The following is a 115,343-nucleotide window of genomic DNA, read 5'->3' on the forward strand; positions in this document are numbered from 1 at the left end:
GCATTGTGTTTCATTCAAAGGTGGATAGGAGATATCCGCATTAAGCAACAAAATGCAATCGCGGTTTTATCAACGCATGGGGCCCTTTAGCGTTCGTTTCACACATGTAGGAAGATGAATCTTGATAGCTATTTCCGCCGTTAGCAAAGTCATCCTTGCCTGAAAAGACAGCGATGCTTGTATGGTGATAACCTGTGCCTCTTCAAGGCAGTCACCCTTGAGTGGAGTAACCAGCTCTAGGCTATGCACAGACAGCGCAACAGTTTTCCTTGCGTATGATTGGTTTTGGTTGACTGCCCGGCCTCACTAAGATTCATGCCGTGCACGGCCGTCCGTAAGAGCTGTTGCTGAGGGTATAATGTTCACGGATACACAAGTCGGCCGTAACGCGCGATGTGTGACAGTCCACAGCTTAACGCAATCTATGTCGCCGCTGTCTTACTCTTCTATTTTAAAGCATCAGCCCTTGGTCTGGAAACTTGAGCACCAAAGAAACCAGGCTACATAAGATTGGAATTTTAATTATGTTGCGTCAGCCAGTGGATGAGACCGTCCAGCGTGTGGAAGTCGTCAGCGCTGCGTGCCGGGATAGTGGCTAGGTTCGCCTGCGCCATGCGCGATAATGCACGGCCCGGGCCTGTTTCGAGAATGGCGGAGACAGTGCTTTCAGTACAGGCGTCAAGACAGGCGTCCCAGAGTACTGTTGTCGCGACCTGTTTTGCTAGCCGATCACATCCATCGGCCATCTGAAAAATCGGTTCGCCATCATGGCCACTGAGAAGGCGTCGCCCCCGAGCGGGGCGGGACGGTTTAAGGGCAGTTAGTGTCTCGCGCAGTGGCGCCACCGCGCTTTGAAGCAACGGCGTATGAGAGGGCACGGCGACAGGGAGACGCCGTGCCGTGGTGGCCCCCGCGTTCAGTGACAGGAGAATGGCAGCGTCCAGTGCGGCATGGTGGCCCCCGATGACGGCGGCTTCAGGCCCGTTGGCAATAGCGATTGTCGTGCCCGTCTTGTCGAGAATGGGGGCTAGGCGCGCTATCGGTAGCCCCGCAATCCCAGCGAGGCCGGCATCTGGGGGGCTGGCTGCGTCCATGAGGTCTGCCCGCCGGGCTGCAAGGGTCAGGACCTGTTCGGGTGTCAGGCATCCGGCAATGCCCCAGGCGGCCAACTCGCCCACGCTATACCCCGCACAGAGCAGTGTCTGGCTATCGAGTGTGGTCGCAAGAGCCGCATTTAAGGCAAGCGCCTGCGTACAGCACAAGATTTGTCCGGCCCGGTTGCTGAACAGTTCTCCTTCGGAGGCCGTTTTCACGAAGGCACGGGGGTCCGCACCTAGCAGAGGTGTCGCCGCGGCGAAAATCGCCTCGGCCTCCGAACGATCTGCCTGAAGATCGAACATGGTGGCATGCTGGCCACCCTGTCCGGAGCAGAGAATGGCGAGTGCGCCAGTCATGCGATGCGTTTCTGTGTCACAACCATTGCGTCAGGATACGGCTGGAACGGCTGTGAGTGAAAGAGCAATCGTCAGGGTTATGAGGCTGAGCACGGTGCTGACAACCATGATCGATCCGGCATCCCGACTGTCTGTTTGGTAGCGGAGCGCGAAAAGCAGGCCGAAGAAGCCGGCTGGAAGGGCCATGAGCAGGATGACGGCATGGGCCATTTGTGTAGGCATCGGGATCAGCCAGATCAGCGGCAGGGCGATCAGGGGCTGAATGATGTTGCACAATATGCTGAGGAAGATAATGCGCGAGGAGAGGGATACTTTCTGCGCACTCAGGATCAGGCCGGTGACAAACAGCGCCACACCAGCAGTTGTCTGTCCCAGCAGTTCGAAGGAGCGCAGAACAAAAACTGGCAGTGCGACACCGATCAGCGCGATGGCGACGCCCAAGAAAGGGGCAATAACTAGCGGCTTGAGCATCGAACGCCCAATGGAGATGAATAGCAACGCTAGGCCGCTCGTCTTGCCACCATCTTTCTCTGCTTCAAGAAACGCGAGGGTGAGGGGAGACATCACGATGGCGCCGGAGACGATTGCCGTGGTGATGTAGAGTTTGCCCGTTGCTCCGAAGACGGCGGCCGCCAGCGGGATACCGGCTGCGGCATAATTCGGCAGCGATGTGCTGAGCGCGATGACCGCAGAGACCGCCGAGGAAAATCCGGAAACGAAGCGCGCCATTGCCCAGACGAAGGCAAAGACGATCAGCATGCCCAGCAGCAGAACAAGCAGAAGCGGCCACTGCTCCGCCAGTACAGCGCGCGAGGCCTGAGCTGTCGTCGCGAAAAGGGCGGCAGGAAGGGCGAACTCCATGGTCAGAACGTTCAGGCTTGCAACGTTCCGGTTGTCGATCTTGCCGCGTTTACCGGCGTAATATCCCGCAATCATCACCGCGAAAATCGGGACGAGAGAAATCAGAAGAATTTGCGCCATTGTCTAATTCCTGAATATTTATCTTGTCGGCGATCCGGGAGGCTGTTTGTGGGGCAGTGCCGGATCGAGCCGATCGAGAAACAGTGACAGCGCCAGACCATCGGCTGCGCCGCCGGGGGATAAGCGGTGTTTGACGAAATCACGGTGGATGATGGCCGCCTGTTGGCGCCAATCTGCCTGCCCAACGCCGCCATTTTTCAAAAAATGACGGGCATGACCCTGAGCGAAGCGCAGGCCTTCCGGTCCACCGCGATAGAGAAGGTTGGTGTCTGCCAATGTGGCGATGAGTGCCATGCAGCACTGCACGCGAGCGGCCTCCGGATCATCCGGCTGCAGAGCGCGACCTTGCCGGAGTGCGGAGACGCCCACAGTACGAATGGTAGGGAAACCCCAGCCGGCCTCTATTCTGGCTCCGCCAGCACCATGCAGGCGACGCATACGACCGCCATGTGTTGCCTCTTCGGGAGGTGTGCCCAGAATTTCCGCCCCCCAGTTTTGCCGGAGAATATCGGAGCAGGCAGAGCGCTCGCCTGATGTCGCACGGTGGCCTGCGGCAGCGCTGGCGAGGCCGAGCGCCCAGATCGCTCCCCGGTGGGTATTGATCGCGCCCGTGGCGTCCATCATGGCGCGCTCGGCATCGAGGCCGATTTCGCGCAGGCGAGAGAGAGGCGCGTTGATTGATCCGGCCTCATAAAGCTGCGCGAAAAAAGGTGTGATGGCATGAGCGCTGGAGACGAACTGCGCGACCGTCATATCGGTATGGCTACCTTGGTCGATATGACTGACCAGCCCGGGTTTCGGCCATGTTCGTACCTCGGCGAGAAGGCAAGCTCTTGCGAGCCAGGCAATCTGTCGGGCGCTTTCTGCCGAGGGGGCAGCTTGAAAGGCGAAGCGCATCGTCATGCTGCTCTAACCTGCGGTAAGGCGAGCAGGGTGCGCGCGGGGGTGGAGAGAGAGGCCCGTCAAGCTTTTGACTAGCACCTCGTCGCCCGGGGAGGCAGAAACGAGTTCGCGCCATTGAACGGCTCGATCGTCTGAGAAAATCAGTTCACCATCTAGCGGCGTGTGCAACGTTGCGGCGGTCTGCTCCAGATCCGCAAGGAAGGCATGAATATCCAGACAGGCGGGATCGACACGCCAGAGTAGATCGAGATCGGACGAGGGCGACAGATAAGGCAAGCCCGTCACCGCTCCCCAAAGAAGGCTTCCTGTTGGTTCGGGCGTCACATTATGGCGTTGGGCTAGGGCGTCCAACCGTTTTATGTCGGCAAGCCGGGCGGCCGTCATGCTGGGTTGCGCGGTTACCGCCTGCGGCCAGACTGATGCCGAGAAGGGGCTTAGGGCTTCCATTGGCACTCGAAAGCTCAACCGCCGCTTTCCTTCATTGGGGGGCAGTGGCAGGCCAAGCGGCACCACTCTGTCCGTCAGTTCAGGCTCGGAAGCGTAGGGGCGGCGGACGATGAGCGGCCAGCCCCGCTTGGCCCAGTGCCGCACGAGCATCTCGGGCTGTGCGGTCGCGACGGCCAGCCAGACCTGCGGTTCGACGACAAGCAGAGCGTGGCGCCGAAGCGTGATCATCAGATCGTGCCTTCTCCGGCTGTTGCTTCCAGAAAAGCCGCCTCAACCCGCGAGGCGATGTCATGCGCCTGCTTGCGGCCACCCCGCTCGGCACCGAGCGCATCGCGTGTGTCCTTAGTGGCAGGTGTAGCCAGCACAGTGGCAAGGCGGGGGGCAAGCGGACCATCTGCGGCGGTCCAGACCTCCGCGACAGCGCCTGTTGCTGCGAGCGGAGCCACACCGGGTGCGAAAATGGGTGTGGAGGCCGCTTTTTCTGTCAGTACGTCCAAAGGCAGTTTGGTTACACGCGCGATAGACGGTAAATCCATGACACTGGGATGTGCACCATCCAGCGCGATCAGCGTTTGCGTGGCAAGGGCCGTTGCGATGAATGCTCCGGCTGCCGCCGTACCATAAAGCAGAGCGACGGTTCGATGCCCCCGCGCGCCGGCAAGGGTGATGACCTTGGCGAGATGCCCGAGATATTCATTCAGGCCAAGCATTTCATCGCGCCGTGTCATGCGCTGGCTTGCCGTGTCGATCAGCAGGATAATCGGCGTTTTCTGGCCCGCGCGGATGATATCGAGAACGGACCCGGCTAGGGTGATGGCGATCTCCGGGCTCAGAGGCGTGGCATCCGTGATCCCCAGCACAGCGACAGTCTCGTTCTTTACAGTCGCTGTGCCTAGCAGGGTATTTTCTGCTCCGGGGGTGACGTTGTGGCCCTCGGGGAAGAGGGCGGCAAGCAGCTCAGCGGGCGCCATGGGCGTGTCCCTTCTCGGCAAGCAGAGTGATGAAAGCGTCGTCACTGAGTTCAGATACGCTCTCGGGAGCATCAATACCGGCGCGCGCCCATATCTCGGGCGTATCACGCAATCTCCGTAAGCGTTCAGCCGGTCTTCGAGGCGCTTTTGCTCGGCATCGAGCGTTGCAAGAGAGAAATCGGGCAGCGTATTGCGGGTAATCGCTGCTGCTTGGCGAAAGCTCGCTACATCGCCTTTGACGTAGCTGTCCGCCCCACCGAGCAGAGCGCGGCTTCGCCCGCCGGTTACTCGCCAGACGAGGGCGCGATCACGGGAGTCGAATTCCTCTGCTCCCTTGTTCGTTTCAATGACTTCCGGCCCACTGATGGAAATGCGGCCCTGTTCCGAGATGATGACATGCGAGCAGCAGGCCGTGACGATGCCGCCACCGCCAAAAGCGCCAGCGCGGCCGCCGATCAGCGCGATGACCGGAACTCCTGCGCTACGGGCCTCCAGAACGGCTCTTACCGTTTCGGAAACGGCCATTTCTCCGGCATTGGCTTCCTGAAGGCGGACGCCCCCCGTATCAAGCAGCAGGAAAACGGTCGATACCGCCTGCGCCGTGCCAGCGGCTGTGGCCGCAGCCCGTAGTAGCCCCACGAGTTTAGCGCCACTCACCTCGGCAAAAGTGCCACCCATGAACTGGCCTTCCTGCGCCGCAATAGCGACGGGTTGGCCATTCAAGGTGCCGCGGCCGATAATCATGCCATCGTCGAAGGCGGGCGGCAGATCGAACAGGGCGAGATGCGGGCTGATCACACGGGCTTCGGGGCCGAGGATTTCCCTGAAGCTCCCGTGATCGAGCAGCCCGTTGATCCGGGCACGCGCCGAGGATTCATACCATGACGCGGCTTGGTGATGTTTTCGGGAATCATGAGGGCATCTCCAGCATTTTCGTTCCCTGCATCAGGCGCAGCATCACCGTATCGGGGCGTGCGCCGTTGTCATGGATGGTAATGCGCACGCCCCCTGGCGAGGTCCGCTCCACAAAATCGTGGATGACGGCTTCCCAGACTGCGCGATACCCCGTCGAAGCTGTCAGGACATCGATTTCGACCGCGTCACCGCCGATCCGTTCAAACAGGAGTTCGAGATTTCCCGACGCGACAACGCCAAGGATAGCCTGCTTGGTTGTGCCGGGCAGGGGGCGCTGTGCGCGGGTGCTGATGGTGAATTTTTCCATGACGCTCTCACCAGTTCCGGAATTTTGACGGCGGCGCATAAAGCCCGTCCGACCAGGTTACAAGATCGCGGATGGAGCGCGCTGCCAGAAGGTTGCGGTTGGCCTGAAGCGGGTCGATACCCAGATCTTCAGGACGCCGAATGATGCCGCGCGCGCGCAGTGCTGCCACCTTCGCGTGATCGCGCGCCATACCAACGGGGGTGTAGCCCGCCACACCTCGAATGGCCTGTTCGATGTCGTCACTACTACGGCAAAGAAGAAGATTGGCGATGCCCTCTTCGGTGACGATATGCGTCACGTCATCGCCGAAGATCATGACGGGGGCGAGGGGCATGTTGAGCTTGCGCGCTAGAGCGATGCTGTCGAGTTCTTCGACGAAGGCTGGCTTCATCCCGTCCCCAAAGGTTTCAACCATCTGGACAACAAGCTTGCGGCCGCGCACCAGTGGCCCTTCCGCTCCTGCGGCTTCGCGCCCGGCCTTGAGCCAGGCATCCGACGTATGGCGGCGGCCATGGGCATCCGACCCCATGTTAGGCGCACCGCCAAAGCCTGCGATTCGGTCTGGGGTGACAGTGGAGGAGTTACCGGCGAGATCGATCTGGAGTGTTGAGCCTATGAACATGTCACAGGCATAGAGCCCAGCATTTTGGCATAGCAGACGATTGGAACGCAGTGTGCCGTCCTTGCCGGTGAAATAGACGTCGGGCCGGGCTGACATATAGGCATCCATGCCGACCTCGCTGCCGAAGCAGTGTATCTGCTGGACCCAGCCACTTTCGATGGCGGGGATCAGCGTTGGATGCGGGTTCAGCGCCCAATGTGTAGCCACATCACCGCGCAGACCGAGTTCTTCACCATAGGTGGGCAGCAGCAGCTCAATAGCCGCAGTAGAAAAGCCGATGCCATGGTTGAGGCGTTTGGGCCGGTACTCGGCGTAAATGCCTTTCAGCGCCATCATGGCCATGAACACCTGTGTGTCCGTTACGGCGCCGGGATCACGGGTGAAAAGCGGTTCTACGTAGAATGGCCTTGGGGCTTCGACGATGAAGTCGATCTGATCGGCGGGAATATCCACGCGGGGCACCCGATCAACGATCTTGTTCACCTGTGCGACGACGATACCGCTTTTATAGGCAGTTGCCTCGACGATCGTCGGTGTGTCTTCCGTATTCGGGCCGGTATAGAGATTGCCCTCCCGATCTGCACAGACCGCAGCGATCAGCGCTACATTCGGCGTGAGATCGATGTAGTAGCGTGCGAAAAGCTCAATATAGGTGTGGATCGCACCCAGTTCGATCTTGCCTTGGTCCAGCGCGCGGGCAATCGCTGCCGATTGCGGACCAGAATAGGAAAAATCGAGCTTGCGGGCGATGCCGAGGCGGAAGAGATCGAGATGTTCAGATAAAACCAGCCCCGATTGCACGATATGGAGGTCATGGATGAGACCCGGATCAACCTCTGTTAGGCAACTCGCGAGAAAATCGGCCTGCTTCTGATTGTCCCCCTCGAGGCACACGCGATCTTCGCTGCAGATGATGCGCTCGAGAAGCGCGGTCACGTTGTCTTTGGCTACGATCTTGCCGTCTGTCAGCGGCGCTGCTGCATTCAGCCGCCGCGTTCGTTCCGTCGCCTGCTTCGTCCACATACCCATGCGCTTCATCCCATCCGACTGCTGACTTGGGAAACTTTACGCGTTATTCGGCGGTAGTGGCAGAACAAATTATTGACACCTTTGTGAGTGGTTTTATAAATAAATCTATCATGCTTGATACTGGACTTCTCGAAAGTTTCCTTGCTGTTGTTGAAGAGGGAAGCTTCACCCTAGCCGCCGAGAGGATCGGGCGGACGCAATCCACAGTGAGCCAGCAGATCCGTCGGCTGGAGGAGCAGTTGGGCCAGCGTCTGCTCCATCGGTCGACGCATCATGTGACGGTGCTGCCGGATGGCGAGCGGCTTCTCCCTCATGCACGGCGCATCCTTGGCGCAATTATGGAAGCCGAGCGCGATCTCAGCGGGTCGAGCCTGAGTGGCCATGTCAGCCTTGGTGTGGCGGAGGATTTCGCGACATCGCGCCTGCCGGATATTCTAAGGCGGTTTCGCCGGTTTTATCCGCAGGTGACGTTACAGGTGGAGATCGGACTGAGCGGCAATCTAAAGGATAAACTCCATGCGGGTTTTTTCGATGCCATTCTGATAAAAACTAAAACTGTCTCCGAAGGGGCCGAGCCGCTGATGGCGGATCCGCTGGTCTGGGTGGCGTCGCTCGATGATCCCATGATCTATCGGCAGCGGCCCTTGCCCCTTGCGCTCCATCCCGAGCCGAGTGTTACGCGCGGAATGGTAATCGAAGCCCTGAAGGCTGCCGGAATTCCCTTCACGATTGCCCATACGAGCTTGAGCATTACTGGCCTACGTGCCGGGGTTATCGCTGGTATGGGCATATCGGCCTTCGGGCGTAGCTTCATACCGGATGGGATGCAGATTATTGACACGCAAGCCATGGATCTGCCGCGTCTGGCAGATCTATCTTTCGTTGTCGAATTGCAGGACAGTAAGCATGACAGCCTCGCGGTGACGGCACTGATCCAGGCAATTCGGGAGAATATTGCCTTGTTGGATCAGCACACCCTTCCTCAGGGGGCCAGGACTAGATTGGCGTGAAACAGTGACATTGATAAATCCCTTCCATAGACATGACAAATCACAAGCGGGCACGAGTCAGCCGCCTAGTCGTCTCACTGCGCTTTCTCTCCTGTCCATTTTGACGGGCGTTGTAGTCGGAGCGATATGTGGAATATTCCGGCTGTTTCTGGAATATCTGGAAGGACTGAGGACAGCTCTGGCAGTTGGTGCTTTGCATAGCTTTCCTGCATGTTTGTTCTTGATTGTGCTCGGCAGCCTCTCAGCCTTTATTGCATCATGGATGGTTAGACGATTGGCGCCGCTGGCTTCGGGGAGTGGAATTCCTCATGTCGAGGCTGTTCTGGCCGGACTTACAACCCCAGCTTCTATCGGATTGATCCCGGTCAAGTTTATCGGAGGATTACTGGCCATCGGAGGGGGGCTGGCGCTGGGGCGGGAGGGGCCCAGTGTGCAGATGGGCGCTACGGCCGCCAGCACAATCGGCCGTCTGCTACGGCTGGGGCCGGCGGATTGTCGGTCATTGTTAGCAGCAGGGGCGGGGGCCGGGCTGGCAACGGCGTTTAATGCGCCTGCGGCAGGTGCGATCTTCGTACTGGAAGAACTGGTCGGCCGGTTCGAGGCGCGAACCGCCTGTTCCGCGCTTGGCGCGTCGGTGTCTGCCATCCTTGTCTCCCGCGCTTTGCAGGGCGGCCATCCTGATTTTGTTGTGGCTGATAGTCCCATGGTTATCAGCGTTTCAGCACAATTGCTGTTTTTACTGACGGGTCTTGCGGTCGGTTTGCTTTCGGTGCTGTACAATCGAACAATTCTTGTCACGTTGCGATTGGCAGAACGTATCAATGTTGGTGTCGAAATCCGGGCTGCGATTATTGGCGCGTTCGGTGGCTGATCGTGTGGCTCACGCCGCACCTTGCCGGAGGCGGTGACTGGATCACACAAAGCGCCATTGACGGAAAGCTGGTCTGGACTGCGCTACCGATGCTGTATGTTCTACGTTTGGTCTTCGGCTCTGTGTCCTATGCCGCAGCAACACCGGGCGGGTTGTTTGCTCCCATGGTGGCTCTTGGCGCTCTAGCGGGACTGGGTTGTGGAGACCTTGCCCACGTTCTTTCCCCCACACTGGCAGCAAGGACGACGCCATTTGTGGTCGTTGGCATGGCCGCGATGTTTGCGGGGGCGGTAAGGGCTCCTCTCACCGGGATCATTCTGGTGACGGAAATGACCAATACGCCCAGCCTTCTGCTTCCGCTGCTATCGGGCAGCTTTGCTGCCATGTTCGTGGCGGACGCAATGGGCGAGGCACCGATTTACCAAGCTTTGCGCGTCCGTGCTGCAGGTGAAAAACGTTAAACCCAATACTGCCTCCTGCTAAAACTGACCGTGACGGTGAAAAGCGTCACGGCTAACAGAGCCATGGCGGCACCACCGGTAAGCGGGAGGGAAGAAGCTCACAGCCTAGGCGCGGTGCCGTGGGCTGCGAGATAAAGGACCCGAGCAGTGTATCGGGTGTTGCGCTGACATTTTGCACGGTGGTCGGTGTCGAAAAATAAAAGATAATAATAGTTAAAATTCTGCTTTATTAGTGAGTTGGGCATCCATTTCATATGGATACGATCGAATACCGCAGTCACAGCGTCGGCATCCCCAACGTTACAGTCGTAACCAACCGCCTGTGAAATGTCTCTGGCTAGTTCCCGAACCCGCTCCGGCAATGACAGCGGGGTGGCGTTCGACATCTGCCTTCCCTGCAATTGAGGCGGCCTCGCCGTAGTCGGTTAGTCGCTAAAGATGACGCCAGCCTTGGCAGCCAGTAATTCAGAGGTAGCAATATAACGCTTGGCATAAGCCTCATTCATGCCTTCGGATGGCTGAATGGCCTGTGCCTTGCGATTGAAGAATGCTCCGCTTCGCTGATCCAGATCGGGAGAGACCAGCAGGGGCAGAATGCGCGCCGCGTAGTCGTCAGCGCTCGGAGCCAGCTTGCCGATCAGCCATTCCATGATCCGGTGCTTGAGGCTGTCTGCGCCCATCAGGTTGCTACGAATGCCCGATTTGATCAGGCCAGGATTAAGACCGAACACGTCGAGATCGGGATAGCGATGGGCGGATTCCACGACCAACGCCTCGTTGCCTGCAACCGTATTCATATGGGCCGTCATCACCTTATAGACCCGCTCCGAATTCAGGTCGTCCGGTGTGCCGAGCTGGCCAGTTCCCGGATATCCCATGAGGAACACGCGTGCCCGTGCCGCACCTTCACCTCGTTGCGTTCCCAGCCGGGGAGCAAGGTTACGCAGCATCACCAGACGGTTCAGATAGCTGACCGCCATGTCGCGCTCGATCCCCTCGGCCGTCACCTGACGTTTCGGCGCTGCGAAGATACCGGTCGTAAAAAGCAGCAGGTCAGCCTGTTCTGCGGGCAATTCCCGTGCCACCCGTTCCGCGTCTTTCAGCAGACTCAGATCAGCCTGCACGAACGAGATATTGGCAATATCCGCGTCACGGAACGTCTGTCCAACGACGGTTACCTGCGCTCCTCGGCCCGCAAGTGCCCGGCTGATGGCTCGGCCAAGCCCACCTGTTCCACCAACAACAATGACTTTTCTCCCTTTCAGGGAGCCTGCATCCACATTGTGCCATTTCAGGCTATGATCACGTTTCATAATTTGGATACCCCTTGCTTTCTTTCTGGACAGAAAGATATAGTGCCGGGGTGAATCGTCAAGTCGGAATCAGGAATGAAAATCGGACGCCCAAAAGAAGTCTCGGACGAACACATCGTAGCCATTGCCCGTCGCTGCTTTTTAGAACGTGGGGGGAGTATCTCGGCTGCGGACATCGCACGAGAAATCGGTGTCAGTCATACGACCCTTTTCAACCGCTTTGGTTCGAAGCAGGGCCTTATGCTGGCAGCGTTGGGCGCGCCAAAGGAAATCCACTGGATTGGAACACTTGAGGCCGGTCCCGATAACCGGCCAATTCGGGAGCAGCTTGTCGAGATAGCCTGCACGATTGCAGCTTTTTTCGAAGCCCTGCATGCCGGATTTACGGTGCTTCAGGCCAGTGGCATCGCGACCGATGCTTTGTGTTCAGGGGAAGACCCGGAGCAATCGGCGCCTGCGCGCGCCTTCCGGGCCCTGACAGAATGGATCGACCGGGCGCAGGAACAAGGAAAGCTGGCGCGGTGCGATGCACAGGTGCTTGCCTCAACCTGCTGGGTGTTCTGCATAACCGGGCCTTTTCAAACCGCATCTGCGGCGAACCGGGTTCTGATAAGGCAACGGACGAGCGTCATGTTGCGACGTAATCACCCTGCTTTGGGACGGGATCAGACCGGTGTCCTAGCAGGCTTTTCCATCAGGCATCGCGTTGCTGAAAGCGCTCGATGCCGAACAAGGACAGATGACTATGACGGATATCTGGCAGCCGATTACCTTGGGCCGGGCCACTCTGCCCAACCGTTTTGTAATGGCCCCCATGACCCGCAGCCGGGCGCAATATGACGGCACACCGGGGCCTCTTGTCGCTGAGTATTATGCTCAACGCGCCAGTGTCGGCCTGATCGTTGCCGAGGGGACTCAACCGTCCGACGATGGGCAGGGTTATCTGATGACACCGGGCATCTATACCGAGGCCCATATTGCCGGCTGGAAAACGGTGACGTCCGCCGTTCATGCCAAAGGCGGGCATATCTATATCCAGTTGATGCACGCGGGCCGCATGTCCCATCCGGACAACACCCCGCATCATCGGCAGGGTGTTGCTCCCTCGGCAATCGCCCCAGGCACGGGTATGTTCACGGTCACCGGCATGCAGGATATTCCCACGCCGCGCGCCTTGAGCATTGAGGAAATCAGCCAGACGGTTCAGGACTTCCGGCACGCCGCCAAGTGCGCGATCGAAGCCGGAGCAGATGGTGTTGAGATCCATGGTGCCAACGCTTACCTGATTCAACAGTTCTTTGCTCCAAGCGCCAATACACGCACCGATGAATATGGCGGATCGATCGAAAGCCGTGCGCGTTTCGCAATCGAGGTCGCCGCAGCTATTGCCGATGAAATCGGAGCCGATCGGACGGCTATCCGCTTCTCACCGGGCACCAGCCTCTGGGGCATTGATGAAGGCGAGGAGGGGCCGGACCTGTATCGGTATCTGATTGCCGAGCTGGATAAACTCCATCTGTCGTATGTTCACATCATGCATCAGGGCAATGAACAGCTTCTGTCCGATATCCGGCAACTCTGGACAGGCAAGCTGATCCTCAACCGTCCCGGTCGACCGCGCGAAGAGATCGGGAAAGACGTGGTCAGCGGCCTCTCCGACATGGAAGCCTACGGCCAGATGATTCTCGCAAACCCGGACTTCCTGGCCCGCCTGAAGGCAGATGCTCCGTTGAACGAGGCGGACCGTAACACGTTCTTTGGCGGAACCGAGAAGGGCTACACCGACTACGCTTCTCTTTAATTACGAACGGGCATCTCTCAATGTCTGATTGTAGACATTGAGAGACCCAAAACCAACATTCCGCCTGCCACCTGATCTCCCAGTCAACTTGGTGCTACAAGAGCAGGCTGGCTGTAGGCACCATCATTCAGTAACCGTAAAATGCAGAACGACTTCAAGCGTGATACCGTGTGGACGGGCCGCCTCGGCCGGAGGTCATGCGCAGCACAGCCCGAAGGTCAGACACCCGTGCTTCGGAGCACCAGCCTGATAAGGCTTCGCGCTGCAGACCTCACGCGCTCCGAAGGAGCTTTGAGCCGATAATTTCCACCACCCAGTCGATGAAGACACGCACACGCGGAGAAAGCTGCCTGTTGCTCGGGTAGAGCACTGAGAGCGGCGTGGGTGTCGGTGGAAAATCGGTTAGAACCTCAATCAAACTACCATTCGCGAGATCATCAATGAAGCGGTAACGTGGAGCCTGCACGAGCCCGAATCCTTGCCGCGCGGCCGTGGCACTGGTTTCAGCGCCACCGACCAACAGCCGCGTCGGCAGCGTCACCTCTATCACCTCGTCTCCGCGGGTGAACTCCAGCGGCAGGGGATGGCCTGTGCGCGACGATACGAAACCGATCATCTGGTGGCCTTCAAGGTCCTCCGGTGTCGCGGGCATGCCATGCCGTGCCAGATAGTCCGGGCTGGCTACGGTGACTTCTTTCATCACCCCCAGAGGCTTGGCTACCATGTCGCTGTCGGCAAGAGGGCCAGCCCGCACGACGCAATCAACACCCTCACGGACCAGATCGACAAACCGTTCGCCCTCTCCGAGATGGACGGTCAGGGCAGGGTGCCGTGCGAGAAATTCGGGTAGTGCTGGCAGTATGATGGTACGCGCGAGGTAGCCAACGACGTCCACGCGTAAAATGCCGGAAACAGTGCCTGCCGCCCCACGATCCGCGTCCTCGAGATCGGCCAGGATCGCGACACAGCGCTGATAATAGGCGGCTCCTTCCACCGTGGGCCGGACGTGCCGGGTCGTACGTTGCAGCAACCGGGTGCCAAGCCTGTTCTCCAGCGCCTTGATCGCAGCGGTCGCGACAGGCCGTGAAACACCACAGGCGGCGGCTGCAGCACTGAAGCTGCCGCGATCAACAATGCGGATAAAAAGATCGAGCGTGGCAAGCCTGTCCATGGGATTGTTCCATGACGCAAAAAAATGCTTTCGGGAAGGATGATCTTATCGAACGGGCGATGGGGTGAGCAATATGGGCTTCCCACCAAACGGAGAGTCCCATGACTGAAGTCAAAAAAATTGCCCTCATCACCGGCGGTAGCCGAGGTCTCGGGCGTTCGACGGTCGAGGCGCTTGCCCGACGCGGTGTTTCATCGATCTTCACCTATCACGCCAACAGGGCTGCTGCTGACGCGGTTGTCGCCAGTGTCGAACGCAGCGGAGCCCGCGCTGTGGCCCTGCAACTAGACACAGGTGATGCGCACACGTTTCCGGCCATTGCCAATGAGATTCAACGCGTGTTAGGCGACTGGGGTGCTGAGCGTTTTGACTACCTCATTAACATGGCAGGTACGTCGCATAGCGGTCTGTTTGGCGAGGTAACGGAGGAGGACTTTGACGCTGCTTATCGTGTTCACGTCAAAGGTCCGTTCTTCCTGACGCAGGCGTTGCTACCATTGATCGCGGATGGCGGTCGGATCGTGAATATCTCGTCCGGGCTGACCCGTTTCTCTTACCCCGGCCGGATCGCCTATGCCTCCATGAAAGGGGCGGTGGAAGTCATGACACGTTATATGGCCAAGGAACTCGGCCCACGCCATATTGCTGTCAATACAGTTGCACCCGGCGCTATCCAGACGGATTTTTCAGGCGGCGTAGTGCGGGACAATCTGGATGTGGCCCGGCATATTGCGGAAGCAACCGCACTTGGGCGTCCGGGGTTGCCGGATGATATCGGCCCGATGATCGCCTCGCTGCTGTCTGAGGACAATCGCTGGGTTAATGCACAACGGATCGAGGTCTCCGGTGGTCAGGCTATTTGAGTGCGAGCGGGCGTCTGTCATAAACAGGTAACAGGCTGAGCAGATGCTTCTCGATATTGTGGTCGCGGCTGCGTTGTAGGGCTTTCCGTAGTCGGAACATTAGTGGATGAGCAGTAATGTCGTGACCGGCGATGGGGACTGCTGTTATGGCAGGCGTGCCGATTATTTAGAGTGCTTGCGGCAGTTGTTCTGTGAGTCGCTCCCAGTTCCCATGCGCGAATGCCCGCCTTTCGGACTCATCTAGACCGCAATTTTCGAGAAAGCGCCGTGCATCGCCACCGGGACGGTATTGGTACGGATAGTCGGTGGAGAACAGCAGCCTGTCCCGACCGACAATCCGTGCCGCCTGTTCCAAATAATGCGGCAGGAACAGTCCGCTCGCCGTGACATACAGGTTGCGCCGGAAATACGTCGCCATGGAATGGGTCAGCCCGGACACGCGATCCATGTTGGCGATACGCTCTGCATAGAACAGGATCAATTCGCCCCAGTGGCCCAGAATAATCTGGAGGTCCGGGAAACGATTAAAATGGCCCGCGAGTACGAGGCGCAGGAACTGAATGCCAGCATCGTAATGCCAGCCGAGACCGAAACAGGAAAACGCGGCGTCCACCTGCGGGCTGAACCCGGAATAATAGGCATCCCGGACGGTCTTCTCTGGCGCTCTGGGATGAAGCAGGATCGGGGCTTTCAACGTTGCAGCGCTTTGAAAGATCGGGAGGAAATCAGTGTGGTCCAGGTTACGGTGGCCCACGCGCCCGCACAGCATTGTTCCCTTGAAGCCGAGCGTTCTGACGCAGCGTTCGAGTTCAAGGGCGGCTTCGTCGGGCATCGCAACCGGCAGCGTCGCCAGCGCCTGAAAGCGATCCGGGTGGCGCGCGACCGCTTCTGCCACGGCGTCATTCGCGCGGCGCGCCAGATCGATACTGTTCGGTCCAAGATCGTGCAAGGACGGTGTGGTGAGTGACAGGACCTGCATATCCAGCCCTGTTTCGTCCATGAGTGCCAACCGTTCTTCGGCAATATCCGTCAGCCGCTTTTCAAGCGGGCCGCCATGGAATGCGACGCTCGGATCAGCGGCTTCCAGGCCAATAGCGAACCAAGCCTCTTTCACCTCGGTTGTCAGGAAATGCTCTTCGATACCGATCAGCTTCATAGAATAGCTCCTGTCTGCAGGCTCCTGTCATGATTGACATTCCTGCTTCCATGTCAGCGAAAATAGGAGAGGAGCCAAGGAAGGCGCCAGACGCACACAGATCAAAGTATTATTGCATCTAACGCTATCTGTTGTTTTTCATTGTTGATAGGCTCATCGGATGGAAAACTTGGATCTCAACCTTCTGACGGCGCTGGATGTACTACTCGACGAAGCCAGTGTGACCGGTGCTGCCCACCGACTTGGGCTCAGCACGTCCGCGATGAGCCGCACGCTGGCGCGGCTCCGCTCAGTCACCAATGATCCATTACTGGTGCGGGCAGGCCGACATCTCGTGCCGACCCCTTATGCAACGGATATTCGTGAGCACGTCCATACCCTGACCCGTGACGTGCAGGCCGTGCTACGCCCGCGGCATCGGGAGCTGGATTTGAAAACGCTGGATCGGACATTCGTTCTTCGCGCCAATGAAGGCTTTCTGAATGTTGTTTCAGCCCCTTTGGTGACGGCTATTTTGAACGAAGCACCACGGGTTCACCTAAGGTTTATGCCCAAAACTGATAAGGATGCGTTACCACTGCGAGAGGGGCGGATCGATCTGGAAATTGGTGTCCGGGGCGTGTCGGCACCAGAGATCCGAAGTCGGCTCCTGTTCCGGGATACGTTCGTAGGCGTGGCGCGTATCGACCATTCTCTTTTTGCAGATGGAGATATCAGCATAGCGCGCTACGCCGCATGCCGTCATGTCGCGGCCTCACGACGTGGGACATTCAGGGGGCCGGTTGATGATGCACTGGAGCAACTGGGATACCAGCGCACCGTGTCGGTCGTCGTGCCTGGATTTCCGGATGCGCTCGAGATCGTGCGGCAATCGGATATGGTGACGCATGTTCCGCGATCGTGTCTCGCGAACCTCGCTCATGATCTCGCAAGGGGATCGAACCTGAGACTGTTCGAACTTCCTGTAAAAACATCTGAAATCGCTATAGCCTCCATGTGGCATCCCAGAATGGATGCTGACCCTGCGCATCGTTGGCTTCGTGATACGGTGCAGGCAGTTTGTCGGAGGCTTTTTGCTTGCTACGATGTCTGCTTTTGGAAAAGTACTTGATGGTTTTGAACGTCCTCTATGCGGATCGGTCTGGCCAATATCGTCTACAATATGCGCTGCTTCCTCTTTCTCAAGAGGTTGAAGGCGAGCGCGTAGCCTTTTGTACTCTCCGGCCTGATCAAAACGCAGATCGAAAGCCACCTTGGGCACCTGTAATCAGCACGCCACAACCCTGAAATCACGAGCCAAGCGCATCAACCAACGGTTCTTCGATCCTTCCATTGAGAGAGCCTGATCCGAAAGAGGCACTCCCCTCTCGGATCTATGCTTCCTTTTCTTAGAACTGGAAACGTGCCTGTGCTCTGGCTCCACTATCAACGGAATGATTTCCGTACTGCCCCATATAAGACAGACCTACATCAACCCTGTCGGTCAGTTTTACGGTTAGCCCTGCGTCAACAACTGCTGCATTGACGGACAGCGGGACCCCGGCAATGTCCATGTTGCCACCACTAGAAAGCTGGAACATTTCATGAGCCGTTGGTGTGGACAGGCCAAACGCATGCCGGTAACCCAGAGAGCCATGGGGGATCAGAGTATAATCTCCAACATGGAACAACGAAGACCCTTTAATCCCGAATGTCGAGAACGTAACCCCCGTATCCACTCCCCGACCATGCAGAGCCGCTTGCCCTCCCGTCTCGTCGTATTTATTGGTCTGCTGGTTAACGTAAGCGATATTACCAAACGGTTCGACCATGCCGTGACCAATATGAAACTTGTAACCTAGTTCGCCAAATGCCTGCGCTGTACCGCCCAGGTAATTGCTCGAGAGACGGTCACTATAATTAACAAACCCGACATTGCGTTGAATGCTCAGCATGTTCCAGGTATAGGCCACCCCCAGCCGCAGGTTAAGGCCACCCCAATGCGTGCCAGCATACCCGCCCACAGTCACATCGTTACTATGCCCGGATGAGCCACGGCCGCTGCCCACATCAAACATGGAGCGTCCATAGCCAACCATTCCACCAACGCGCCACGTCTCCGCCACGGGCGTATCTATCCCCATGATGAAGCCAGCCGTGGAGTGGTTCATACCTGCCGCATTGCCATCGCCTGTATTATGGCCAAGGCTACCATATGCAGCCCCCCAGATCACAGGCTGATCAGCAAGACACCCCGTATTCCTGCGTCCGGTTTTAAGGGATGCCGTATGCAGGTTGAATCAACAATACTTCCATCGCAGTCAGCGGTATCCAGCCTGTCCAGAGCAGCTTGCCTTACATAAAAGCTGTCCTGAATCAGTGCTGTCCGGGCGGAGGCATGCACTTCACCAGACAGGCTGTTCAACGCGGAGCGCGCCTGATCCGTTGTCAGGCTATCCAACGCAAGCGCCACAGTGCTGTTGGAGGCGGACGTCGCGAGTGCAACTGCCGTTTCATACTGGTTTCGGGTTTCTGCTACGCTCGAATAACTCAACGTGTTACGTCGCAAAACCACATCCACAGAGTCCGCAGAATAAAGCAGTTCAGGGGTGAGGAATACATAAGGCGAAGTCAGGCTTGAAAACTGTCCACTCACACCTCCCGCAGCCGTCAGCAGACGATAAACCTGCCCTGATTCGACTTCACCAGACAAGGCAGCAAAAGAAACATCGCCACCTTCTAGTTTAGCCGCTCCTGTTACGGACACCAGATCGCTCGCCATGTTATTCAATGTTACGCCTTGAATAGTGAGTGTAGAAAGCGCCTGATCTGCCTTTGCATTCGCAATATACTCTGCTCCCTCTTCTACCGTAAGGTTCCCATTGACTGTCAGAGTGCCAATAGTGCTCGATGTTCCTGGGGAAATAACAGAGCCGGATTCAAGCACCGTAGTGCCGACCTCACCACCTCCCTGAACTGTTGCTCCGGTTTGTAGATTGACTGTTGAATTGGAAATTGTTCCCAAAACATCCAGAAGACCATCCTGCACCGTGATGGAGCCCGTATAATCACTGGAACCCGACAATATAACCGCTGAATTTTTAACAGAAATACTGCCGTTACCGGTTATGGAGCCGCTCAGGGTCGATGTGCCATGCGTAACATTTAATGTACCCGCATTTTCTATGTTAGCGTCGATACTATTGGTGCCCGATACATTCAAAGTGCCTGCATTATCGATATTACCGCTCCCTGTCAGGGTCGCATCAGACAGGTTTAAGGTGGCATTGTTAGTAAGCTGCGCACCAGACAGGTTCACGGCAGCACTTGTGACATCTATTGTGCCAGAATTAGCTATAACAGAGTCGATACTATCGGTGCCTGATACATTCAGGGTACCCGCATTATCGACCGTGCCATTCCCTGTCAGGGTCGCATCAGACAGGTTTAGGGTGGCATTGTTAGTAAGCTGCGCACCAGACAGGTTCACGGCAGCACTTGTGACATCTATTGTGCCAGAATTAGCTATAACAGAGTCGATACTATCAGTGCCTGATACATTCAGGGTGCCTGCATTATCGATCGTGCCATTTCCTGTCAGGGTCGCATCAGACAGGTTTAGGGTGGCATTGTTAGTAAGCTGCGCACCAGACAGGTTCACGGCTGCACTTGTGATATTTATTGTGCCAGAATTCGCTATAATAGAGTCGATGCTATCAGTGCCTGATATAATCAGGGTGCCTGCATTATCGACCGTGCCATTCCCTGTCAGGATCGCATCAGACAGGTTTAGGGTCTCATTGTTAATAACATGCGAGCCACTAAGGCTCACATGGCCGCTCACATCAGCAACACCATCGTTTGTAAATGTTATATTCTCTGCTGTGGTAACCCCATCTGCAGTGCATCCACGGCTGACTGAACAATCTCCGATAACCATATGGGAGTTTGCCCCTGCTATCAGGGTCGAACCCGACAGGTTATCTCCATACATTTCGGTGAAACCATAGTTTTCTATATCGGTATTTTTAGCAATATTCTGTATCAAAATCATTGTGGACGATGAATCTGTCGTTGATCCGTTAATAAAACTCCCTCCATCCATAGAGTTGTTTTTCATATACATATAGCCGCCATCTGCGTTGGTTATGGTGCCCCCAGATAACGTATTGTTTTCTGCTTCCATGGTTGCAGATATATTGTGCATATCTAAGCCTGACACTGTATTATTCAGCATTGTCACGCTAGAGCCGCTCTCATTAGTCAGGCTTGTGTTGGTTGTTTCACTTGTATCAATAGTCATTTTTGAATTGTTCTGATTGAATAGTGTAGCATTATCTGCAGTGGTATCCAAAAGATCCAGCTGCGAGTCATCATTGATCAATGTCGCTCCATTGGCATTGTTGCCAACAAAGTTCATGACACTACCATTTTCATTGAGAATATGCGCATTATTGGCAGAATTCTTAATAACTGACATTGTGGCAGCATTGTTTTCAATAACAACACCATCTGCCGTATTGTTCTCAACATAAGCGACGCTGCCGTTTGTGTTTGTAATGTGTACTTCGGAAACAACATTCTGATACAGAACAGCGTAGGTATTCGCGCCCGATACATCAATATGTAATGTTGTTGATGAAGGTGTCACATAATTGCCTGCGAGAACAGATATTCGGGCTACGGATGTCGATGTCGCAGATGGCACAGTGAGAACCCCTCCCACATCAGAAGCCTGAATGGTTTCTGCAATAAGATAGTAACCAACATCATACGAAGAGGCGAGAGACGCCAAGGCCCCTTTGGGAACGAAGCTCTGGCTTCCTGAAGAATCGGATGTAACATATGGATTATCTGATGACGGAAATGTACTGCCGTCATAGGCGTAATTTGAGCCCGTGTTTGACGCTGACGGCGTTAAATTGCCGTAGGCATCTGTCTGCGCCAAGGCTGGAGTTGCATATCCTGCAATACCAAAGATGCTTCCCAAAAGCAGAGTTCTAAAACCATTGGCAAGAAAAAAATTGAACCTGACTGTCACTATGGACGGATGCTGGATCGTCATAACCTGCGCACTCGCTTGATGTACACTGTGAAATCAAGAGATTGCACAAATCAATGAAAATTATGTTAATATATATTCTCGTAATAAGGTCTCTTAATTCATAATTGATAATTTTTTATTTTATAATATTTAACCAATTTGTGGTTTTATTTAAATGGCATGCTACATTTTGTATACTCTCAAAAGGGAAATTCTGGTTTTTGATGGCGAGTGGTCGATGGGATGACAAGTGTCTCTGGGGCCTGATCCAGTGTGCTTGTTGGTGATCAGAAATCGTTCGCCGGCTTCGGCGAGGTGAGACCTAGTGTCCAGGAGTTCCCCTTCTGTGTCGCTCAGGAGTCTCGAGATAGGCGTGACCTAGGGTGTTGAATGTCATCATCGCTATAGGCTCAGGATTCATTCTTTGAGGTGGAAGATGATACTTGCTGAGATATGGATTGCGAACATGAAAGTATGAGCGCAGTGATCGTATCGTATTACGGCACATCGATATTTTTTAAGGTTTACGAACATGTATTCTATAATGTGGAATTTTTTATATAGATGCCATTTTTTTTAAGGTGGATTTGATTTCCGACCCTTTTTCGGTGGAATACAGGCAGAGATATTCCGCTCTGCGAGAGGCTGCCTGACTTTCTTACTGTCACACGGCATGGAGCTTTGAACTCAGTCCGCCTTTTGTATGTCTGATATGATGAGGAAAGTCCCTTTTTGAGCAGTGACGCTGCCGTTCTATGTGCCTTTATATGTGTTGCATGAAACATCAGACGCTTTGAACGGTCAGCCTGTTCCATCAGCGTTACGAATATCCGGTCAAAGACGCCGAGGTAGCTCTGCCGGATAAAGAGATTATACAAAGTCTTGTGTAGACCATACGCTTTCGGGGTGGCTTTCTACGGAAGACTATTACGGATCACATCAACGATCCCGTTCAGAACACGACGATCATCTGCGCGAGGCACTCCGTATGCCATATGAAACGGTTCAACCCGTTTCATATGGATTTTATACAGTAAAAATACGTCACTATAGTCTCACATCTATCGGTGATGCTATGAATCGCAACAAATTAATCAAGTTCAATAAATTAAATAGGTCCTGATTCTAGATTTATTTCTGAATTTCTATTTTGGGTGTATTGCGGAAAACTATTTTTCGTGCCGTGGCTTTCTCTCACATACTCGGCCAAGCTTGCATTCCAATCCGCGCGATTTCCAGAAGCCTGTCTCGTGAAGCTCCGTCACGGGCCTGTACGGCCATGCCGCGCAGCAGGGATCCGTAAAAAGCAGCCAGAGCCTCAATATCGGTGTCAGATGGTAGGTCTCCTGTAATCTGCCCCTTTCGCAGGCGCTGGGCCATAGCGTCTTCTGCCTGTGTTCGCTGGCTGGCCAGAAGGTCGCGCAAGCGGCTCTGGTTGGGGGAGCATTGGGTCGCCGCAACTGAAATCATACATCCCGCAGGTCGGTCGGGGTGTGTGAACTCTATAGCGGCGGCTGTCGTCAAATCCTCAAAGACAGTTCGCGTATTGGCGTCTTCATTCAGGATGCTAAGGAACCAGCCCCCTGCGACGCTCATATAAGCTTCAATCGCCTCATGGTACAGCGCTTCTTTGCTGCCAAAGGCATTGTAGAAGCTGGAGGCACTGATCTGCATTGCCGCAATCAGATCATCGAAGCTTGTTCCTTCATAACCACGGTCCCAGAACAGGCGCATGGCAGCGCATAACGCCTCTTTGCGGTCAAAAGACTGGGGGCGGCCCCGTCTTCGCTGTGCACCAGATTCTTTTTTTGGTGTCATCGCTCCATAAATCCTTGAAACCAGAAACCCAAGTCTTATATGCCTTATGTTGGAGCGATCACTCCACATTTAAATCCATAGGTTTCGACAAAACGGGCATTAAAGTACGCATGTGCGTTCTGGCCCATACAGACAGGCACATATCAATGAGCAAACTTTCCGGAAAAGTTGCAATCGTAACCGGCGCCTCCAAGGGGATCGGCGCTGCCATTGCCAAGGCGCTCGCGGCTGAGGGGGCTGCTATCGTCGTCAATTACGCGTCCAGCAAATCCGGGGCTGATGCGGTCGTCGCGGCCATTGCAAGCAGTGGAGGAAAGGCAGTCGCCGTTCAGGGTGACGTTTCCCGCAAGGCGGATGCGCAGGCAATTGTGGATGCTGCGATCACACAGTTCGGTCGGCTGGATATTCTAGTCAATAATTCCGGTGTGTACGAATTTGCATCGATTGACGAGATCACGGAGGAGCATTTCCACCGTCTCTTCAATATCAACGTGCTAGGCACGCTCCTGACGACGCAGGCTGCATCGAAGCACCTTGGTGACGGCGGTAGTGTCATCAATATCAGCTCTGTTGCCTCTCGCATCACGCCGCCAAACTCTGCTGTCTATACGGGAACGAAAGGTGCCGTGGACGCCATTACCGGTTCTCTTGCCCGTGAACTGGGCACAAGGAATATCAGGGTCAATGCGATCAACCCAGGGCTGATCGAAACGGAAGGCACAAAAACGGCCAATGTTGTTGGTTCCGAGATGGAGCAGTTTATTATTTCGCAGACACCACTGGGGCGGGTCGGTCAGGTGCAGGACATTGCGCCTCTTGCTGTATTTCTTGCCTCTGACGATGCGCGTTGGCTGACAGGTGAAACCCTTATCGCGTCCGGCGGCCTGCGCTAAAGCTTGAAATTGACCCGGCAGAGTTTTGCCGGGTCAAGATTGCACTGTCAGCATGCATTGCAGGCCATGGCTGTCTAGAAATGAGGTCATCGCCGCAGAATACTCATCAGGCGCCCGACGTTGTCGGCGAATGATATATGGTCATTATTGACATAAAGCTCCGCTATTAATCGTATTTCGCAGGCCATTCATTTTCTCATCAAGGCCGGGGTGGTTTGTCGGATAACCACCATCATGCACGATGGGCTTCCGAGCATTTCTGATCCTATCCATCGTCGAGGATCAGGGAGCTTCATGGCGCGGTCGAATGGGAAGCGCAGCCTAAGCGTTACACACATCGTTCCTCGGTAAAGCCGGTGGCGTTCAGTCCTTTCATCTTTTTTAGCATATTGAATAAGTTAACCGCTTTTATTGTTGGGGCGGAATCTTTTTCCTTGACCCACTTATTCCGTTATCGCACTAATCGGATATAAAGATTCCTTTTGGTGTATTATCTATATGCTCGATAAATCTAATCTAGATCTGCACCACCTCAGGTCTTTTCTGGCTGTGGCAGAAACGCTCCACTTTACGTCGGCAGCCCATTTGCGTGGGGTCAGCCAGTCGACTATCAGCCTGCACATCCACCGGCTGGAGGAAGCGCTTGGAATCTCCCTTCTTTCCCGTTCCACCAAAGTGGTTGAGTTAACAGATTCTGGCCATGCTCTTATCCGGCTTGCGCAGGAAACATTGCAGTCCCACGATCGTATTTTCCAGCTTTCAGCTCATATACAAACACAGAGTCACATTAGAATTGGGCTGACGGAAGACCTTGTTCTATCTGAATTTCCGCTTGTTTTAAGAAATTTTCGTAACCAGCATACACAGACACAGATCAGCCTGACCACTGGGTTAAGCCATAGTCTACGCACCCGTCTGGGTAGTGGAGATATTGATCTTATGTTTGGCATGCAGGGGCCAAATGAGACGCATGGCAACCTTCTGTGGCAAGAGAAACTGAAATGGTACATGCATCCAGATGAAAAATTGAACAAAAAGCAGTCTGTTCCACTGGTTGTTTTTCCGGAAGGTAGTGTTACACGGCGCATCGCGCTGGAAACACTTAATCGCCACAACATCAATTGGCATATAGCATTTTGTAGCGATAGCCTGAGCGCTCTTCTGGGTGCGGTTAAGGCTGGTTATGGGTGCACGCTCCAGCCAAGTTTTCTGCAACGCAGTGCTCTTGCGTCACCAATTATCATGCCAGATCTACCGGAACCGCCACCTGTCGGTTTTGTCGCGCTGAATAACAGACAGGAATTCAGCTCCCTTGAAAGCATGCTGATAGCGGCAACGAAAGACGTCTTTCCTAGCTAATATCAGCTTTTACGAACAGGTATTGCCATGACCCATATCTCATTTCTGCCAAAACGTTGCGTTATAGCATCATCTGCGTGCGTTACCGCGTTGCTTGGTGCCCTGCCTGCATTTTCTGCGCCTGTAAAAAACAGTCAGGATGCATCTTCTTCCAATGTGGTCGTCCATGCCAAACGCTTAGAAGACATACTGGCTCGTTCCATGACGGATCCTGCCGTCCCTGCCTATGTGCCCGCAATCAATACACCCGCTGGCGTGCCAGCTCCACCTTCTGCCCACAGTTCAAACTCCAACACTCCGCAGCCCTACTTGTTTTCGTTACACACAAAGCCGGTCATGTCTGCAGGTAAATATCTGGCACAGAATGGTGTCTATATTACCGGATGGAGTGTTTCCGAATATTCTGGTGTACCTGCTGGTGGTATCAAGCATGGTTCGTTTTTTAACAACTTTGCGGGCCTTGGTCTTGATCTGGATATGCAGCGTATTGCTCATATTCCCGGTGCCAAAATTCATTTTCTGGCAGACGATGTAGCGGGAGATGGGAGGGCAGGGGGCTTTACCGGCTCCAACTGGGGTTTTGTCTCCTATTACGGCAACCATAACGGTTTGCAGGTGAGGGAGTTTACGTGGGATCAGGCATTGTTCAACAACCGCCTGTTCATTCTGGCCGGACGCTCCATGCCCAAAGGTGGGGAGTTTGATGGTTCTGACCTGTACTGCATGTTCCCCTCCTTCATGTGTTCCGTTCCAACCACCCTTACGGTTAATGGTTCCATGCCGTCCTTTGTCACATCTTCCTGGGGTGTGCGTTTGCTTTATAAGCCAACGGAAAAAACCTATATCAAAACAGGCATATGGGAGGCTGAACCCTGGCTCAAGGCAGGTAACCATAATAGCTGGCCCGGCCCGGACTGGGGTTTTGACAAAGCGCAGGGGGAATATATTCCTACTGAAGTAGGCTATCGCACCAATTTTACCAACGACCGCTACCCACGTGCTTATTCCATAGGATTTGTATACGATACCGCCAGTTATTCAGACCCGCTCTACAACAACCGTGGCCAGTCTCGGGCGTTGTATGGTGGCACAGCCATGAATCGTCGTGGTCGTACGCAACTATACCTGCAGGCGCAGCAGATGATCTGGAAGCCGGACGAAAAGGGGACACGCGGCCTGATTCTGTTTGGTGCTGCCAACCTGATGACTTCTGGTAATGCGACCATCCACGATGGCTTTGTCGCTGGGTTGTTTGACTGGGGGCCCTTTGCCTCCCGCCCGCGCGACTACATTGGTTTGGTTGGTCAGACCTTTATCTGGGATCATCGCTTTGTGCAGGGCATGAATGACACGCTCAGTGTACACGGCAATTCTGCCGCTGGGCCAATCAGGAAACCATGGCAGAAATAAACTATGGTCTCAATATTGCTCCGGGCGTCATGTTTACTCCGTATTTTGAGTATATCTGGAACCCAGACCAGCTTGGACGCAAAAGCATTATTCCTAACCTGAACACTGCAGTGCAGGCTGGTGCCATGCTGAACATCCAGTTCAGTCCCGCTTTTGGTCTTCCCACACTGCACCGTACACGCAGCTAACAGGCACAGACGGATCCTAATTCCCTATTTTTCAAGGATAAAGCAGATGATTGCAGTAAAATGGCAGCAGATGATTGCCGGTCTTCTGTGTATGGGGGCTATTTCATCCCCGCAATATGTGTGGACGCTGTTTACCCCAGCCCTGAAAGTTGATTTCAACACTAGTGCTGCGGCGTTGCAGGTTACTTTTTCCCTTCTTATTGTGCTTCAGACACTTTTTTCACCCATTCAGGCTGGATTGCCAAACATGTGCATCCTCGTAGCCTGATTATGGTTGGTATTGTGGTAACCGGTGCAAGCTGGGTAGCGACAGCAAAGGTACAGAGCCTGAGCATGCTGTATCTGACCTATGGCGGGTTAGGCGGCATAGGCACGGGCATTGTCTACGTAGGCGTTGTTTCCTTACTTATGCAGTGGTTCCCCAAAAACCGGGGCATGGCCGCAGGCGCTGCCGCAGCGGGCTATGGTATGGGGGCAATGTTGACGACTTTCCCCATTTCCCATCTTCTGGCGGCATCGGGCTGGCGCACGACGATGGCGGTGTTTGGCCTTGTCATGATTGCAGCTGGTCTTATAGCGGCTTTTTTTCTCAAGACACCACAGGTGGAGGCAGCGCAGGCCGAGCAGGGTACAGACAGCGCGGGCTATAAAACCTCATTTGTTGTTAAAACCCCCCTGTTCTGGTTAATGTTTTTTATGATGGCCACTATGGCTACGTCCGGCCTTATGGTTACCTCCCAGCTTGCACAGATCGCATCAGATTTTGGCGTGGCGCATCTGAGTATTCTGGGGATGGCGGCTCTTCCGCTGGCCATGACATTGGATCGTATTGCCAATGGCATTACACGGCCTTTGTTCGGCTGGATTTCCGACCGGTTGGGGCGTGAGCAGACCATGGCTTTTGCCTTCACGCTGGAAGCCATTGCCCTGACCTGCTGGCTGGCATTGGCCAACCACCCGGTTGCCTTTGTGCTGCTGTCAGGCGTGGTATTTCTCGGCTGGGGTGAAATTTTTTCGCTTTTCCCAGCAACTCTGACAGACACATTTGGCACCCGTGATGCCTCGCGCAATTACGGTCTGCTGTATATGGCCCAGGGAGTGGGTGCCATATTTGGTGGTCCGCTGGCCGCATGGCTGCACCAGAGTAGCGGTAACTGGCACCCGGTTTTTGCTCTGGCCATCGGCGGAGATCTGCTCACGGCTTTGCTGGCATTTGTCGTGCTGCGGCCCATGCGCCGTCGTTTTATGCAGAGCAGCCCCCATGCGTAAACTGGACCCTTTTTTAACTGCGCTTATCGGTGCGGTCGTGCTGGCAACCTTTCTGCCTTGCCACGGCCTTGCCACCACTGTTTTGGAATATCTGACAGATGCGTGCATCATGGTCATGTTCTTCATGCAGGGGCTCAAGCTGGAACGGCGCGCCATATTGGACAATATGCGCAACTGGCAGTTACAGGGATTGGTGTTGGCCTGCACATTTGCCCTGTTTCCAGCGCTCGGTTTAGGCTTGCACGCTTTGGCGCCGGACCTTATGGAAAATAACCTGTGGCTGGGCGTGCTGTTTCTGTGCTGCCTGCCCTCCACAGTGCAGTCCTCAATTGCGTTGACATCCCTCGCTAATGGTAATGTTGCTGCATCAATCTGCGCAGCAACTCTTTCTAACATTGCAGGTATTTTTATAACGCCGATTCTTGTTTCGTTTGTTCTGCACACGCATGGGGTTTGGTCCGCGCATGCCATTGTTGGTATTGCCGTGCAGCTTCTATTGCCTTTTGTAGCAGGGCAGCTCCTACAGCCTTTTCTGTACAAATGGGCCCATCGCAACAAAAAAATCATTTCTATTACAGATCGCTCTTCCATCATTCTTGTTGTTTACACTGCTTTTAGTCATGCTGCGGTGGAGGGAATATGGCTGCAACTCTCGGCGCGCAATATTGCCACTCTGATTGCCGTTGATACGGGGCTGCTTCTGGCGGTAATAGTAATAACTCTTCTCACAGGGAAACTATTCAGTTTTTCTTCAAAGGATGAAGTGTCCCTTATTCTCTGCGGCTCGAAAAAATCACTCGCTTCAGGCGTGCCTATGGCCAATGTGCTGTTCCCAGCCTCTGCCGTTGGCTTTGTTATTCTGCCGCTCATTCTTTATCACCAGATACAGCTTTTTCTCTGCACACTTCTTGCCCGCCATTATCACAATAAACACCTTACGGACGTCTGATGCTCCATACATTCCATTCAACACGCGGTATGGTGACATCACCGCATCATCTGGCAAGTCAGTCAGGGCTTGATGTTCTCAAAAAAGGCGGCACAGCTTGGAGGCTGTTGTGGCTACTGCCGCGACACTTGCTGCCGTTTACCCCCATATGACAGGTCTGGGGGGAGATTCCTTCTGGCTGATTTCCTACCCGGATGGACGTACCTGCGTTATAGACGCATGCGGTGCGGCGGCGGCGGACGCGTCTCTTCAGCTCTATCGCAGTGCTGGTCATACCAGCATACCCTGGAGGGGAGGGCTGGCCGCCAACAGCATGGCCGGAGCCGTTTCTGGTTGGCAGGAAGCTCTGCACCAAAGTGCCAGACTTCAACCCAATCTGCCATTGCAAGACCTTCTGGCTGAGGCCATCCATTACGCGGAACGCGGCTATGCTGTATCAGATAGTGAGGCAACACTCCTACACGAAAAACAGGCTGAATTGTCAGAAAACCAAGATTTTATAGGGGCCTACACCAATGCTGACAGGCTGTTCACCCTTGGAGATATACGCCGTAACCCCGCACTGGGTTGTACCTTAAGGTATCTGGCCGAGCACGGCCTGAACAGTTTTTATACCGGCCCCATGGTCAATACCCTGTGTGCAGATCTTGCCAAAGTGGGCAGCCCTCTGAAGCAGCAGGATTTTTTACGACACACGGCAACCCTGACAACACCATTACACACCACTATACGGGGCTGCACGCTCTACAACACCCCGCCGCCCACACAGGGCGTTGCATCACTCGCCATTCTCAAGATTTTTGATCTGTTGAATGCTGCGGAACCCGAAAGTTTTTCCCATATTCATGGCTTGGTGGAAGCTACAAAAAAAGCTTTCCTGTTTCGCAACGCCCATGTTGGTGATCCTGCTTATATGGAGGTTTGCGCACAGTCTTTTCTTAATGACACGGCCCAGATCAGTGGTCTTGCGCAGGATATCGACATGCACAAGGCTATGCCATGGCCAGCCCCCTCGCAGCAGGGAGATACAACATGGATGGGAGCTATTGATTCGTCTGGTGTGGCGGTCAGCATGATTCAGAGCCTGTATTTTGAATTCGGCTCGGGCGTCTTTTTGCCGGAAACTGGAATACTATGGCAAAATAGAGGTTCGTGCTTCAAACTTTCTGATTCTGGTTGGAATACTCTTCGGCCCAGCCGCAAGCCATTCCACACGCTCAACCCTGCGCTCGCGCGCTTTGATGATGGACGCACCATGGTATACGGCACCATGGGGGGAGAAGGGCAGCCACAAACGCAGGCCGCTATTTTCTCGCGCTATGCCCGTTATGGTGTCCCCCTGCAACAGGCTGTTACAGCCCCGCGCTGGCTTCTTGGCCGCACATGGGGGATGGAAAGTGTCTCCCTTAAAATGGAGAGCTCTTTCTCTTCAACCTTGTGCAGGAGCTGCAAAATGCAGGTCATGAGGTAGAGATGGTTGCACCATTTTCTTCCATGATGGGGCATGCAGGGGCTCTGGTCAGGCATGGTAATGGCATGATCGAAGGTGCTTTTGATCCACGGAGCGATGGCTCTGTTGCTGCTTTTTAACGAGCAGGCACGGGGCTCCGACCCATACAGATCGGGCTCTTATGTCTCTCACCAATATAGTGCGACTGGCAGGGCTACTCCCTGACCAGTTGGGGTGTCAGAGCCAGATCAGGTACCCGTATGGTATACTTTGGTCTCGACGGTCGGCCAGTCTCTTGCTGTCGTAACCTCAGATATATTGAAGAGTAGGATAATGTGCTTGTGTTATCGTGTCCATGCGAATCGGGAACAGCGAGTAATTCCATGGGGTGGAGCGTGGTAGATCCCGCGCTACGACGGTAGATAGGCTCTGCCTAAAATAATATGAGTATGTTGAGGAAGAGGGCTCATATAGGTCACGCAAGAATCTAAATGACCTGCACGCTTTTCTGGCTGTGGCACGTGAGAGAATCTTCACGCGTGCTACGGCAACGCTGGGTGTCTCGCAGTCCATGGAAGAACGCCTTGGTCTGCGACTGCTTACGCGAACGACACGCAGCGTGACGCCGACGAACGCGGGTGATTATCTCATCCGCAACATTGCTTCGTATTTTGGTCAGATCAAGACTCAGATTGTATTTTGGGGCCAGTATGGGATCAGCCGAGTGGCATAATCCGTATTACTGAGAGCGATGATGTTATCGCCTATATTCGACGTCCAAGGATTGATCTGTTTATTAAAAAATATCCGGATGCAAACATTGAGATCCATGCCAATCGCAAACTGCTGGATATAGTGGTTGAACGTTTCGACGTCCGGAGCAGGCTGGGGAAAAGGTTAAAAAGGACATGAATTCGGTTCCGTTGACGCTTGATATTGGTTTTGTCGTTCTAGGCACCAAGTCTTATTTGAGAATCATCCCAAACCGAAGGTTCCGGATGACCTTCTGAAACATCAATGCATCACGATGAGGTTTCCGCCCTTTGGTGGGATTTATGCCTGAGAGTTCGAGGGGAACGGCCGGGATGTCAGGGGGCGTGTTGATGTGCCTGTTATATTCAATAGCATTTTCCCGGTTTGGGATGTCTGTCTGGAGGGTTGGGACTTGCTCATACGCCCGAAATGATAGTGGAAAAATATATCGCTGAAGGGCAGTTGGTAAAAGTTTTCGAAGGCTAGTGTCCTTGCTGGTTTTGTCAAAGCGATGCGCCAAGAGCCGGGTGAAGCATCTCATTCATGACTAAAACTGAAGAGTGTATGCAATGACAGGGGGCTAATCGCGCGGGCTGTAAGGGGCTACATAGGTAAAGCGTTGGTAATTTGGGCGCAGAAAGAGGCGAAGAAACACCATGAAAGCGGTTTATCCTATCCTATGCGCGGTTTCCCTGATGGCGACAGGATCTGCCTTTGCTGCTCCGACGTTGGAGCAGGCTGTTAAGTCCGAAAGCCGTGATATCCGGCTTGTGGCGCGAGATTCGATCCGGCATCCCTTAGAAGAACTACAGTTCTTTGGCCTGCGTCCGGATGCCAATGTTGTCGAAATCTGGCCGGGTGGAGGGTATTGGACGCAAATTCTTGCTCCATACCTGCACGACAAAGGAGTTTACACGCTGGCTCTTGGTCCGGAAGATGGGGCAGGATCAGCCTTTAGCAAAATGGTTGCTGCCCATCCCGAACTCAATAGAACGTTCAGGACAGCGCAGTTTGATGGCGAGCATCTCGATTTTTCTCCACCTAATAGTGCTGACTTTGTTCTTACATTCCGCAACCTGCATAACTGGATGGAAGCCGGCAATGCACCGCAGATGCTAGCGGCCATCCATCGTGCTCTGAAGCCGGGGGGCATATTCGGCGTTGAAGACCATCGGGGCCATACGAATGCTCCGCAGGATCCACGTGCGGAGGATGGCTACGTCCGCCAGTCTTACGCGGTCTCACTGATTGAAAAGGCGGGGTTCAAACTGGTTGGCACGTCGGAAATCAACGCCAATCCGCGGGATACAGCCAGCTGGCCGAAGGGTGTGTGGACCTTACCCCCGACCTTTGCTCTGGGAGACAAGGATCACGCCAAATATGCCGCGATTGGTGAGGGCGATAACTTCGTTCTCAAATTCCAAAAAATTGGCCACTGAACAATACGGAGCCTGATCATGACAAATACCATTGCAAATAAGATTATCGTCATCACAGGAGCAAGCAGCGGTCTGGGCGCGGAAGCCGCTCGGCACCTTGCGGAGCAGGGGGCTACTGTTGTGCTGGGAGCGCGGCGCGAAGACCGGATCAAAACGCTTGCTGATGGCATTACAGCCAAGGGTGGCAAAGCTCTGGCGGTCGAAACCGATGTGACGGATCGTGCTTCTGTCCTGAATCTCGTTGATACGGCGGTCAAAACCTATGGTCGGATCGATGTACTGCTTAACAATGCGGGTGTCATGCCGCTGTCACCGCTTGAAAAACTGCGCGTCGATGAATGGGACCTGATGATCGACGTTAATATCAAGGGCGTCCTGTATGGTATTGCGGCAGCCCTTCCACACATGAAGGCGCAAAAAAGTGGTCATATCATCAACGTATCCTCTGTTGCGGGGCATCGTGTGTTGGAAAACAGTGCCGTTTACTCAGCCACAAAATTTGCAGTCCGTGCGCTCTCTGAAGGATTGCGGGGCGAAGTGAAGCCCTACAATCTGCGCACGACGGTCATTTCGCCAGGGGCTGTCCAGTCAGAACTGCTCAGTAGCATTCATGATGAAGCGACTGCCGAACAGCTCCAGAATTTTGTGCCAGGCATTGCTATCGGTGCTGACTCGTTTGCAAGATGCGTGGCCTTTGCGATCAATCAGCCGGAAGATGTCGATATCAACGAGATTCTTTTTCGTCCGACAAAACAACAGGTCTGAACCCGACCAGACTACGCCTTTTCAAAGAAATGGCGGGGCCGTGTCATCTGGGATGGTGCGGCCCATCCGTATGATGTCACCGAGACATAGCCGAGAGATTGGTAATCAATCCGACGCAGAACCTGAGGTATGCCATCTCCGGTAGAATGACATGGAATGGTTATTCATGAGGGTTACTCATGATCATGTTCACTTTAGCGGGGTTGGTTCGGCAGCCTTTCGTTCCCTATGTCCTAGGATCAACCTTGCTGCAGGGAATGAATGAAACAGGCAAGAGTAGCCAGATGGATGCCGCCTGTTGATTTTGTTCCTAGCTGTAAGGAAAGAGCCATAACTATGGTTTTTCGTAATATTGAGGCGAAATGGATACAATTTCTCAAACAACTTCTGAAATAACCCGTAATGCCGATAGGCAGGCAGGAGCTTGGGGTGCTGTACTCGCCATGTCTCTTGGTGCCTTCGCGCTTGTGGCATCGGAGTTTATGCCTGTCAGCCTTCTGACACCGATTGCAGCCGATCTTCATATCAGTGAGGGGCAGGCGGGTCAGGCTATCTCGGTCTCTGGGGCGTTTGCGGTTCTGACCAGCCTTTTCATTTCCTCTCTGGCTAAAGGCATCAATCGCAAGACGCTTCTTTTGTCTCTTATTGGTATGATGATCGTTTCAGGTACCGTTGTTTCTCTGGCACCGAACTACATTATCTTCATGTTCGGGCGGGCGATGATCGGTGTTGTGATCGGCGGTTTCTGGTCGATGTCCGCCGCCACGGCCATGCGTCTTGTGGAAGACCATCATGTTCCACGCGCGCTTGCGATCCTGAATGGCGGAAATGCCCTAGCGACTGTTATTGCGGCGCCTGCGGGCAGTTTTCTAGGCAGTCTGATCGGCTGGCGTGGGGCTTTTTTCTGTGTGGTGCCGGTGGCTGTTATTGTCTTCATTTGGCAGCTTATCAGTCTTCCTTCCATGGTCAGCGAACGCCATAGACAGCCTGCAAGCGTCTTCGGTCTGCTGACACGGCCGGTTGTGATGATGGGGATGATCGCGGTCAGCTTCTTTTTTATGGGGCAGTTCACGCTTTTCACATATGTGCGGCCTTTTCTCGAAGTGGTTGCCCATGTCGATGTGTCCACCCTGTCGCTGATCCTGCTGTTAATGGGTATTTCCGGTTTTATTGGCACCATGCTTATCGGAAACGCCTTGAAGCACAGTGTTTATCCGGCGCTGATTGTTATTCCGGCTCTAATGGCATTTCTGGCCGTTGGGCTTATTCTTATAGGCCAGTGGATTGTCGCTTCTGCTGCAATGCTTACTGCATGGGGCCTTTTTGCAACATCGGCACCTGTCGGGTGGTGGACTTGGCTTGCCCGCACACTTCCGCAGGATGCTGAAGCGGGAGGAGGCCTCATGGTTGCGGTCGTCCAGCTTGCCATCACGCTCGGGGCCACTTGCGGCGGCATTCTTTTCGACGGGATCGGGTATCAGGCCACATTTTCTGCCAGTGCGCTTGCACTGTTAATTGCTGCTTTGCTGGCTTTCGCGATGATGCGATTGGCCCGGTAGTTCTGATTTTGTCGGGCATTCAGGCGAAGCTCAATACTCCCTTTGCCTTTGCGACTGGGAAGAAATGGCATGAGTGTTTACTTTTAGAAATTCTTTCCAAAAGTGCACGATGGTTATTATGAGGATGGGAGTTGCCTGTCTGCGCGTTTTATCGCAACAGACAGGCGTGTTGACGGATAGTTTTTCTTAAGGGCAAGCGAGTATCTCCCCGCTCATGTTTTGCTCCATGACACGATTGAGATAGGGAAATAGAAATGGATCCCGTTTGAATCTTGCCATGCTCCCATGCCCAGACGATCCTGACCGCCTGCGATATCCTCTGCAAACATTGCTTGCAGAGCAGTCCAGTCCTCTGGCGCGACCTGATCCTCCAGATGAGACTCAAGGCGATATTGATGTATCATAGCAGGTGACAGCCCCGCTTTATTTCCGAGTGACAGTAACTGATCCAGTGTCAGGGCACTTGTATGTGAGGGATCGCGGAGTGTTTCTGCCCGATCATATCCTGCCTGACATTCGGGTGCCGGGGTTGCGTCAATCACAATAAGCCGGCCATCGGGGCGACAGACGCGTACCATTTCTGCCAGAACTTTTGCTGGGTCCTGCATGTGGTGAAAACTGTACCGTGTCACAACCCGGTCGAAACTGTCCGCTGGAAATGGTAAATGCAGAGCATTGCCAATATGATACGCCACTGTCACGCCCATGTTGTCTGCACGCAGACGGGCCTGTTCGATCATGGCGGGTGTCAGGTCGATGCCCGTGACGTGTGCACCAATACGGGCCAGTTCACAGGCGACAATTCCCGGGCCGCAAGCAACATCAAGTACTTTCATGTCTTTACTCACTGCGCAGGCAGCAAGTGTTTGTGCCATACTTTCATTTTCCGCGTGGATGGCCAACTCAGAAAATGGTTTTGCCCAGCGTGTAAACTGGGCAACGATCTGAGCATCATGTGGTGTGTGTGAGGCAGACATCTTTATTCCTTTCCTTGTCCATTCAGGGTAAGGAAAGGGCAGGTGGCCGTCTAACGCCATGCGGCCATAAATAAGCGAATATCGGCCAATGAAAAATCTGACAGCCATAGAAACACAAACTATTCTTGTCGAGAACAGGCTGGATGGTCCGGGGAAGCCCGGCTTTGCATATCGCAACCCGTCTTCCGCCATATTTTACGACTGGCATGCCCATCCATGCCACCAGATTACCTATGCACGACGTGGCACGACACAGATTGAAGGTCCTGACGGTCATCATTTGCTGCCCACTGCACATGCCATATGGATTCCGGCAGAAACACGACACCGGACCATGATCCGTGATCTGGATGGCGTTTCCGTCTTTTTTGATCCTGTATATTTTCCGCATGCTGGCCCGGAGCATATCCAGACATTTCCTATAACGACAATGTTGCAAGAGATGCTGCTTTACACCCTGTGCTGGCAATCAGGCTCAGCGGAGCAAGATCCGATTGCTCAGAGTTTTTTTCATACTCTAGGCTTGCTCTGCATGGAGCAGATGCAGGTGAAAACAGCCCGGCTTTTCACTCTGCCGCGAGCCACGCATCCGTCTATCATGCGCGCTATGCAAGCGGCCCTTGTCAGCCCCGGTCAGGCAAATCTGCTTCTGATGCTGCATCATGCAGGAATGTCAGAACGCAGCTTTCGTCGCCATTTTAACGAGGAAACCGGCATGACATGGCAGGACTGGATCATACAGGCTCGTCTCTTTCACGCTGCAACCCTGCTAGCCGAAGGGCAACGTGTAACAGATGTAGCGGCCAGTGTTGGCTACACATCGCTTAGTGCATTTGCAAAAGCTTTTGCCGGCCTGATGGGTATGTCCCCAACTCGCTTTCGGGGCTTGCAAGCGTAAATAGGAGCGACTGTTTCAGTCAGGCTCCTGTGTTTGGTTCTCTATTCCGGCCGCATCTCGACGTTTGAGGCGATGTCCTGATGGTGGGCATGATGAATGCCGAGGTTCTTGTCCTCAGGCTTGAAAGCCACGAGACCCATTACTGGAGCCGAAGCAGCCAGTGCCTGTGGCGCAAGGGCACGACGAGCGGGTTTGCCTATCGGCAACGATCAGCATGCGGTCTAGTTGCGCGTTAGCATGGCGGGTTCCGGGGCGAACTGCCACGTGGGATATCGTAGCTGTTTTTACGGGCGTGTCGATTTCTCTGCTGATGAAGGTATTCCGGCGTCACCGGCTGAACTCGTCTTTTACGAGACGCACAAGACCTTCGATCCGGTCGCTGCTTATGGCGACACTCGAACCCAACGCGGTTCTGAAGGAAAAACGAACATCGACATGAACGAGGTCAATATCGATGTCGATCTGGTATGTAGGGGGGCAGTAACCTGTCGTGTACTGGTGAAAAACTGGTTGGAATGACCAATGGCTGTATCTGCTGCACAGTGCGAGATACCCTGCTGCAGGATGTACGGCGGCTCGTCTTACAGGAGCGATATGGACTGTGCAGGCATGACTCCAGCACAGTCCTGAAACTTCGGAGGCAGGTTTCCTCTATATTCAGTTGTTCCATCATACATCCGAAAGATCGAACAGCTTTTCTTCCGTAAGGTAGAGATGGCTCAGGCGTGGCTCTGTGCGAGAGAGTATGCGGCCATGACGCAGGACGTACAGACGGGCAGGGCGCAGACGGATTGCATCTATAGCTGAGCGCGCTTGCAAAACTACAAGGTTAGCTGGGTTTCCGGGGGCGAGGCCGTAGTCTGGCAGGTTAAGAATGCGGGCGGCTGTCTGCGTTACACCGTTGAAACAGTCATGCAGGCCCTGTTCATCAGTCATCTGGCTGACATGGACAGCCATGGAAGCGACTTCGAGCATATCGTGGCTGCCCAGACGGTACCACGGTCCATGACGCAATCATGACCCAGAGCGACGGGAACGCCTGCGCGTAGCAGTTCGGGCATGCGGGTCATGCCGCGGCGCTTGGGGTAGGTGTCATAGCGGCCCTGCAGGGTAATGTTGATCAGTGGATTAGCCACGGCTCCCATGCCTGCTTCGGCAATCAGGCTTATCAGCTTGTCGGCATAGGCATTGTCCATGGAGTGCATGGAGGTTAAGTGCGAGGCCGTAACACGACCCTGTAGCCCGAAGCGCACAGTGGCAGCCGCCAGAGTTTCGACATGGCGGGAAGATGGATCATCGGTTTCATCGCAATGCATGTCAACGGGTAGGCCCCTGTCCGCGGCAAGGCGCATCAGGTCGTCGATTGATGCTGCTCCATCCTGCATCGTGCGTTCGTAATGCGGAATACCCCCAACAAGGTCAACGCCCATGTCCAGTGCGCGCACTAGCAGCTCGCGTGCGGCGGGCATGCGTAAAAAGCCATCCTGCGGAAAGGCGACAAGCTGGATGGTCATCCAGGGTTTCATATCTTCGCGCAGGCGTAGTAGTGCGCGCACTGCGGTCAGATTTGGGTCGCTGATATCGACATGGCTGCGGATAGCCAGCGTGCCTTGTGTGATAGCCATTTCGCACAGTTTGCGTGCGCGCTGGTAAATATTTTCTTCTGTCAGGAGTGTTTTCGTTTCCTTCCAGATTTGTATGCCTTCCAGCAGGGTGCCGCTGGCGTTGTGTCGCACCAGCCTGAGGTGAGGGTAGAATCAAGGTGAAAATGGCTATCCACGAATGGCGGGCAGACAAGGTGCCCGCCCAGATCAAGCATCTGTGCGGCATCGCCGGTAAAGCCCTTACCAACGGAAACGAATTTTCCATCATGAATGGCAATGTCCGCTGGTGTGCTGTCAGGCAGGGTGGCGTTGCGCAGCAGGAGGTCAATCATGGCTGTATCCTGTTGTTTCAGTTCTGCCGGGCAGCAGCACGGCGGCGGAGTATGCAGATCTGCAGGCCCCCGGCGAGGAAGAAGCCGACAAGATAACCGATGTCAGCCCCGTTCAGCACGGTAGCGATTGGGCCAGTGTAAAGAGGTGTGGAGGAAAATAGCGAGATTGTCAGCGTGGTTACGGCCACAAATACCGTTGCGCTGCTTGTCCAGCCTGGGAGCGCGTTGCTGCGTTCGGCCTTGATGTTGGCCGGGCGGCAGTACCAGTCTGCTAGCACAATGCCGCACCATGGCGCGATCCAGTAAAGGGCGAGCAGCAGGTAGTTTTCATACAGGGAGACAAACCGCCCTTCGCCCATGACGGCCAGCACATAGCCCAGACCCGCTGTTACTACGGCGCTAAGCATGCGGTTGACATGAATGCCTGCGGAAATGAGCGCATAGGCGGCGGTGTTATCATTGGCTGCGTTGATGGCGACGGAAGAAAAAGCGACAGCCGCCAGTGCCAGCGGGGCGAGTGGGCCAGACCATGCCTGCAAGGCGTGAATCAGGGCATCGGGCGAGGGGTCCTGAATAGCAGCCCCGGTCAGCAGGCCGAACATTTCCATAATGAAAGAGGACAGGAACGTGCCGAGGAATGTCAGCCAGAAGATACGTTTTGCAGGCGTGGCGGGTGGGACATAGCGCGTATAGTCGGACGCATAGGCCGCCCACGCCATGTTGAAGCTACTGACAGCGCCCAACCCGACCATAATATCCGCGAAAGCGGCGCTACTGGTGGCCCCTGTGCCGGAAGGGGTAGCAGAATGTGTGACCGCGATCACCCCTACAATGGCGAACGCTCCCATGAGAACCCAGCCGAGATATTTCTCGATAGTCTGTACAAAATCATGTCCGCCCATGCTGGCCAGCAACTGGATAAAGGCAAGAACCCCAAGGGCAAGCCAGAAAGGAGCGGGGATGCCCACCATCCTGAGCAGGAGGATGAAAGCCAGTGCGGATGGTACGTTGTTGACCGCATCCCACCCGACGCAGTTGGCCCAGTTGATGAAGGCGGGCAGCCTTTTGCCTGTTTTGCCAAATGAAAAGCGAGAGGCTTCCATTTGTGGCAGGCCTGTTTTCGGTCCCATGACGCGCAGAGCGCCACTGGAAGGGACCCCATGATATTGCCTAGTAGCAGCACCATAATACCCGTCCAGCCCGTCAGGCCGAGACTGACGACCAGAATACCGATCACCCATGCCGAAGGAGCGAGGTTAGGGGCAAAATGGCTCCAGAAAACCCGATCTGCTTTCATGGTCTGCAAATCGGGGGAAACGCTTTGAAGAACGGCCGCGCTGCTTGTTGCTTCGACTTTCATGCCAAGGAGTTCCTTCGGGGAAAGGGCGCTGGATGGGAGCGTATCAGTCTTCGTTCTGTCGGTAGCTATAGGTTTCATCAAAACGCGAAAGAATATATGCGCCTGCGCCTATGGCGGGAAACAGAGGAGGATGTGCCTCGTCAACACAGGAAGCCAGAGGGCTGATGAGGGTATCGTAATCCGGCCCGAAGAAAAGCGGCATGGAGTAACGCTCTTTTCCGGACTGGTTGATAACGCGGTGCAAGGTGGAGCAGAACAGGTTGTTGGTCCAGCGTGCCATCATATCGCCGACATTAATCACGAAGGTGTCGGGAATGGGGGGAGCTGCGATCCATTCCTTGTTGGCATTGAGCACCTGAAGGGCAGATTCTCCATTCTGGTGGAGAATGGTAAAGCACTCGTAATCAGAATGTGCACCGATTCCAATCTGCTTTTCATCAATAGCACCAGCCTGCGGTGGGTAGCGTAGGATACGCATATGTGCCAGCGGCTTGTGTATGAACTGCTCGAAATGGTTTTCTTCCAGATCAAGGGCGAGAGCAAAAGTACGGAAAATAACATGCCCCAGCCTGATCAGGGCGGCATGGCAGGTCATGACCGTATTTCTGAAATCTTTGGGCTCGTCAGGCCAGAGATTGGGGCCGTAGAGAGATTTTCCGGCTAGCACGTCAGGGTCGCTTGCAGGAATGTCGCAGGCTAGGTCGAAGGCTTCGTGCAGGTCGCCTAGTGATTCTGGGTTTGTGTTTTCTTCCAGCAGGGGGCCGTAACCGCGATGGTTAGCCGAGTTGCGGATATGGATACGGTTTTTTTCTGGAAGAGGTAGGGCAAAAAACTGGCGGCTGCGTTCATAACAGTCTGACAGGGTTTGCTGGGACACGCCATGGTTTCGGACATAGAAAAAGCCTACTTCTGTACAGGCTTTTCTGACAGCGCGGCCGACATCGTGGCGTTTTTGAGGGTCGGGCAGAAACATGCCGGCCAAGTCAATGACAGGAATCTGCTCAAAGGCTAGCTGTTTGACGTCCAGCCCAGCCTTGCCGACGGGGCGCAGGCCATTGCCGGTTTTTACCATAACCATCCGGGGTTGTTCCTCCTGGTGGGATTGAGGCGTCCTGTGGCGCTCCGTGCAGGCAGCATACTGTTGCATATTTCGGATTCGCAATATTTTTCTGACCATCCAGACAAATTCTGTGGGTTGGTCTCGCGTTCGCGTATGAAAACTGACTGGATGGTCAGAAAAATATTGCGCGTGTCGGTTTGATGGTCATACCATTGCGAAACCAAAATATCATGAGGTGCCGACAACATGCTGCAACAGGATATTGCTAGTGGTAGGCTTGATCATGAGGAACTACGGAGCAATTTCGCTCAGGCTTCTCCACCTCTTGCGCCGATGCAGGCCGTTATGGAGTCGGAACGGTGTTTTTATTGCCATGATGCGCCCTGTATTCAGGCATGCCCGACATCCATTGATATTCCGCGCTTCATAAACGCGATTGGTAATGGCAATCCGGGTGGGGCTGCCCGTATTATCCTGGAGGCCAATATTCTGGGGGGCTCCTGCGCGCGTGTTTGTCCAACAGAAATCCTGTGTGAACAGAAATGCGTTCATAACCTGCTAGAAAATGGCCGACCGGTGCGGATTGGCGCGTTGCAGGAATACGCTACGGACTGGCAGATGGCTCAGGGCAGTCAGCCTTTTACCCGTGCTGAGCCGACAGGGCGGCGGGTGGCTGTTGTAGGGGCTGGGCCAGCCGGGCTGGCCTGCGCGCACCGGCTGGCTTTGCATGGGCATGATGTGAGCATATTTGACAGCCACGGGCACCCCGGCGGACTGAACCAGTACGGGGTGGCCGCCTATAAGATGGCCGATGATTTTGCAGCACGCGAGGTTGCGTTTCTGCTGTCGATCGGTGGCATTGTCTTCGAGGGCGGAAAAAGTCTCGGCATTGATTTTACGTTGGATACGCTGCGTCAGGATTATGATGCAGTGTTTCTGGCGTTTGGTCTGGGCAAGAGCCGTTCAGTTGGAATTGAGGGCGAAGATCTGCCCGGCGTAATGGATGCGCTTGCGTTTATTGAGCAGATCCGCACGCAAGTGTTGTCGGATATTCCCGTAGGGCGGCGTGTGATCGTGATCGGCGGTGGTAACACTGCGGTCGATGCAGCGGTGCAGGCACGCAGGCTGGGGGCAGATAGTGTTACACTGGCTTACCGCCGGGGGCCGGAACAGATGTCCGCCACACTGGCCGAGCGAGAATGGGCACAGACCAATGGCGTGAGCGTGCGTTTCTGGTCGTCTCCGGTAAAGATCATGCACGAAGATGGTGTTCTGAGCGCAGTGGCGTTTGATCACACACCGCTGGGGCAGCATGATCAGGCTCCACGACGAGAGGTTATTCCGGCCGATATGGTGCTGACTGCCGTAGGGCAACTCATGGACCCCGGCATGGTCTCTGCGATGCATGTAACCATGCGTAACGGGCGCATTGTTGTGGATGATCAATACAGAACAAGCCTGCCGGGTGTTTATGCAGGAGGGGACTGTACGGAGGGTATGGACCTGACCGTGGCTGCGGTGCGTGATGGCCGGGATGCGGCACAGGCCATTCACGCCGCCTTTGGTCAGGACCGGGAGTAGAAAAACATGGCTGATCTGAAAACAGAATTTGCAGGTATTCGTTCTCCCAATCCGTTCTGGCTGGCCTCCGCGCCACCAACGGACAAAGCCTATAACGTCAAGCGGGCGTTTGAGGCAGGGTGGGGCGGCGTTGTGTGGAAAACACTGGGAGAGGACCCGCCGGTGGTCAATGTCAGTTCCCGTTATGGTGGGCTGCACCATCATGGCCGGAAAATGATCGGGTTTAACAATATCGAGCTGATTTCAGATCGGCCACTTGCGGTCAACATCGCCGAGATCAAGGCAGTCAAAGCCGCTTATCCTGACAGGGCCGTGGTGGTCAGCCTTATGGTGCCATGCGAGGAGCAAAGCTGGCGCGCCATACTGCCCATTGTTGAGGAAACCGGGGCCGATGGCATCGAGCTGAACTTTGGCTGTCCTCACGGCATGTCCGAACGCAATATGGGGGCGGCGGTAGGGCAGGTGCCCGAGTATGTGGAAATGGTGACGCGCTGGTGCAAGCAGTTTACCCGCATGCCAGTTATCGTGAAGCTCACTCCTAATGTAACGGATATTCTCATGCCTGCGCGCGCGGCCTTACGTGGCGGGGCGGATGCCGTTTCCCTCATCAACACGGTGCAGTCCATTATTGGGGTCGATCTAGACCAGATGGCGCCTATGCCGGTTGTGGATGGTATGGGCACGCATGGTGGCTATTGTGGCCCGGCCGTCAAGCCTATTGCCTTGCGTATGGTGGGGGAAATCGCGCGGGATCCCGGACTGGCCCACCTGCCTATTTCTGGCATGGGTGGTATTGAAACATGGCGCGACGCAGCGGAATTTCTGGCTATGGGGGCCTCTGCCCTGCAGGTCTGCACGGCGGCCATGCATTACGGCTTTCGTATCGTGCAAGACATGATAGACGGCTTGTCCGCGTGGATGGATGAAAAGGGCTATCAGGATATCCACGCACTGAGCGGGCGGGCGGTGCGCAATTATGTGCCATGGAACACGCTCAACCTGAAGTTCAGAACCATAGCACATATCGATCAGGAACGCTGCGTGGGCTGCGGACTGTGCCATATCGCCTGCGAGGACACCTCGCATCAAGCCATTGCTGTTGGTGGCGTGTCCGGTGCGCGCCGGTACGATGTCATTGAGAGTGAATGCGTTGGGTGCAATCTGTGTGCTCATGTCTGCCCTGTTGCGGAGTGCATCACCATGCAGCCGCAACCAGTCGATGGGCACGTGACATGGCGTGAATACGAACACAGTGCAGAGCGCCTAGCAGGCTGCTCAGTAGCTCACGGCGTATGAGGGGAGAGGTGAACATGACACAACAGGACAGGACCGTGCAGGGGGCGGGCCCCCGTGGGCAGGGTGATAATTTGCGGGTGGATGGTGCCGCCCTGTGGCGCGATCTGATGGACAGTGCGCGTTTTGGAGCGACCCCCAAGGGCGGGATACGTCGTCTGGCCCTGACGGAGGAGGACAGGCAGGTCAGGGAATGGTTTGTCAGTGCTTGCGAGGCTCTGGGCTGCGTGGTTTCATATGACTCCATGGGCAATATTTTTGCCCGTAGGCCGGGGCAAGATAATACCCTGCCGCCACTGGCCATGGGCAGCCACCTTGATACGCAACCTACAGGGGGGCGCTTCGATGGTATTCTGGGTGTGCTGGGCGGGCTTGCGGTGCTACGCTCCCTACACATGGCCGGGCATGTAACCCGCCACCCGGTGGAGCTTGTCTGCTGGACGAACGAGGAAGGCTCGCGGTTCTCGCCTCCCATGATGTGTTCTGGCGTGTTCGCGGGTGTTTTTACCGAGCACGAGGTTCTGGAAAAGCAGGATCGTGCTGGCCTGCGCTTTGGCGATGCCCTGCAGGCTATTGGCTACAAAGGGGCGGAGCGTGTGGCCAGCACCCTTTGACAGCGTATTTTGAGCTCCATATCGAGCAAGGCCCCATTCTGGAAGCGGAAGGCCATACCATCGGGATTGTCCGCGGTATTCAGGGCGCGCGGTGGTACGAGGTTACGCTCAGGGGCAGGGAGGCGCATGCGGGCTCCACGCCCATGCCAATGAGGCACGATGCTCTTGTGGCTGCGGCAGGCATGGTTCTGGCTGTCAGACATGTGGCGATGCAGCATGCGCCTTTGGCAGTTGGTACGGTCGGCCTTGTTGAGAACCGCCCGAATAGCAGTAACGTTGTGCCGGGAGAGGTCTTTTTCACGATCGATATCCGTCACCCTGAAGATGCATTCGTGGTCGACATGGAAAAAGCCTTGATGGGTGATCTGGAGCGCCTAGCGGCGGAAAGCGGGGTGCTGCTGGATGTGAAGCGTATATGGGATGCACCCGCCGTACCTTTCGATCCAGCCTGCATAGAAATTGTGGCGCGCGCGTCGGACCAGCTTGGTTATTCTGCTCGTGAGATAGTGTCTGGCCCCGGTCATGATGCGGGTTACATCGCTCGTGTAGCGCCAACCGCCATGATTTTCGTGCCCTGCAAGGACGGCTTGAGCCATAATGAAGAAGAAAGCATTCTTGAGGAGGATGCCGAAAAAGGTGCCAATGTGCTGTTGGCGGCCCTGTTGGCGGCGGATGCTCGTTTCAGTCGTGGTGCCTGATTACGCCTGAGTGGCGGGAATAAAACATACCGGCTGGTCTTTTGCGTGTGAATGGCTGTGCTATAGCCGTAAAGGTGGTGCAACCTCCATGTGAAAGACTGCCCCGGCGATATGACCAAACAGAAAAAAACATCAGAAGAACCGGGTGTTCCGCGGCGCAATAATTCAAAACAGATATTGGATGCCGCGGAAAAGGTATTTTCTGTCCATGGGTTATCTGGCACGCGGATAGAAGATATCGCCCGTGCCTGTGGGCTGCCTAAGGCGAATGTCCTTTATTATTTCAGCACCAAGGAAAAACTTTATAAGGCAACGCTGGAGCGTGTGCTTGGGCACTGGCTCGCGAATGCCGAATTGCACCTCTCGGCGGAACAGGATCCTGCGGAAGGATTGAGACAGTATGTGCTCTCAAAAATGGCATTTTCGCAAAAGCACCCTGCTGCATCGCGTCTGTTCATGCATGAATTGCTTGCAGGTGGGCGGCATGTGCGGGGGTTCCTTAAAACAACCATGCGCGAGCATGTTGCCAACCGTGTCACGGTTTTTAAGGTATGGCAGGAAAAAGGTCTGATCCAGATTGCCGATCCGGTGCATTTCCTGTTTTTGCTCTGGGCGATGACACAGTCTTACGCGGATATGCAGGTTCAGTACGCTACCTTGCTGGGGCGTGCGCGTCTGACTCAGGCTGATTTTGAAAACGGCACAGAGGCGATATTGCAACTGGTCAATGCCGCCTGCCTGCAAAAGCCGGATGGAAACTGAGCAGCAGATAGAGCAGGACAGACACGCCTAGGCCTGTGAGTTCGGACAGGCTGGCCAGAACTGGCCATACAGGAGCGAAGATCAGCATAATACTTACGGCTGTTCCACCGGCCAGTGCTATGAGCGCGCGCGGGTTGATGCCGCGGGAATACCAGTAAATATCCTGAGGGCGGGCGCTGTAGAGAGCCTGTATGTCGACCTGCTTATTGTGGATGATGTGATAATCCGTAATGACAATGCCGGCGAGCGGGCAAATGAACGCCCCCAGTATGTCCAGTGTCAGGTGAATAAGTTCGGGGCGTGCATAAAGGTTCCACGGCGTAATACCTATGGCGGCTGTGGCGGCCAGCAGGCCCCCTTTGCGCCAGGATAGTGCTTGTGGGGCAAGGCTGGAAAAATCAAAAGCGGCAGAGACGAAATTGGCGGTAATGTTGATGCCAGCCGTAGCAATGACGAATGTTATAATGCCGATAACAGAAGCAGTCGTGTTGTCGAGGCGTGCAATGGTCTCGACCGGGTCTGTCAGTAACTGCCCGAAAACCGGGAGTGTCAGGCTGATACTGCTCAGGCTGAGTAGGGAAAAGGCAAGGAAATTCAGCGGAAGCCCAAGGAAATTGCCTTTTCGTACAGAATCGGGGCTGGAAGCGTAGCGTGCAAAATCACCAAAATTGAGAACGATCGGCGAAAAATACGCCACGACCATTGTGATGATATCCAGCATGCCACCAAGAGATGAAGCGGTTTTTGCAACCGGTAAGCTTGCAGGAAAATGCCAGCCAGTTCGGGACAAAAGCCATAGGACCAGAACAATCATCATTCCATAAATTGCAGGACCAGCCCAGTCTATGAAGCGGCGTACGGCGTTCATGCCGTTCCAAAATATGGTGATCTGTAGCCCCCAGACAGCAAGAAATGCTACCCAGCCTATCAGTGAAAGCCCGGCAAAGCCGTGCAGACTGGCATTGGCAAGTGGGCTGAAAGCGGGATGGAGGGCTATGACCAGAATGACGAGCGCGTTTGAGGCAAGCCATGTCTGGATACCATACCAGCCAATGGCGATGCAGCCCCTAATCGTGGCAGGCACGGCAGCGCCATAAACCCCAAATGCCATTCGGGCTACGACGGGAAAGGGAGCGCCCGAGACCATACTGGGGCCAGCTATGAGGTTGCAACCCAATTGAACGATGATAATGGCCGCCATCATGGCGGCCAGAATATGTGTAACCGGCAGGCCGATCATAAGAAAACTGCCGATTGTGACATAACCTGCGACACTGTGGATGTTTGACATCCACAAAAACAGATAGTCTTTCCAGGCCCATGTGCGCAGGGCCGAGGGTGATAGGTCGTCATTTGTCAGGGCTGGGTCATTCTGATCCGCGGATTTGCTGTCAAACATTGTCCTTGCCCCATCGATTCCTGCTGACAAAGAGTATTGACCATTTAGTCAGATAAACAATACGGTATCGATATAAAATAAAGGATATAACAGGATCAGGCAGCCGTTAGAGCTGTAGGTGCAGGAGAGAGGGGGCGCATATGTTGCATATTCGCGGTGGAACGGTTGTGACAGCGGAACGCAGCATGCGGGCTGATGTTCTGTGTGGAGCCGATGGCCGGATAGATTATGTGGGCGACCCGTTGGATACACCAGCAGGGTATGAGGTTCTTGATGCCGGAGGGCTGCTGGTCATGCCCGGAGGCATAGACCCGCATACCCATATGGAAATGCCTTTCATGGGAACCGTTGCCAGCGACGACTTTTTTACTGGCACGGCGGCAGGGCTTGCGGGCGGCACCACCAGTATTCTGGATTTTGTCATACCAGACAGAGGGGAATCGCTTCTGGCTGCCTGGCGGTCATGGCGGGAGAAAGCGGCCAAGGCCTGTGCGATTATGGGTTTCATGTTGCGATTACACACTGGAGCGAACAGGTTGGCGAGGAAATGCGCATTCTGGTCGAGGAGTGTGGTGTCAGTTCGTTCAAGCATTTCATGGCCTATAAAAATGCCTTGATGGTGGAGGACGAGGACTTTTTACGCTCACTTAAGCGTGCGGCCGAACTGGGGGCATTGTGCACCGTTCATGCTGAAAATGGCGATGCCGTTGCCTATATGCAGCAGCAGCTCCGGGCTCAGGGGCGTATGGGGCCAGATGCGCATCCCTTGTCGCGCCCTGCTGAGGTGGAGGGCGAGGCAACGGGCCGCGCCATCATGCTGGCGGAACTCGTTGGTGCGCCCATTTATGTCGTGCATGTTTCTACCCGGCAGGCAACCGAGGCTATCGCTCAGGCCCGCCTGCGGGGGCAGACAGTTTATGGTGAGGTTTTGCCCCAGCATCTTGTTTTTGATGACAGTGTCTATGACTGCAAAGACTGGCTGAAAGCCGCACAACATGTCATGAGCCTCCTTTTCGGCCGCGCGCGCATCAAGGGGCGTTGTGGGGCGGGTTGATGTCAGGGCAACTCCAGACAACAGCCACAGATCATTGCTGCTTCTGTGCCGGGCAGAAAGAGGCAGGACGTGACGACTTTACCCGTATCCCCAACGGAACACCGGGCGTGGAAGATCGCATGAGTGTGTTATGGCACTATGGTGTGGAAACAGGGCGGCTTAGTCCTGAACAGTTTGTAGCTCTGACCTCCACAAATGCTGCACGTATTTTCGGTCTGTATCCGCGTAAAGGAACTATCGTTCCCGGTGCGGACGCAGATCTGGTCTTGTGGGATCGTCATATGGAAAGAAAAATTTCCGCGAGAACCCACCATCAGAATGTGGATTATAATCTTTACGAAGGTATGAACCTGCGCGGGGCGGCCCGTACAACCATCGCCAATAGCCGTATTGTCTGGCACGAGGGTGATTTGAGAGCGGTAAAGGGGAAGGGGCGGTATCTCCCGCGTAAAATTTTTACGCGTTCAGCTCTTGGTTAGGGCCAGAGTCTATAACTTTGATGCTGAGTGGAGAGTGTGATTCAGAGGTTTGGCAAGACCGCGTGAAGCCTGTTTGCAATCTTCGCACTGGTGCGTTTGATAGCCGTTCTGCTGCTTTCCGTAACGATGTGCTTGGTCCGACAGTGGGCCAGTGTTTTATCCAGCAGGCCCTCGTGCAGTCTGGCGCTATCACTGGCAGCCGCCTCTGTCGTCTTCCATTTGCGGATCAACCTGAACTTCCGGTCGATGGAGATGTGCGACTTCTAGCCAAAGAACGGTATGGCGATATCCGTGGACGGGATCGTCCCGTCTACCTGGCACTTTGCTTTCGTGAACTTCAGCGTCCATCACTCATGCCTGTCCTTGTGGGACAGCTTTGTGGGCTTGTCGTCCAGTCCTGTGGGATTTGCCCGTCACGCAAATCCGTCTTCTCCGCGTTCGTGTTGCGCTGCTTTGGGGCCGCGACGAGGGTAGCACCCAGTTTCAGACCTGACATCGGTAGGTAACCCACGTTCCGCAGGGTTGCGCCTTAGCGATTGAACAGACCATCGATCGCACCCGTCTGTGTGAGACGCTCGGCGGAACAGCCAGTCCGTTTTGGCGCATCCGGCAAGTGATCTGAAAGCCTCAGACCAAAGAAGCCAGCCTGCCTCATCATCCATCGTCCTCAATCAATGAAGGAGAAATGCAATCACGGGAAAGCCTCAAAACAGAACCCTCTAGGTTCAACTGGTTTGTAAGATACTTGCCATCCTATCTACTATACCGCATAAAAACTGAGTGATTTTCTGTGGTGGGTGCAGAAAAATGACTACCTTCTATGTGAGTAGATTAAGGCGAGGTTAAAATGTCTTTCTTATTCAATCCCTCACATAGCGATGCGCATCAAGCGCAAGGTGAATGTCCTTAATATGCGAATTTTTAAAAATATAAAATTCTTTAATTACTTACCAATTAAAAGTCCCTTGCTAAGGGCTTTAATTGCATCTTTGCTATTATTTCATGATTCTTATTTAATGGTTAAGCCATTTTTATTAAAAAGTTTCAGGAATTTTATTTCTGAAGGAAACCAAAATTATTCATGGCATGATGCCATTATTTTTATGGGGTTGCTGGATATTCCGCGGTTTTTTATGGGAATAGTATTATTTTTAATATCATTTATAATATTGTTCAGAACAAGACTGGCGTGGTTTTCATCTGTTTCGATACTTTTTTGTGTATCTTTTATAGATTATTTTATAAGCAAAACACACTCAATGGATTTGCTTTATTTAATTGGCACAATAATATATTTATTATTTGTTTGGAGGGATTTTTATAAACACAACTTGGGGACAATTAGTTTATTTTCTTTATTAAGTATCGTGTCGCTATTAGTGTATGGTTCTCTAGGTGTTCTCTATCTAGGGGATCAATTCTCACCGCATATTCTAAACATATACGAAGCAGTGTATTTTGTTATTGTATGTATGTCGACTGTTGGTTTCGGGGATATTGTTCCAGTAAGTGACAATGCGAGAATTTTTACTGTAACTGTAATTATATTCGGGATTACAATTTTTGCAGCGTCGGTTGCATCCATTGCGGGCACTATGGTTAGGAATAATGTTAAAAAAATCCTTCAGGGAAAGATGGCAAAAGTGACAAGAAATAACCACTGCATAGTAATTGGTGCATCATATTTCGCGCAGGGTGTGTGTCGAAAATTTGTAGAATCCGGCATTGTTATAACGGCTGTTTGCAGAGCAGGAGAGAAAGGTTTTTTCACCGAAAAAATGGATGTTATTGAGGGTGATCCAAGTTCTATTGATACGTTGAGTGAGGCAGGAGCAAAGCAAGCAAAATATATTATATCACTAATGGAAAATGACTCTGATAATGCTTTTGTCCTGTTAGCTGCCAAAGAGGTTTGTGGAGAAAACACAAAAATCATATCTCTAGTGAATGATGATCATAATGTTAACAAAATAAAAATAATAAAACCAGATGGTATCCTGTCATTGCAGCAGTTGGGTAGTGAGATATTGATGCAGGCTATCAGTGGTGAAACTGACAATAATTCTATTGTGAATATATTCCTCAAAACGCAAAATGCAGAGGGTAATTGAGTGATACATCATAAATAATGATGAGTTAATCATGCTAATTTCATGATCAATAGTTGTGTTTCTGGTGAGGGCAAAAAGAGACTGTCCCACATTGATTGTGCCTGTTTGTAAGGCATCCATGAAGTTCCAAAAAAGGGGAGGAGGGTTCTTATACCCTCCAGATCTTACTGTCCTTGTACGCGGCAGCCTCGAGTGTGTTCGACTGCTTGAATGTGCCTTAGCTGTGCGTGCAGGTGGTCTCGTTGAGCACTACGCTGTGGGGCAGTATTGGGCGCACTTGTCTGTTCGGATGATCCAGCAATACCGAATGTTTTCACGGGAGAGAAGGTTACCTGCCCGAAGTTATTGCCGCCCTTTGTTGGCAGGGGTGCTTCATCGGCTAAACGGTCTTCTTCTCCCAGCGCTGCGATCTGGTCGGAGGTTTTTACGTCCTCTCCAAGTAGATGGCGGCAATCGAGAGTGTCATAATCCACTGAAACCTCGAGAACCTTGTTCTGTTCCGGGAGCGGATGACACCCCGCAACTAGCAGTGTCAGGCATAGGTATGGCCATAGTGTTCTTTTCCAGTTCAGGCGCGCGTACGGTTTCATTGCCTCGTTCCTTATGTGTGGCCGATACGGGCCTGAGCATGGGGCAGTTTAGTGGCTTATCATCCACGGTCGTTTAGAGGGAAACACCTTTGCCGCCGAAACGCTTTGTGCTGTCAGGGGTGTTTTTTGGCGACAGCACCCACAGTTTGGACCATGTCGCCCTGAGACCTTTCGAGGCTCATGGGATGCGCGTTCATTCGTAGCGAAAGCATTGCGCCGGGCCTGTGGCATCATGGCCAGCGCAGGTAGCGTTATCATCCGCTGTGACACCTTGCCGCAGGAGGGACACTCCTGCGGCGTGGCGAACTGCTCCATGCCCCGCATAAGCGAGAACGAACCGCAGTCCGGGCATTCGTAATCATACAGTGGCATGTGCAATCCTTTTACAGATCGGGTGACATGGGCACATCAGTGCCGGGTGCGATGCCGCCTTTGGGGCCATCCGCGCCGGGGTTGATGTCAAAGTCAAAGATTTCCGTCGGTATCCACAATGTGGCGCAGGAGTTGGGAATATCCACGACCCCGCTGACATGCCCCTGCACAGGTGCTGAGCCCAAAAGGCTGTAAACCTGAGCCCCCGTATAGCCGAATTTCTTGAGGTATTCGATCGCATTCAGGCAGGCCTGACGATAGGCTACGTTGAAGTCTAGGTAATGCTGCTGACCGGTTTCATCCACCGAAATACCTTCGAATATCAGATGGTCATTGTAGACAGGTCGGATCGGGCTAGGTTTGAAAATCGGATTTTTGATTCCGTATTTTGCCATACCACCCTTGATGAGATTGACACGAAGATGCGCCCAGCCGGGCATTTCAATCGCGCCACAGAAAGTAATTTCACCATCCCCCTGGCTAAAATGCAGGTCGCCCATGGAAAGACCTGCCCCGTTGACATAAACGGGAAAAAACACCCGTGCGCCGCGTGTCAGATCCTTGATATCGCAATTGCCACCATGCTCACGCGGAGGAACCGTGCGAGCACCCGTTGCTGCGGCATCAGCCCGGGCTTCACCTTTCAGGCGGCCCATATGGGCTGTGGGCACATGGGGCGGGTTGGCCAGAGGCGGCACGCGGGTCGGGTTGGTGGCAATCAGCCCGGTTTCACGCCGGTTCCATGTTTCCAGAAGATCTGGAGAGGGTAGGGTACCTATCAGGCCGGGATGAAGCTGCCCGGCAAAGCGCACCCCCGGTACATGCCGTGACTGAGTGAACAGGCCATCAAAATCCCAGATGGATTTACGGGCTTCAGGAAAATGGTCGGTCAGAAAGCCGCCACCATTTGTTTTTGAGAAAAATCCGTTAAAACCCCATGGGTTCTCTTTCAGTGTTCCAATATCCAGCAGGTCAACCACCAGCAGGTCGCCCGGTTCAGCCCCCTCCACACCAATAGGGCCGCTGAGGAAATGCACGATGCTCAGATCAACATCGCGCACATCATCTGCGCAGTCGTTATTTTTAATGAAACCGCCAGTCCAGTCATAACATTCAAGGATGAAGTCATCGCCCGGTTTGACCGTTGCAACCATGGGCAGATCAGGATGCCAGCGGTTATGAACATTTTCGTTCTCATAGGCGGATTGAGACAGGTCAACCTTTACGAGTGTTTCAGGCATTGTCATGTCCTTATGGTTTACGGTTTAAACAGAAAGGAAGCGAGCTATGCGGTCTTCATCCACATTGGCGCGGCTATCCTCATGGACAATCTGTCCATTTTCGATCACTAGAACTCTATCCGCGATATCCAGCGCGAAGCTGAGCACCTGCTCGGCCACAAGAATGGTCAGACCCATTTCATCGCGGATGCGCCGTAGCGTGCGGGCAAGTTCAAGAATGATCGATGGCTGGATGCCCTCAGTTGGTTCATCCAGCAAAAGCACTTTGGGGCGGGTTGCCAGAGCGCGGGCAATAGCAAGCTGCTGCTGCTGCCCGCCTGACAGGTTGCCTCCCCGGCGTGTACGCATTTCCTTCAGAACCGGGAAAAGTGTATACAGGTTCTCGGGAACAGTTTTCCCACCCCGCACAAACAGGCCGGTTTCAATATTCTCCTGCACGGTCATGGCTGAAAACACCATGCGACCCTGCGGCACAAAAGCCAGTCCGGCAGCTACGCGCTGGTAACTGGGCAGATTTGTGATTTCCTGCCCATCCAGCGCGATATGACCGGAACGCACCGGAACCATCCCGATGAGTGATTTCATGAGTGTGGTTTTGCCCATGCCGTTGCGCCCCATGATGGCGACAATCTCGCCCGGGCGCAGAGTCATATCCACCCCGTGCAACACCTCGCTCTCGCCGTAGCAGACCCGGAGCTGAGAGATTTCAAGCATTGCGTTGTCTTTTTCAGTGGCCAAGGTACACCTCGATAACGCGCGGATCGTTCTTGACATGCTCCATGGAACCTTCGGACAGGATACGGCCCTGATGCAAAACCGTGACTTGATGGGCAATTTCCTCAACAAACCCCATGTCGTGTTCAATCACGATAACCGATCGTGTTCGGATAATGTCTTTCAGCAATGCTGCTGTTTTGACACGTTCGCTTACGGTCATGCCGGCCACAGGTTCATCAAGCATCAGCAGGGCAGGATCCTGAATGAGCAGCATGCCCAGTTCCAGCCACTGCTTCTGCCCATGGCTGAGGTCTTCAGCACGGCGGTCAAGTTGGTCGTCCAGAAAAATGGTGCGGGCGACTTCATTGACCCGCTCCACCACTGCCGTATCCCGGCGGAAGATCAGAGACCCCATAATACCCCGCCCTTTGGGGTAGGAAATTTCCAGATTTTCGAACACCGTCAGGTCTTCGTAAATCGAGGGGTTCTGAAACTTGCGGCCGACACCTGCTCGCACAATCTCATGTTCTTTCAGGCGTGTCAGTTCCGTGCCCTTGAAACGGATGGAGCCTGAAGTGGCACGAGTACGCCCACAGATTAGATCCAGAACGGTAGTTTTGCCTGCTCCGTTCGGTCCGATTATGACCCGCAGCTCGCCCTCACGAACGGAGAAGGATAGGTCGTTGACTGCCCTGAACCCATCGAAGGAAACCGTGAGGTCTGTGACGGACAGAAGAGGTTCATTACCCGTTTGCATGATCGGCCTCCCTGCCAGCGTGAACCGGTGCTTTGGATGACGAACCAAGCAGGCGGCTGATATAAGGGTCGAGATAGGTGCGGTAGAGGCTGGCAAGCCCGCCAGGCAGCACCACAACAATGAAGACAAACAATGCCCCCATGGCGAACATCCAGACCTGCGGCATGGTTTCTGAAAAGCTCGTGCGCGCCCAGTTTACCAACAGGGTGCCGTATATGACGCCCAGAAGGGATGTGCGGCCGCCTACCGCGCAGTAAATAACCATTTCGATAGATGGCACGATCCCGACAAAGCTGGGGGACATAAACCCCACCTGAAGGGTAAACATGGCACCGCCAATCCCCGCCATGGCCGCGGCAAAGCAGAAAACGAAGGTTTTGAAACTGGCGACATCATAGCCTGAAAACCGCACCCGATCTTCGCGTTCACGCATCGCCACCAGAATACGCCCTAGCTTGCTGCACCGGATGAAATGCGCGCCACCCAGACAAACCAGCAGCAGGGCAATGGTGACAAAATACAGGATAAGCTTGGCGTGATCGGTGCGAATATCCCAGCCGTTAAGTGTGCGCAGGTCGGTAATACCGTTGACACCCCCCGTATACCCCTGTTGCCCGATGATGAGGATCGTCAGGATTGAGGCAATGGCCTGTGTGATGATGGCGAAATACGTTCCCCCAACCCGGCGCTTGAACATGGACAGGCCGATGATGAGTGCGAGCAGCATAGGCACGGCTGCGACCGCCACAATCGAAAATGCAAGGCTGTGGAACGGTTGCCAGAACCACGGCAACGTTGTGATCTGGTTCCAGTCCATGAAGTCGGGAATACCCGGTGTGGACTGGATCTTGGTTGCTTCAGGTGTGGAGGCCTGCAGTTTGAGGAACATGGCCATGCAGTAACCGCCAAGGCCGAAGAAAATACCCTGTCCCAAGCTGAGAATACCCGCATCGCCCCAGCACAAGACCAGCCCGAGTGCCACGAAAGCATAGGTCAGGTATTTCCCAACAAGGTTGAGCCTGAACGGTTCAAGTACCAAAGGTAGGATAACGGCCAGAATGGCTACGAGAACCAGAACAAAGAGCGCGGTTTTCCTGTCACGTAATAACGATTTCATGATCTTTCCTCACCGCCGCACTTTGAGAACGAACAGACCCTGCGGGCGGAGCATCAGAATGATGACAACGCTCAGCAGCACGATGACCTGCGCCATGGAACCGCTCAGGAAAAACTCCAGAATTGAACGGGTCTGTGAAATACTGAAGGCCGAAGCAATGGTGCCTGTGAGGCTTTGTGCTCCGCCAAATGCCACGACCAGAAACGTATCTACAATATAGAGCTGACCGGCCGTGGGGCTGGTGGAGCCAATCATGGTAAAGGCGGCCCCGGCTACCCCTGCAATGCCGCAACCCAGACCAAAGGTCATGCGGTCAACCCGCTCGGTATTGATACCCACCGCACCAGCCATGGCACGGTTTTGCATGACCGCACGCACCTGCTTGCCCCAGCCTGAACGGAACAGGAGAAGATACACCCCGGCCGTAATAACCAGCGTCATGCCCATGACAATTATGCCGTTGATGGGAATTTCGATGCTGTCAGACAGGTGGGTAGACCCCATCATCCATTCCGGCAGGTTCACACCCACTTCACGCGCACCGAAAATGGAGCGGTACGCTTGCTGGAGCATGAGGCTGATGCCCCATGTAGCCAGCAATGTGTCCAGTGGACGCTTGTAAAGAAACCGGATCAGCGACCACTCCAGCGCCATGCCCAGCAGGCCCGGCACAATGAATGAAACAATGATTGCGACAAAGAAATACAGGCTGAACAATCCCGGCATATATGCACTGAACAGCCGGGAGCATTCATAGGTCATGTAGGCCCCGAGGATCATGAACTCCCCATGGGCCATGTTGATGACACCCATCTGCCCGAAAATGATCGCCAGCCCCAGCGCCATCAGCAGATAGACGGAAAACATGATCAATCCGGCAAAACCCTGCATGACCAGGATGGAGCCAAGATCGCTGAATGAATAGCCCATCAGCATGGAACGCGATCTCCCGATGGCGAAAGAACAGGAATTTTTCTCATGATGTCAGATCAGTCGCGCCAGTCTTACTGGTAGCCAACGGGGAAGGGGTTGGGCTCCATCAGATCCGGTGTCTGGTAAATCACGTTGAACTGACCATCGGTGCGGGCTTGACCCACAAGAGTGCGGCTCCACAGATGGTGGTTGGGGTGAATACGCACATACCCTTCGGGGGCGTTTTTGAATTCCACGCCGGGTGAGGCGTCTATCACCTTATTGATGTCGAAACTGCCTGCTTTTTCCACGGTCAGTTTCCATAGCCACGGACCCAGATAGGCGGCCTGTGTAACATCGCCGATCACGCTGTTTTCGCCCCACATTTTCTTGAATGCGGCAACGAATTCCTTGTTGGCGGGGTTATCAAGGCTCTGGAAATATTTCATGCAGGCATAGGCCCCGGCGATGTTTTCGCCCCCGATCCCGAGAATTTCATCTTCGGTCACGGAAATGGTCATCAGGGTCTGCTTGCTCAGGTCGATACCGGCCGCCTTGAGCTGTTTGTAAAAGGCGACATTAGAGCCACCGACAATGATGGCGTAAATCACATCGGGCTTGTGCAGTTTGATCTTGTTGATGACGGAATTGAACTGGGTATGACCAAGGGGGAAGTATTCCTCACCAATAACCTTGGAATCCTTCAGGTGGCCTTCGATATGTTTGCGCGCAATCTTGTTAGCTGTGCGCGGCCAGATATAGTCCGAACCCAGAAGGTAATAGGTTTTGGCTTTCTTTTCGCGGCTGACCCAGTCCAGACCGGCTAGAATCTGCTGCGTTGCTTCCTGCCCGGTGTAAATGACGTTGCGTGACTGCTCCAGCCCTTCGTAAAAAGTGGGGTAATACAGCATGCCATTATACTGCTCGAATACGGGTAGAACGGCCTTGCGCGAGGCAGATGTCCAGCAACCGAAAACGGCAGCACATTTGTCGTTTTCAAGCAGTTTCCGGGCTTTTTCCGCAAAGGTAGGCCAGTCGGATGCACCATCTTCCTGCACAACCTTGATCTGGCGACCCAGCACCCCACCCGATGCGTTGATCTGGGCAATGGCAAGTTTTTCGGCTTCGACCGAACCCGTTTCGCTGATAGCCATGGTGCCGGTAATGGAATGCAGGATACCAACTGTTACCGTATCATCGGTAACGGCAAGGCCTGTGGTGTTGACCGCGGATGTGGCTGACGCGGCCTGCGCAAGCCGTGGCAGGCCAGCCATGACCGGAAGTGCCGCGAGGCCTTTGAGAATCTGTCGGCGATTTGATTGTATACCGAAAATACCTGTCTTTTTCTCTACCATGTCGCACCTGTCTTTCCTGTGGCGGCAGAGTATGTCCGCTACCTGATGCGCACAGAATTCCAGTTACGAGGTCGAAACTGTTATACGTCGAACGACGTACCCGCCTGCATAGCCCTGCCCATTCGATGTATGCTATTGCGTAAACGAAACAAAAATGACACACTTCCATTCCACCACGAAAGCGGCATATAGAGCATGCGCCAACGTATCCTTCCGATCCGCCGGGATTATAACCGCTGGGTCGGCAACGAGATGCTGGAAGACTATGCCCTGCGCTTTACCGCGCGCAAGGCTAGGCGCTGGTCCTCCCTTACGGTTGCAAACACGGCCTTTGGCGGTGTTTCCTTCCTTGCACTCGAGCTGATCGGCGGCGTCACAACGGTCCATTACGGCTTTGCAAATGCCGCAGTGGCGCTGGGGCTGACCTGTGTGCTGATTTTTCTGACTGCCCTGCCCATATCGTTTTACGCGACACAGGGGGGAGTGGATATTGACCTGCTGACACGAGGGTCCGGGTTTGGCTATGTCGGCTCCACCATTACATCGCTGGTCTATGCCTCGTTTACATTCATCTTTTTTGCCATTGAAGGTGCCATTCTAGCCAAAATTTTGCTGGCGTGCTTCGGCATCCCGCTCTGGTTTGGCTATATCATCGCCACCGTGCTGGTGGTGCCGATCGTGGCTAATGGCATACGCTTTATCAGCCAGTTTCACCTCTGGACTCTCCCTCTCTGGCTGGGTCTGCAGCTTCTACCTTTTGTTTTTCTGGCGCGTTCAGGCAATGGCCACGCATTGGTAATGGAATGGACCCGCTTTGGGGGGCTTGATGGCACCCCGGGGCTTAGTCTCATGGCCGTTGGAGCAGCGGCTTCCGTTATGTTTTCTGTCGTGGCTCAGATTGGCGAGCAGGTAGATTATCTGCGCTTTCTGCCGCCGCCCACTACATCGGGCATGACCAGTCGGGCGCGCTGGTGCTGGCGCTCTTGTTTGGCGGAGCGGGATGGATTGTATTTGGCGGAGGTAAAATTCTGGCGGGTTCGTTTCTAGCATGGCTGGTGCTGCATGTGGGCGGCACACCGGCAGATGCAGTGCAGCCCACCGTCATGTATCTGCTGGCTTTTTCCAATGTGACCACATACCCGATGCTGGCTCTGGTACTATCTGCGTGCTTTGTCATGGTCTCGCAGATCAAGATCAACATCACCAACGCCTATGCGGGGTCGATCGCATGGTCGAATTTTTTCTCGCGCCTTACGCATAGCCATCCGGGACGGGTTGTATGGGTGCTGTTCAATGTCACTATCGCTCTGGTGTTGATGGAAGAGGGTATTCACCAGACCATCACCTTTACGCTTATTGCCTATTCCTGCATTGCCGCCTCATGGATTGGCGCTCTGGTAGCGGATCTGACCGTTAACAAGCCTTTGGGTTTCAGCCCGGCGCATACCGAATTCCGTCGTGCCTATCTGTATGACATCAACCCGTTGGTGTAGGCAGCATGACACTGGGGCTCATCACATCAGCCTTGGCCTATGGGGGCATTCTGGGTCCACTGGCGCAGGCATTTGCGCCGTTTCTCGCGCTACTGGTGGCTTATGTCAGCGCGCCACTGATCGCCTGGACCACAGGGGGGCGATATTATCTGGCGCGCAGGCCCATCAGCCTAAAGACCAATAATACCTACAGCCTTAAATGCGTGATTTGCGAACATAAATTCGAGCGTGAAGACATGGCGCTGTGCCCTGCCTACGCAGGCCCGATCTGTTCATTATGCTGCACGCTTGATGCCCGGTGTCATGATAGCTGCAAACCACAGGAAGCCCGTGCGGGCTACCAGCTTTCGTTTATCAGCCGCCGGATTTTGAGCTGGCTCGTGCCCGCGGGAGTGGATGAAGGACCATACCGCTCTGTACTGCGCTATTTCAGCCTGTTTACACTCATGGGGGGGGGCATAGGGCTGGTTCTGCTGATCATTTATGATGAGGTCGTTCGTGTTGCTGAAGAACGTGCGCAGGATGTAGCCAATGTATTCTGGCTGGCTTTCCTGCTGCTGCTATGTGCGGCCGGAATCATGACATGGTTTGTGGTGCTGGCCCTGCAAAGTCGGCGCGTTTCCGAGGATGAAAGCCGCCGACAGACCCGATTGCTGATGAATGAAATCCGAGCGCATCGCCGCACTGACATTCAACTCCAGCGTGCAAAGGAGCGGGCTGAAGCGGCAAATCTGGCCAAAAGCCGGTTTATTGTCGGTGTCAGCCACGAGGTGCGCACGCCGCTCAACGCGATCATGGGGTATGCCCATCTGCTGGAGCATAATCTGATTTCTCCCGCACGCAGGCTGGATGGCCTGCGCGCCATTCAGCGTGGTGCCGAACATCTGACTGGCCTGATAGAAGGTCTGCTGGATATTTCCAAAATCGAAGCCGGGCGGATCGAGCTGTACCGAGAGGAATTGCAACTTCCCGACTTTCTGGATCAGCTTGTTAGCATGTTCCGCCTCCAGACCGAGGCCAAAGGGATTGGTTTTGAATGCACTATTCCGTCTGATCTGCCGCATCTGGTCTACACGGATGCGCGCCGCCTGCGACAGATTCTGATCAATCTCCTGTCCAATGCGGTCAAGTTTACCCAGCATGGCTCTGTTAGGCTGACAGTGCTCTGGCAGGCCGAAATTGCTGAATTCATGATAGAGGATACAGGCATAGGTATTCCACCTGATGACCTCTCGCGTATTTTCGAGCCGTTTCAGCGAGGGCAGGGGGCTGCTGCCGCCATACCGGGAATAGGTCTGGGTCTGACTATAACCCAGCTTCTGGTTCAGATTATGGGGGGGGAACTTTCAGTTTTCAGCACGTCGGGGCTGGGGAGCTGCTTCAAGGTTCGGTTGATGCTTTCACAAGCGCCACAGACCTGCCAGCCTGCTCCGGTCGTTGAGCATATCAGCGGTTATCGTGGTGGTCGTCTGACCGCTATGGTGGTGGATGATGACCCAGTACATCGCGACATGCTTCGTGACATGCTCGAGCCGCTGGGTTTTCTGATTTACACAGCGACAGACGCACAGGATTGCCTGAATTTTTCCAACCTGCTTACGGTAAATCTGTTTTTGCTCGATGTCTCCATGCCCGGTATGGACGGGTTTACACTGGCCAGACAGTTACGTGCAGGTGGAGCTGACAAAGCCACTATTCTGATCGTGTCTGCCAGTACACACGACCTGATCAGTCGTCCCGCGACAGATGACAGCTATAACGCCCTGCTCAGCAAACCGGTTCATGTGCCCACATTGCTGGAACTGATTGGCCGGACAATGACCATAGAATGGACCATGCACGATCTGCCGGTTGCGGAGCGGACCATGCCTGAGCTTTCTTCTTCGCAGGGCGGCCTAGAGCAAACACCATCAGGGTTCAGCACTCATGCCGTAATTCCTCTGACTGCGAAACAGATTTCCGAGCTCCAGCGCCTTGGTGAGTTGGGTTATATCGAAGGTATCCGCCAGACACTTGCACGGATAGAGGCTGAACAGCCTGATACGCGAGACAGTATTGAACCCCTTCGAGCCATGATTGCGGCTTCACGGATCGACACTTTTCTGCACAGCTTGCGGAACATAGCGCAATGAATACGAACCAGATCATTCTTGTTATTGATGATTCTCCTGACTCGCTAGGAATGATAAACGAGGCGCTGAGCGCGAGCGGCTATTCGGTACTGGTGGCCCTATCGGCTGAAACCGCCTTTACTATCATGAACACAATCCGGCCGGATCTGATTTTGCTTGATGCCATTATGCCAGGCATGGATGGGTTTGAAACCTGTACTATTCTCAAGCGTACGCCGGGCCTGAGTGATATTCCGATCATTTTCATGACCGGGCTTAGCCAGCCAGAATATATTGTCAAAGCACTGACAACCGGCGGCGTTGATTATGTGCAAAAACCCGTTATTCCATCAGAGGTTTTAGCTCGTATTCGTGTCCATATTGGAAACGCGCATAAAACACAAAGTGCGCGTGAGGCGCTCGATCATGCCGGAAGGCACCTGTTGGCGCTGGATATACGCGGGCGCCTGCTTTGGGCAACGCCCAAGGCTGCAAGCCTGCTTAATCACGATATGAAAGAGGGAGAAAGCATTCTTCCCCCTGAGGCAGAAAGCTGGGTGTTAACCTGTGCCCGGCGCAATACCCCAGCGGGGGCGCGCCGCAGCTTTGATTTTCCTCATGCGGAAACCACAAGTCTAGAGCTTACCTATATGGGACAGACCCGACCCGGGGAATATCTGCTAAGGCTGACGGCAATCCAGCATAAACGCGAAGAGTTCATTCTGCGTGAACGCCTGAGCCTGACCATGCGTGAAGCCGAGGTGTTGCTCTGGCTGGGAAGAGGCAAGACAAACCGTGATATAGCGGAGATTCTTTCCATAAGCCCACGTACTATCAACAAACATCTTGAGCAGGTTTATACTAAAATAGGGGTTGAAAATCGTGCCTCTGCTACGGCTGTCGTCATGAATGCTTTGCAGGATTCCTAATATTATACCGTTTTTATGGAGCAGGCATGCAAGCCTGCTCCATACCATGTGGTTTAGTACTGGAACTGAACCCCTGCCAGAAAGCCGTCTGAGGCTTTGGTGGATGGTGAATTGTAATGAACATAATCAAGGGTAATTACGGAGTTATGGCCATCTATCACATAGTTTGAACCGGCTTCAAACTGTGTGGTTTTACCATTATTGGTGGCAGCATAGTGATATGGCTTGAACTGCTGGTAGCGTATGACCGGCTGAAACCGTCCCCACCCCAACGTGTAGGGGATCAGATACGCAGTATCCAGCATGAAGCAGTGCCCGCCTGAATACCCCCTACATTGGCATCATTGGCAGCCCCGTGCCAGCCTGATGCAACGTCTTGCACGCCGTCGGTATGATACTGATAATATGCGCCTTCAAGCTATAGGTGCCGGATTTTCCATCTTTTCCAATGCGTTTTTCAAAAAGTCCATCAACGTTCCACGCTTTGTAGTCACCACGGTTCTGCGCTGTGCCGACACCATCCACCTGATACTGCCCAACCAGAGCAATGGCCAGAATATCATGTTGGCCGTAATAGGTGCTGGCGGTGTAGTACGCGGGTGAATCCTCAGGATCGAGAAAGTTATACTCGGCTCTGGCGGCAAAAAGCGGGTGATTCCCGCCATTCGATGCGTTATCGTAACGATTGTGGCCGCGGAAAATGCCGGCAACATACCGGAAATGATTATGTGCAAGACGGCCCCAGATATTGATCCCGTCATCACGGCCTGACCATACCCCCGGGTATTGCGCCACTACGCCGGGATAAAGGTAGCTGTTCAGGTAATACGGCCCGTCAAGATTGGAACGATCGCTCGGTGTCAGCATCCGGCCGACCCAGATATTGATTGCGGAGCTGGGTTCAAATTGAAAAATGCCGTCGAGAAGGTTCCAGTTATTTCCAGCAAGCCGTTCAACATTGACCGTTGCCTTGATATGTTTGTTCAGCTGCGCGCCCATATACAGACGGAAGTTATCGAGTGATACCGAGTTTGAATCCCGAGCATTGCTGATATTATGGCTTTGATAGCTCGCACGTGCACCAAAGCCGATACTGAATGAGCGGTCATTACCAAGAGAAATAACTGCATTGGCGTGTGCCTTGGGTGCCGCGGCAATGGTTACACCGCAGACTACGGCGCCTGTAACCATACAGGCCATTGCCTGATCCAGACAGGAATAGATCCTGCGTTTTTTCTTTTCGTACACACTCATGTCCGACTCCTTTCCCATACGGCAACCGGCAGGAACACCCGGACAGATTGCCGTCCCGTTGGTTTCGAAGTCGGATCGTTATGAATTTTTCATTAATCTGGTATGGGGTAAATGGCGTACATGCCGCTTTCTACTTCCAATCTAGGAGTAGTCTGATTATTTTGCAAAAACATTTGGAACCGGAATTTATGTTTTTATTTCTACTATTTTTTGTTTTATGAATAGAAAAAGGTTAGCGATACATGTCTTCTGAACCAGCATCATACGTATCAGAAGACATGCAAGCATTCAGGCCTGACAGTCAATCAGGTGTCGCGCTGGAGCATATGTTTATCGGCCGGATGGTGATATGCCTTCTTTCTGAAGGTATCACCGGATAATCTGTGTAGGTTTATGCGGCGGCAGCTTGCGGGTCTTTACCACAAGCGTGTCGAGTTCCGACAGAAAGCGGGAACGGTCGGCTTTTCCAAAGGCGGAACTGCCCGAGGTTATGACGCCTGCAGCACGCAGGTCTGTCATAAGATTACGAGTGGCCAATGCCATGCCGATTGCATCGGAATCCAGCCTTCGCCCTTTGGGTTCTAGCACTAAAGCGCCTTTTTCGATGCAGCGTGCTGCTAGAGGGATGTCAGAGGTAATGACAATATCCCGATCCTGAACGCGTTCGGCTATCCAGTCATCGGCTACATCAGCCCCGGCTTCGACGACCACACGTTCAATCAGCGGGGAGGGGGGCACGGCAATCATGCGGTTGGAGACAACATAAACATGCAGGCTATACCGGCCGGCAACCCGGTAGACTTCGTCTTTTACAGGGCAGGCATCTGAGTCAATAAATATCCGTATCATGCGACAAGAGTGGCGTAATTCTTGTTCTGGTGCAATCAGCGGCGAGGGTATTTTCTGGAAAGAGAGGGCACTCCATCGTTTTATAGCCGAAAAATAAATGTCTGCATGATGGAGCGCGCAGGAATGAAGAGAAAAATTTACCAGCTATAACCTATGCTGGCCTGAGCATTACGGCGTTCGCCATAGTAGCAGTATTCTCCATCCGAGCCATAAGCAAAGCAGTTGGCAATGTAATTTTTGTCAAAGAGGTTACGAACACTGGCCGATGCTTTCCAGCCACGGAGAGACGGCGAGAGGTTGGTCATGTCGTAACTGATCGATCCATCGAACAGGGCATATTGCGGAAGCCACACGCTGCCATATGTTGCCTCGCCACCATAAGCCTTGGCCGAGTAGCGCATGCCTCCGCCAAAACCGAGGCCCTTCAGTTTCCCTGAAGGCATTGTGTAAAAAGCGAACACAGAGGCATTACCTTTGCCCGACTGAATAAGGGGCATGCCGGTTGAGTCATCCTTGATATTCTGGACGCTTACGGCGGCTGTCAGCATAAGATTACGAAACGGCTCAGCATGGGCTTCAAACTCGAAGCCATCCGAATGAACCAGTCCGCTTTGAACATTGTAGCCAGTATTGGCAACAGAAACGAGAACATTGCTCTGTTCGATATGAAAAGCAGCGGCTGTAAGAAGAACGGATGTGCCTGGGATCTGATATTTAACACCTCCTTCGAGCTGTTTGCCGATAGAGGGATGAGCCTGCTGCAAGGTTATGCCGCCATCATTTGAAACACTACCAGACTGAGGCTGAAAAGACGTTGAGTAGCTGATATAGGGAGCCAGGCCAAAATCGAAATGATATAGCCTGATGCGCGCCATGTTATCTGGCTTGCGCTCTGCCGTGTATCGGATTGCTCAATGGATTCAATCTGATGCGACCGGTACCAGTCGTTACGAATACTGCCGTTGAGGATAAAACGCTTCCAGCGAATTTCATCCTGACCATACACGCCAATCTGGTGAGAACGGGTGACATAGCTCAGAGCTGGTGTCAGGGCAGGAATGTCCATGTAATAGTCTGGGTGTAGCACATCCAGATCCGGTGCATCTCCATAGGCTTCGTCATCGTTCGCTCTTTGCTGCATGTAGTCAAAGCCGAACATCAGTGTATGGCGTACAGGGCCGGTGCGAACCTGACCTTTGATCTGGCTGTCGAAGGCCAGATTATAGGTATGTTCACGCGTGCCATAGGCGGAGCGGGAGAGCATTGTGCCGCTGCTGCCGTCATCACTGTCGTAGTAACCGTTATTATACACGCTACGATAGACGGTCTTAATATCGTCATACCGTCCGCGAGAGCTGAAGCTCCAGTCTTTGTTGAAGCGATGGTTGAAAATATAGGTGATTGCACCCTGTCTACGATTGAACTTTTCGAAAGAGACATCGCCGTCATAAAAATTACGCGGCAGGTAGCCATATGAGGCGGGCTTGAGAGAACCGACCAGCGGAACACCCCCGTAGGAACCATTTTCCGGGTCATACTGGTAGTTGCCAAGCAATGTTAGAGTAGTTGGCCCATCGCCACCGAATGTAAAAGAAGCTGATACTGAAACGGCGGCTACCAGTTTGGCTGAGTTGGGTGTGCTGGCCATTCACCGTGCCGTAAATCCGATAGCGAACAAGCCCGTCATCAGTTGCAAACCCACCTACATCGGCATCGACACGGTAGAGATCGAACATGCCACCGGTTGTATTCACGCTGCCATATGAGCGCTGGTCAGTTGGCAGTTTGCTGGACAGAGCCGTTAAACCGCCCGGGCTGGACTGACCGTAAAGGGCAGAGGCGGGGCCTTTAAGCAGTTCTACACGAGCAAGACGTGAGGTATCGGTCTGGGCAACAGCAAAGCCGGTTGGACTATCCTGAAGCTTTAGCCCATCAAGGAAAGTCGGCACGGTAAAGCCACGCAGGTCAAACAGGTCATAGCGGGTGCCTTCTCCACCGCGTGTATCTGCGGTAATGCCCGCAGCGTAACGCACCGCCTGATTGAGTGTGAGCACACCACGCACATCCATTTCGTTGCGGGTAATGACCGTGACTGACTGCGCCGTTTCAACGAGAGGGGTGTTGGTCTTGGTGGCGGAAGAGGCAATGGTCGAGGTGTTATGCCCCCGTACCTCTATCTGTTCCGCCTGAACAACTGATGCCTTGGAAGGGGCGGAGGTGGCATGACTGGATGCAGCTGCCGCAGCCTCCTGTGGCTTGTCAGCCTTTTTTGTCTGATCGGCTGCGAAAGCTACATCATTCAAAGCGAGGGTGACAAGGGCCGTATAAACAATCCTGCTGCGCTGCATACCTAACTCATTTCGCGACCAGTCTCTCCTGTTTTGCAGGAGAAAGTGATCGGCATTGATATTGCGAATAAGACTTAATTGCGCAGTTAGCCGCGTTTGGAACGCTTATCAAGCGACGAAACTCTCTCTGGCCCGAACGCCAGTATATTCTGCCTGATCGCCAACATTTGTGGCGGATGCATAGGCCAAAACGAGCTGAATCGTCGCGGTCAGTTAATTTTTCAGGAGAAAGGCAGAGGGCGCACGTCTTATTAATGCGTGACGTAAGTCTTACACGCGGGGGAGAGACAGCGTGCCTGAGCGCAGCGCGCTGGGAGCAACGCCAAAGGTTTTGTGGAACATGGTGCTGAAGCTGCCAGCATTCTCATAGCCGAGGTCAAACGCCACCTGTGCAACGGACTGGCCCGCCGTGATACGGGACGCGGCTTCAATTACCCGCACCCTGCGGCGCCATGTGGCAAATCCCATTCCCATTTCCAGTTGAAACAGGCGGGTAAAAGTGCGCCGGGCCATGCCGGCCTCGCGGGCCCAGTAGTCGATATCGTGGCTGTTACCTGGGGTGTCGGTAATAGCCTCGCACACCCGCCGCAACCGGTGGTCTTTTGGCAGCAACACGCGCTCGGCAATGCGTGGTGCCCGCCTGATTTCATCAATGAGAAGCTGAGCGATCGCTGACATCCGCTCGTCCATGATGAAATCGTATTTCATGGTAACGATCTCATCCACCAACCCCCGAAGGAGCGAAGAGGCATCAAACATTTTTGGGGGAAGATCGGTCTTGGTCAGGTCTGGTTCGACATACACCACCTGAAACATCAGGTCGGTGCGGCAGCTTGCCTGATGGAGCGTGTTGGCCGGAAGCCACAGACATTGCCCCGGAGAGAGTACAAAGCTGCTGTCACGCGTGCTGACCGTCACGGTTCCGGCCAAAAATAGAGAGAGCTGGCCCCGGTCGTGTGTGTGAAAGCCATCTACGAAGCCACCGACATAGCAATCCGCAAAGCCTACGACAGGCGGCGAATGGCCCGGAAGATCGGCACTACGCTTCATGATGGGGTCATCCACTCCGTTTTCTTTTCGTAAAAATTATCTGAAAAGATAGAAAACGGCGATATCTTTTCAGGCATCAGTCAGCCTCATCATGTCCCTTCCTCTGTCATGTAGAGTATGATGGACATGGCTGGCTATCAAAATGGCTACTGGCCGCCTGATTTTGCCATAAGGAGGGCGGGCACCCTGTGGCACCCGCCCGTTTATTTATTCTTTGGTGGGCAGATCAAAGGCAATGACGTCATCCGCTACATCAGGCGAGTGGCTGGCGCCGCCGACTGAAATCACGACATATTCCTTGCCTGTTTTAGGCGATTTGTAGACTAGCGGTGCGGCAACAGCACCAGCGGGCAGGGGGGCTTTCCACAGTTCCTTGCCGTTCATACTGTCCAGCGCGCGCAGGTAGTAATCCTGTGTGCCAGCAAAGAACAGCAGCCCGGAAGCCGTGCTTGTCGGGCCACCCAGAGTGGGCATGCCCATCGGCATGGGCAGATGGCTTTTGATGCCCATTGGACCAAGCTGCTCGGCTGTACCCATCGGCACCTGCCAAAGGAGTTTTTTGGTACGCAGGTCGATAGCACTCATGGTGCCAAATGGCGGGGTGTTGCAAGGCACCTGCAAGGGCGATTGCAGGATGTCGATCCGCACACCGGAATAAGGGCCAGCAATCTGCGGGCGGAGCGTGCCCATGAAGCCCGGCACTTCGTCGGTTGAAATCTTGTAATGCTTGGCGTCTTCATGGTTCACCAGCATCATGCGCAGGGGCATACGCATATCATTGACGAACAGGATGTCGTTTGCCTCGTCAATTGATATGCCACCCCAGTTCATACCACCCAGCAGGCTGGGCCACTCGATGTAGGGCTTCTCGCCGGGGGGCGTGAAGGGGCCTTCGTAAACCGAGTTCTTGAACATGATACGGCAGTAGAGCTGGTCAAAGGTGCTAACACCCCACATCGCCTGTTCGGACAGAGGATCAGCCCGATAGTGGGCATACCGACCGAGAACGGCTGTGTTGGGGAAAGATGCTCGCCCTGTGCTGCAGGTGTAGTCGGAACGGCGCGTTCTTCCACCGGTGTTACGAACTCACCATTCCGACGGTCGATAACAAAGATATGGCCGGTCTTGGTGGTCTGGATCAGCGATGGAACCTTCTCACCTTTCTCATTGGTAACGTCATAGAGCACCGGCTGGGACGGCAGATCGAAATCCCATACGTCGTGATGGATGAGCTGACGCACCCATTTGGTTTTACCAGTGGTGGCATCAACCGCGACAACAGCCGCGCCGAACCTGTTTTTCACCTCGTCACGATCACCACCCCAATAGTCGGGTGGGCCATTGCCGGTGGGCAGGTAAACCTGATTCAGAGCCTTGTCATAGGTCGGAATAGCCCAGACATTCGGTGTTTCCAGCGTAAAGGGTGTATTGGCATCAGGCGGGACAGCATTATCGGGATTGCCAACATCCCATGCCCAGACCAGAGCACCGGTGCGCACATCATAGGCCCGCACCACACCCGAGGGCTCACCATGCACGATATCGCGTACCCAGCCGCCAATAACTGCCAGATGCCCCATGACAACCGGCAGCGCTGTCGGGTGGTAGCGCTTGCTGTTTTCTGTCGGCCCCATGTTTTGCATCAGATCAACAAAGCCGTTGTTGCCAAATCCCGGGCAGAGGGCACCAGTATGGGCATCGAGCGCGAACAGGCGAGCATCAACAGTGGAGACCAGAATACGCTGGGCACAGGTTGATCCGCTGCAGCCTGCCGGTCTTCAATCGTCAGGCTCTCATCGGCCATGATGTCATGATAACCGACCCCACGGCAGGAGACATGCTCCTGAGTGTGCGCGTGCGGATCAAAGCGCCAGATTTCTTTGCCGCTATCAGCGTCAATCGCCGCGACAACATTCTCCGGTGTGCACGTATATAATGTTGTGCCGACCTGCATCGGGGTGTTTTCGTCAACCCCGGCTCCCGGCCCCTTGGTGCGACGGCCGGTGTGATACACCCATGCAACCTTCAGGTTCGCAACATTCTGGGGGGTGATCTGGGTATAGGGAACGTAACGTGTGCCGTTTATGTTACGCCCGTAAAACTGCCAGTCATCCGGCTGTGGGGGAACAATGGAGGCCACACGCGGCTTACCCAGCCCAGGCCCCTCAATACCGCCATGGGGCGAGAACATTGCGACGACAGCTACAACGACACCGGCCAGAAGAGCAACGCCGCCACCCGCGCTAGTCCGTCTTGCGGTAGAGGGCATGTCTGGCTGTATCGCAACTGTCAGCAGGCTAAGCATGAGCAGGATTGCAGGCACCATCAGGCGGGGGAGCAGAGGCCAGAAAGCCAGTGCCGGAGCATCATAAAGCGCCCAGCCCACGGTCGCGATAAAGATCAGGAGGGAGAGGGAAAGAGCCCATGCCGCCCTGTTTCTGAGCAAAAAAAGCGTAGCCAGAACCACATAGCCAGCGCCAGCTAGAAAATAGTAAAGCGAACCGCCCAGCCGCATGAGCTGAAAGCCGCCAAAGAGAAGAGCAAGACCAACGGCCAGACTGATTAACGCAAAAGCAATCCGGCACCCGCTGGCAGCCCAAGATCGATGAGTTGATGTGATGTTCATTCCTGTTGTTCCACAATTGGGGATTCCGCGCTTCGAGCGGTGTTTGCATCATGGCGGGCAGTTCTGCGGATGGATGTTCTGCTTGGCGTCCGTTTTAACGCCGAGCGTTTCAGAACTGTCATGCCGGGCCTCATAGGCAGAGTGTTCGTTCCGGCCTGATGGTTCTGTTGAAGGGCGCTTAATTGCGTTCAAATAAGATCATCATCGCCTCCCTGCTGGGAGTGAGAACAATCATAAGCGCTTGAAACATAGCATCAGTCGGAAAGCGAAGTACTGCACAGATCAAAACCAGCGGGGTCGGGGGGTGATGATTCTATCTTGTAATAACATATTGCGATACCCCTGAACTGCTTCGGGGTAATGACACGCCTTGTCGGTCATACACATTAAGGTCAAAGGGGAGCGTGCCAGCGGGCTTAGCCCATCATAGCGGGCTCATACTGTCTCGGGGCCAAAAACTCAGCCAATCCGGGGATTATGGGGCCTGCCCCCTGCTATGTTTCTGGGCTGTCGGGAAGACGGCTTTCCCTTTCATGTTTGAAGCATACAAACCAAGCTCAGTGCCGGAAAATTGAAATGACAAACGCCGTGCCAGCGTGCAGATCAGAAAAGCCCGGTGGGGTATAAATCAGTAACTTGCATATCGCATGATTAATGAGTGTGCAGGTTGCTGTTTTTAGCGGTCAACGCTGGATTAAAAGGGCTGTTTTGCTCAAATGCCGTGTCTTGTCAGTCAACAGATGTTGGCGTAACTGATGGCGGCAAGAGCCTTTAAGTTAACAATAGCCGGTTTGCGTGGCCGCGCTTCAGGTCCATACACCTCAAAGACGTTGGGATTGCGATGAACGCCTATTCAGATTACCTGAGCGAAATCAAGGACAGAGCAAACCAGGGGCTCGCTCCCAAGCCAATCGACGATGGTGCACTCGTTAGTGACATTATTGCATTGATTGAGGACGCAGGGAACGAGCAGCGGGCAGATGCCCTCAAGTTCTTTATTTACAACACATTGCCCGGCACCACGAGTGCAGCAGATGTCAAAGCGGCCTTTCTGAAAAAGATTGTGCTGGGTGAAACGGTTGTCCCGGAAATTACCCCTGCTTTTGCGCTTGAGCTGCTGTCGCACATGAAGGGTGGCCCATCGGTCCGGGTTTTGCTTGATATCGCTCTGGGTAAAGAGAGCCCCATCGCCCGTCAGGCAGGCGAAGTGCTGAAAACTCAGGTTTTCCTGTACGATGCTGATATGTTCCGGCTGCGCGATGCCTTCAAGGCGGGCAATCCCATCGCTGAGGACGTGCTTAAGAGCTATGCCAAGGCTGAATTTTTTACCAAGCTTCCCGATGTTGAAGACGAAATCAAGGTCGTAACCTTTATCGCGGCTGAGGGCGATATTTCGACCGATCTTCTGTCTCCCGGGAATCAGGCGCATTCACGTTCGGATCGCGAACTGCACGGCCAGTGCATGATTTCTCCCGCAGCGCAGCAGGAAATTGTTGCCTTGCAGAAACAGCACCCTGACAAACGGGTGATGATGATTGCCGAGAAAGGCACCATGGGTGTCGGCTCGTCTCGTATGTCCGGTGTGAACAACGTGGCGCTTTGGACCGGCAAGCAGGCCAGCCCCTATGTTCCTTTCGTCAACTTTGCCCCGATTGTTGCTGGCACCAACGGCATTTCGCCCATTTTTGCCACAACTGTTGACGTGACCGGCGGTATCGGGATCAACCTGAAAAACTGGGTCAGAAAAACCGATAAGGACGGCAAGCCTGTTCTGGATAACGATGGCAATCCCATCTTGGAACAGAAATACTCTGTTGCCACTGGCACTGTTTTAACAATTGATGTGAAAAATAAGCAGCTGCGTGATGAAGCCGGGAAAGAACTGGTCGATATTGCCGCTGCATTCACACCCCAGAAACTGGAGTTCATGAAAGCCGGTAGCTCTTACGCTATTGTTTTCGGCAAGAAACTCCAGACATTTGCCGCGCAAACGCTGGGTGTCGAACCGGTTACGGTTTTTGCCTCCAATAAAGAAATTGCGATCGAAGGGCAGGGGCTGACCGCGGTTGAAAAAATCTTCAACCGTAATGCAGTTGGCGTTACTCCGGGCAAGATCCTGCATGCAGGTTCTGATGTTCGGGTGAAGGTGAATATCGTCGGCTCACAAGATACCACCGGCCTGATGACCGCGCAGGAACTTGAGGCAATGGCGGCTACCGTCATTTCCCCTCTGGTCGATGGCGCGTATCAGTCTGGCTGTCACACAGCCTCCGTCTGGGACAAAAAAGCTCAGGCGAATATCCCCAAGCTCATGAAGTTCATGAACGATTTTGGCCTCATCACGGCGCGTGATCCCAAAGGGGTCTATCACGCGATGACCGACGTCATTCATAAAGTGCTGAATGACATCACTGTCGATGACTGGGCTATCATTATCGGTGGTGACAGTCATACCCGTATGTCCAAAGGGGTGGCTTTCGGTGCTGACTCAGGCACGGTCGCTCTGGCGCTGGCTACGGGTGAAGCAACCATGCCAATTCCACAGTCTGTGAAAGTGACCTTCAAGGGCACGATGCAGCCGCACATGGACTTCCGTGATGTTGTGCACGCGACCCAGGCGCAGATGCTCAAACAATGTGGCGATAACGTCTTTCAGGGCCGCATTATTGAAGTTCATATTGGCACGCTGCTTGCCGATCAGGCCTTTACGTTCACGGACTGGACAGCGGAGATGAAGGCCAAGGCCTCCATCTGTATCTCGCAGGATGAGACGCTGATAGAGTCACTGGAAATCGCCAAGTCGCGCATTCAGATCATGATCGACAAGGGCATGGAAAATGCCGCTGGCACGCTGAAGGGGCTGATCGCCAAAGCGGATAAGCGCATTGCCGAGATCCGTTCGGGCGAAAAGCCGGCCCTTGCTCCTGACGTCAATGCAAAATATTTTGCCGAAGTCGTGGTTGATCTTGACGTCATCAATGAGCCGATGATTGCAGACCCCGATGTGAATAATCCGGATGTGTCCAAACGCTACACCCACGACACCATCCGCCCGATTTCGTACTATGACGGCACCAAGAAAGTTGACCTTGGTTTTGTGGGTTCGTGCATGGTGCATAAAGGCGATATGAAAATCGTCGCGCAGATGCTCAAAAATCTGGAAAAAGCACGAGGCAAGGTAGAGTTCAAGGCACCACTGGTTGTTGCAGCACCAACCTACAACATCATTGATGAACTCAAAGCCGAGGGCGATTGGGAAATTCTCGAACGCTATTCCGGTTTTGAATTCAGCGACCTGTTGCCCAAGGCCAATGCACGGACTGAATACGAAAACGTCCTTTATCTGGAACGTCCGGGCTGCAACCTGTGCATGGGCAATCAGGAAAAGGCAGAGAAGGGAGACACCGTTCTCGCTACTTCCACCCGCCTGTTCCAGGGGCGCGTTGTAGAAGACTCCAGCGATAAAAAGGGTGAGTCCCTTCTGGCCTCTACCCCGGTCGTGGTGTTGTCGGCCATTCTTGGCCGTATGCCCAGCACTGAAGAATATATGGCCGCCGTCGAAGGTATTGATCTGACCAAATTCGCTCCGCCGAAAGTTGCTCCGATTGATGCCCAGTCCGTGCATTACTAAGCTGATTTCTTGCCAGATAGGTTTTTCTTATCTGGCAGGTCTGCTTTCTGTGTAAAACGCGAAAAAACACCCTTTTAAAGCCTGATTAAATGCTTTTGGGGGCGTGACGTTTCTGACTGATACTCTGCCACTCTTGCCCTCGGGCAGAGTGGCATTTTTTATGTTATGCCTGCATAGGGCATCCGCTATGTGGACTCTCTGGTGCATTTTTGCAGTGCAGCGACTGCTGATATGCCGATAGCCGCAAGCGTATCATATTTTGCACTATATATTTAAAAGCGGTACAACGACCCGTGGCAGATTGTTTTTCTTGTATTCACAATTATCCTTGATAATGCGGGCTATGCTTCTGAATAGAGCATAAAAGGGAACGAATACCCTGTGTTGAATGTTCTGTAATTTTCTCACCACTATGGAAGGAAAATAGGAATGGCTGCTCACTTCGAAATATACAAGGACAAGGCCGGAGAATACCGTTTCCATCTGAAAGCGGCCAATGGCGAGATCATTCTTGTCAGTGAGGGGTACAAACAGCACGCCAGCGCTGTTCATGGCATAGAGTCAGTGAGGAAGAATGCTGTTGATGACAAACGCTACGAGCGCAAGGTGTCAGCATCCGGTAAGCCGTATTTCAACCTGAAAGCTGCGAATGGCGAGGTGATCGGCACAAGCCAGCTCTATGCCAGCGACCAGACATGCGAACACGGTATTGAAGCGGTTAAAAAAACAGCACCAGAGGCGTCTGTTCACGATCTGAGTGCCGGATAGTCGTAAGAAGCCAGAGGTAAACACAGCCAAGGCGCCTGTTTGTAAGGCACCTTGGCTGTGTTTGATGGTTATGCGGCTGCGCGAGTGCTTACGCCCAGACGGAAACCCTCCTGCTTAAGCGCCTTAATGGCGGCTTCGGCATATTTCCCAGTCAGGGACGTGACGTTCCCGGGGGCGCACCAGAAGCTGAGAGAAACCTGAATATTGGCCGATTGCGGCAGAAACGAAACGCTGGGGGCCGGATTATTCAGCACAAGCGGTTCGTTCTGGAGTAGTGCTAGAAGCAGCGTCCGGGCCTTGTCCGTATCGTCCTTATAATCAATTAGCAGGCTGACCGAAGCAAGGCGCTTGTCTTCCTGTGACGTGTTGACGACGATATTGTTGGAAAGGTTTCCGTTAGGCACATAAATAATTTCATTGGTGGAGCCCCGCAGCACGGTGCGAAACATTTCAATTGATTCCACTGTGCCGGTGCTTCCGCCCGAAGTAATGGAATCGCCCACCTTGAAGGGGCGGAAGAGCAGAATCAGAACGCCACCGGCAAAGTTGGCGAGGCTACCCTGCAATGCCATGCCCACAGCCAGACCTGCGGCACCCAATACAGCCACGAATGAAGTGGTGGCAATACCGACCATCGAGGCCACACTGATCAGCAGCAGTGCCTTGAGGAAAAGCCCGACAACGCTGAGCAGAAAGCCTCTGAGTGTTGGTTCGATATGGCTTGCCGCCATCATCTGGCCAAGGCCACGATTGACCATGTTAATGATGGCCCAGCCCGCCAGCAGCACGATAATGGCCAGCACAAGCTGACTTGCATAGCTCATAATGGCTGGTACCCAGCCGTTAAACTGCGCCCAGAGTGAATTAACCTGATGTTCCATGGATATCCCTGAAAGTTAATGAGGCAATGACCTCACCTAATATAGAGCAAAATCTGTGGTATTTCTCGGGCATGCTTCTTGCCGGATGCAGGAAGTGATACCAGCCCTGTAGCGCTTCGAGCGGGAAGCCCGCGTTATCTACCCTGAAGCGCGGCAATTTCTACGGCTGCCACATCTTTCGCTGGCCTCAGCCTGAAGGCGGATGAGGCCAGTTTTATAAGGATGAAAGCCGCCATCAGCCTTTATTTGGCCAGAACCGCGCAGGCAACGCGATCCCCAGCGCCGCCAATAGGCTGGGTCTGGTAGTCATCGGGTTTGGCGTGGATCACGAGGGACGAGCCATCTGCATCCAGCAGGGCAGGGCGCCCCCCAGTGCCGCTGACGGAAACGAGGGGAGAATACAGTTCTACCGTCACGCTACCATCTGTTGCGACATAGAGGTTCGGCAGGTCGCCTGAATCGTTGGCATCGGCGTTCAGCAGACCATGCACTGGCTTGGTTACGCCATGTGGGTGGATATGCCCGCCAGCACTTTTAAAGCTAGGAGGCGTGCAATCGCCCTTTTCATGAAAATGAACGCCATGCCAGCCAGGTGTAAGGCCGGTTGCGGCAATGCGCAGGATAACACCTTTGGGTGCCTCGGTAATTTCTACCGTGCCATGCGGTGCACCGTCGCTGCCCTTGATGTCACCCGTGAGCTTATCTGCCGCCATGGCAGATACTGGAAAAGCGAACAGCCCAAGGCTGAGGACGGCGAACCGGTTTTTCCACGAATTCCTTATCATTTTCATCTCTTTCAATTCTGCGTGGGATAGTGGAGAGGCCATGCCCCGTGTTCTTTCAAATGCGACCCTGTTGCACATGTTACCTGCGGGCTTAACATTTTCCAGACCCTGATGTTCCTCAATCAAGGAATATTGTGTGGAGCCTCTCTCACAAGAGTTCAGGCGACCCGGCATGGCGGCTTGCGGAAGCCGTTAAAATCAGTCGTTCAGGCTATCTATCTGTGCCTCTAGGGATGGGAAGTTGGAGCAGAAAGGAGCATTTCGGTATTTTTTGACTTTGGAACAATCGTAATACTGATAACCGGCTTATTTTTGTGGATCGGCAAACGTCAGACTGCGACTGAAACAAGGCTACCGGCTTTAGGATACGCACTGGAGGAGGATAAGGCTCCAGCAGCGGAACAGGGCTGAAGCAGAAAGCGGGCTGCTCAGGATGAACGCGTCTTGCGCCAGAGCAGGATAAAGCGTCGAACTCCGATCACCATCCTGCTAGATACAGAACAAACACGCCGCTCAGGAGCGGAAACACCACCCATAACCGGGCAAAGGCTGTTCTGAGCCACGGCAGAAAATTGATGTCGTGTGGGCCGTATACGAACCAGCGTGAATATCTGGCGGGAGTATCGAAAGCCGCCTGTACTGCGCCTGTCTGGGCATCCACATAAAAAAGCACGCCATTATCCGCAGTAAGACGAATGACAGGAAAAGAGCGCGGATGCGTTGAACGGTTGAAATAATATGAATCAGGCGCGGTAAGTAGACGGGCAGATTGGCCTAGTGTGCTAATTTCCAGTGGTGTGGGGGTTAGATTGTCATCCAGACGTTCACGGTGCCCCTTGCCATCAGTAACAGCCAGAAATATGCGCCCATCCAGAAACACACCGCGTATATCTATCCAGCCCGTTGTTCTATAAACCGCAATGCGCTCCAGAAGAAGCTGGAGTTCAGAACCACTAATGCTGCCCGTAACATGCACGGGATCCAGCCTGTCCTTATTGCTTGCAAACAGGCCTGCGGGGGTCATGGTCAGAAAGCCTGTCGTAATCCACGATAATGCGAGGATACCAAACAGCATGCCGAAAAAATGGTGCACCAGATGCCAGCGCTGATAAGCGGAAAACGGCCAGCGGCGTCGCAGGCACAGACAACCGATAAACAGGCCGGTTACTGTTAAAAAAATGCTAGCACCCGATAAAACAATGACCACTGTTTTCCAGATCGGTGGGTGACGCCGCAGAACAGCCGGGTAAAGCCAGTGAGGAATAGCCCCCACCCAGGCCCACGCACGCGATACTTTGTCGGTTGCCTGTACAACATCACCTGTTATGGGCGAGACATACACGACCAGCCGCGCAGGGCCGGGAAAGCGGAAGCGTTCAAAACCCTGCTGGTGGGCTGGGGTATCCAGAACCCATTGGTCATCCGTTGTTATGCCTTCAGACACAGGAACGTTTTGCACGCCCAATAGGGCGGCATAGGCCCGTGCGCTGGCGCTGGCTTCCTGAAAAGGAATGCTGCCTGTCTGCCCCGTTCGCAGATCGACAGCGAATGGTGTGCCTGTCACTGGAAACAGTGTGAGCACCGGTTCGGCTCCCACCATGCCTAGTCGAAAGGACTGGAACCGTGAACCCGGTTCCATGAGTGATGGAACCATGGGCAAGGAGGGGGACAGCAGCAGAGGCGCATGCCCCACCAGTTCAGTGCCCGCAATCGGGGTTGGCCATGGCCGCCATAACATCACTATGCCTGACAGGCACCAAGAGAGCATCAACACCCCCATGATCAGACCAAGCCAGCGGTGGGCCAGATATAGGGTTCGCAGGCATTTTTTGCGCATGGAGATCGGGCGGAGGGAAAGCGTGGTCATAACCTGTTTTCCCCTAGGGAATCAGCGCCTTTGCTGCATCTAAAGCATGCAGCAAAGGCTGTCATCATATCCGGTTCAGGGTAATTGTGGTTAGAAACCAGCCTGAACACTGATAGAGAAAGAACGCGGCGCGCCCAGCAACACCTGATTGGAGTAGCTCGTATCCGCCCACTGGATAAAGTATTTATTGCCAATATTATCTATGCGCCCGTACATGGTTACCCCTTTATAAGCATGCCATGCGGCAAAGACATTAACGGTCGCATATTGCTTGAGTGTAAGCGTATTGGCGTAATCCCCCTTGCGGGCAGAGACATAGCGAACACCCGCGCCAAGGTCGAGCGGAAGATCCTGCACCCGCGACCAGACTGCCCAAGCATTGGCCGTAACCGCAGGCACATTAGGCACCTCGTTGCCAGAGGCATCAACCGAAGCACTGGGATGAAATGAGCCATAGCGGGAATAGGTGTAGGCTACATTACCCGAAAAGCTCCAGTGCCGGTTGAGAGCAAGATCGCCCTGCCATTCCAGCCCGCGCGATGTCTGCACACCTGCAGTAGCTACGGTATCAAGGCCCGTAGCAACCAGCATACGGGTGCGCCGGATATCGTACAGCGCCAGTGTGGTCGTTATGCGTCCTCCCCATGCACTGGCCTTGATGCCGATTTCGCCCTGACGCGAATGGCTCAGCCGTGTGAATTGGCCACTATTGACCAGAAAAATATTGGAGCCCGGGGGGTCTTCTCCTGTCGTATAGATGCCATACACGCTGATGTTTTTTGTAATGTCAAAAACCGGACCAATGCGGAAATTGTTGGGGTTGTAATTTCCCTTAAAACTTGTTGAGGCGTTGTAACTACCGTTCTGGTTATAGTTCTGCCGGTCAAGCGATAGCCAGTCGTAACGGAATCCACCGACCAAACGCAGGTTGTCGCGAATACTTAGCACATCTTCAAGAAACAACCCGGCCTGCACCATCGTGGTCGGGGATTTTCTATAGGGGTATTCTCCTGCAAAATTTCCCAAAGCGGTTTGTTCGGGGTTGGCGAGAGAAACACTGTCCGCGTAATCCGCATCAGGAAAGCCCCGATTGCGGATAAAGCGCAGGTAATAGGCATCTCCTCCGAGCGTAAAGCGGTTTTTCATGCCAAAAATCGTGGAATCAAAACGGGCATACAGGCTATCTCCAACCTGATGCTGGCTTTGGAACACGTAAAACCTGTCTCGTGCGATCCGCCCAGGTGCAATGGCGTTGCCGTTTGCATCCACACTGCCAGAAGCATTGATATAGCTTAGGCTCTCGGCATTGTTCCAAAGCCGTTTGGAATAGATAAAGTAACTGCTGTTGTGCATGAGAAGGGAAGGCGTAACCTGCCATTGCAGGTGGAGTGTTGGCGTGGCATTGACCGAACTGGCCTGAGCATTGCGCACGTTATAATACTGCCACATGGAAGACTTGGTAATGCCCAGCCCCTTTGTGGAGCTTAACAGACCGCCTACGCCCCCCCCTGTCTGGGAAAGATCAACCAGTGGCGTGCCATAATAGGTGGACAAGCGATCAGTCAGATAGTCCATGCTCAGGCGGGCGCTGAATTTTTCACTCGGCTTCCACAAAATGGTGGTGGTAAAGTCGTTCGAGTGAGGGTCTGCTCCTTTGACATAACCATCGGACGATGTGCGGCTGAAATCGGTGCGAATAGCCAGTGTTTTCGTAATGGGGATGGAACCTCCTATCCCGGCATTCCATGTGTTGAAACTGCCATAGGAAACCAGCGCATTGGCGTGGGCCGCATCAAAGGCCGGGTCACGTGTGCGCATATCTTCCGTACCACCCACGGCCCCCTGACCATAAAGAACGGAAGACGGTCCTTTTAAAATCTGAACGCTTTCCAGATTAAAACTGTTCTGGGGACGGTTCACCATCGTAGTTGGGCCAAAATAGATCCCATCGCGCAGAACCAGAATCTGGTTGCCGGTGAAGCCGCGCATCATCAACTGGCTCGGGTTTCCGGGCGACCCGCCCGAGGTCACGCCGGGGGCGCTATCGGCAGCATCTTCCGCCTGTGCATAGCCACGCTGCATCATCAGATCATGAGAGATGACATTGATTGTGGCCGGTGAATGCTGGATAGACAGGCCCAGTTTACCCCCAATGGCGGGCACCATCTTGAGCATGGGCGTTTTGCCGTAAGTCGTGACTTCTTCGGGCTCTCCCCGCCACAAGGTCGTATTTTTTTTATGGACCGAGGGCTTTGCCTTTTTTTCCTGTGCGGACGCGGCGCAGACAGGCGAAAAAGAACTGGCGCCAATAAGAATCAGCCAAGGACAGAAGATACGGCACGCACGGCTGGTTGCTCCGACAGAACGTCACCACGATGGAAACGATGGAGCATCGTCTCGCCCCCGACACACCCCGTTCGGCAGCTTCGTCCGTGACTTGCACGCCATGGCAGGTCTCCTGGCTTGCCGGTCTTCAGCATGCCGGAGCCTTCCCGTGCTCTTTGCAGAGACAGCAGTGGCGCATGTTCCGGCAGCCTCACGGCTTACAGTTGCGGGGGCAGCACCGGCCTGTAACCGGTTTCCCTCTTAGCTTCCTGTATGACTTGCATACAAAAAGAACCATGACAGGCGTCATGCTAAACAGGAAAAGATCGAACCCTGTCAATAGAAATATTGTGTAAATACGTTTTGCAACATCTGTTATCCCGATAACCGGGAAAACCTGCTTCGCGATACCTTTTCTACCCGACCAGACCGGATAGAGCGCGAAACGTATCGCATGTTCTGTCGCCAGCCAGTGTTGCAAGGCTGCAACGGACAACCATGACCAGCACGATATCGATCGTCTTGATCTGCTTTTGCTGCCAAGATGGAATCTCTTAGGGTTGAAGGCACTGGGGGTAAATATCCCGCCTCTCCTCTGCCACGGGTAAGTCATTAGGATTGCACCGCCAAGTTGCTGGGGCACACTCCATTTTGCATACGCAGGAGATGATCAATCTGATGCAAAAGGCGGAGGAGCGCATTCCAGCCGAAAGGTTCTGGGGGAACCCGGATGGCCAAAACATTTATATAAGCTGTCTGTCCTGCTGTTATCGGGCACGGTCTTTTCTATTGCCGAGCATTCAAGAAAGAGCCGTTTGCATTCTCTAGAATAAGAATGTGTGCGATACTATAGGTTATTCAGTAAAGATGATTGTGAAATATTTTCATTAATATATATCTTTCAATTGCCATTCACTCATGAAATATTATCAGAACAAAGGCGCTGGAATGCGAATGATGACAGTAAGCCTTATCATGTTCAGGACATTGCGCTCCGGTTTTTTCAACTGCGGTGTCTTCCTGAAAAGATAGTCAAACATTCTTTATTATTTTGAGAGATATTCCGTGTCGAAGCAGGACAGCAGCACACTTCGCCTTGTTTTTCCGCAATGGCAGGGTGGTGATAATCCGCCTTATTATCTTGGAGCCAGACTGCTGGCATGGCTGGCTCCTCCCGCTAAGGGCCTATTGAAGAAGTGCCAGTCGATGTTCCAACGGATACACCGCTGCCGCTGGAAAATGACATGTGTGGCCGGAGTGTTCTTGTAAAACAGATCCATAATGCCCAGCACATAATAGAACGGCATAATCCCGCATCCATTGCCGTTCTGGGTGGGGACTGCCTTGTGTCTTTGGTTCCGTTCGCATGGTTGGCCGAAAAATACGGCGAAAAGCTCGGCATCCTCTGGATCGACACACATCCGGATGTGCAGACACCGACGCAGTATAAAAATGCGCATGCTCATGTGCTGGGTGCCTGATGGGCCATGGCGATCAAGACCTGACCAGTGCTGTAAAAAAGCCAATAGCCGCAAAAAATATCATGATTGCGGGTATTCACGATCCATTACCCTATGAGGCCGAGTTTATTGCAGAACACGGGATATACACCTGTTCACCGCAACAGGTTCGTGATGGTGCTCAACCCGTTATGCAATGGCTCAATCAGAGTGGGATAGACGTGCTGGCCATTCATCTCGATCTGGATGTTCTTGATCCTCATAATTTTCGTTCGGTATTGTTTGCAAAGCCTGGCCGAGGCAAGCATGATTTTGGAGATGTCGCCGAAGGAAAACTGAATATTCCTGATGTCCTTAAACTTGTTAAGGAAGTCATGACGGAAAAGCAGGTTGTCGGCATGACAATTGCTGAACATCTACCATGGGACGCGCTGAATCTTCAGGAAATGATGAAACAGCTTCCGTTGCTCGGCTAACCCCACTGGCCTACCCATGAAGGCTCACGTATGAACCTTCATGGAGCTATTTCATTTTCATGTCTTCAATGAAAAGGGATAGGGGCATGGCATGTTGTGCATGCCGTGGATAAAAAAGATGAAAACCCACATGGGTCAGGGAGAATTTTTCCAGTACAGGAATGAGTTCTCCTGTCTGAATATAGGGTTGAGCAACAATTTTTGGGATATAGGCAAGGCCTATGCCATCAAGACAGGCATCACGCGTGGCAAAAACCGTGTTGCATATAAATTGTCCAGTCGGCTGAAATTTAAAGTTTTTCCCATTTTGCCTGAAGCGCCAGCTATAAATTTTTCCATGCGTCGGCAGCCGAACGCCAATACAGTTGTGCTCGGCAAGGGCGCTCGGTTTTTTTGGCAAAGCGTGCGTTTTAAAATAGGCAGGGGAACCGATAACGGTAAATTCTATATCAGGTGATATGGGAACAGACACCATCCCATGTGTTACCATTTCTCCAAGCCTTACGCCCGCATCGAAGGATTCATCGACAATATCGACCAGTCGCAGGTCGGTAGAGACTTCGATAGTGATCTCAGGGTATTTTTTCAGAAATTCAGCAATCCGTGGCCGCAGAAAAAACGACAAGGATTCTTCTGTGACAGTCAGGCGTAACGTGCCTCTGGGGGATTTTCGGAACTCATCTAGGCTGGATAGCCTGTTCTCGATTTCATCGAACAGGGGACGAATGGTTTGTAAAAGATATTCCCCCGCACTGGTCGGAACAACACGCCGGGTTGTTCTGGTCAGGAGTGTCACGCCAAGCCGTTCTTCCAGCAACCGCATTGTATGGCTGAGGGCTGATGGCGTAACACCTCTCCGGGCTGCGGCGCGTGTAAAGCTCCTTTCCTGTGCAACAGCAAGAAAGGAAAGGAGTTCGTTGAAATTCTCGCGCGACATTCTGGAGGATACCCAGCTTTCGAATGTGTAAAAAGAGGGATTATGGAAGTTTGGTCAGGGTTGAGCCTTTATGAAAGGCAATATGACTGGTTTTCAGGCTTTCTATTTCATACTGCGGAGTTTGTGGTGTTGCATGATGCTGATACCCATTCACCAGAAATGGCGCAGTGTGTATTTTTCTGATCCGTCCACTCACGCGACCGACTTCAGAGTTCCACGCAACGATATCCCCGATCCCGAAAATCTGTGATGACATGGTTAATCCCGTTTGTGCCCGAAAGGAAAAATCACTGTGCAGGATGGGCTAAGCGCGTATTATTAGCTCTTGGTCATGGGTTTGCCTGCGGGCGTTGCCAGCCTTGCCATCGCAGCCTGTTCGGCAAGGTTGATGAGCATTTCGAGATCACGCTCCTCGACATCCAGAGTGTCGGGCATTTGCCGGAAGGCGGTGTGAATATCGTCGCGCGTGAAATGGCCTTTGAGCGCCACAGGCAGGCTTAAAGGGCCCGGCACATGCGGATAACGGTGCCCCGTTGCACGGTGATAAAGGATGGCCACACCCGTGAGCGCAATAGAATTAAGCGCAACGGGAAGGAAAGGAAAAACAAGGCCCATCGCCAGACCATGGGTTGCAGGATGCAGCAATGTTGCCGTCAGTGCTGAAGCGCCCCCCGGGGGATGCAGCGAGCGGGTTATGGACATGGCCATAATGGCAAGGCACACAGACAGGCCGCAGGCAAAGGGGAGGGGCACAGCGGGAATAAGCGAAACGCCGACACCAACCATGGCGGAAAGCGTATTGCCCAGAATGATAGCTCTTGGGGTTGCAAGCGGGCTGGCGGGAACGGCAAACGCCAGCACGGCCGATGCTCCCATGGGAGCGACAATAGCAATCCCATCGAAATCCGAAACTGTCGCGCCGAGAAGATAGGCAATGGCGATGCCAAATAACGCGCCGATAGCCGCACGGAGAGACAACGTCATCAGCAGGAACCCTTTTGTGGCATGTCGGGTTTCTGTATCATGAAAGCGCTACGCGAAGCGATGCTGTTTCCGTGGGCGATAAAAGGGAGCCCCCCCTTTCTCAAGCTGTGGCGAAAGATGCCAGAAGAGGTGAGGGGGCTCTGGTCTGTAGGTCATGGCGGATATGTGTAAATGGCGTCATGTAGCGTGGCAGGCACCATTTGCACACACGCTACATTCTTTAACGGTTGGGCGGTGCATGAATTCAGGACCGACTGGATCGGGGATGGTGTTTTTTAGAATCCGGTCGATTTCAGCCCGGTCCTCATCAGACAGATGCCAGCCGAACACGTCAGAAACCCCTTCGATCTGTGCGGGTTTTCTTGCCCCCCATAGTGCGACGAACGGCCCCTGATCAAGAACCCAGCGAATAGCCAGTACCATAACCGATTTACCGTTCTTTTCGGCCAGCGAGCGGAGTTGCGCTACGGCCTCCAGGTAATGCTGGAAGCGAGGGGGCTGGAATTTCGGATCAGCACTGCGCAGGTCGGTAGAAGGGAAGGTTGTCTGAGGCGTCATTTTACCCGCAAGCAACCCCCGGCAAAGCGGGCCATACCCAAGCCCAACCAGACCATGCTTGACCATATAGGGCAGGATATCCTGTTCGATGCTGCGTTCGAACAGGTTGTATGGAGGCTGCACAACGGCAAGCGGTGCATGCTGGCGGAAAACTTCCATCTGCGCCACGGAGTAGTTTGATACGCCCAGCGCCTTGACCTTACCTTCCTTGACCAGTTCGCTCAGTGTGGCGGCTGTCTCGGCAATAGGGGTAGCATCATCCGGCCAATGCACCTGATAGATGTCAATGTAATCCGTTTTTAGCCGGAGCAGGGATTCTTCAATTTCCTGCCGGATACGCGCTGGCCGGCTGTCACGAAACGGCTTGTCATCTTTCCAGTTAAGACCAACCTTGGTGGCAATTAGAACCTTGTCGCGCCGCCCTTCCAGTGCTCTGCCAATGACTTCTTCTGAATGGCCGAAACCGTAAACAGGAGCGGTATCGATAAGGTTGATGCCCTCATCAAGCGCTCGGTGAATGGTACGCACCGCGTTATCGTCATCCGGTCCGCCCCACATCCAGCCGCCAATCGCCCAGGTGCCGAGCGCCACGCGTGATGCAGGCAGATCCAGCCCCGGAATGGTGATGGTGTTCTGTGAGATCATGGGAGTCTCCTTACGCAGTTCAGATCGTGCGTTCTTCGGTAAAACTGGCAATCACACCCCGGTGGGGCGGTGCCGCGTTCTGGCTGCCAGCAACTCAACTCCATTGTGAGGAGAGGTAAGGCCGCGTGCTGATCAGCACCAGAACGGTTCACGCATCATGGCGTGTAGGGGCAGTATAAAGTCAGACCAGACATTGGCAACACTTTGCCAAGCATTTACCCGGCTCAACCTTGCGACATAGCAGACATCAAGACGGTATCAAAGCAGCCCAAGACCTACCATGCATAAGGGTATGATGAGGCTATACCGCCCCATCAGCAATGTCCTGTTCCGCCAAGCGCACGCAATTGCGGCCAGCCTGTTTGGCAGCATAAAGAGCGACATCGGCCTTGGCCATGAACTGCCGCCATGTGAGGTTTTTATTGGCGGCTACGCCGAAGCTGGAGGTTACGGATATTTTTTCACCCGTGGCGGCAAGCATGAAAATATCCTCCACCCCTTTGCGTAACCGATGTGCAAGGGCTGTCGCCGTTTCCTGATCCTGTGCTCGTATCAGAACGGCAAACTCTTCCCCACCGATGCGCCCGACCAGATCATCAGAGCGGACATGTGCCATCAGGCATTTGCGACCATGATAAGCACCTGATCACCCGTGGCATGGCCATATCGGTCGTTGATCGATTTGAAATGGTCGATATCAAGAAGGATAAGAAAGGCATTGCGGTCTGCCCCGGTGGTTTCCAGCCAGGGTTCACCGAGCATCTGAAAGGCCCGCCTGTTGAGGAGGCCGGTCAGTTCGTCTGTTTCGGCCTGATGCCTCAAACGCTGGGTGTCCGCATCCCACTCCCGCAATTTGAGGTCGAGAAGTGCCACGGCCTCGAACAAGGGGTTTAATTCGGGGCTTCCATGATGTGTGAGCGGGAACTGCACCGGTTCGCGGTGGGCCAGATTAACCACCGCCTCACTGGCAACCAGTAGAGGCTGCAGCACCCGTTGATGCACGAGCAGTACCCCGCCCGCAATCAGGCTAATGACACAAAGCATGATGGTGCCCACCACCCATGCCAGCCCCCATGCCTGCTGCTCTTTCTGCTTATAATCAGCCAGAAGGGAGTCGAGATAGGCTGTGCGCCAGACCTCCAGCGGCTTGAGTGCTTGAACATAGCGGTCGGAAAAGGCAGCAGCCGAGATTGAATAAGCGCTGCCATGCGTGCCCTCGGCCACAAAACGGGCGACCAGAAGTTCACCATTTTTCACCAGCGATGCTTCAGCTTCCGCCCGGAGCGATACGGGAAAAGGGCTGCGGTCATTCAGATCAGGCTGAGAGACAGCAATTGCCGTTGCATCTTGATACGCCCGTTCAGCCGCTCTCCGTTCGCAATATTGGATTCAGGCATAGGGATGTTGGCAATCAGGGGGGCAATGATACTCGAACCCAGTCGCCCGGCATCATCACGCAGGGCGCACAGGATCAGCGCATGCTGGACGGGGCCAGCCAGTTCCGGGTCTGAGTGAATGAGTTCGGCGGCTTTGCTCATTACGACAGCCTGATAGGCATCGTAAGTTGCAAAAAGGGCCTCGGTCGCACGTTGCACGCTCTCATAGCGCACGGGGGTTTCGGCCGCCGCCAACTCAACCAGAGCACGAGCCTGCACTAGATGGCGCATGATATCGTTATAGGGAACAGTCGCAACGATTGTGGCTGCCTGGTTAAGGGCGCGATCCGTCTCGGCACGGGCGGTGTTCAGTCTGGCACGTGCTGTCTCGATCTGCCCTACTTCTCCAGCCATCAGCACGTTGGATGGCGCGCGTTCGGCAGTGATCCGGCTGGCTGTGTCCAGCACCTGTCGGAGTTCTTCGAGCCCAACCACAGCATGACGTGCCTGAAAGAGTAGCTGGCTGACATGGAACAGAATGATACCCGCCAGAACCGTGGACAAAAAAACGGCAGCCAGTGCACCAATCCATAATTGCCTGCTCACCCCCAAACGGTAAGAAGACTGAGATTTTTTAACATGAGCTGGTGCTGTCAATTTGTGTCTTTCAATCCATAAAACCCGCTGGCTTTGATAAACTCTGCTCCGTTGCCCCGCCACCGCTGCACTGACAGGATTATAGAATGGTGCCATTTACGCCATCCTTACCCGTCTTGCAGCCCCCAACCTGCCTGTAAGGCGCATATCCAGTGATCGAGCACACTGGAAAATACGCCAAAGGTTGAACGTGTTAAGAGTTTGGTCGTTTCGAGATGTGTGAGCTTTCGGCCTGTACGCCAGCATTTCTGCGCCTGCCAGCAGGGTAATTGAGAGCACTGTGTCGCATAAGTCAATATGATGGAAAAACTGGGCCAGTCATAAATGGCGGACAAGCGCTTAACATCCAGCATCCCGGATTATTAACAGGGCAGGGATATGCGTTTTTCCGGGAGATAAAAATTTTCAGGTTTTCCTGAAAAAACAGCATGTCCGATCGTCTTTAAGGATAAGGGGCATAGTGTGGCGTATCGCTCATCGGGCGCAGGGGCCGACATGCTCATTTTTTTCGATATATTCGAAGGCAGCGGCATGATGGACCCGGTTGGCGATGATCCGAAAAAAAAGTTGCGACTCACTCTTACACGCAGTGACGAGAACTCTGCTTCCACCGGTTTTCGTGCTGCCTGCCACACTGACTCACACCCTTTCTCCCGGCTTGCTCTGGTTGTGGCCGGGTACCATGGGGGTGCTGACCCTTTTCGGATTGCTGTCCGCTCTTTTGGGCCAGCAGGGTCTGTGGCTGGTTCTGTCATGGGGCAGCCTGTCCATTCCTCTTATCACCACGGCCGCTTGCCTTGTTCGGGCATGGAGCAGACCGTCTTCCAAAGGAGGTCTTTCATGACCGAACTTGTTCCTGTTTCGTTTTCTCCATGGGAAATGTTTCTCGGTGCCGGCCCGGTTGTGCGGTGTGTCATGCTTTTGCTGGCCGTAGCCAGCCTGCTGACATGGACGATTTTTATCGCCAAATCTGTCGAACTGCTGCGCATAAAGAACAGGCTCGGTAAGGCTGAAACAGCGCTTGAAGACGCCAGTACTCTTGAGCTTGCCGAGGAGTGGACTCGTGGAAACATCTCCATAGCCCATGCGCTGATCATGGCGGCAGGCACAGAACGCACCCGGTCGCAAGATATTCCCGGCGACAATGAGGGGCTTAAGGAGCGTATTGTCCTGCATCTGGAGAGGCTGGAAACCGCTGAAGGCCGTAGGCTTATGCGTGGCACTGGCGTGCTGGCCACTATCGGGGCTACAGCACCCTTTATCGGCCTGTTCGGCACGGTCTGGGGTATCATGACAGCGTTCACCGGCATTGCCGCCAGCAAGGCAACCAGTCTGGCTGTGGTGGCACCCGGTATTGCCGAAGCCCTGCTGGCAACTGCGCTCGGTCTGGTCGCGGCTATTCCGGCGGTGGTGATTTATAACCATCTCGCCCGCCAGACGGCAGCGTGCCGCGCGCAGGTGGCAGACCTGACTGCGCTGGTGATGCGCCTTGTATCGCGGGATCTTGGGCGCATGCAGGCACATGGCGCGAGCACGCAGGTCGTGCGGCTTGGCTCTTCCCGCGTTGCGGGGGAGTAGCGGCATGATCCGCATACGCCATACTGATGAAAACCCGCATGAGGCGAGTGAGATCAACGTCACGCCCTTTATTGACGTAATGCTGGTGCTGCTGGTGATCTTTATGGTTACCGCACCCCTTACTACGGTTAACGTGCCGGTTGACCTGCCATCCTCAACCGAAAAACCGACCCCACGCCCGGATGATCCGGTGTTCCTGACCGTCAAGGCTGACCATCGCCTTGCACTGGGTGAGGAGGATATCAGCACAGATACCCTGCCAAGCGCACTGGAGACGGCAACCAAAGGCAACAAGGATGAGCGTATTTTCCTACGGGCCGACAGGAGCGTGGATTATGGTACGCTAATGGGGGTTATGGATAAGCTGCGGTCTTCCGGTTATCTCAAGGTCGCACTGGTTAACCTGCAGGGGCAGGAAGAGGGCAGCGAGGCCGGGACAGCCCCTGTGGCTAATGCAGATGCGACGTCTTCCGCCGGTTCTTCCGGGCCGGGCACTGCACCGTGAGTCGCGTAGCCGAAGTGGTGCCACAAAGTGGTGATGCCCATGCCTCATCCTTCGCTGGCTCCTTTGCCGACTGGCGGCGTGAGCAGTTACGCCATGTCCGGCAGGAGGAGGCTGTACGCTGGGGCGTATCCTTTCTGGCTGTGCTGGCACTCAGTGGTGGCGCTTTGTGGTGGGGGTTGCACCTACCGACCAGCCTGTGGCAGTGCCCGAGCCACCACCGGCTGCAATTGCCATCGATATGGCGCCGGAGCCTGTCTCCACGCCAATACCACCTACCGATGTGCCGCCGGGTCCACAACAGACCCGTTCCATCCCTGACCCAACACCGGTAGAGCCACCCAAAATTACGGCCCCGCCTTCACCTGCCATCAATCCGCCTGTGCCAGTTCCAGCACCGGACAAGGCGCATAAAATCGTTAAAAAACACAAGCCGGTGCCAGTACACGCGCAACAGAAACCCGATCTGAAACCGCCAGCAGATGCCACAACCGCGCCGCCATCATCAGAAGCGCCGCCGGCGCCTGAGCAGGCGGCGCCAGCTTCGGGGTCTTCTTCATCAAAGGCCTCGCACGATCCGGTTACGTGGCAGGGAGCTCTTCTGGCGCAGCTTGAAAAATACAAACGCTATCCGGCGGATGCCATGGCGGACCATCAGGAGGGAGTGCCAACTGTAACCTTCTCCATGGACCGCAAGGGGCATGTTCTGTCAGTTACGCTGGCTAGCAGTTCCGGCCACCCGTTGCTGGATCAGGAGGCCGTGGCCCTGCCGCAGAGAGCACAGCCACTTCCTGCGCCCCCAGATAGCGTTGCGGGGGATCCCATTACGCTAACAGTTCCTGTTGAATTCTACATTCATCAGAACTAACCGCATTTTTCCCAGTTTCTAACAGTTTTTGCATGACAGCATTTTCTGAACACCGCCGCTCGCTCCTGCACTTAATCAGATCCGTCCGGGTATGGGGGGAGACTGCCATGCGGTGCACGAACTGGAGCGCCGTTGCCTGGATGCTGGTATTAAAATGACTGATCTGCGCCGCGTGCTGCTTCATGGGATTGTGGAAGCCGGACCCCGAGTGAGTGCCGTGGAAATCTGGAAGACCCTAGGCAGTATGCTGCATGATGGCCATGCCCCCAGTCAGGTTCAATCCAGCGGAACCTGAACCTGCTGGTGGAACGCAATATTCTGCGGCGCGATGTTTCGCCTGACAGGCAATGGCACTACCGTATAGCACCAGAACGCAAGGCGGCTCTTACCATTACCTTTGTGGAGGCTGGAACCGGCCGAAAAATTGCCTGCGATTCACCAGAAATTGCCAATCTTCTACGCCGTGTCGCAGCAGAGCACGGGCTGGCCGTGCAGGGGGCATTCATTACCGTCAGCGCTGAGCATTAATGGCAAGCACATGCGCTTGCGAAAGGTGTATTCTGGCTAAACTGTCACGGCTTTCGTATGCTGTAACAATCGTGGAAAAACCGGCGGTATCGATGGAGGCCATCATGCAGCATTTCCCTCTCAACCGGGCTTTTACGCTGCTTGAGCCGGGGCCAGTCACGCTTGTTACCACGCATGACGGGCAGCGCGACAATGTCATGACCATTACATGGACCATGGTTCTGGACTTTGAGGCCCGCTTTGCCCTGTCTACAGGGCCGTGGAACTATTCGTGGCAGGCGCTTGTCAACACGCGGGAGTGTGTGGTGGCCATTCCATCGGCCGAGATGCTTGATACTGTCGTGGGGATTGGCCTGTGTTCGGGCAGGGATACAGACAAGTTTGAAAAATTCGGCCTGTCCCGGCACAAGGCAGGTAAGGTAAAAGCGCCGTTGCTGAGTGCCTGCCTAGCCAATATCGAATGTCGTGTAGTCGAGATCATAGAACAGTATGGGATTGTTGTTCTCGAAGGGGTCGCGGCTCATGCAGACCCTCACCGTGAACAGCGCTCCCCACTGCACGCCATAGGCGACGGTACATTCGTAACAGATGGCCGTGTGCTTGACCGCCGTGTGATGATGCGGCCCAAACTACCGCCCAGTGTGCTCTGATCAGTTTGCTGCCGGTGGGGCAATCGGCATGCGGGCAATCAGGTAAGGAGGGCGGCGCAGGTCCTGCCCGTTATGAAAAAGTGGCAGGCGGCTCCACTGCCCCAGAACGACATAAACATAATGGGCATTGGCAAAAATGCCGTCTGGCCAGACAAAGCGTGGGTCAGCAGCAATCAGGTCAAACGATCCATCAGTATTACGGCGGAAAACCGCATCATGGTCGGCGGCCGTAGTGTAAATACGGTTCCACGGGTCGGTTGCCAGACCGTCAGCGGCCCCTTTTTCACCCTCATCAGTCACGAGATGCGCTAGTTCATCCGACGTGACGGAAAAATCTGCCAGCCGATCAGTTGGTAGGCTGTAGAGGCGACGGCTGGCCAATGGCGCATAGTAAAGCCGGGTTGAATCAGCCGAAAGGGTAAGGCCATCTGCCCCGCTGGCGGGGAAAGCGGGCTTTTGGGTATCCATATGCAGCACACGGCCATCAAGCACGGTCTGATAGCCATGGTCGGGCAGGATCGAGACCGTGTTTTCCAGCACACGGCGCTGGCGACCCGATGCCAGATCGACCACAACCAGAGCCGGATGTCCATCGAACGAACTGTCCGTGACATAGGCGGTGCCCTTGGTACCATGGGTCAGGTCGATCCGCAGGTCGTTCATATGGCTGCCGGGGCGCAGAGCCTCCTTAAGTGGTACTGAGGCAATCTGCTCCCCTGTGAGTGGATCAAAGCCAACAATTTTTGCCCCACCTTCGGGAATGGCGTGGCCCTTGATCTTGCCATCATCAATAATCCACAGCTTACCGCTACTATCCGCTGTCATGCCATGGGGGGAAATAAGGGACTTCTGCGCGGCGGTGGATGGGAACGGCACAAGCTGGTTATTCTTCCATTCCCCCAGAACCGGGCCGGTGTGATCACCATCATGTTTGGGGAAGGTAAGAAACAGCCGCCCGTCAATAACCGCGATCCCCGAAGGGTCTGGCTGTGGGATACGCGCGATGATTTCGACCTGCCCCTGAGCACCAAACCCGGGATCGAGATTATCCTTGACCACAGGGGCAGCAAGAGCGGGGGAGGAGAGAGCCACAAACGAGAGCAGCAGAGTAGAAAAACGTAAGTTCATGGTCAGTTCCCGTTCTGTGACAGCGGGCCGGGAACGGATGTGCCGTTTTCCCATGTTTCAACAATCCTGTCCGCATCGCGGATGTCAGATGCAGGATTGCCTTCAACCACCAGCAGGTCAGCCCGCAGCCCCGGTGCTATGCGTCCGCGGTCGGTCAGTCCCATCAGGTCAGCAGCATTACCCGTTGCCAGTTTGATGGTTTCCAAGGGGGACAGGCCTGCCTGCACGGACAGGGCCAGTTCCCGATGTTCCGCAATGCCGGGAACGCGCAGCGGCATGGCACCGCTATCCGTGCCGAAACCGATCTTTACCCCTGCATCATGCAATGTTTTCAGGTTTTGCAGGTTGATTGCCAGAGAATCCCGCGAGAAACGCGCCTGCTTGCCGCTGGCATGCTGCTGGCGCCATGCGGGGTCAGCAATCTGCTGCTGCAACGCGGTGGACAGACCAGCACGGGTAAAGGCAGTGCGCGTCCATGGGGCTTCATCCGCCCATGCGGTAGACGCTTCGTCCAGCTCGAGGGTCGGGATATACCAGATACCCTTTGTCCTGAGCGTATCGACAAAAGCGGGTGGCACGGGTTTGTCCCGCACGCCATGGGCCAGAATATCGACACCGGCCGCCACGACACGTTGTGCGTCCGCAAGGTCATGAATATGGGCTGCGACCCGTAGCCCTCGTCGGTGAGATTCCTCCACCACGGCGGTAATAATTGCGGGTTTCATTTTCACGGGCAGGCTGTGGTCAAAATCATCAACCCAGATTTTAACCAGATCCGTGCCATGTGCGGCCATTACGCCCACGGCTTCGCGGGCTTCGGTTGGTGTTCGTGGCCTGATAAGCTGGTCCGGCGCGACATTGACCGGTGGAGCGCCCCTTGGCACGCCAATACCCGCATCCACCCAAACAGATCTGCGGGGAGCTGCCTTGCATGGGCCTCCTGTCGCAGGGTGTCGAAAAGGACGGGGGCGTTGTTACCCAGAGCGGTCACGGTGGTTACGCCGTAACGGCGATACTGCCCGAGTTCGGCCGTTATGGTATCCCGGGTATAGAATTGTGGCCCTGTGGTGGTACCCCCAACCTGCCCAACATGACTGTGATCAGAGATAAGGCCGGGCATGACTGTATCGCCCGTTCTGTCCAGAACCTGCGTGCCGGGTGGCAAGGTCAGATTCTGCCTACAGCGCGTATTATGGGGCCGTCAATCAGTATGGTCATGTCTTCGGCCGGAGGGGAGCCGGTGCCGTCGATCAGGCGCACATGGGTAAGCGCTACAGGATTGGCAATTGCGGGAGATGCGCCAAGCAGGGCAATAAAAACTGCGGCAAAAGCGGGTTTCATGGGGGCCTCCATAAAACGGGATACCGCATCATCAGGATCCGGCACAAAGGGACAGGGCTGTCAGCCTGCCTGTGGTGGCGGCATTATTACCGAGATGTCATGCAGGGGAAAGCACCAATTCCTGAACATAAAGTGAAAGCACAAAACACGCGGTCAGGCGTAGGGAGACTGCACAGGGGATATGTCGCGTATTTGAAAGCGCAGGTGGTTCCGTTATGGTGCCAACCAAAGAGGGTAAGGAGCGGTTATGGATCTGCTGGCACGACTGGGCATGACAGTGCCTCTTGTTCAGGCCCCTATGGCCGGTGTTTCCACTCCCTCGCTGGCTGCAGCAGTTTCCAATGCCGGTGGGCTTGGTTCGATCGGATTAGGGGCATCCAATGCCGCCACCGCGCAGGAGATGATTCACGCAGTGCGTGCTCAGACCGAGCGCCCTTTTAACGTCAATCTGTTCGTACATGCCACGCCCGTGCTCTCGCCAGAGAGGGATGCCGCATGGTTGAACTGGCTGGCGCCATTGTTTGCCGAATTTGGTGAGGCACCTCCCACACAGCTCAATACGCTTTACACCAGTTTTAATGATGACCCTGACATGCTGGACATGCTGCTGCATGTCAGACCGCCCGTTATCAGCTTCCATTTCGGTCTGCCACCTGTCCAAACGGTTTTGGCTCTGAAAGCGACAGGCGCTGTTCTGCTGGCATCCGTCACCAGTCTGGATGAGGCCCGCGCGGCTGAAGCCGCAGGTATGGATGCGGTGGTAGCGCAGGGGATTGAAGCAGGAGGACACCGAGGGATTTTTAACCCGGAGGGGGAGGATGATGCTTTAGGCATCATGCCGCTGACCCGCCTGCTGGTAAAACAGGGGCGGCAACCCGTTATCGCGGCTGGTGGCATTATGGATGGAGCGGGCATTGCGGCTGCACTGGCGCTGGGCGCCTGTGCAGCGCAAATGGGCACAGCTTTTATTTTATGCCCTGAATCCAGTGCGGATACAGGCTACAGACAAACCCTGTCTGGCCCGGCGGCATTTCATACCAGATTGACGCACCTTGTTTCCGGTCGCCCCGCACGCTGCCTTGGCAACAGATTTACCGCACTGGAAGCCATAACCGGCAGACCCGTAACTCCGGCCTATCCCGTGACATATGATGCAGGCAAGGCACTCCATAAAGCCGCCATGAAGCAGGGTGACTATGGCTATGGAGCATACTGGGCAGGGCAGGGGGCTCCATTGGCTCGGGCCATGCCTGCTCAGGAACTGGTTATGAAGCTGGTGGACGAACTGAAACAGGCCCGTGCTCAAAAATAGGCTGAAAGCGCAGCGCTATATTCTGGTTTGTTTTCAGTGTTTAATACGCTGCGTATTTTCAGCTTCTGTATCGCTTTATTGACGGGTCTCTAATACCCAGAAGTTCGCCCAAGCGTACCAGATCGGCAAAAGAGCGCGTTTTCATTTTTTTCATGACACTGGCGCGGTATATTTTAATGGAGACAATGCTCAGGGATAGGTGGTCTGCTATTTGCTTGTTCAGTAAACCGGCAATGGCCAGTCCCATAACCTCTTTTTCTCTGCTCGAAAGCGCGGCAAAATTCCTTTTTGCTTCCAGCGCGACCTGTTCCTGCGCCTTATTAGTTTTCCATAAAATCAATGCCTCATTGATAGCCTGTAACAGGGCCTCATGAGAGAAAGGTTTGGCAAGGAAATCAATTGCCCCGGCTTTCATACCCCGGACCGCCATGGGCATGGTGCCATGGCCGGTCATCATAATTACTGGAATACCGAGGTCAGCCCTGTTGATTTCATCTTGAATATCCAGTCCGTTGATGTTGCCAAGCTTGACATCCAGCAACAAGCAACAGGGGGTTTTTGGCAAATCTGCTTCCAGAAACATCAACGGATCGGAAAATGAGGATACCACAAACCCTTCGGCCCGTAGCAAACTATCAAGGGAGTTCCTGATCCCTGCATCATCATCGACAATAAGAATATGTCCCGGCATGGTGGTGTCTGACGTCATGACACAACCTGAGCAAGAGGAAGACGAACAGTAATTAATGCGCCAGCAGGCGTTGTGTTTTCCGCCCTGATTGTTCCACCATGAGAGTCCACAATGGCCTGACAAATGGAAAGACCCATACCCATGCCGGATTTTTTTGTGGTGCGAAACACTTCGAAATAAAGACTGGTTTCCGGGTCTTTGAAGCCTGTTCCGTGATCTTTTATCGTCATTTCGGCAAAATATTCTTTTTGGAATATAATCTGCGTCGAAATGACAATAGGTGAGGCGTAGTTTTTTGCCTGTCTGGACGCTTCGATCGCATTTAAAAGCAGATTGATGATCAATTGCTGGATTTCGGTTTTATTGCCATAAATAAAAGGTGGCTTGCCGTTATTTGTTTTTTGAATTTCAATGTGCTCCATAATATCACTGCTTTTCAGGAGGAATATTGCCTCTTGAATAACTTTTCTTAAATCGAGCAGGGTCTGGCGCTCAACCTGTTCGCCATGTGTCATATCCCGAACATTGCGGATAATATCCGCCGCACGTCTGGTATTGGCATCAATCTGGTCCAGACAATACAGAGCCTCCTGAATATTTGGGGTGGGGCGGCGCAGCCACCGGGTGCCGGACTGCGCAAAGGTGCCAATGGTTGAAAGTGGCTGGTTCACTTCATGCGCTATGGCAATGCCGATCTGCCCTAGTGTTTTGATCCGGTCGGCTCGAGCGAGTATCCGCGCCTGTTTATCCAGCGCTTCGCGAGCTTTTTTGTTGCGTTCGGTAATAATGGTGACAATAAGGTTTGCAGTTACGCCGAGTGCCAAACGGGCAACCCCTGCGTTGAAAAGGGTGTCGTTATGAACAATAAAGAAAGCGCTACATTCCAGTATCAGGCATCCAGCAGCAACCATGCGGAGCATTTTGATGGTGCATCGCTCGGCAACCAGTACAATAACCAACACGTATAGAACCCCGAAAGCATCATGCGCCGGGATAAGCGTAATCAAAAATACCAGAACGGCCATCCCGGTAGCGGAAAGCCATGTCCAGTAATGCATGAAAGAAACTCCTGAATGTGCTCTATAGAAAATGCCTGACCCTGTACAAACCATGGTTTTATAGAATGGTTGGAGGGCTTTGACTTTACCTAAAAGGGCTATTTTTATCATGGCGGCGCCAGTGAGCGGAACCTATACCAAAGTATATACATAAAAGTCATCGCATGCAATTGTGACTAAATCGCATTTGTGTTTTCTGTGATCCAAATTCTGGTCATGAAAGCACAGAAATGTCACGCCTGCTCACACCTAATAGAGTCCGCTCGACCCCGCTTGTTGCTGGGGTAGCCCTGTTATGTTCCGGTCTACATGTTGAAAACACGGAAGCCGCAACGCCTGAAAAACCTGCCAAACCCTCTCAACGGCATAGCGGTACATCCAGCGGCACGAATAAACCCGGAACACATGCCGCGACCGACCATGCCGCTGCCACACATGATACCAGTGCACAGCCCCTCAACGGGCCGCTTTCTGGTGGTCAGCATGCAAGCGAGCCGGGGGAAGAGCACATTACGGTTGTCGGCAGCCGGATGAATATCCTGCACGAGGATATTGGCCTCAGCCGTATGCTACCGACGTCATGCACACACCGCAGACCGTAAACGTCGTGCCGCGTGCGTTGATGGAACAGCAAAATGTCAAATCCCTCGATGAGGCCCTGCGTAACGTGCCGGGCATTACAGCCTCGGTAGGTGAGGGCGAGGGCGGGATGTCGGGCGACCAGTTCCTGATCCGTGGTTTTCAAGCCCAGAACGATATTTATGAAAATGGTCTGAGAGATTTTGGCGTATATACACGCGATAGTTTTTATTACGACCATGTTTCCGTCATAAAAGGCCCGTCGTCTGAAGTATTCGGGAACGGTACAACAGGCGGGGCGATCAATATCGTTACCAAGGCACCGCATGCTGGCAACTCCTATCAGGGCAGTTTTTCAGGCGGTTCCGGCTCCTATTATCGTGGAACGCTGGATATAAACCAGCAGATCAATGACAGCATTGCGGTGCGTCTTTCCGCCATGGGCAATGAAAATAATGTCGTGGGCCGGAATTACGTTTACTCTCACCGCTGGGGTATAGCGCCATCCATAACCTTTGGTATGAACAAGAAAATTTCCTACACAGTCGACTATTTTCATCAAAATGATAATCGTATTCCCGATTATGGTGTCTGGGTTGTCCAAAAACCGGGCACAGCCATTGCCAAACCCATTACCGAATACGGCGTAAACCGGAACAACTGGTACGGCACCACCTTCGATCAGGATGATATCAGCACCGACATGCTGACCGGACGCCTGACAGCAAAGGTAGCCCCTTGGCTCACACTGTATAACGACACCAAGGGCGGTATTTACCATCGTTATTATTCAGCATCGCAGCCCAATTGTAATGCAACCTGTGTTACCAAATATTTTGCAGGCGACCCCACGGCCTCCATTGTCAGAAACGGCGGCTTAGGAGGGCCTAATCCGTATAGCCAGAGTGACTGGTCCATTCAGAACGTGTTTTCAGGTATTGCGCGCTTCAACACAGGAAAATTCCGTCACGAGGTTATCGGCGGGTTCGATATCGAGCATGTTGAGGATCACAGACAGAATTTCGCGTATAATAAAACCCGTCCGGGCACGAACCTTGTCAACCCGTCCATGGATGTTTCGGGGCTGCAGCGGGTAAATTGCTCGGAAAATCCCAATGGTCTGGCCTCTATTCCCAATGGAGTAGGGCGTAAATGCTATAAGGATGGCAGCGCGACAGATATCGGCTTTTTCCTGTCAGATCAGATCTGGCTGACCAAATGGTTTGCCATCAAAGGCGGGTTTCGTCTGGATCAGTGGTATAGTTCCTATTCCGCAACCGGAGGTGTGAGCACAACGCCCGACACACATTTCAACCAGAATGAAACGACAGTTAACCCCACGGTTAACCTGATGTATATGCCTAACGATAATCTGATGGTGTATTTCAACTGGGCGGAATCAACCACGCCAACCAGCCTGTACGTAACAAACAGCAATGCGCCCTTTACCACCAGTTCGGGTTACGCGCCGGAGCGAAGCAGGCTGTATGAGGTCGGCGCCAAATATAATGCCTTCAAAGGCCGCATGGGCTTTACGGCGGCATTGTTCCGGCTGGAAAAAAACAACTCCACCATTACAGACCCAACCACGGGCGATGTCTCGGCCTCATCCGACAGTCAGCGCAATCAGGGGCTGGAGCTGAGTGCATCAGGCAACATTACATCTGACTGGAGTGTTATCGGCACCTATGCGTTTTATGATAGCCGGGTAACAGGCTCCCAGACAGCCGCAGATGTCGGAAAGCGTATTCAGTTCGTGCCGCAGAACTCCGCCACTTTGTGGAGCAGCTACAACATTGCTTCAAAAACGCCGTACAACCTGACGGTAGGCGGAGGCATAACATGGCGGCAGGGCGTATGGCTGGACGCCGCCAATACGGCACGCGTGCCCGCAACGGTTGATTTCGACGCCATGATTTCACACAATTTTGGCAAGCACTGGCGTGTCGCCATGAACGGCTACAACCTCGCAAACCGACTCAATTACAGCAACCTGTTCCAGAACCGTGTAACACCGGCGATTGGTCGCTCATTCCTGTTCAACCTTTCCGCCAGTTACTAAGCGCATAGGCGGTTACAGGAACACAAAAAAAGCCTGCATGCTCCAGAATTGCTCTGGGGGATGCAGGCTTTCTTGACGCGGTGGCTATTATTGTTTGGGGTAGTTCCTGCGGAACAGAGCCCATTCTTCTTCCACGGTGCCGTCGGGCAGGGTGCAGTATCCTACCTGTCCCTTATCGGTGTTCTTGATCGCGAGCGTTCCGCCGTGCTTGACACAATAAAGAGATGCCGGGTTGGGCATGTTCAAGGGCCGCATAGGCCTGATCTGCGTTTCATCATGGTGCTCACACCCCGCAATTCCCAATAAGGCCAGCATCAGACCCGGGACCAGTGCAATACGTTTCATGGTGTGCTCCATCGTTATTGTGCGTCAGCATTCTCTCTCTGGTAGAAGAGCATACGCGATGGCGGGTTGCCAGACCATGCCCTTATGCTGTCGGTTGTCTTTATACTGCAGCCCGAAGCCTTGCGAACAGTGTGTCCGTGCTTTCTTCTGGCACTTCGCCATATCCATGTGAAATAAGGCTTTGGAGTTCTGGTAAGCCTGCGGTCGAGCGTATGCCTGTGGCTGCATAATTACCCGGAAAACGAATGCCCGCATTTTCGGCTTTGGTAATGAAATCCGCCACACTGCCATGGTGGCCAGGCATGAACCAGCTTAGACGGGGGGCATGCTCCGTGCCGCAAAATTCTAGTCGCCCCAAGAAACGCTCCAGCGCAGCCATGAATGCCTCCCTACGCCGCATCATGACAACCCGTGTGCGCCGAAGAGCATTATCCAACTCGCCTGTATCAATCATGCGCGCCAGAGCTTCCTGCTCCAGCCAGGGCAGGCCATTGCCTGTCAGCAATTTGGCCTCCAGCACGGCTGGCAACAACGCCCATGGCACGACCAGATAGCCCAACATAAGGCCACCCCCAAGGCAGGGAGCAAACAGCCCCGCATGCAGCAGATTGCGCCCTTCGGTTAAGGAAAGAAGCGAGGGCAGTGGCTTTTTTTCCAGCGACAGCAGATCATACATGGACTCTTCAAACACAAGGCAGCGATCCTGCACGGCTAGGGAGGCGATCTGCTTGCGCCGGGGGAGCGAAAGCGTGACATTAGTGGGAATATGGCACCCCGGATTGACACAGAGCAGCCGAGCCTGTTCTGGCGCAAGCTCGGCCAGTTTCAGTCCTTTTCGGTCGATTGCACCATCTACGATGTGCATGCCGAGTTTTTCGTAAAGCTGGCGTTTGCCGGGGTAGCAGGGGTCTTCAAGAATGACCGAATCCCCTTTTTGCAGCAGCGCATGGGCGATGATGGAATGGGCCTGCTGCAACCCGGTAATGACAAGAATCTGCTGAGGGTCGATAGCCACACCATGACGCAGGTTAAGCCAGCGGGCCAAAGCCGAGCGCAGGAAAGGCAGGCCGGCGTTGGGCTGAAATTCGCCGCCCCGTCGCCAGTTATCTCGCAGGAGTAGGCGCTCGATCGTCTTCTGCCATGCAGGAAAGCGATAAAGTGGCATATCGCTGCCAAAGCCAAGGTTGAAAACGCCGTCCTGTGTACCGCTATAGCGCGCCGGGTCGCCAATAAACGCCTGATCGGGCCATACTTGCCCCCCGAGCGAGGCAGCTTCCATGCCACGCTCATTGCCAAGCATGACAACCGAACTGGTGCTGCATGGAGGTGAGGGGTGCACGAACGTCCCGCGTGAAGGGCGTGTCTGCAAATAGCCTTCCGTTTCCAGATATTCAAAAACCAGTACCACAGTATTGCGTGATACGCCCCAGCGCACCGAGGCCTCCCTGATACCGGGGAGGGGTTCATCTGGCCTCAGTGACCCAGCTGCAATAGCCGCGATAATCTGGCGTATTATCTGTTTTTGAAGCCCCTCGCGTGAGGCTCTGTCTAGCTGCGGCATGAACATGCGGGGCCCCTTTCTCTGCATATTGCACTATTTATAATAGTTTAAACTGTACCCATAAAATTCATAAAAACCGTCACTGCCGTAAAATTTATCCTAATAATACATATGAAGATAGTAAATGTCACAAACAACGCAGCGTGAAGCATGAACCAGTTTCCTCTTTCCCGGTCTCCCGGTCTTTCCTCTCCCCGTCCGGGAGAGCCATGGCCTGCCTGTCCTGGCGGAACCGGCTCGCCTGCGCTGCGCTGCCGTCCCTTATGCTGGCATCGGGTGCGGTGGCTTTTGCCTCGACCGCCAGCGCTGAAAGCACGGCCAAACCACCGAAAACCAAAGCGGTCGTTGCCGCCGAAAAAGCGCATCGTCCGCTCGCATCAGGGGGGCTGGAAACCGTCATGGTTACGGCTAACCGCCGTACGCAGGATATTCAGAAAGTCGCGGCAACGGTTACGGCAATTAGTGCTGCCACTATCGCCCGTCAGCACATGGATAGCGCTGCGGATATTGCGGCCTTTGCGCCCAACGCTCTGGGCTACAATTTCGATGGTCGCCTGCGCCCGCGTTATTACATTCGTGGTGTTGGCAACGGGAATGTGGCCAATAACGCCGTAGGCGCGGTCGCAATCTATGCGGATGATGTCTACCTCAACAGCCTGAGCTTTCAGGGTTTTCCCCTATTTGATCAGGCACAGGTTGCCATTCTCAATGGCCCGCAGGGAACGCTGTGGGGCAAGAACGCGACTGCCGGTGCCATCCAGTTTACCTCCAAACGCCCTGAATTCCGCAAGGAAGGTCATGCGCAGGTCGACTTTGGCGATTACGGGCAAAAACGCGGTGAGCTTGTTATCAACACGCCCATTACCGCACATACGCTGACCACGCGCCTGTCTGTCCGTCAGGAAAACTCGGATGGCTGGGCCAAAAATGCCTATACCAACAAGGATGTCGGCAATTTCGGCGACTTCGCGGCCCGGTTCCAGACTCTCTGGCGGCCATCAGACAAGCTTGAGTTTTTGCTCAATACGCATGTGCGGGACATGCAGAGTTCAAACGTGCCCTATTACAGCGCGCCTGCAACATCGGTTAACACGCCATTGCAGGCAGGAAGCCGTGACTGGACAAACTCCAACGTCAACGGACGGCAGGCGCTGGTGTCCGAAGGAGTATCGCTGCACACCACATGGCATCCCGGTCACGGTCTGACATTTACGTCCATAACCGCATTCGAAAATGCGCAACGTCGCCAGAGTGGCGATGGTGATTACACTGCTCTGGAATATAGCCGCGCCTACGACAAACTGCACCCGACACAGGTTAGTCAGGAGTTTCGTCTGGCATCGGACCAGCATCAGAGGATCGCATGGATTGCCGGAGCTTATTATTTCCATGAAAATCTGGATGATCACTACGCAACGGTAACGCTGCCCCCCGGCGCACCCACAACGCCCGCCATTATCGGGCAACCCGCTTTTGCCTCAACGCAGTACAGCCAGACAACTGATAGCTTTGCGGTATTCGGCAACACAACCATTCATGTCGTGCCATGGTTTCAGATTGCGGGCGGTGTGCGCTGGACACATGATCACCTGCATCTTGATCTGGATAGTGTTCAGGGCACAGCTCCGGTCTCGTTTGCGGGGAATGCAACAAACTGGTGGAATGCCCAGAATGTTCTTTCATCCGTGGTCGGCATTGACAGTTATCATGCCGGAAAAAGCTGGTCGAATGTCAGCTTTGATGTAGAGCCGCAGTTTCTGGTTGGAAAAGACCAGATGCTTTATGTGTGTATCGCAGATGGGTACCGCTCCGGGCTGTTCAATACCCAGATTACACCTAACCCCGTTAACCGGGTGGCACACCGTTGCAAACAGCACAACCCGTTAACCCGGAAACGCTTTTTTCCTACGAAGCAGGGTACAAGGGAAGCTGGTTTGATAAGCATCTGAGCCTGAGTGCGGATGGGTTCTATTCCACTTACGACAATATCCAGACCTCCTGGACCGCCACTGATCCGGCCACCAAATCAACCATTATTTCCCTGACCAACGCGGCGTCCGGCCGTAGCCTTGGTGGAGAATTCGCGTTTCAGGCCCGCCCGCTGGATGATCTGACAGTTTCTGGCAATGTTGGCGTGCTCAGAACGGAATTTACCGACTTTACAGCCCCCACAGGTGCTACCAGCCTGAAAGGCAACGAGTTCGCACGTGCCCCGCATCAGACAGCCAATGTCTCCGTAGACTGGAATTTCCATACCGGCATCGGCAATGGCAGCGTGGGTACACACTGGAACTATACCGGCCATTATTTCTATCTGGTTTCAAACGAAAAGGCTTCAGCCCTCCAGCAGTCGGCTGTCTGGCTGGGCGATGTGCATGCCTCTTTCCGGCCGGGTAACAGCCGGTGGGAGCTGAGCGGCATTGTCACCAACATTACGGGCAACCGCTATCTGGCTCAGGTGCTGCCGTATTCCGCCACCAGCCAGACCTTCACCTACCAATACAGCAACCCCCGCATGTTCCTGCTTTCCGCCCGCGTGGACTTTTTCTGAGGACGATACATCATGACGGCTTATAGTTCAGTTATCGATCTGCACACGCACTGGTTTCCACCCTCCACGCTGGATATTCTTGGCCGCAGGCAGAATGCTCCCCGTATCGGTCGGCAGGGGGATGAATTCGCCATCTGGCGGACAGGGGCGGGGGCTGGCAAAGGCGGTGCATTTCCGCTGGGACCGCAATGGTATGATATTAAAACCCGTCTGGCACATCTGGATGATGTCGGCATAGCGCACCAGCTTCTGTCATGGCCAACCACGCTGGGGGTGGACGCAGCCCTGCCTTTTGCAGATACACAGGAACTCTGGACGCAATGGAACAACGATACGGCGGCCCTTGTGGCCCAGTATCCCGGCCGGTTCAGCGGGCTTGCCGCCCTCAGCACTGATAATCTGGCCTGGTCAGCTAGAGAACTGGAGCGCGGGCATGAAAAACTAGGCTTGATCGGTGGCGTTTTGCCAGTCAACGGTTTTTTCTCACGCCAGTCGGCAGAGGCTTTCAGAGGAATTTTTGAGGTTGCGCAGGCGCATCGCAGCCATATTTATCTGCACACCGGCTTTGCCAGCCCGAGTATTCACGGACAGCCACCTGATATCGCACATGAGGATAACGAGGCCCTGCGCTGGGTTATCGATAATGGCTTCTGCTTTGCCTCGGCTGTCGCCACGCTGGCGTTCACGGATTTTCTGGCTCCTTTTCCCGATGTAACACTCCAGATCGCGATGCTGGGCGGCACGGCGCTGGGGGCATTGGCTGCTGAGCAGGCCGGGGTTTCTCCTCGTGTACAGGCCGGGCCACTGAGCGAGCATTTCAAGCAGATCTGGCTTGATACCGGCGCGGCAGGCAGCGGCACAGCCGCTGTTGCGGCAGCGGTGCGGGTGCTGGGCTCCAACCGGATTGTTTTTGGCTCGGACTACGCCCCTGTGCCCGATATCCGCCCCACGCTGGAGCGCGTAAAGGCCGCAACAGCAGGCGACCCCGACGGTCAGAAATCGGTTCTTTCCAATAATGCAAAACAGCTTCTGGCACGCCACGGTGTCCATGTTGCTGGTCAGGAGTAAGCAGTCATGACACGTCCGGTCATTCATTATACCCGTTGCCCCGCTGTCCCGACCATTAGTGCTCTGGCGGAAGCATGGGGCACCCTGCGTACCGAGTTCGCACAGGAAACAGCGGCAGACTTCGTATTTCAGTCCGTCGGCTTTTCGCCAAAAACCGAATACTCCTACGATGAGCGCTTCTGGCTCCGCAATGCCGGGCATGCACCAGCTATCTGGAAAAAAAGCCATGGGGTGGACTGCAAGGTTGTAGGGCTGGCTTTTCTGGAAGGCCGTTATCCGGTTCTGTCGCTCCACAGTTCAGGTGTGGCGGCACCGCAGGACCTGAAGGGCAGGCGGCTTGCGGTGTTCCATAACCCGGATAGTCCGTTTGACCTCATGATTGCGCAGCAGCTCAAGATTTATCAGACCACGCTGGCCACAGTGGGGCTGAGCCTTGAAGATGTCGAACTGGTGCGTCTGCCCCGCACATTCTCTCCACAGGGGGGACGTGACGGCTTTCTGCTTAGCGGGTTCCGCAGTGCGTTGGCAGCGCTGGAGGAGGGCGTGGTTGATGTCGTGACGGCTCCATCCCACCTGATGGCGGTCTCTACCCCCGCCTGAACATTCTGTACGACACAAGGCTAGCGGCAGACCCGGTTGCGCGGGTCAATCCTTCCATCCTGCGTGGGCTGGTGGTCAGCACGGCGTTGATTGAAGAACAGCGTGATCTGCTGGTCAGGATTGTGGCGACACTGGTCAAAACTGCCGACCGCGCGGCTGCCCAGCCGCTCGAGGCGTTGCGGGCTCTGGCCTCTGATCTGGGGCAGGCTCCTGAAAGTCTGGCTTCTGTTTATGAGAATATCGCCAGGGCATCCGTCTTGATCTGAATGACGATTACCTTGCAGCCCTTGAATCGCAAAAGGCCTTCCTGCTGCGTCAGGGGCTGATCGAACGGGATTTTGACCTGCAAAGCTGGGTCGACCCTTCGATCCTGACAGAAGCAACAATCCTTGCTCGGCGCAGGGTTGGCAGCCCCGATACCACCTCCCACCCACATCCACAGCCGGCATGAGGGAAAAGCCATGTCCTCCACCGCGACGCCTCTTGCACCCTCCACACCCGTCATGACGCCATCACCCGGCATTACGAGCCCCGAAGCCGTGGCGACCCGACATACCGCGCTGGCCCTGCTTCTGGCGACAGGGACCGTCTGCGCCATGGATACCATGGTGCTTTCCGGCCTGCTGACACCGATAAAAGCAGACCTGCACCTGTCTGATGCGGCTTTTGGCAGCGTGTCATCGGCGTCTACGCTGGCGGGTATTCTCGGCGCGCCTCTTTTTGCAGTTCTGGCCGCACGGTTCAGCCGCCGTTCGGTTCTGGTTGGCTCTATTATCCTGTGGAGTCTGGCTTCAGCGGGCAGTGCCCTGTCCACAGGACTTGCCACGCTGGTTCTGTGGCGCACGCTCACCAGCTTTGGCATGGCGGCGTATCAGGGCATTGTACCCGGCTGGCTGGCCGATCTTTATAACCGTAAAGAACGGAATTTCGTCTTTGCGCTGTTCATGCTGCGCAACAAGCTGGGATCGGCTCTGGCTTTTGGTGTCGGCGGCTGGATTGCCGCACATTCCAACTGGCATCAGGCTTTTCTGCTGACAGGCCTGCCGGGGCTGGTGCTGGGTGTTTTGTTGCTGTTCGTGCCAGAGCCTGCTCCCGGTCAGTCCGACGGGCATGTCGGGCGATCAGAACTGGTGCTGAACTGGCGGCAGCAGGTATCCGTCTTCCGTATCGCCCCTTACACCACACACCTGATTGCCCTGAGCCTGTTTTTTTCAGGGACCATCACGGCGCAGATGTGGCTCCCAGCCTTTTTGCACCGCGTGCATGGGCTGGATAACCTGCATGCCACGGGTTTTGCCTTTACCGCCCTCATGGCCACACTCCCTGCCGGGCCTATCGGCGGCTGGCTAACAGGGCGATACCTTGCCGGCCGAACGGGTGCCATTGCTGTGTCGTTGGCACTCAGTGCTCTGCTGGCGGCATTTTTCTTCCTGATTGCGTTTACAGCGCCCTCTCTGCGGGTTTGCGAACTGTTCGCCCTGCTGGCCATCACCTCATTCGGGGCTACGGCAGGCAGTTTGACAACGCTTCTGGTGGAAACGGTTCCACCTTCGCTCCGTACCATTTCGGGCTCTTTTGGCGCCATGGTGGCCGGTGGTGTTTCGGGCTTTTTTGCACCGTGGCTACTGGGTCTGATTTCAGACCATGCCGGTCTCGCCCAGGCCATTCTGATCGGGCCCGCCTTTTACGCCGTGTCCTCTATTTTCTGGATATGGCTTGCCATTCATTCGAAGAAAAACTCTCAAGGAAACTGAAACCATGACTGTTCTCGAAAAAAACAGAACCATTCCAGCACCCCGCAACGAGCTTGTGCGCGTAACACGCCCGCAACAGATCGCACCTTTCCCGCAGGATTGGGTAAAGAGTGCAGGGGATCTCGCAAAGGAATTTGCAGCCGGTGCCGTGCAGCGTGATCTGGAAGGCGCACGGCCGGTAGATCAGATCCGCCGCCTGCGCGAGACAGGGCTTGTCAGCCTGCTCTATCCTAAATCACTTGGTGGCGGTGGTGGCACTCTGAAGGACGCGGCACAAAGTGTTCTGGGAATTGCCAAGACTGATGGATCGACCGCAGCCCTTCTGGGGTTCAACTACTACAATTCACTCGTACCACTTCTAACCGACTATACAGGCAACAATGATGCGATCGTGCGTCAGGCAACGGAAAATCGTTTTTTCTGGGGGAATGTCACTCAGTACGTAAACAAGGAGTTTGTCGCACAGCATCACCCTGATGGTGGATTTACCATTACCGGCACGAAAAAATGGAATACAGGCGCGCCTCTGGCTGAAGTAACCACACTGCTCGCCATTCACCCGGATAAGGATCGCTATATTTACGCAGTTATACCAACCGCGCGCGAAGGGCTAGAATTTCATGATGACTGGGATCCTATCGGCCTGCGCGGCACGGATTCCGGTACTATTACGTTCCATAATGTCCGTATCCTGCCAGATGAAGTGCTGCACTGGGGCCACGGCCCTGCTCAGACAGGCCCGCTACCGCTCTGGGCCAGCTTTGGCGCTATTTTCTATACGGCTGTTTTTATCGGGCGCACGCTCGGAGCCCTTGAGCAGGTGCGGGAATGGTCCCTGCATGGACGCCGACAGGGTAGTTATGGGGGCGTGAGTATCTCGGCGGACGATCCGTTCATTCAGGCTGAATTTGCTGAATACTGGGTACAGGTTCAGGCAGCACAGGCTTATTTTGAAAAGGTCATAAAATCTGTTCAGGAACAGTGGGAACGCCGCACCTCCCTGACCGATGAGGATTATGGAGCCATAGCGCTGGAAACACTCTCGCTACGCACATTTGCTTCGCGCACGGCCTTGCATATAACGCCGCGTATTTTCGAACTATTGGGTGGCCGGGCAACTGGAAGAGAGGCGGATTTTGACCAATATTGGCGCGATGTCAGAACCCTGTCTTCTCATGACCCGGAAGTGCTGGCCCGTCGTGTGATTGGGCGGCATGTATTGCATCAGGAACCACTGATTTTCCCGGCGCATTTCAAGAAGGATAACAGCTGAAAATCATCTAAACTGCCCGCTGGTTTACTCCAGCGGGCAGATTTTTGGAAATCCAGAGGTAGCTAAACGCTTACCCAGCGATACGGATTGGAGCAGCAGAGGCAACGCTCGGCACAACCTTGACCGGAATTGCCTTCGCCGCTGGCGTTCCGCTGGTTTCATCATGGAAATCGAGAGGCAGAAGCGGGTTGAGCTCGGGATAATACCCTGCAATGGCCCCACGGGGCATCGGGTAGTCAAGAATTCTCAGCCCGTCAACATACCGTCGGTAGCCGTCATCACTATAGGTTTCAAGAGCCACAACAGCACCGTTCTCCAGTCCACGATCCTCGCGATCCTGCTTGTTCATGAAAATAACCAGACGGTTATTATAGACTCCGCGATAGCGGTCATTATTGCTGTAGATTGTGGTGTTGTACTGATCATGCGAACGAATGGTTGCAAGACGCAGCATGGCCGGATCATTAATCACCGCATTCACTTCAAGTCCCTGCATGACAAGAAAATTAGCTTTCCCGCTCGGCGTCATCCAGACCCGGCGGCGGGGCGGAATATCCAGATGGAAACCATGAGGATCTTTCATTTTCTCTGAAAAATCAGCATAGATTGCCGGATAGACTTCGGCGATTTTGTCACGGATCAGAGAATAGTCGTCTATGTAACGGGCCCACGGCAGCTTTGAATCCGGCAGGGTTGCCATGGCAATCCGGCATACGATTTCTGTTTCCGGCAGCATGCTGGTACTGACAGGCTCAAATACACCACGGGATGCTGTCACGTTCGACATTGCATCCTCAATCGTTACAAATTGTTCGCCCGTGCTGGTTTTGATGATCTCGGAACGTGAGACAACCGGCAGAATAAGGGCGTCTTTGCCGTGAACAAGGTGCCCACGGTTGAGCTTCGTGGCAATGCTACAGTCAGGTGCAGCTTTTCCATCGCGGCGTAAGAGCGCTCGGTATCCGGGATCGCCCGCGCGAAGTTACCTCCCATACCGATGAAGACCTTGGCATAACCCGCTCCATAGCTTCAATCGCTTCTACAACATGGTGGCCATGTTCGCGGGGCGGTTCGAAGCCAAAGACATCACGGACACGATCAAGGTAAGCCTGTGTCGGTTTTTCATCGATCCCGACAGTTCGGTCTCCCTGTACATTGGAGTGTCCACGGATTGGAGCAACTCCGGCACCTTTTTTACCGAAATTGCCTTTTAGCAAGAGCAGATTGGCAATCTGCTGGACAAGGTGCGAGCCTTCCTGATGCTGGGTTATTCCCATCCCATAACAGATAATTGTTGCTTTTGATTTTATGTAGATCTGAGCAATACGGCGGATCTGCTCCTCTGAAATCCCCGATATGCGGGTAATATCCACCCATGACTGTGACATCACATCTGCACGCAGGGCGTCCAGTCCGGCCGTATGGTCTTTGATGAAGTCCTGATCCAGAACGTCCTCACCGCGTGCTTCAGCTTCAAAAAGCACACGCATCATGCCCTTGAGGATTGCCAGATCCCCACCAATCCGCACATGAACGAACTCGCTGGAAATGGCCGTAGAGCCAAATGTGCTCATCTGCACAATATCCTGCGGCTCCGTAAAGCGGATCAATGCCCGTTCAGGCATGGGGTTGATCAGGACAATCGGAATCCCCCGTTTGCGCGCCTCTACGAGGTTCGTCATCATACGTGGTGAGTTGGTTCCGGTGTTCTGGCCTATAATAAAAATCGCTTCGGCATGTTCGAAATCGGCCATGACAATCGTGCCTTTACCAATGCCAATCGATGCCGGAAGCCCGCGTGATGTGGGTTCATGGCACATATTCGAACAATCAGGAAAATTGTTGGTCCCGAATTCACGCACAAAAATCGAGTAAAGAAACGCCGTTTCGTTCGCTGTACGACCAGAGGTATAGAACTCAGCTTGGTGGGGGCTCTCCAGCGCCCTGAGATGTTGGCCGATAAGCGTAAAGGCGTCGTCCCATGCTATGGGCAGGTATTTGTCTGTCGCTGGGTCGTAACGCATTGGCTCGGTCAGACGTCCCTGCATTTCCAGCCAGTAATCGCTCTGTTCCATTAACTCAGTGACGGTATGTTGGGCAAAAAACTCACGTGTAAGGCGCGCCTTGGTTGCCTCATGTGCCAGCGCTTTTGCCCCGTTCTCGCAAAATTCGAGTTTCTTTCGATGGTCAGGATCAGGAAATGCGCAACTCGGGCACTTGAAGCCACCCGGCTGATTCATCGCAAGCAATCCGCGGGAACCTTTAACGAGAACACTCTGCTCCATGAGTACTTTAGCCGTGGCACCAGCCGCCCCCCATCCACCTGCGGATGATGATAGGGTTTGAACTCGGACTCATTTTTCTTGCTCATGGGGCCATACCTTCTTTTGGAGAACGTCGGAACAGGTTCAACGCCGCTGCAGTCTCTTCGTTTACATGCTTTGATCTGCAGAAAACGGTCAATGTGAAATATCGGTCATGTGAGTTTTCACAGCATGTTGAAAATTTCAAAACCCTGTAAATTAGGATGTTGATATCTCACTGAATCGTTTCTGATTTAAATGCGCAAATAACAGGCCACACTTGAGTGTGGCCCTTATCTACCCCCTCAAGTGAGCACAAGCCTGCCCGAGCCATGCTGCTCGCCGATGGTGAAGACGCGCCAGTCACAGTAACATAACACGTGGTGCCTGTTATCTGACGATAGGCAGCTACTCATTGTGTCAAGCCCATCTGGTCAAACGGGGAGCCGTAGAGTATGCCCTGCCTATGCACGCACGAGTGAACAGCCTGACTCAACTGGTGGTCTTCTGGCCACTGGTTCTGCTTGCTCTGCTCTTGCGCCTGACATTCGGGGGGATGGTGGTACCATCGTCCGTGCTGGCGGATCAGGTCGGAGACCTGACCAAGCTAAGCATTCTTTGCGACGACACGCCATTACCACTCCAGCAGGATGGGCATCATCATGGCACGAATGACCATGATGACAGCCTACTCCTTTCTGATGCCCTTGAGCTTTTCCTGCCGACCAACGCAGATATTCCTGTCATAGGGCGGCTTTTGCCGTGTATTGCCCAGCGGGTCTGGATATTTGCTCCTATCCGTGGGCCGCCCTTGCCGGAGCGCGCGGCACTCTGCCCACAGGGCCCTCCTGCCTGATCTGACCTTCTGCCGCCGCCCATGCCTGAAAACGCATGGGCTTTCAGCGCTGTTTGTTCAGGTTCAGAGATATGTCCTACCCGTATGGCAATGCACGCCGTTTTTCTGGCATGGCATTTGGCTTTGTTATGTTGTCCTGCGCTCTGGCTTATGGAGCCGAGGGAAAGGAAACCGTATCCTCTCTCAAAGACGATCACCCCGATAGCAAATTAGTCAAACCTGTTTTTCACCGGGGAGAAACGGAGCAGATTACCGTTACAGGCAATAGCCGCGCACCCGCGACTGTGCGGCCAGCCGGACAGACAACTTTTAGTTCCGACCGGAGCAACTATGCCAGTCAGGTCGCCCAGAGCGTAGCCGACATGGTTGTGACTATTCCCGGCGTCAGCTTTACGCAGGGTAATGGCCCGCGGGACACGGTTGTTTCCGTTCGTGGGTCTGGTGATCGCCAGTCCTATGGGCTCAAGAACCTACAGGTGCTTGAAGATGGTTTTCCCATGACACAACCAGATGGAACAGCCAGAGCCGACCTGATTGACCCGCATGCTTATGAAGGGGTTGATGTGTTTGAAGGCCCAGCCTCAACCGTTTACGGTAACTACGCCATGAATGGTGCAATCAATTTTCGTACCCGCAAAGGCGCGGATATTCACGGTGCGGAGCTGGGGTCTGATTTTGGCAGTTTCGGGTTGTTCAATACCTATGCAACCCTTGGTTTTGGCAACCGGCGTTACGACCTCATGATCTTCGGTAGCGATGTCTGGGGAAAAGGTTTTATTGCCAATAGCCGCTACAATACCTCGACAGAGAATATGCGCCTGCGCGTGAACCTGACAGACACCGATCGGCTCGTTTTTAAGGTGGTCAATAACCAGACAAATGCCTACCTGCCTGTTCGTCTGTCGCTGAACCAGTATCAGACCAACCCCTATCAACAGGGCTGTTATTCTGCGGCCAGCGCTGCTGCGGGATGTGCCTCTGTCTCTCTGCTCAAAAACGGGCGGTATGGTGACAAGGAGACCATCAGCTGAAGCCGCCGGGCTGGGACGGTTTGATAGGCGCACCATTGTCGGGCTGCGGTGGGAGCATGATTTCAACCCCCACACGACATGGCGCAACCAGTTCACCTATGATCAGCGTCATGTGAACCAGCCGACTTCTCCAACAACCTTTGTCGGTCCTTATAACTCCTATGCTGTCAGTAGCGATGTAACGAACCGGGCTTTGATCGGGCACTCTCCGCTTGAAACATTTGGCGGTATCAGTTTCGACTATCTCGATTACGGTTATCAGACCTACAACGTCATGCCTCTGGGCGGCGCGAGCCGGGGAGCGATGACGACTGAATCATACGGTCATCAGTGGAATCTTGGAGCACGCTTTCAGGAAGACTGGCATTTCGCACCCAAATGGCATGTCGTTATCGGACTGGGCGGGACTTATTCTGATATCGGGGCAACAGAAACACTCTATGGCTATTCCGCTGCTGGCATGACCCGGCGCTATGTGACAGCCAACCGTTTCTTTTTTAACCTCGCCCCTGAAGGTGCGCTGATTTATGCCCCATCCAAAGACTGGACGTTCCATACACGGGTTGGCACGGCCTATGGTACGCCCTCAGCATCCAATCTGTTCATTACGCCACAGGGTCAATATGGCAACAATACACAGATAGAAAGCCAGAGCAGCGTGGGAGTGGACCTTGGTGCTGACTGGCACCCGGATGATACGCTGCGTATTCAGGCCACAGGGTTTTACGAATTTTACAATAACGAGCTTGTTAGCCAGTCTGCGGGCGTTAATACGGTTGGCACCTATACTTTCAATGCCCCGGCTTCGCAGCATCGTGGCATCGTGCTGGGTGTGGATTGGCGGCCATTACCAAAAACACTTCCCGGCGGCCGAATTAAACTAAGCTATACTTACGACAATCAGATATACACTAATTATACCGAAGTTCTTTCCAACAGCACGCTTTCGCGTTCATTCAGCCGCAATGGCAATGCCATTCCCGGCGTTATTCCGAATTTTCTCAATGCCCGCTTCCTGTATGATCAACCAGATGGCCCGGCAGAAGGCTGGGAGGCTATGCAGAAGTCACATGGCGTGATTCATACTGGCTGGACAATGCCAACCAACTGAAAGCGCCCGGTTACGCGCTGCTCAATCTTGAAGTGCATTATAACCCGCCAGCCCGGTTTGGCTGGGCGCATCGGCTGCACTGGTATTGCGAGGTGCAGAATGTCGCCAATCAGACCTATATCGCGGGAGCTACAAATATCAGCGATACAT

The 115,343-nt window shown here is 54.1% G+C and carries 91 protein-coding genes, 15 pseudogenes and 1 riboswitch (1 of these 107 running past the window's edge); of the genes and pseudogenes, 54 read left to right on the forward strand and 52 right to left on the reverse strand.

What is annotated here, in order from left to right; genetic code table 11:
* Window positions 1-518: 518 nt before the first annotated feature.
* From JCM25143_RS00895 to mdcA, 7 genes are read right to left on the reverse strand one after another with little or no spacing between them, the layout of a single operon-like run.
* Window positions 519-1,454, reverse strand: coding sequence for an acyltransferase domain-containing protein (locus JCM25143_RS00895; RefSeq protein ID WP_025859699.1), 936 nt, complete (start codon window positions 1,452-1,454; stop codon window positions 519-521).
* 30 nt (window positions 1,455-1,484) lie between these two features.
* Window positions 1,485-2,435: an AEC family transporter gene (locus JCM25143_RS00900; RefSeq protein WP_025859700.1), complete on the reverse strand. Its 951-nt coding sequence runs from the start codon at window positions 2,433-2,435 to the stop codon at window positions 1,485-1,487.
* Between the two features lie 18 nt (window positions 2,436-2,453).
* The gene (gene mdcB / locus JCM25143_RS00905) at window positions 2,454-3,338 is read right to left on the reverse strand and encodes a triphosphoribosyl-dephospho-CoA synthase MdcB (protein ID WP_025859701.1); all 885 of its coding nucleotides are present in this window, start codon (window positions 3,336-3,338) and stop codon (window positions 2,454-2,456) included.
* A gap of 6 nt (window positions 3,339-3,344) precedes the next feature.
* Window positions 3,345-4,013: a malonate decarboxylase holo-[acyl-carrier-protein] synthase gene (gene mdcG / locus JCM25143_RS00910; protein WP_035370280.1), complete on the reverse strand. Its 669-nt coding sequence runs from the start codon at window positions 4,011-4,013 to the stop codon at window positions 3,345-3,347.
* Window positions 4,013-5,611 (reverse strand): biotin-independent malonate decarboxylase subunit beta, encoded by a 1,599-nt coding sequence (locus JCM25143_RS23010; RefSeq protein WP_369347342.1) that lies wholly within the window; start codon window positions 5,609-5,611, stop codon window positions 4,013-4,015. The genes mdcG and JCM25143_RS23010 overlap by 1 nt, the downstream gene beginning before the upstream one ends.
* Before the next feature lie 55 nt (window positions 5,612-5,666).
* Window positions 5,667-5,978: a malonate decarboxylase acyl carrier protein gene (gene mdcC, locus JCM25143_RS00925; RefSeq protein WP_025859704.1), complete on the reverse strand. Its 312-nt coding sequence runs from the start codon at window positions 5,976-5,978 to the stop codon at window positions 5,667-5,669.
* 7 nt (window positions 5,979-5,985) lie between these two features.
* Entirely contained in the window at window positions 5,986-7,638 is a 1,653-nt protein-coding gene (mdcA, locus tag JCM25143_RS00930; RefSeq protein ID WP_234394821.1) for a malonate decarboxylase subunit alpha, read from the reverse strand.
* A gap of 47 nt (window positions 7,639-7,685) precedes the next feature.
* Here mdcA and JCM25143_RS00935 point away from each other — a divergent pair, with 47 nt between their 5' ends.
* The 3 genes from JCM25143_RS00935 (at window position 7,686) to JCM25143_RS24550 (ending at window position 9,971) form a co-directional block, all read left to right on the forward strand.
* Complete coding sequence (locus JCM25143_RS00935; RefSeq protein ID WP_051542717.1) at window positions 7,686-8,639, forward strand: LysR family transcriptional regulator; 954 nt, start codon at window positions 7,686-7,688, stop codon at window positions 8,637-8,639.
* Between the two features lie 100 nt (window positions 8,640-8,739).
* Window positions 8,740-9,510: a chloride channel protein gene (locus JCM25143_RS24545; protein ID WP_267879893.1), complete on the forward strand. Its 771-nt coding sequence runs from the start codon at window positions 8,740-8,742 to the stop codon at window positions 9,508-9,510.
* Window positions 9,511-9,512: 2 nt separating this feature from the next.
* A complete protein-coding gene (locus JCM25143_RS24550) occupies window positions 9,513-9,971 on the forward strand; it encodes a chloride channel protein (RefSeq protein WP_267879894.1) in 459 nt (152 codons plus the stop codon).
* A gap of 425 nt (window positions 9,972-10,396) precedes the next feature.
* Here the strand turns inward: JCM25143_RS24550 and JCM25143_RS00950 are convergent, their stop codons facing one another.
* On the reverse strand, window positions 10,397-11,284 hold the full coding sequence (locus JCM25143_RS00950; RefSeq protein WP_025859708.1) for an SDR family NAD(P)-dependent oxidoreductase: 888 nt from the start codon (window positions 11,282-11,284) through the stop codon (window positions 10,397-10,399).
* A gap of 75 nt (window positions 11,285-11,359) precedes the next feature.
* On the opposite strand from JCM25143_RS00950, the gene JCM25143_RS21160 reads away from it, so the two are divergent.
* Window positions 11,360-12,124: a TetR/AcrR family transcriptional regulator gene (locus JCM25143_RS21160; protein ID WP_081773422.1), complete on the forward strand. Its 765-nt coding sequence runs from the start codon at window positions 11,360-11,362 to the stop codon at window positions 12,122-12,124.
* Window positions 12,030-13,085 carry an alkene reductase gene (locus JCM25143_RS15655; protein WP_035370292.1) on the forward strand — a complete coding sequence of 352 codons (1,056 nt, stop codon included), beginning with the start codon at window positions 12,030-12,032 and terminating at the stop codon, window positions 13,083-13,085. The genes JCM25143_RS21160 and JCM25143_RS15655 overlap by 95 nt, the downstream gene beginning before the upstream one ends.
* A gap of 271 nt (window positions 13,086-13,356) precedes the next feature.
* Here JCM25143_RS15655 and JCM25143_RS00965 read toward each other — a convergent pair whose 3' ends face one another.
* Entirely contained in the window at window positions 13,357-14,256 is a 900-nt protein-coding gene (locus JCM25143_RS00965; RefSeq protein ID WP_025859709.1) for a LysR family transcriptional regulator, read from the reverse strand.
* A 101-nt stretch (window positions 14,257-14,357) separates the two neighbouring features.
* Between JCM25143_RS00965 and JCM25143_RS00970 the strand changes: the two genes are divergently transcribed.
* Window positions 14,358-15,119, forward strand: coding sequence for an SDR family NAD(P)-dependent oxidoreductase (locus JCM25143_RS00970; RefSeq protein ID WP_025859710.1), 762 nt, complete (start codon window positions 14,358-14,360; stop codon window positions 15,117-15,119).
* A 166-nt stretch (window positions 15,120-15,285) separates the two neighbouring features.
* On the opposite strand, the gene JCM25143_RS00975 is transcribed toward JCM25143_RS00970, so the two are convergent.
* A complete protein-coding gene (locus JCM25143_RS00975) occupies window positions 15,286-16,275 on the reverse strand; it encodes an amidohydrolase family protein (protein ID WP_025859711.1) in 990 nt (329 codons plus the stop codon).
* A 160-nt stretch (window positions 16,276-16,435) separates the two neighbouring features.
* Between JCM25143_RS00975 and JCM25143_RS00980 the strand changes: the two genes are divergently transcribed.
* Complete coding sequence (locus tag JCM25143_RS00980; RefSeq protein WP_025859712.1) at window positions 16,436-17,386, forward strand: LysR substrate-binding domain-containing protein; 951 nt, start codon at window positions 16,436-16,438, stop codon at window positions 17,384-17,386.
* A gap of 277 nt (window positions 17,387-17,663) precedes the next feature.
* Here JCM25143_RS00980 and JCM25143_RS00985 read toward each other — a convergent pair whose 3' ends face one another.
* From JCM25143_RS00985 to JCM25143_RS00995, 3 genes are all read right to left on the reverse strand, one after another.
* Window positions 17,664-18,488 carry an autotransporter outer membrane beta-barrel domain-containing protein gene (locus JCM25143_RS00985; protein WP_025859713.1) on the reverse strand — a complete coding sequence of 275 codons (825 nt, stop codon included), beginning with the start codon at window positions 18,486-18,488 and terminating at the stop codon, window positions 17,664-17,666.
* Window positions 18,485-21,319, reverse strand: coding sequence for a beta strand repeat-containing protein (locus JCM25143_RS00990; protein WP_148299964.1), 2,835 nt, complete (start codon window positions 21,317-21,319; stop codon window positions 18,485-18,487). Before JCM25143_RS00990 ends, JCM25143_RS00985 begins: the two co-directional genes overlap by 4 nt.
* Window positions 21,320-22,492: 1,173 nt before the next feature.
* Window positions 22,493-23,032, reverse strand: a complete 540-nt coding sequence (locus JCM25143_RS00995) for a TetR/AcrR family transcriptional regulator (RefSeq protein ID WP_025859715.1) — start codon at window positions 23,030-23,032, stop codon at window positions 22,493-22,495.
* 230 nt (window positions 23,033-23,262) lie between these two features.
* Here JCM25143_RS00995 and JCM25143_RS01000 point away from each other — a divergent pair, with 230 nt between their 5' ends.
* The 12 genes and pseudogenes from JCM25143_RS01000 (at window position 23,263) to JCM25143_RS15680 (ending at window position 35,150) form a co-directional block, all read left to right on the forward strand.
* Entirely contained in the window at window positions 23,263-24,009 is a 747-nt protein-coding gene (locus tag JCM25143_RS01000) for a glucose 1-dehydrogenase (RefSeq protein ID WP_025859716.1), read from the forward strand.
* Window positions 24,010-24,507: 498 nt separating this feature from the next.
* Complete coding sequence (locus JCM25143_RS01005; protein WP_025859717.1) at window positions 24,508-25,368, forward strand: LysR family transcriptional regulator; 861 nt, start codon at window positions 24,508-24,510, stop codon at window positions 25,366-25,368.
* Between the two features lie 336 nt (window positions 25,369-25,704).
* Complete coding sequence (locus JCM25143_RS15660; protein WP_267879895.1) at window positions 25,705-26,778, forward strand: carbohydrate porin; 1,074 nt, start codon at window positions 25,705-25,707, stop codon at window positions 26,776-26,778.
* Entirely contained in the window at window positions 26,766-26,966 is a 201-nt protein-coding gene (locus tag JCM25143_RS24555) for a carbohydrate porin (RefSeq protein WP_267879896.1), read from the forward strand. The genes JCM25143_RS15660 and JCM25143_RS24555 overlap by 13 nt, the downstream gene beginning before the upstream one ends.
* Window positions 26,967-27,012: 46 nt before the next feature.
* On the forward strand, window positions 27,013-27,234 hold the full coding sequence (locus JCM25143_RS23015) for a hypothetical protein (RefSeq protein ID WP_234394822.1): 222 nt from the start codon (window positions 27,013-27,015) through the stop codon (window positions 27,232-27,234).
* Entirely contained in the window at window positions 27,216-28,235 is a 1,020-nt protein-coding gene (locus JCM25143_RS15665; protein ID WP_234394823.1) for an MFS transporter, read from the forward strand. The genes JCM25143_RS23015 and JCM25143_RS15665 overlap by 19 nt, the downstream gene beginning before the upstream one ends.
* Entirely contained in the window at window positions 28,228-29,184 is a 957-nt protein-coding gene (locus JCM25143_RS01020) for a bile acid:sodium symporter family protein (protein WP_025859718.1), read from the forward strand. The genes JCM25143_RS15665 and JCM25143_RS01020 overlap by 8 nt, the downstream gene beginning before the upstream one ends.
* Window positions 29,184-30,774, forward strand: a pseudogene (locus tag JCM25143_RS15670) (gamma-glutamyltransferase family protein). Before JCM25143_RS01020 ends, JCM25143_RS15670 begins: the two are co-directional and overlap by 1 nt.
* 356 nt (window positions 30,775-31,130) lie before the next feature.
* Complete coding sequence (locus tag JCM25143_RS20510; protein ID WP_081773424.1) at window positions 31,131-31,367, forward strand: helix-turn-helix domain-containing protein; 237 nt, start codon at window positions 31,131-31,133, stop codon at window positions 31,365-31,367.
* A gap of 676 nt (window positions 31,368-32,043) precedes the next feature.
* Complete coding sequence (locus JCM25143_RS01040) at window positions 32,044-32,826, forward strand: class I SAM-dependent methyltransferase (protein ID WP_025859721.1); 783 nt, start codon at window positions 32,044-32,046, stop codon at window positions 32,824-32,826.
* An 18-nt stretch (window positions 32,827-32,844) separates the two neighbouring features.
* Entirely contained in the window at window positions 32,845-33,591 is a 747-nt protein-coding gene (locus JCM25143_RS01045; RefSeq protein ID WP_025859722.1) for an SDR family oxidoreductase, read from the forward strand.
* Window positions 33,592-34,034: 443 nt separating this feature from the next.
* Window positions 34,035-35,150 carry an MFS transporter gene (locus JCM25143_RS15680; protein WP_199897786.1) on the forward strand — a complete coding sequence of 372 codons (1,116 nt, stop codon included), beginning with the start codon at window positions 34,035-34,037 and terminating at the stop codon, window positions 35,148-35,150.
* Window positions 35,151-35,362: 212 nt separating this feature from the next.
* On the opposite strand, the gene JCM25143_RS01055 is transcribed toward JCM25143_RS15680, so the two are convergent.
* On the reverse strand, window positions 35,363-36,319 hold the full coding sequence (locus tag JCM25143_RS01055; RefSeq protein ID WP_234394824.1) for a class I SAM-dependent methyltransferase: 957 nt from the start codon (window positions 36,317-36,319) through the stop codon (window positions 35,363-35,365).
* Window positions 36,320-36,461: 142 nt separating this feature from the next.
* Between JCM25143_RS01055 and JCM25143_RS01060 the strand changes: the two genes are divergently transcribed.
* The 3 genes and pseudogenes from JCM25143_RS01060 to JCM25143_RS23025 all read left to right on the forward strand — a co-directional run.
* Window positions 36,462-37,025, forward strand: a complete 564-nt coding sequence (locus tag JCM25143_RS01060; RefSeq protein WP_234394825.1) for an AraC family transcriptional regulator — start codon at window positions 36,462-36,464, stop codon at window positions 37,023-37,025.
* Window positions 37,026-37,105: 80 nt separating this feature from the next.
* On the forward strand, window positions 37,106-37,261 hold the full coding sequence (locus JCM25143_RS23020) for a phosphoribosyl-AMP cyclohydrolase (protein ID WP_148299966.1): 156 nt from the start codon (window positions 37,106-37,108) through the stop codon (window positions 37,259-37,261).
* A 196-nt stretch (window positions 37,262-37,457) separates the two neighbouring features.
* Window positions 37,458-37,621: pseudogene (locus tag JCM25143_RS23025) on the forward strand (GTP-binding protein); the annotation flags it as partial.
* A 73-nt stretch (window positions 37,622-37,694) separates the two neighbouring features.
* Here JCM25143_RS23025 and JCM25143_RS15685 read toward each other — a convergent pair.
* The 4 genes and pseudogenes from JCM25143_RS15685 to JCM25143_RS01080 all read right to left on the reverse strand — a co-directional run bounded on the left by JCM25143_RS15685 (window position 37,695) and on the right by JCM25143_RS01080 (window position 41,399).
* Window positions 37,695-38,650: pseudogene (locus tag JCM25143_RS15685) on the reverse strand (cytosine deaminase).
* A gap of 41 nt (window positions 38,651-38,691) precedes the next feature.
* Window positions 38,692-38,961 (reverse strand): hypothetical protein, encoded by a 270-nt coding sequence (locus tag JCM25143_RS25495; protein WP_456303589.1) that lies wholly within the window; start codon window positions 38,959-38,961, stop codon window positions 38,692-38,694.
* A 17-nt stretch (window positions 38,962-38,978) separates the two neighbouring features.
* Window positions 38,979-40,321 (reverse strand): annotated as a pseudogene (locus tag JCM25143_RS15690) (purine-cytosine permease family protein).
* Window positions 40,322-40,364: 43 nt separating this feature from the next.
* Window positions 40,365-41,399, reverse strand: a complete 1,035-nt coding sequence (locus tag JCM25143_RS01080; protein WP_025859725.1) for an isopenicillin N synthase family dioxygenase — start codon at window positions 41,397-41,399, stop codon at window positions 40,365-40,367.
* A 228-nt stretch (window positions 41,400-41,627) separates the two neighbouring features.
* On the opposite strand from JCM25143_RS01080, the gene JCM25143_RS01085 reads away from it, so the two are divergent.
* From JCM25143_RS01085 to JCM25143_RS01100, 4 genes and pseudogenes are all read left to right on the forward strand, one after another.
* The gene (locus tag JCM25143_RS01085) at window positions 41,628-42,962 is read left to right on the forward strand and encodes an NAD(P)-dependent oxidoreductase (RefSeq protein ID WP_025859726.1); all 1,335 of its coding nucleotides are present in this window, start codon (window positions 41,628-41,630) and stop codon (window positions 42,960-42,962) included.
* A 6-nt stretch (window positions 42,963-42,968) separates the two neighbouring features.
* Window positions 42,969-44,258, forward strand: coding sequence for an NAD-dependent dihydropyrimidine dehydrogenase subunit PreA (preA, locus tag JCM25143_RS01090; protein ID WP_025859727.1), 1,290 nt, complete (start codon window positions 42,969-42,971; stop codon window positions 44,256-44,258).
* A gap of 14 nt (window positions 44,259-44,272) precedes the next feature.
* Window positions 44,273-45,567: pseudogene (locus JCM25143_RS15695) on the forward strand (M20 family metallo-hydrolase).
* Between the two features lie 111 nt (window positions 45,568-45,678).
* Entirely contained in the window at window positions 45,679-46,329 is a 651-nt protein-coding gene (locus JCM25143_RS01100; protein WP_025859728.1) for a TetR/AcrR family transcriptional regulator, read from the forward strand.
* Here JCM25143_RS01100 and JCM25143_RS01105 read toward each other — a convergent pair.
* Entirely contained in the window at window positions 46,292-47,728 is a 1,437-nt protein-coding gene (locus JCM25143_RS01105; RefSeq protein ID WP_025859729.1) for an NCS1 family nucleobase:cation symporter-1, read from the reverse strand. The two genes, JCM25143_RS01100 and JCM25143_RS01105, sit on opposite strands and share 38 nt — an antisense overlap.
* A 140-nt stretch (window positions 47,729-47,868) precedes the next feature.
* Between JCM25143_RS01105 and hydA the strand changes: the two are divergent.
* Window positions 47,869-49,261 (forward strand): annotated as a pseudogene (hydA, locus tag JCM25143_RS15700) (dihydropyrimidinase).
* Between the two features lie 152 nt (window positions 49,262-49,413).
* Here hydA and JCM25143_RS21180 read toward each other — a convergent pair.
* Window positions 49,414-49,901, reverse strand: a pseudogene (locus JCM25143_RS21180) (IS5/IS1182 family transposase); the annotation flags it as partial.
* Window positions 49,902-50,157: 256 nt separating this feature from the next.
* On the opposite strand from JCM25143_RS21180, the gene JCM25143_RS21185 reads away from it, so the two are divergent.
* Window positions 50,158-51,372, forward strand: coding sequence for an NAD-binding protein (locus JCM25143_RS21185; protein WP_234394826.1), 1,215 nt, complete (start codon window positions 50,158-50,160; stop codon window positions 51,370-51,372).
* A 638-nt stretch (window positions 51,373-52,010) separates the two neighbouring features.
* Here the strand turns inward: JCM25143_RS21185 and JCM25143_RS21190 are convergent.
* The 7 genes from JCM25143_RS21190 to urtA all read right to left on the reverse strand — a co-directional run bounded on the left by JCM25143_RS21190 (window position 52,011) and on the right by urtA (window position 58,352).
* Window positions 52,011-52,334 carry an FmdB family zinc ribbon protein gene (locus JCM25143_RS21190; protein WP_035370283.1) on the reverse strand — a complete coding sequence of 108 codons (324 nt, stop codon included), beginning with the start codon at window positions 52,332-52,334 and terminating at the stop codon, window positions 52,011-52,013.
* 11 nt (window positions 52,335-52,345) lie between these two features.
* The gene (gene fmdA, locus JCM25143_RS01120) at window positions 52,346-53,575 is read right to left on the reverse strand and encodes a formamidase (protein ID WP_025859731.1); all 1,230 of its coding nucleotides are present in this window, start codon (window positions 53,573-53,575) and stop codon (window positions 52,346-52,348) included.
* 24 nt (window positions 53,576-53,599) lie between these two features.
* On the reverse strand, window positions 53,600-54,289 hold the full coding sequence (gene urtE, locus JCM25143_RS01125; RefSeq protein WP_025859732.1) for an urea ABC transporter ATP-binding subunit UrtE: 690 nt from the start codon (window positions 54,287-54,289) through the stop codon (window positions 53,600-53,602).
* Between the two features lie 13 nt (window positions 54,290-54,302).
* Window positions 54,303-55,049 (reverse strand): urea ABC transporter ATP-binding protein UrtD, encoded by a 747-nt coding sequence (gene urtD, locus JCM25143_RS01130; protein ID WP_025859733.1) that lies wholly within the window; start codon window positions 55,047-55,049, stop codon window positions 54,303-54,305.
* Window positions 55,036-56,166, reverse strand: coding sequence for an urea ABC transporter permease subunit UrtC (urtC, locus tag JCM25143_RS01135; protein ID WP_025859734.1), 1,131 nt, complete (start codon window positions 56,164-56,166; stop codon window positions 55,036-55,038). Before urtC ends, urtD begins: the two co-directional genes overlap by 14 nt.
* Window positions 56,167-56,175: 9 nt before the next feature.
* Window positions 56,176-57,102 carry an urea ABC transporter permease subunit UrtB gene (gene urtB / locus JCM25143_RS01140; protein WP_025859735.1) on the reverse strand — a complete coding sequence of 309 codons (927 nt, stop codon included), beginning with the start codon at window positions 57,100-57,102 and terminating at the stop codon, window positions 56,176-56,178.
* A gap of 68 nt (window positions 57,103-57,170) precedes the next feature.
* Entirely contained in the window at window positions 57,171-58,352 is a 1,182-nt protein-coding gene (gene urtA / locus JCM25143_RS01145; RefSeq protein ID WP_234394827.1) for an urea ABC transporter substrate-binding protein, read from the reverse strand.
* Window positions 58,353-58,628: 276 nt separating this feature from the next.
* Here urtA and JCM25143_RS23030 point away from each other — a divergent pair, with 276 nt between their 5' ends.
* Genes JCM25143_RS23030 through JCM25143_RS01155 form a run of 4 tightly spaced genes read left to right on the forward strand, consistent with a single transcriptional unit; the run spans window position 58,629 to window position 62,966 of the window.
* Window positions 58,629-59,480 carry a purine-cytosine permease family protein gene (locus JCM25143_RS23030; protein ID WP_234394828.1) on the forward strand — a complete coding sequence of 284 codons (852 nt, stop codon included), beginning with the start codon at window positions 58,629-58,631 and terminating at the stop codon, window positions 59,478-59,480.
* Window positions 59,405-59,926: a hypothetical protein gene (locus JCM25143_RS23035; RefSeq protein ID WP_234394829.1), complete on the forward strand. Its 522-nt coding sequence runs from the start codon at window positions 59,405-59,407 to the stop codon at window positions 59,924-59,926. The genes JCM25143_RS23030 and JCM25143_RS23035 overlap by 76 nt, the downstream gene beginning before the upstream one ends.
* 5 nt (window positions 59,927-59,931) lie before the next feature.
* On the forward strand, window positions 59,932-62,058 hold the full coding sequence (locus JCM25143_RS23040; RefSeq protein WP_234394830.1) for an ATP-binding response regulator: 2,127 nt from the start codon (window positions 59,932-59,934) through the stop codon (window positions 62,056-62,058).
* Complete coding sequence (locus JCM25143_RS01155) at window positions 62,055-62,966, forward strand: response regulator transcription factor (RefSeq protein ID WP_025859737.1); 912 nt, start codon at window positions 62,055-62,057, stop codon at window positions 62,964-62,966. The genes JCM25143_RS23040 and JCM25143_RS01155 overlap by 4 nt, the downstream gene beginning before the upstream one ends.
* 53 nt (window positions 62,967-63,019) lie before the next feature.
* Here the strand turns inward: JCM25143_RS01155 and JCM25143_RS23045 are convergent, their stop codons facing one another.
* The 8 genes and pseudogenes from JCM25143_RS23045 to JCM25143_RS23065 form a co-directional block, all read right to left on the reverse strand.
* On the reverse strand, window positions 63,020-63,271 hold the full coding sequence (locus JCM25143_RS23045; RefSeq protein ID WP_234394831.1) for a hypothetical protein: 252 nt from the start codon (window positions 63,269-63,271) through the stop codon (window positions 63,020-63,022).
* Window positions 63,272-63,296: 25 nt separating this feature from the next.
* The gene (locus JCM25143_RS23050; protein ID WP_234394832.1) at window positions 63,297-64,214 is read right to left on the reverse strand and encodes a hypothetical protein; all 918 of its coding nucleotides are present in this window, start codon (window positions 64,212-64,214) and stop codon (window positions 63,297-63,299) included.
* A 375-nt stretch (window positions 64,215-64,589) separates the two neighbouring features.
* On the reverse strand, window positions 64,590-65,069 hold the full coding sequence (locus JCM25143_RS01165) for a YaiI/YqxD family protein (protein WP_025859738.1): 480 nt from the start codon (window positions 65,067-65,069) through the stop codon (window positions 64,590-64,592).
* Window positions 65,070-65,206: 137 nt separating this feature from the next.
* Window positions 65,207-67,417, reverse strand: a pseudogene (locus JCM25143_RS15725) (TonB-dependent siderophore receptor).
* A 270-nt stretch (window positions 67,418-67,687) separates the two neighbouring features.
* Window positions 67,688-68,467: an AraC family transcriptional regulator gene (locus JCM25143_RS01185; RefSeq protein WP_025859742.1), complete on the reverse strand. Its 780-nt coding sequence runs from the start codon at window positions 68,465-68,467 to the stop codon at window positions 67,688-67,690.
* 207 nt (window positions 68,468-68,674) lie between these two features.
* A complete protein-coding gene (locus JCM25143_RS23055) occupies window positions 68,675-69,424 on the reverse strand; it encodes an outer membrane protein assembly factor BamB family protein (protein ID WP_456303590.1) in 750 nt (249 codons plus the stop codon).
* A 95-nt stretch (window positions 69,425-69,519) separates the two neighbouring features.
* Window positions 69,520-70,206 (reverse strand): annotated as a pseudogene (locus JCM25143_RS23060) (membrane-bound PQQ-dependent dehydrogenase, glucose/quinate/shikimate family); the annotation flags it as partial.
* On the reverse strand, window positions 70,110-71,093 hold the full coding sequence (locus JCM25143_RS23065; RefSeq protein WP_025859745.1) for a PQQ-binding-like beta-propeller repeat protein: 984 nt from the start codon (window positions 71,091-71,093) through the stop codon (window positions 70,110-70,112). The gene JCM25143_RS23065 and the pseudogene JCM25143_RS23060, both read right to left, overlap by 97 nt.
* 841 nt (window positions 71,094-71,934) lie before the next feature.
* On the opposite strand from JCM25143_RS23065, the gene JCM25143_RS01205 reads away from it, so the two are divergent.
* On the forward strand, window positions 71,935-74,724 hold the full coding sequence (locus tag JCM25143_RS01205; protein ID WP_025859746.1) for a bifunctional aconitate hydratase 2/2-methylisocitrate dehydratase: 2,790 nt from the start codon (window positions 71,935-71,937) through the stop codon (window positions 74,722-74,724).
* 429 nt (window positions 74,725-75,153) lie between these two features.
* Window positions 75,154-75,492 (forward strand): YegP family protein, encoded by a 339-nt coding sequence (locus tag JCM25143_RS01210; RefSeq protein WP_025859747.1) that lies wholly within the window; start codon window positions 75,154-75,156, stop codon window positions 75,490-75,492.
* Window positions 75,493-75,560: 68 nt separating this feature from the next.
* On the opposite strand, the gene JCM25143_RS01215 is transcribed toward JCM25143_RS01210, so the two are convergent.
* The 4 genes from JCM25143_RS01215 to JCM25143_RS01230 form a co-directional block, all read right to left on the reverse strand.
* Window positions 75,561-76,373, reverse strand: a complete 813-nt coding sequence (locus JCM25143_RS01215; protein WP_035370285.1) for a mechanosensitive ion channel family protein — start codon at window positions 76,371-76,373, stop codon at window positions 75,561-75,563.
* A 242-nt stretch (window positions 76,374-76,615) separates the two neighbouring features.
* Complete coding sequence (sodC, locus tag JCM25143_RS01220) at window positions 76,616-77,158, reverse strand: superoxide dismutase[Cu-Zn] (protein ID WP_025859749.1); 543 nt, start codon at window positions 77,156-77,158, stop codon at window positions 76,616-76,618.
* A 478-nt stretch (window positions 77,159-77,636) separates the two neighbouring features.
* Entirely contained in the window at window positions 77,637-79,025 is a 1,389-nt protein-coding gene (locus tag JCM25143_RS01225) for a PepSY domain-containing protein (RefSeq protein ID WP_025859750.1), read from the reverse strand.
* A 90-nt stretch (window positions 79,026-79,115) separates the two neighbouring features.
* A complete protein-coding gene (locus tag JCM25143_RS01230; RefSeq protein WP_025859751.1) occupies window positions 79,116-81,200 on the reverse strand; it encodes a TonB-dependent receptor in 2,085 nt (694 codons plus the stop codon).
* A 256-nt stretch (window positions 81,201-81,456) separates the two neighbouring features.
* A riboswitch (cobalamin riboswitch) is annotated at window positions 81,457-81,664 on the reverse strand.
* An 882-nt stretch (window positions 81,665-82,546) separates the two neighbouring features.
* Here JCM25143_RS01230 and JCM25143_RS24560 point away from each other — a divergent pair.
* On the forward strand, window positions 82,547-82,831 hold the full coding sequence (locus JCM25143_RS24560) for an arginase family protein (RefSeq protein WP_267879897.1): 285 nt from the start codon (window positions 82,547-82,549) through the stop codon (window positions 82,829-82,831).
* Window positions 82,831-83,286, forward strand: a complete 456-nt coding sequence (locus JCM25143_RS15735) for an arginase family protein (RefSeq protein WP_267879898.1) — start codon at window positions 82,831-82,833, stop codon at window positions 83,284-83,286. The genes JCM25143_RS24560 and JCM25143_RS15735 overlap by 1 nt, the downstream gene beginning before the upstream one ends.
* Window positions 83,287-83,332: 46 nt before the next feature.
* On the opposite strand, the gene JCM25143_RS01240 is transcribed toward JCM25143_RS15735, so the two are convergent.
* The 6 genes and pseudogenes from JCM25143_RS01240 to JCM25143_RS01275 all read right to left on the reverse strand — a co-directional run bounded on the left by JCM25143_RS01240 (window position 83,333) and on the right by JCM25143_RS01275 (window position 88,392).
* Entirely contained in the window at window positions 83,333-84,223 is an 891-nt protein-coding gene (locus tag JCM25143_RS01240) for a LysR family transcriptional regulator (RefSeq protein ID WP_025859752.1), read from the reverse strand.
* 40 nt (window positions 84,224-84,263) lie between these two features.
* The gene (locus tag JCM25143_RS21195) at window positions 84,264-84,479 is read right to left on the reverse strand and encodes a hypervirulence associated TUDOR domain-containing protein (RefSeq protein ID WP_081773426.1); all 216 of its coding nucleotides are present in this window, start codon (window positions 84,477-84,479) and stop codon (window positions 84,264-84,266) included.
* A 62-nt stretch (window positions 84,480-84,541) separates the two neighbouring features.
* Window positions 84,542-85,207 carry an HPP family protein gene (locus JCM25143_RS01250; RefSeq protein WP_025859754.1) on the reverse strand — a complete coding sequence of 222 codons (666 nt, stop codon included), beginning with the start codon at window positions 85,205-85,207 and terminating at the stop codon, window positions 84,542-84,544.
* Window positions 85,208-85,384: 177 nt separating this feature from the next.
* Complete coding sequence (locus JCM25143_RS01260; protein ID WP_051542723.1) at window positions 85,385-86,410, reverse strand: aldo/keto reductase; 1,026 nt, start codon at window positions 86,408-86,410, stop codon at window positions 85,385-85,387.
* A 301-nt stretch (window positions 86,411-86,711) separates the two neighbouring features.
* Window positions 86,712-87,454: pseudogene (locus tag JCM25143_RS24565) on the reverse strand (GGDEF domain-containing protein).
* Window positions 87,455-87,720: 266 nt separating this feature from the next.
* A complete protein-coding gene (locus JCM25143_RS01275) occupies window positions 87,721-88,392 on the reverse strand; it encodes a hypothetical protein (RefSeq protein ID WP_159101569.1) in 672 nt (223 codons plus the stop codon).
* Window positions 88,393-89,062: 670 nt separating this feature from the next.
* Between JCM25143_RS01275 and JCM25143_RS21200 the strand changes: the two genes are divergently transcribed.
* The 7 genes and pseudogenes from JCM25143_RS21200 to JCM25143_RS01300 all read left to right on the forward strand — a co-directional run bounded on the left by JCM25143_RS21200 (window position 89,063) and on the right by JCM25143_RS01300 (window position 92,569).
* On the forward strand, window positions 89,063-89,287 hold the full coding sequence (locus tag JCM25143_RS21200) for a hypothetical protein (RefSeq protein WP_199897787.1): 225 nt from the start codon (window positions 89,063-89,065) through the stop codon (window positions 89,285-89,287).
* Window positions 89,284-90,021: a tonB-system energizer ExbB gene (gene exbB / locus JCM25143_RS01280; protein WP_025859759.1), complete on the forward strand. Its 738-nt coding sequence runs from the start codon at window positions 89,284-89,286 to the stop codon at window positions 90,019-90,021. Before JCM25143_RS21200 ends, exbB begins: the two co-directional genes overlap by 4 nt.
* 4 nt (window positions 90,022-90,025) lie before the next feature.
* Window positions 90,026-90,526 carry a TonB system transport protein ExbD gene (exbD, locus tag JCM25143_RS01285; protein WP_025859760.1) on the forward strand — a complete coding sequence of 167 codons (501 nt, stop codon included), beginning with the start codon at window positions 90,026-90,028 and terminating at the stop codon, window positions 90,524-90,526.
* Between the two features lie 14 nt (window positions 90,527-90,540).
* Window positions 90,541-91,391, forward strand: a pseudogene (locus tag JCM25143_RS15745) (TonB family protein).
* Window positions 91,392-91,545: 154 nt separating this feature from the next.
* Window positions 91,546-91,686, forward strand: coding sequence for a hypothetical protein (locus JCM25143_RS23070; protein WP_234394837.1), 141 nt, complete (start codon window positions 91,546-91,548; stop codon window positions 91,684-91,686).
* Between the two features lie 8 nt (window positions 91,687-91,694).
* Window positions 91,695-91,919: a hypothetical protein gene (locus tag JCM25143_RS23075; RefSeq protein WP_234394838.1), complete on the forward strand. Its 225-nt coding sequence runs from the start codon at window positions 91,695-91,697 to the stop codon at window positions 91,917-91,919.
* Between the two features lie 104 nt (window positions 91,920-92,023).
* On the forward strand, window positions 92,024-92,569 hold the full coding sequence (locus JCM25143_RS01300; protein ID WP_025859761.1) for a flavin reductase family protein: 546 nt from the start codon (window positions 92,024-92,026) through the stop codon (window positions 92,567-92,569).
* Here the strand turns inward: JCM25143_RS01300 and JCM25143_RS01305 are convergent, their stop codons facing one another.
* A complete protein-coding gene (locus JCM25143_RS01305; RefSeq protein WP_035370288.1) occupies window positions 92,570-93,697 on the reverse strand; it encodes an L-dopachrome tautomerase-related protein in 1,128 nt (375 codons plus the stop codon). It abuts the gene before it with no gap.
* Window positions 93,698-93,699: 2 nt separating this feature from the next.
* Window positions 93,700-95,050 (reverse strand): annotated as a pseudogene (locus JCM25143_RS15755) (amidohydrolase family protein).
* A gap of 235 nt (window positions 95,051-95,285) precedes the next feature.
* Between JCM25143_RS15755 and JCM25143_RS01315 the strand changes: the two are divergent.
* Window positions 95,286-96,350: an NAD(P)H-dependent flavin oxidoreductase gene (locus JCM25143_RS01315; RefSeq protein WP_025859763.1), complete on the forward strand. Its 1,065-nt coding sequence runs from the start codon at window positions 95,286-95,288 to the stop codon at window positions 96,348-96,350.
* Window positions 96,351-96,408: 58 nt separating this feature from the next.
* On the opposite strand, the gene JCM25143_RS01320 is transcribed toward JCM25143_RS01315, so the two are convergent.
* Together JCM25143_RS01320 and JCM25143_RS01325 are read right to left on the reverse strand one after the other, a co-directional pair.
* Window positions 96,409-97,059 (reverse strand): response regulator transcription factor, encoded by a 651-nt coding sequence (locus tag JCM25143_RS01320; protein WP_035370289.1) that lies wholly within the window; start codon window positions 97,057-97,059, stop codon window positions 96,409-96,411.
* Window positions 97,056-98,210: a sensor histidine kinase gene (locus tag JCM25143_RS01325; RefSeq protein WP_081773428.1), complete on the reverse strand. Its 1,155-nt coding sequence runs from the start codon at window positions 98,208-98,210 to the stop codon at window positions 97,056-97,058. Before JCM25143_RS01325 ends, JCM25143_RS01320 begins: the two co-directional genes overlap by 4 nt.
* Before the next feature lie 119 nt (window positions 98,211-98,329).
* Here JCM25143_RS01325 and JCM25143_RS15760 point away from each other — a divergent pair.
* Window positions 98,330-100,740: pseudogene (locus JCM25143_RS15760) on the forward strand (TonB-dependent receptor).
* Window positions 100,741-100,827: 87 nt separating this feature from the next.
* Here JCM25143_RS15760 and JCM25143_RS01335 read toward each other — a convergent pair.
* Both JCM25143_RS01335 and JCM25143_RS01340 read right to left on the reverse strand, forming a co-directional pair.
* Window positions 100,828-101,085 carry a putative hemolysin gene (locus tag JCM25143_RS01335; RefSeq protein WP_025859766.1) on the reverse strand — a complete coding sequence of 86 codons (258 nt, stop codon included), beginning with the start codon at window positions 101,083-101,085 and terminating at the stop codon, window positions 100,828-100,830.
* Between the two features lie 100 nt (window positions 101,086-101,185).
* Window positions 101,186-102,673, reverse strand: a complete 1,488-nt coding sequence (locus JCM25143_RS01340; RefSeq protein WP_081773429.1) for an aminotransferase-like domain-containing protein — start codon at window positions 102,671-102,673, stop codon at window positions 101,186-101,188.
* Between the two features lie 182 nt (window positions 102,674-102,855).
* On the opposite strand from JCM25143_RS01340, the gene JCM25143_RS01345 reads away from it, so the two are divergent.
* The 7 genes from JCM25143_RS01345 to JCM25143_RS01375 all read left to right on the forward strand — a co-directional run bounded on the left by JCM25143_RS01345 (window position 102,856) and on the right by JCM25143_RS01375 (window position 109,892).
* Entirely contained in the window at window positions 102,856-104,595 is a 1,740-nt protein-coding gene (locus tag JCM25143_RS01345) for a TonB-dependent receptor (RefSeq protein WP_025859768.1), read from the forward strand.
* Complete coding sequence (locus JCM25143_RS21205; protein WP_081773430.1) at window positions 104,511-105,197, forward strand: TonB-dependent receptor domain-containing protein; 687 nt, start codon at window positions 104,511-104,513, stop codon at window positions 105,195-105,197. The genes JCM25143_RS01345 and JCM25143_RS21205 overlap by 85 nt, the downstream gene beginning before the upstream one ends.
* 12 nt (window positions 105,198-105,209) lie before the next feature.
* Window positions 105,210-106,265 carry an amidohydrolase family protein gene (locus JCM25143_RS01355; RefSeq protein ID WP_025859770.1) on the forward strand — a complete coding sequence of 352 codons (1,056 nt, stop codon included), beginning with the start codon at window positions 105,210-105,212 and terminating at the stop codon, window positions 106,263-106,265.
* A gap of 6 nt (window positions 106,266-106,271) precedes the next feature.
* A complete protein-coding gene (locus JCM25143_RS01360; RefSeq protein WP_025859771.1) occupies window positions 106,272-106,865 on the forward strand; it encodes an ABC transporter substrate-binding protein in 594 nt (197 codons plus the stop codon).
* A gap of 71 nt (window positions 106,866-106,936) precedes the next feature.
* Window positions 106,937-107,131, forward strand: coding sequence for a hypothetical protein (locus JCM25143_RS01365; RefSeq protein ID WP_025859772.1), 195 nt, complete (start codon window positions 106,937-106,939; stop codon window positions 107,129-107,131).
* A gap of 195 nt (window positions 107,132-107,326) precedes the next feature.
* Window positions 107,327-108,619 (forward strand): MFS transporter, encoded by a 1,293-nt coding sequence (locus JCM25143_RS01370; protein WP_025859773.1) that lies wholly within the window; start codon window positions 107,327-107,329, stop codon window positions 108,617-108,619.
* A gap of 4 nt (window positions 108,620-108,623) precedes the next feature.
* Window positions 108,624-109,892: an acyl-CoA dehydrogenase family protein gene (locus JCM25143_RS01375; RefSeq protein ID WP_025859774.1), complete on the forward strand. Its 1,269-nt coding sequence runs from the start codon at window positions 108,624-108,626 to the stop codon at window positions 109,890-109,892.
* Between the two features lie 70 nt (window positions 109,893-109,962).
* On the opposite strand, the pseudogene JCM25143_RS15765 reads toward JCM25143_RS01375, so the two are convergent.
* A pseudogene (locus JCM25143_RS15765) lies at window positions 109,963-112,263 on the reverse strand (FdhF/YdeP family oxidoreductase).
* 410 nt (window positions 112,264-112,673) lie between these two features.
* On the opposite strand from JCM25143_RS15765, the gene JCM25143_RS01385 reads away from it, so the two are divergent.
* Both JCM25143_RS01385 and JCM25143_RS15770 read left to right on the forward strand, forming a co-directional pair.
* Window positions 112,674-113,051, forward strand: a complete 378-nt coding sequence (locus JCM25143_RS01385) for a hypothetical protein (RefSeq protein WP_234394841.1) — start codon at window positions 112,674-112,676, stop codon at window positions 113,049-113,051.
* 35 nt (window positions 113,052-113,086) lie between these two features.
* Window positions 113,087-115,343: pseudogene (locus tag JCM25143_RS15770) on the forward strand (TonB-dependent receptor family protein); it runs 110 nt beyond the window's last position.

Source organism: Acetobacter papayae JCM 25143, from assembly GCF_000613285.1.
Lineage (GTDB): Bacteria > Pseudomonadota > Alphaproteobacteria > Acetobacterales > Acetobacteraceae > Acetobacter > Acetobacter papayae.

Bases quoted from the DNA above. Each gene is read 5' to 3' on its own strand.
- JCM25143_RS00895 (WP_025859699.1), bottom strand. From the start codon at position 1,454: ATGACTGGCGCACTCGCCATTCTCTGCTCCGGACAGGGTGGCCAGCAT.
- JCM25143_RS00900 (WP_025859700.1), bottom strand. From the start codon at position 2,435: ATGGCGCAAATTCTTCTGATTTCTCTCGTCCCGATTTTCGCGGTGATG.
- mdcB (WP_025859701.1), bottom strand. From the start codon at position 3,338: ATGACGATGCGCTTCGCCTTTCAAGCTGCCCCCTCGGCAGAAAGCGCC.
- mdcG (WP_035370280.1), bottom strand. From the start codon at position 4,013: ATGATCACGCTTCGGCGCCACGCTCTGCTTGTCGTCGAACCGCAGGTC.
- mdcC (WP_025859704.1), bottom strand. From the start codon at position 5,978: ATGGAAAAATTCACCATCAGCACCCGCGCACAGCGCCCCCTGCCCGGC.
- mdcA (WP_234394821.1), bottom strand. From the start codon at position 7,638: ATGAAGCGCATGGGTATGTGGACGAAGCAGGCGACGGAACGAACGCGG.
- JCM25143_RS00950 (WP_025859708.1), bottom strand. From the start codon at position 11,284: ATGAAACGTGATCATAGCCTGAAATGGCACAATGTGGATGCAGGCTCC.
- JCM25143_RS21160 (WP_081773422.1), top strand. From the start codon at position 11,360: ATGAAAATCGGACGCCCAAAAGAAGTCTCGGACGAACACATCGTAGCC.
- JCM25143_RS15655 (WP_035370292.1), top strand. From the start codon at position 12,030: ATGACGGATATCTGGCAGCCGATTACCTTGGGCCGGGCCACTCTGCCC.
- JCM25143_RS00965 (WP_025859709.1), bottom strand. From the start codon at position 14,256: ATGGACAGGCTTGCCACGCTCGATCTTTTTATCCGCATTGTTGATCGC.
- JCM25143_RS00970 (WP_025859710.1), top strand. From the start codon at position 14,358: ATGACTGAAGTCAAAAAAATTGCCCTCATCACCGGCGGTAGCCGAGGT.
- JCM25143_RS00975 (WP_025859711.1), bottom strand. From the start codon at position 16,275: ATGAAGCTGATCGGTATCGAAGAGCATTTCCTGACAACCGAGGTGAAA.
- JCM25143_RS00980 (WP_025859712.1), top strand. From the start codon at position 16,436: ATGGAAAACTTGGATCTCAACCTTCTGACGGCGCTGGATGTACTACTC.
- JCM25143_RS00990 (WP_148299964.1), bottom strand. From the start codon at position 21,319: ATGACGATCCAGCATCCGTCCATAGTGACAGTCAGGTTCAATTTTTTT.
- JCM25143_RS00995 (WP_025859715.1), bottom strand. From the start codon at position 23,032: ATGCGCCTGTTCTGGGACCGTGGTTATGAAGGAACAAGCTTCGATGAT.
- JCM25143_RS01000 (WP_025859716.1), top strand. From the start codon at position 23,263: ATGAGCAAACTTTCCGGAAAAGTTGCAATCGTAACCGGCGCCTCCAAG.
- JCM25143_RS01005 (WP_025859717.1), top strand. From the start codon at position 24,508: ATGCTCGATAAATCTAATCTAGATCTGCACCACCTCAGGTCTTTTCTG.
- JCM25143_RS15660 (WP_267879895.1), top strand. From the start codon at position 25,705: ATGTCTGCAGGTAAATATCTGGCACAGAATGGTGTCTATATTACCGGA.
- JCM25143_RS24555 (WP_267879896.1), top strand. From the start codon at position 26,766: ATGGCAGAAATAAACTATGGTCTCAATATTGCTCCGGGCGTCATGTTT.
- JCM25143_RS23015 (WP_234394822.1), top strand. From the start codon at position 27,013: ATGATTGCAGTAAAATGGCAGCAGATGATTGCCGGTCTTCTGTGTATG.
- JCM25143_RS01020 (WP_025859718.1), top strand. From the start codon at position 28,228: ATGCGTAAACTGGACCCTTTTTTAACTGCGCTTATCGGTGCGGTCGTG.
- JCM25143_RS01040 (WP_025859721.1), top strand. From the start codon at position 32,044: ATGAAAGCGGTTTATCCTATCCTATGCGCGGTTTCCCTGATGGCGACA.
- JCM25143_RS01045 (WP_025859722.1), top strand. From the start codon at position 32,845: ATGACAAATACCATTGCAAATAAGATTATCGTCATCACAGGAGCAAGC.
- JCM25143_RS15680 (WP_199897786.1), top strand. From the start codon at position 34,035: ATGTCTCTTGGTGCCTTCGCGCTTGTGGCATCGGAGTTTATGCCTGTC.
- JCM25143_RS01055 (WP_234394824.1), bottom strand. From the start codon at position 36,319: ATGGCGGAAGACGGGTTGCGATATGCAAAGCCGGGCTTCCCCGGACCA.
- JCM25143_RS01060 (WP_234394825.1), top strand. From the start codon at position 36,462: ATGATCCGTGATCTGGATGGCGTTTCCGTCTTTTTTGATCCTGTATAT.
- JCM25143_RS23020 (WP_148299966.1), top strand. From the start codon at position 37,106: ATGGTGGGCATGATGAATGCCGAGGTTCTTGTCCTCAGGCTTGAAAGC.
- JCM25143_RS25495 (WP_456303589.1), bottom strand. From the start codon at position 38,961: ATGATTGACCTCCTGCTGCGCAACGCCACCCTGCCTGACAGCACACCA.
- JCM25143_RS01080 (WP_025859725.1), bottom strand. From the start codon at position 41,399: ATGGTTATGGTAAAAACCGGCAATGGCCTGCGCCCCGTCGGCAAGGCT.
- JCM25143_RS01085 (WP_025859726.1), top strand. From the start codon at position 41,628: ATGCTGCAACAGGATATTGCTAGTGGTAGGCTTGATCATGAGGAACTA.
- preA (WP_025859727.1), top strand. From the start codon at position 42,969: ATGGCTGATCTGAAAACAGAATTTGCAGGTATTCGTTCTCCCAATCCG.
- JCM25143_RS01100 (WP_025859728.1), top strand. From the start codon at position 45,679: ATGACCAAACAGAAAAAAACATCAGAAGAACCGGGTGTTCCGCGGCGC.
- JCM25143_RS01105 (WP_025859729.1), bottom strand. From the start codon at position 47,728: ATGTTTGACAGCAAATCCGCGGATCAGAATGACCCAGCCCTGACAAAT.
- JCM25143_RS21190 (WP_035370283.1), bottom strand. From the start codon at position 52,334: ATGCCACTGTATGATTACGAATGCCCGGACTGCGGTTCGTTCTCGCTT.
- fmdA (WP_025859731.1), bottom strand. From the start codon at position 53,575: ATGCCTGAAACACTCGTAAAGGTTGACCTGTCTCAATCCGCCTATGAG.
- urtE (WP_025859732.1), bottom strand. From the start codon at position 54,289: ATGCTTGAAATCTCTCAGCTCCGGGTCTGCTACGGCGAGAGCGAGGTG.
- urtD (WP_025859733.1), bottom strand. From the start codon at position 55,049: ATGCAAACGGGTAATGAACCTCTTCTGTCCGTCACAGACCTCACGGTT.
- urtC (WP_025859734.1), bottom strand. From the start codon at position 56,166: ATGAAATCGTTATTACGTGACAGGAAAACCGCGCTCTTTGTTCTGGTT.
- urtB (WP_025859735.1), bottom strand. From the start codon at position 57,102: ATGCTGATGGGCTATTCATTCAGCGATCTTGGCTCCATCCTGGTCATG.
- urtA (WP_234394827.1), bottom strand. From the start codon at position 58,352: ATGGCTGGCCTGCCACGGCTTGCGCAGGCCGCGTCAGCCACATCCGCG.
- JCM25143_RS23030 (WP_234394828.1), top strand. From the start codon at position 58,629: ATGCGCCAACGTATCCTTCCGATCCGCCGGGATTATAACCGCTGGGTC.
- JCM25143_RS23040 (WP_234394830.1), top strand. From the start codon at position 59,932: ATGACACTGGGGCTCATCACATCAGCCTTGGCCTATGGGGGCATTCTG.
- JCM25143_RS01155 (WP_025859737.1), top strand. From the start codon at position 62,055: ATGAATACGAACCAGATCATTCTTGTTATTGATGATTCTCCTGACTCG.
- JCM25143_RS23045 (WP_234394831.1), bottom strand. From the start codon at position 63,271: ATGCTGGATACTGCGTATCTGATCCCCTACACGTTGGGGTGGGGACGG.
- JCM25143_RS01165 (WP_025859738.1), bottom strand. From the start codon at position 65,069: ATGATACGGATATTTATTGACTCAGATGCCTGCCCTGTAAAAGACGAA.
- JCM25143_RS01185 (WP_025859742.1), bottom strand. From the start codon at position 68,467: ATGAAGCGTAGTGCCGATCTTCCGGGCCATTCGCCGCCTGTCGTAGGC.
- JCM25143_RS23055 (WP_456303590.1), bottom strand. From the start codon at position 69,424: ATGTGGGGTGTTAGCACCTTTGACCAGCTCTACTGCCGTATCATGTTC.
- JCM25143_RS23065 (WP_025859745.1), bottom strand. From the start codon at position 71,093: ATGAACATCACATCAACTCATCGATCTTGGGCTGCCAGCGGGTGCCGG.
- JCM25143_RS01205 (WP_025859746.1), top strand. From the start codon at position 71,935: ATGAACGCCTATTCAGATTACCTGAGCGAAATCAAGGACAGAGCAAAC.
- JCM25143_RS01210 (WP_025859747.1), top strand. From the start codon at position 75,154: ATGGCTGCTCACTTCGAAATATACAAGGACAAGGCCGGAGAATACCGT.
- JCM25143_RS01215 (WP_035370285.1), bottom strand. From the start codon at position 76,373: ATGGAACATCAGGTTAATTCACTCTGGGCGCAGTTTAACGGCTGGGTA.
- sodC (WP_025859749.1), bottom strand. From the start codon at position 77,158: ATGATAAGGAATTCGTGGAAAAACCGGTTCGCCGTCCTCAGCCTTGGG.
- JCM25143_RS01225 (WP_025859750.1), bottom strand. From the start codon at position 79,025: ATGACCACGCTTTCCCTCCGCCCGATCTCCATGCGCAAAAAATGCCTG.
- JCM25143_RS01230 (WP_025859751.1), bottom strand. From the start codon at position 81,200: ATGCTCAAGATGGTGCCCGCCATTGGGGGTAAACTGGGCCTGTCTATC.
- JCM25143_RS15735 (WP_267879898.1), top strand. From the start codon at position 82,831: ATGGGCCATGGCGATCAAGACCTGACCAGTGCTGTAAAAAAGCCAATA.
- JCM25143_RS01240 (WP_025859752.1), bottom strand. From the start codon at position 84,223: ATGTCGCGCGAGAATTTCAACGAACTCCTTTCCTTTCTTGCTGTTGCA.
- JCM25143_RS21195 (WP_081773426.1), bottom strand. From the start codon at position 84,479: ATGTCATCACAGATTTTCGGGATCGGGGATATCGTTGCGTGGAACTCT.
- JCM25143_RS01250 (WP_025859754.1), bottom strand. From the start codon at position 85,207: ATGACGTTGTCTCTCCGTGCGGCTATCGGCGCGTTATTTGGCATCGCC.
- JCM25143_RS01260 (WP_051542723.1), bottom strand. From the start codon at position 86,410: ATGATCTCACAGAACACCATCACCATTCCGGGGCTGGATCTGCCTGCA.
- exbB (WP_025859759.1), top strand. From the start codon at position 89,284: ATGACCGAACTTGTTCCTGTTTCGTTTTCTCCATGGGAAATGTTTCTC.
- exbD (WP_025859760.1), top strand. From the start codon at position 90,026: ATGATCCGCATACGCCATACTGATGAAAACCCGCATGAGGCGAGTGAG.
- JCM25143_RS23070 (WP_234394837.1), top strand. From the start codon at position 91,546: ATGACTGATCTGCGCCGCGTGCTGCTTCATGGGATTGTGGAAGCCGGA.
- JCM25143_RS01300 (WP_025859761.1), top strand. From the start codon at position 92,024: ATGCAGCATTTCCCTCTCAACCGGGCTTTTACGCTGCTTGAGCCGGGG.
- JCM25143_RS01305 (WP_035370288.1), bottom strand. From the start codon at position 93,697: ATGAACTTACGTTTTTCTACTCTGCTGCTCTCGTTTGTGGCTCTCTCC.
- JCM25143_RS01315 (WP_025859763.1), top strand. From the start codon at position 95,286: ATGGATCTGCTGGCACGACTGGGCATGACAGTGCCTCTTGTTCAGGCC.
- JCM25143_RS01320 (WP_035370289.1), bottom strand. From the start codon at position 97,059: ATGACGTCAGACACCACCATGCCGGGACATATTCTTATTGTCGATGAT.
- JCM25143_RS01325 (WP_081773428.1), bottom strand. From the start codon at position 98,210: ATGATAAAAATAGCCCTTTTAGGTAAAGTCAAAGCCCTCCAACCATTC.
- JCM25143_RS01335 (WP_025859766.1), bottom strand. From the start codon at position 101,085: ATGAAACGTATTGCACTGGTCCCGGGTCTGATGCTGGCCTTATTGGGA.
- JCM25143_RS01340 (WP_081773429.1), bottom strand. From the start codon at position 102,673: ATGCAGAGAAAGGGGCCCCGCATGTTCATGCCGCAGCTAGACAGAGCC.
- JCM25143_RS01345 (WP_025859768.1), top strand. From the start codon at position 102,856: ATGGCCTGCCTGTCCTGGCGGAACCGGCTCGCCTGCGCTGCGCTGCCG.
- JCM25143_RS01355 (WP_025859770.1), top strand. From the start codon at position 105,210: ATGACGGCTTATAGTTCAGTTATCGATCTGCACACGCACTGGTTTCCA.
- JCM25143_RS01360 (WP_025859771.1), top strand. From the start codon at position 106,272: ATGACACGTCCGGTCATTCATTATACCCGTTGCCCCGCTGTCCCGACC.
- JCM25143_RS01370 (WP_025859773.1), top strand. From the start codon at position 107,327: ATGTCCTCCACCGCGACGCCTCTTGCACCCTCCACACCCGTCATGACG.
- JCM25143_RS01375 (WP_025859774.1), top strand. From the start codon at position 108,624: ATGACTGTTCTCGAAAAAAACAGAACCATTCCAGCACCCCGCAACGAG.